The 115,343-nt window shown below is 38.3% G+C and carries 87 protein-coding genes, 1 tRNA gene and 3 pseudogenes (2 of these 91 running past the window's edge); 30 read left to right on the top strand and 61 right to left on the bottom strand.

The annotated features are described in order from the left end of the window. Positions 1 to 811, top strand: the end of a protein-coding gene (locus IPO27_10330) for a M4 family metallopeptidase (GenBank protein ID MBK8846908.1). Its footprint begins 1,421 nt before the window's first position; the window shows 811 of its 2,232 coding nt (coding positions 1,422-2,232); its start codon lies off the left edge, out of view; the stop codon is at positions 809 to 811. Between the two features lie 48 nt (positions 812 to 859). On the opposite strand, the gene IPO27_10335 is transcribed toward IPO27_10330, so the two are convergent. Continuing rightward, positions 860 to 1,621 carry a cyclase family protein gene (locus tag IPO27_10335; protein ID MBK8846909.1) on the bottom strand — a complete coding sequence of 254 codons (762 nt, stop codon included), beginning with the start codon at positions 1,619 to 1,621 and terminating at the stop codon, positions 860 to 862. Between the two features lie 106 nt (positions 1,622 to 1,727). Then, a complete protein-coding gene (locus IPO27_10340; protein ID MBK8846910.1) occupies positions 1,728 to 2,411 on the bottom strand; it encodes a zinc metallopeptidase in 684 nt (227 codons plus the stop codon). Between the two features lie 108 nt (positions 2,412 to 2,519). Here IPO27_10340 and IPO27_10345 point away from each other — a divergent pair, with 108 nt between their 5' ends. From IPO27_10345 to IPO27_10355, 3 genes are all read left to right on the top strand, one after another. Next, complete coding sequence (locus IPO27_10345) at positions 2,520 to 2,933, top strand: SufE family protein (protein ID MBK8846911.1); 414 nt, start codon at positions 2,520 to 2,522, stop codon at positions 2,931 to 2,933. Positions 2,934 to 3,004: 71 nt separating this feature from the next. Next, a complete protein-coding gene (locus IPO27_10350) occupies positions 3,005 to 3,331 on the top strand; it encodes a DUF59 domain-containing protein (GenBank protein ID MBK8846912.1) in 327 nt (108 codons plus the stop codon). A gap of 69 nt (positions 3,332 to 3,400) precedes the next feature. Further along, on the top strand, positions 3,401 to 4,636 hold the full coding sequence (locus tag IPO27_10355) for a competence/damage-inducible protein A (GenBank protein MBK8846913.1): 1,236 nt from the start codon (positions 3,401 to 3,403) through the stop codon (positions 4,634 to 4,636). Between the two features lie 171 nt (positions 4,637 to 4,807). Here the strand turns inward: IPO27_10355 and IPO27_10360 are convergent, their stop codons facing one another. From IPO27_10360 to IPO27_10420, 13 genes are all read right to left on the bottom strand, one after another. Beyond that, positions 4,808 to 6,724: a gliding motility-associated C-terminal domain-containing protein gene (locus tag IPO27_10360; protein MBK8846914.1), complete on the bottom strand. Its 1,917-nt coding sequence runs from the start codon at positions 6,722 to 6,724 to the stop codon at positions 4,808 to 4,810. 5 nt (positions 6,725 to 6,729) lie between these two features. Further along, complete coding sequence (locus IPO27_10365; GenBank protein MBK8846915.1) at positions 6,730 to 10,116, bottom strand: hypothetical protein; 3,387 nt, start codon at positions 10,114 to 10,116, stop codon at positions 6,730 to 6,732. Between the two features lie 115 nt (positions 10,117 to 10,231). Beyond that, the gene (locus tag IPO27_10370; protein ID MBK8846916.1) at positions 10,232 to 11,242 is read right to left on the bottom strand and encodes a glycosyltransferase; all 1,011 of its coding nucleotides are present in this window, start codon (positions 11,240 to 11,242) and stop codon (positions 10,232 to 10,234) included. 160 nt (positions 11,243 to 11,402) lie between these two features. After that, positions 11,403 to 12,560, bottom strand: a complete 1,158-nt coding sequence (locus IPO27_10375; protein ID MBK8846917.1) for a hypothetical protein — start codon at positions 12,558 to 12,560, stop codon at positions 11,403 to 11,405. After that, on the bottom strand, positions 12,535 to 13,773 hold the full coding sequence (locus IPO27_10380; GenBank protein ID MBK8846918.1) for a DUF2029 domain-containing protein: 1,239 nt from the start codon (positions 13,771 to 13,773) through the stop codon (positions 12,535 to 12,537). Before IPO27_10380 ends, IPO27_10375 begins: the two co-directional genes overlap by 26 nt. Continuing rightward, entirely contained in the window at positions 13,760 to 15,211 is a 1,452-nt protein-coding gene (locus tag IPO27_10385; protein ID MBK8846919.1) for an O-antigen ligase family protein, read from the bottom strand. The genes IPO27_10380 and IPO27_10385 overlap by 14 nt, the downstream gene beginning before the upstream one ends. A 4-nt stretch (positions 15,212 to 15,215) precedes the next feature. Beyond that, on the bottom strand, positions 15,216 to 15,542 hold the full coding sequence (locus IPO27_10390) for a hypothetical protein (GenBank protein ID MBK8846920.1): 327 nt from the start codon (positions 15,540 to 15,542) through the stop codon (positions 15,216 to 15,218). Beyond that, positions 15,539 to 16,159, bottom strand: coding sequence for a hypothetical protein (locus IPO27_10395; protein ID MBK8846921.1), 621 nt, complete (start codon positions 16,157 to 16,159; stop codon positions 15,539 to 15,541). The genes IPO27_10390 and IPO27_10395 overlap by 4 nt, the downstream gene beginning before the upstream one ends. Positions 16,160 to 16,205: 46 nt before the next feature. Beyond that, complete coding sequence (locus IPO27_10400; protein MBK8846922.1) at positions 16,206 to 17,702, bottom strand: B12-binding domain-containing radical SAM protein; 1,497 nt, start codon at positions 17,700 to 17,702, stop codon at positions 16,206 to 16,208. A gap of 98 nt (positions 17,703 to 17,800) precedes the next feature. Beyond that, complete coding sequence (locus IPO27_10405) at positions 17,801 to 20,371, bottom strand: T9SS type A sorting domain-containing protein (GenBank protein MBK8846923.1); 2,571 nt, start codon at positions 20,369 to 20,371, stop codon at positions 17,801 to 17,803. A gap of 631 nt (positions 20,372 to 21,002) precedes the next feature. Next, positions 21,003 to 21,914, bottom strand: a complete 912-nt coding sequence (locus IPO27_10410) for a YihY/virulence factor BrkB family protein (protein ID MBK8846924.1) — start codon at positions 21,912 to 21,914, stop codon at positions 21,003 to 21,005. Between the two features lie 9 nt (positions 21,915 to 21,923). Then, positions 21,924 to 22,763 (bottom strand): carboxylating nicotinate-nucleotide diphosphorylase, encoded by an 840-nt coding sequence (nadC, locus tag IPO27_10415; protein MBK8846925.1) that lies wholly within the window; start codon positions 22,761 to 22,763, stop codon positions 21,924 to 21,926. 92 nt (positions 22,764 to 22,855) lie between these two features. After that, the gene (locus IPO27_10420; GenBank protein ID MBK8846926.1) at positions 22,856 to 23,251 is read right to left on the bottom strand and encodes a DUF4783 domain-containing protein; all 396 of its coding nucleotides are present in this window, start codon (positions 23,249 to 23,251) and stop codon (positions 22,856 to 22,858) included. Between the two features lie 152 nt (positions 23,252 to 23,403). Here IPO27_10420 and IPO27_10425 point away from each other — a divergent pair, with 152 nt between their 5' ends. Next, positions 23,404 to 23,868, top strand: coding sequence for a 23S rRNA (pseudouridine(1915)-N(3))-methyltransferase RlmH (locus tag IPO27_10425; protein ID MBK8846927.1), 465 nt, complete (start codon positions 23,404 to 23,406; stop codon positions 23,866 to 23,868). A gap of 12 nt (positions 23,869 to 23,880) precedes the next feature. Here IPO27_10425 and dprA read toward each other — a convergent pair whose 3' ends face one another. From dprA to IPO27_10440, 3 genes are read right to left on the bottom strand one after another with little or no spacing between them, the layout of a single operon-like run. After that, positions 23,881 to 24,996, bottom strand: a complete 1,116-nt coding sequence (gene dprA / locus IPO27_10430; protein ID MBK8846928.1) for a DNA-protecting protein DprA — start codon at positions 24,994 to 24,996, stop codon at positions 23,881 to 23,883. 31 nt (positions 24,997 to 25,027) lie between these two features. Continuing rightward, the gene (locus IPO27_10435) at positions 25,028 to 25,654 is read right to left on the bottom strand and encodes a carbonic anhydrase (protein ID MBK8846929.1); all 627 of its coding nucleotides are present in this window, start codon (positions 25,652 to 25,654) and stop codon (positions 25,028 to 25,030) included. 14 nt (positions 25,655 to 25,668) lie between these two features. After that, on the bottom strand, positions 25,669 to 26,691 hold the full coding sequence (locus IPO27_10440) for a multidrug transporter (GenBank protein MBK8846930.1): 1,023 nt from the start codon (positions 26,689 to 26,691) through the stop codon (positions 25,669 to 25,671). A 191-nt stretch (positions 26,692 to 26,882) separates the two neighbouring features. Here IPO27_10440 and IPO27_10445 point away from each other — a divergent pair, with 191 nt between their 5' ends. Beyond that, positions 26,883 to 29,081, top strand: a complete 2,199-nt coding sequence (locus IPO27_10445; GenBank protein ID MBK8846931.1) for a TonB-dependent receptor — start codon at positions 26,883 to 26,885, stop codon at positions 29,079 to 29,081. Positions 29,082 to 29,109: 28 nt separating this feature from the next. Here the strand turns inward: IPO27_10445 and IPO27_10450 are convergent. Beyond that, positions 29,110 to 29,183 (bottom strand) — tRNA-Pro (locus IPO27_10450). A 205-nt stretch (positions 29,184 to 29,388) separates the two neighbouring features. Between IPO27_10450 and IPO27_10455 the strand changes: the two genes are divergently transcribed. The 8 genes from IPO27_10455 (at position 29,389) to IPO27_10490 (ending at position 41,654) form a co-directional block, all read left to right on the top strand. Beyond that, entirely contained in the window at positions 29,389 to 30,669 is a 1,281-nt protein-coding gene (locus IPO27_10455; protein ID MBK8846932.1) for a tyrosine--tRNA ligase, read from the top strand. Positions 30,670 to 30,831: 162 nt separating this feature from the next. After that, positions 30,832 to 31,287 (top strand): hypothetical protein, encoded by a 456-nt coding sequence (locus IPO27_10460; GenBank protein ID MBK8846933.1) that lies wholly within the window; start codon positions 30,832 to 30,834, stop codon positions 31,285 to 31,287. 70 nt (positions 31,288 to 31,357) lie between these two features. Then, a complete protein-coding gene (locus IPO27_10465) occupies positions 31,358 to 33,292 on the top strand; it encodes a DNA primase (GenBank protein MBK8846934.1) in 1,935 nt (644 codons plus the stop codon). A 71-nt stretch (positions 33,293 to 33,363) separates the two neighbouring features. Beyond that, the gene (gene cdd / locus IPO27_10470; GenBank protein MBK8846935.1) at positions 33,364 to 33,861 is read left to right on the top strand and encodes a cytidine deaminase; all 498 of its coding nucleotides are present in this window, start codon (positions 33,364 to 33,366) and stop codon (positions 33,859 to 33,861) included. A 31-nt stretch (positions 33,862 to 33,892) separates the two neighbouring features. Further along, a complete protein-coding gene (locus IPO27_10475) occupies positions 33,893 to 34,180 on the top strand; it encodes a hypothetical protein (GenBank protein MBK8846936.1) in 288 nt (95 codons plus the stop codon). 546 nt (positions 34,181 to 34,726) lie between these two features. After that, entirely contained in the window at positions 34,727 to 39,394 is a 4,668-nt protein-coding gene (locus IPO27_10480; protein MBK8846937.1) for a hypothetical protein, read from the top strand. 14 nt (positions 39,395 to 39,408) lie between these two features. After that, on the top strand, positions 39,409 to 40,089 hold the full coding sequence (locus IPO27_10485; GenBank protein MBK8846938.1) for a T9SS type A sorting domain-containing protein: 681 nt from the start codon (positions 39,409 to 39,411) through the stop codon (positions 40,087 to 40,089). A 164-nt stretch (positions 40,090 to 40,253) separates the two neighbouring features. Beyond that, the gene (locus tag IPO27_10490; protein MBK8846939.1) at positions 40,254 to 41,654 is read left to right on the top strand and encodes a hypothetical protein; all 1,401 of its coding nucleotides are present in this window, start codon (positions 40,254 to 40,256) and stop codon (positions 41,652 to 41,654) included. Between the two features lie 305 nt (positions 41,655 to 41,959). On the opposite strand, the gene IPO27_10495 is transcribed toward IPO27_10490, so the two are convergent. From IPO27_10495 to IPO27_10510, 4 genes are all read right to left on the bottom strand, one after another. Then, positions 41,960 to 42,466 carry an OmpH family outer membrane protein gene (locus tag IPO27_10495; protein MBK8846940.1) on the bottom strand — a complete coding sequence of 169 codons (507 nt, stop codon included), beginning with the start codon at positions 42,464 to 42,466 and terminating at the stop codon, positions 41,960 to 41,962. 58 nt (positions 42,467 to 42,524) lie between these two features. Next, the gene (locus tag IPO27_10500; protein ID MBK8846941.1) at positions 42,525 to 43,115 is read right to left on the bottom strand and encodes an OmpH family outer membrane protein; all 591 of its coding nucleotides are present in this window, start codon (positions 43,113 to 43,115) and stop codon (positions 42,525 to 42,527) included. Between the two features lie 415 nt (positions 43,116 to 43,530). Then, complete coding sequence (locus IPO27_10505) at positions 43,531 to 43,950, bottom strand: hypothetical protein (protein MBK8846942.1); 420 nt, start codon at positions 43,948 to 43,950, stop codon at positions 43,531 to 43,533. Between the two features lie 78 nt (positions 43,951 to 44,028). Continuing rightward, positions 44,029 to 45,186 (bottom strand): NAD(P)-binding domain-containing protein, encoded by a 1,158-nt coding sequence (locus tag IPO27_10510; GenBank protein ID MBK8846943.1) that lies wholly within the window; start codon positions 45,184 to 45,186, stop codon positions 44,029 to 44,031. Positions 45,187 to 45,360: 174 nt separating this feature from the next. On the opposite strand from IPO27_10510, the gene IPO27_10515 reads away from it, so the two are divergent. From IPO27_10515 to IPO27_10525, 3 genes are all read left to right on the top strand, one after another. Next, positions 45,361 to 46,266 (top strand): DUF4271 domain-containing protein, encoded by a 906-nt coding sequence (locus tag IPO27_10515; protein ID MBK8846944.1) that lies wholly within the window; start codon positions 45,361 to 45,363, stop codon positions 46,264 to 46,266. Positions 46,267 to 46,320: 54 nt separating this feature from the next. Beyond that, a complete protein-coding gene (locus tag IPO27_10520) occupies positions 46,321 to 47,079 on the top strand; it encodes a uroporphyrinogen-III synthase (protein ID MBK8846945.1) in 759 nt (252 codons plus the stop codon). Positions 47,080 to 47,279: 200 nt separating this feature from the next. Beyond that, entirely contained in the window at positions 47,280 to 47,666 is a 387-nt protein-coding gene (locus IPO27_10525) for a hypothetical protein (GenBank protein MBK8846946.1), read from the top strand. 259 nt (positions 47,667 to 47,925) lie between these two features. On the opposite strand, the pseudogene IPO27_10530 reads toward IPO27_10525, so the two are convergent. The 10 genes and pseudogenes from IPO27_10530 to IPO27_10575 form a co-directional block, all read right to left on the bottom strand. Continuing rightward, positions 47,926 to 48,975, bottom strand: a pseudogene (locus IPO27_10530) (hypothetical protein). A gap of 41 nt (positions 48,976 to 49,016) precedes the next feature. Beyond that, positions 49,017 to 49,713 (bottom strand): annotated as a pseudogene (gene radC / locus IPO27_10535) (DNA repair protein RadC). 321 nt (positions 49,714 to 50,034) lie between these two features. Then, the gene (locus tag IPO27_10540; protein MBK8846947.1) at positions 50,035 to 50,589 is read right to left on the bottom strand and encodes a GNAT family N-acetyltransferase; all 555 of its coding nucleotides are present in this window, start codon (positions 50,587 to 50,589) and stop codon (positions 50,035 to 50,037) included. Between the two features lie 68 nt (positions 50,590 to 50,657). Next, positions 50,658 to 51,830 (bottom strand): DUF1501 domain-containing protein, encoded by a 1,173-nt coding sequence (locus tag IPO27_10545; GenBank protein ID MBK8846948.1) that lies wholly within the window; start codon positions 51,828 to 51,830, stop codon positions 50,658 to 50,660. Between the two features lie 6 nt (positions 51,831 to 51,836). Then, positions 51,837 to 53,219: a DUF1800 domain-containing protein gene (locus IPO27_10550; GenBank protein MBK8846949.1), complete on the bottom strand. Its 1,383-nt coding sequence runs from the start codon at positions 53,217 to 53,219 to the stop codon at positions 51,837 to 51,839. A gap of 304 nt (positions 53,220 to 53,523) precedes the next feature. Then, entirely contained in the window at positions 53,524 to 53,736 is a 213-nt protein-coding gene (locus IPO27_10555) for a hypothetical protein (GenBank protein MBK8846950.1), read from the bottom strand. Between the two features lie 405 nt (positions 53,737 to 54,141). Beyond that, the gene (locus tag IPO27_10560) at positions 54,142 to 55,356 is read right to left on the bottom strand and encodes an intradiol ring-cleavage dioxygenase (GenBank protein MBK8846951.1); all 1,215 of its coding nucleotides are present in this window, start codon (positions 55,354 to 55,356) and stop codon (positions 54,142 to 54,144) included. Positions 55,357 to 55,598: 242 nt separating this feature from the next. Then, a pseudogene (locus IPO27_10565) lies at positions 55,599 to 56,139 on the bottom strand (hypothetical protein). Positions 56,140 to 56,417: 278 nt separating this feature from the next. Next, positions 56,418 to 56,642 carry a helix-turn-helix transcriptional regulator gene (locus IPO27_10570; GenBank protein MBK8846952.1) on the bottom strand — a complete coding sequence of 75 codons (225 nt, stop codon included), beginning with the start codon at positions 56,640 to 56,642 and terminating at the stop codon, positions 56,418 to 56,420. A 3-nt stretch (positions 56,643 to 56,645) separates the two neighbouring features. Next, the gene (locus tag IPO27_10575; GenBank protein ID MBK8846953.1) at positions 56,646 to 57,182 is read right to left on the bottom strand and encodes a DUF2975 domain-containing protein; all 537 of its coding nucleotides are present in this window, start codon (positions 57,180 to 57,182) and stop codon (positions 56,646 to 56,648) included. Positions 57,183 to 57,404: 222 nt separating this feature from the next. Between IPO27_10575 and IPO27_10580 the strand changes: the two genes are divergently transcribed. Next, complete coding sequence (locus IPO27_10580) at positions 57,405 to 58,028, top strand: energy transducer TonB (protein ID MBK8846954.1); 624 nt, start codon at positions 57,405 to 57,407, stop codon at positions 58,026 to 58,028. Positions 58,029 to 58,247: 219 nt separating this feature from the next. Here IPO27_10580 and IPO27_10585 read toward each other — a convergent pair whose 3' ends face one another. The 6 genes from IPO27_10585 to IPO27_10610 all read right to left on the bottom strand — a co-directional run bounded on the left by IPO27_10585 (position 58,248) and on the right by IPO27_10610 (position 63,133). Next, positions 58,248 to 58,946 carry a TerC family protein gene (locus IPO27_10585; protein MBK8846955.1) on the bottom strand — a complete coding sequence of 233 codons (699 nt, stop codon included), beginning with the start codon at positions 58,944 to 58,946 and terminating at the stop codon, positions 58,248 to 58,250. Between the two features lie 269 nt (positions 58,947 to 59,215). Further along, positions 59,216 to 59,878 (bottom strand): ATP-binding cassette domain-containing protein, encoded by a 663-nt coding sequence (locus IPO27_10590; GenBank protein ID MBK8846956.1) that lies wholly within the window; start codon positions 59,876 to 59,878, stop codon positions 59,216 to 59,218. A 29-nt stretch (positions 59,879 to 59,907) separates the two neighbouring features. Beyond that, the gene (locus IPO27_10595) at positions 59,908 to 60,111 is read right to left on the bottom strand and encodes a fructose-6-phosphate aldolase (protein MBK8846957.1); all 204 of its coding nucleotides are present in this window, start codon (positions 60,109 to 60,111) and stop codon (positions 59,908 to 59,910) included. Positions 60,112 to 60,212: 101 nt separating this feature from the next. Continuing rightward, positions 60,213 to 61,058 carry a pantoate--beta-alanine ligase gene (locus tag IPO27_10600; protein ID MBK8846958.1) on the bottom strand — a complete coding sequence of 282 codons (846 nt, stop codon included), beginning with the start codon at positions 61,056 to 61,058 and terminating at the stop codon, positions 60,213 to 60,215. A 12-nt stretch (positions 61,059 to 61,070) separates the two neighbouring features. Further along, a complete protein-coding gene (locus tag IPO27_10605) occupies positions 61,071 to 62,663 on the bottom strand; it encodes a S41 family peptidase (protein ID MBK8846959.1) in 1,593 nt (530 codons plus the stop codon). Between the two features lie 14 nt (positions 62,664 to 62,677). Continuing rightward, complete coding sequence (locus tag IPO27_10610) at positions 62,678 to 63,133, bottom strand: dCMP deaminase family protein (protein ID MBK8846960.1); 456 nt, start codon at positions 63,131 to 63,133, stop codon at positions 62,678 to 62,680. A gap of 189 nt (positions 63,134 to 63,322) precedes the next feature. Here IPO27_10610 and IPO27_10615 point away from each other — a divergent pair, with 189 nt between their 5' ends. The 3 genes from IPO27_10615 to IPO27_10625 all read left to right on the top strand — a co-directional run bounded on the left by IPO27_10615 (position 63,323) and on the right by IPO27_10625 (position 67,387). After that, positions 63,323 to 64,909: an O-antigen ligase family protein gene (locus tag IPO27_10615; protein MBK8846961.1), complete on the top strand. Its 1,587-nt coding sequence runs from the start codon at positions 63,323 to 63,325 to the stop codon at positions 64,907 to 64,909. Between the two features lie 97 nt (positions 64,910 to 65,006). Next, positions 65,007 to 66,494: an MMPL family transporter gene (locus IPO27_10620; GenBank protein MBK8846962.1), complete on the top strand. Its 1,488-nt coding sequence runs from the start codon at positions 65,007 to 65,009 to the stop codon at positions 66,492 to 66,494. Next, positions 66,443 to 67,387: an MMPL family transporter gene (locus tag IPO27_10625; protein MBK8846963.1), complete on the top strand. Its 945-nt coding sequence runs from the start codon at positions 66,443 to 66,445 to the stop codon at positions 67,385 to 67,387. Before IPO27_10620 ends, IPO27_10625 begins: the two co-directional genes overlap by 52 nt. Positions 67,388 to 67,408: 21 nt before the next feature. Here the strand turns inward: IPO27_10625 and IPO27_10630 are convergent, their stop codons facing one another. Further along, positions 67,409 to 67,843: a DUF1801 domain-containing protein gene (locus IPO27_10630; protein ID MBK8846964.1), complete on the bottom strand. Its 435-nt coding sequence runs from the start codon at positions 67,841 to 67,843 to the stop codon at positions 67,409 to 67,411. Positions 67,844 to 67,953: 110 nt separating this feature from the next. Here IPO27_10630 and IPO27_10635 point away from each other — a divergent pair, with 110 nt between their 5' ends. The 4 genes from IPO27_10635 to IPO27_10650 all read left to right on the top strand — a co-directional run bounded on the left by IPO27_10635 (position 67,954) and on the right by IPO27_10650 (position 72,865). Next, the gene (locus tag IPO27_10635; GenBank protein MBK8846965.1) at positions 67,954 to 69,036 is read left to right on the top strand and encodes a glycosyltransferase family 4 protein; all 1,083 of its coding nucleotides are present in this window, start codon (positions 67,954 to 67,956) and stop codon (positions 69,034 to 69,036) included. 26 nt (positions 69,037 to 69,062) lie between these two features. Then, positions 69,063 to 70,454 carry a hypothetical protein gene (locus tag IPO27_10640; GenBank protein ID MBK8846966.1) on the top strand — a complete coding sequence of 464 codons (1,392 nt, stop codon included), beginning with the start codon at positions 69,063 to 69,065 and terminating at the stop codon, positions 70,452 to 70,454. Between the two features lie 208 nt (positions 70,455 to 70,662). Continuing rightward, positions 70,663 to 71,772, top strand: coding sequence for an acyl-CoA desaturase (locus IPO27_10645; protein MBK8846967.1), 1,110 nt, complete (start codon positions 70,663 to 70,665; stop codon positions 71,770 to 71,772). A 118-nt stretch (positions 71,773 to 71,890) separates the two neighbouring features. Then, a complete protein-coding gene (locus IPO27_10650; GenBank protein ID MBK8846968.1) occupies positions 71,891 to 72,865 on the top strand; it encodes a polyprenyl synthetase family protein in 975 nt (324 codons plus the stop codon). A 606-nt stretch (positions 72,866 to 73,471) separates the two neighbouring features. On the opposite strand, the gene IPO27_10655 is transcribed toward IPO27_10650, so the two are convergent. The 6 genes from IPO27_10655 to IPO27_10680 all read right to left on the bottom strand — a co-directional run bounded on the left by IPO27_10655 (position 73,472) and on the right by IPO27_10680 (position 78,564). Next, on the bottom strand, positions 73,472 to 74,542 hold the full coding sequence (locus IPO27_10655) for an IS66 family transposase (protein ID MBK8846969.1): 1,071 nt from the start codon (positions 74,540 to 74,542) through the stop codon (positions 73,472 to 73,474). Positions 74,543 to 74,553: 11 nt separating this feature from the next. Further along, positions 74,554 to 74,976 carry a transposase gene (locus IPO27_10660; GenBank protein MBK8846970.1) on the bottom strand — a complete coding sequence of 141 codons (423 nt, stop codon included), beginning with the start codon at positions 74,974 to 74,976 and terminating at the stop codon, positions 74,554 to 74,556. Positions 74,977 to 75,021: 45 nt separating this feature from the next. After that, the gene (gene tnpB / locus IPO27_10665; protein MBK8846971.1) at positions 75,022 to 75,333 is read right to left on the bottom strand and encodes an IS66 family insertion sequence element accessory protein TnpB; all 312 of its coding nucleotides are present in this window, start codon (positions 75,331 to 75,333) and stop codon (positions 75,022 to 75,024) included. A 138-nt stretch (positions 75,334 to 75,471) separates the two neighbouring features. Continuing rightward, entirely contained in the window at positions 75,472 to 75,810 is a 339-nt protein-coding gene (locus IPO27_10670) for a hypothetical protein (GenBank protein MBK8846972.1), read from the bottom strand. Between the two features lie 23 nt (positions 75,811 to 75,833). Next, positions 75,834 to 76,781, bottom strand: coding sequence for a 1,2-phenylacetyl-CoA epoxidase subunit A (gene paaA / locus IPO27_10675; protein ID MBK8846973.1), 948 nt, complete (start codon positions 76,779 to 76,781; stop codon positions 75,834 to 75,836). A gap of 100 nt (positions 76,782 to 76,881) precedes the next feature. Then, a complete protein-coding gene (locus IPO27_10680; GenBank protein MBK8846974.1) occupies positions 76,882 to 78,564 on the bottom strand; it encodes a DNA polymerase/3'-5' exonuclease PolX in 1,683 nt (560 codons plus the stop codon). A gap of 254 nt (positions 78,565 to 78,818) precedes the next feature. Between IPO27_10680 and IPO27_10685 the strand changes: the two genes are divergently transcribed. Continuing rightward, a complete protein-coding gene (locus IPO27_10685; GenBank protein ID MBK8846975.1) occupies positions 78,819 to 80,111 on the top strand; it encodes a hypothetical protein in 1,293 nt (430 codons plus the stop codon). Positions 80,112 to 80,118: 7 nt separating this feature from the next. Here IPO27_10685 and IPO27_10690 read toward each other — a convergent pair whose 3' ends face one another. From IPO27_10690 to mutS, 5 genes are all read right to left on the bottom strand, one after another. Beyond that, positions 80,119 to 83,241, bottom strand: a complete 3,123-nt coding sequence (locus IPO27_10690) for a UvrD-helicase domain-containing protein (GenBank protein MBK8846976.1) — start codon at positions 83,239 to 83,241, stop codon at positions 80,119 to 80,121. Positions 83,242 to 83,280: 39 nt separating this feature from the next. Beyond that, complete coding sequence (gene kbl, locus IPO27_10695; protein MBK8846977.1) at positions 83,281 to 84,468, bottom strand: glycine C-acetyltransferase; 1,188 nt, start codon at positions 84,466 to 84,468, stop codon at positions 83,281 to 83,283. Between the two features lie 193 nt (positions 84,469 to 84,661). After that, entirely contained in the window at positions 84,662 to 85,015 is a 354-nt protein-coding gene (locus IPO27_10700) for a hypothetical protein (GenBank protein ID MBK8846978.1), read from the bottom strand. A gap of 311 nt (positions 85,016 to 85,326) precedes the next feature. Beyond that, on the bottom strand, positions 85,327 to 89,613 hold the full coding sequence (locus tag IPO27_10705) for a T9SS type A sorting domain-containing protein (GenBank protein MBK8846979.1): 4,287 nt from the start codon (positions 89,611 to 89,613) through the stop codon (positions 85,327 to 85,329). 529 nt (positions 89,614 to 90,142) lie between these two features. After that, positions 90,143 to 92,743, bottom strand: a complete 2,601-nt coding sequence (gene mutS / locus IPO27_10710; protein ID MBK8846980.1) for a DNA mismatch repair protein MutS — start codon at positions 92,741 to 92,743, stop codon at positions 90,143 to 90,145. Positions 92,744 to 92,806: 63 nt separating this feature from the next. Between mutS and IPO27_10715 the strand changes: the two genes are divergently transcribed. Further along, complete coding sequence (locus IPO27_10715; GenBank protein MBK8846981.1) at positions 92,807 to 93,328, top strand: RNA methyltransferase; 522 nt, start codon at positions 92,807 to 92,809, stop codon at positions 93,326 to 93,328. Between the two features lie 8 nt (positions 93,329 to 93,336). Here IPO27_10715 and IPO27_10720 read toward each other — a convergent pair whose 3' ends face one another. The 9 genes from IPO27_10720 to IPO27_10760 all read right to left on the bottom strand — a co-directional run bounded on the left by IPO27_10720 (position 93,337) and on the right by IPO27_10760 (position 110,235). Further along, entirely contained in the window at positions 93,337 to 96,066 is a 2,730-nt protein-coding gene (locus IPO27_10720) for a glycoside hydrolase family 3 C-terminal domain-containing protein (GenBank protein MBK8846982.1), read from the bottom strand. A gap of 114 nt (positions 96,067 to 96,180) precedes the next feature. Then, entirely contained in the window at positions 96,181 to 97,683 is a 1,503-nt protein-coding gene (locus IPO27_10725; protein MBK8846983.1) for an alpha-L-fucosidase, read from the bottom strand. A 268-nt stretch (positions 97,684 to 97,951) separates the two neighbouring features. Continuing rightward, a complete protein-coding gene (locus IPO27_10730) occupies positions 97,952 to 99,193 on the bottom strand; it encodes a tetratricopeptide repeat protein (protein MBK8846984.1) in 1,242 nt (413 codons plus the stop codon). Between the two features lie 3 nt (positions 99,194 to 99,196). After that, complete coding sequence (locus tag IPO27_10735; GenBank protein MBK8846985.1) at positions 99,197 to 100,510, bottom strand: AAA family ATPase; 1,314 nt, start codon at positions 100,508 to 100,510, stop codon at positions 99,197 to 99,199. A gap of 991 nt (positions 100,511 to 101,501) precedes the next feature. After that, positions 101,502 to 103,178, bottom strand: a complete 1,677-nt coding sequence (locus IPO27_10740) for a T9SS type A sorting domain-containing protein (protein MBK8846986.1) — start codon at positions 103,176 to 103,178, stop codon at positions 101,502 to 101,504. After that, positions 103,075 to 103,779: a hypothetical protein gene (locus tag IPO27_10745; protein MBK8846987.1), complete on the bottom strand. Its 705-nt coding sequence runs from the start codon at positions 103,777 to 103,779 to the stop codon at positions 103,075 to 103,077. Before IPO27_10745 ends, IPO27_10740 begins: the two co-directional genes overlap by 104 nt. A gap of 186 nt (positions 103,780 to 103,965) precedes the next feature. Continuing rightward, entirely contained in the window at positions 103,966 to 107,370 is a 3,405-nt protein-coding gene (locus tag IPO27_10750; protein MBK8846988.1) for a T9SS type A sorting domain-containing protein, read from the bottom strand. Between the two features lie 283 nt (positions 107,371 to 107,653). Beyond that, complete coding sequence (locus tag IPO27_10755; protein MBK8846989.1) at positions 107,654 to 108,400, bottom strand: response regulator transcription factor; 747 nt, start codon at positions 108,398 to 108,400, stop codon at positions 107,654 to 107,656. Next, positions 108,397 to 110,235, bottom strand: coding sequence for a tetratricopeptide repeat protein (locus tag IPO27_10760; GenBank protein MBK8846990.1), 1,839 nt, complete (start codon positions 110,233 to 110,235; stop codon positions 108,397 to 108,399). Before IPO27_10760 ends, IPO27_10755 begins: the two co-directional genes overlap by 4 nt. A gap of 288 nt (positions 110,236 to 110,523) precedes the next feature. On the opposite strand from IPO27_10760, the gene IPO27_10765 reads away from it, so the two are divergent. Genes IPO27_10765 through IPO27_10775 form a run of 3 tightly spaced genes read left to right on the top strand, consistent with a single transcriptional unit; the run spans position 110,524 to position 114,667 of the window. After that, positions 110,524 to 113,349 carry a T9SS type A sorting domain-containing protein gene (locus tag IPO27_10765; GenBank protein ID MBK8846991.1) on the top strand — a complete coding sequence of 942 codons (2,826 nt, stop codon included), beginning with the start codon at positions 110,524 to 110,526 and terminating at the stop codon, positions 113,347 to 113,349. A gap of 45 nt (positions 113,350 to 113,394) precedes the next feature. Continuing rightward, entirely contained in the window at positions 113,395 to 114,417 is a 1,023-nt protein-coding gene (locus IPO27_10770) for a hypothetical protein (protein ID MBK8846992.1), read from the top strand. Then, positions 114,407 to 114,667: a hypothetical protein gene (locus IPO27_10775; GenBank protein MBK8846993.1), complete on the top strand. Its 261-nt coding sequence runs from the start codon at positions 114,407 to 114,409 to the stop codon at positions 114,665 to 114,667. Before IPO27_10770 ends, IPO27_10775 begins: the two co-directional genes overlap by 11 nt. Before the next feature lie 301 nt (positions 114,668 to 114,968). Here the strand turns inward: IPO27_10775 and IPO27_10780 are convergent, their stop codons facing one another. Further along, positions 114,969 to 115,343, bottom strand: the end of a protein-coding gene (locus IPO27_10780; protein ID MBK8846994.1) for a tetratricopeptide repeat protein. The gene runs 459 nt beyond the window's last position; 375 of the gene's 834 nt are visible here — the last part of the coding sequence; its start codon lies beyond the right edge, outside the window — the gene reads right to left on this strand; it ends in the stop codon at positions 114,969 to 114,971.

The following is a 115,343-nucleotide window of genomic DNA, read 5'->3' on the forward strand; positions in this document are numbered from 1 at the left end:
TAACTATGCCTTTTACCTTGCAGCTGAAGGTGGAAGCGGCACTAATGACAACGGAGCTGCTTTCAATGTAGTAGCTATTTCCCGCTTTGATGCAAGAGATATATGGTATCGTGCTGCAACCTTGTACTTAGGCAGCAACGATGCGCACATTGACATGCGCGCAGCAACTTTACGTGCCGCGTTCGATTTATACGGACAATGCTCGCAGGAAATTATTTCGGTTGGTGAAGCATGGCGAGCTGTTGGCGTTGGTTCACAATCAGCACAGTATGTAAATGATGTTTGCGGTGTTTATCCTTTCAGCGGAACGTATAAGCAAGCTATCAATCACTTGCGTGTTGCTAATGGATGTGCGGTTTCGGTAACAGTCGGCAATACGGTTTACTTCTCAGCGCGCGACCGAGTAACCATCTATCCCGGTTTTAATGCGGTAAGTGGCAGCAAGTTTTATGCTTATCTTGAACCATGTGCTGTAACCATGTGGCGCAAACCTGCAACTGTTACTGATGTTCGATCAAGCGACTTGCTTGTGTTTGAATCGACTGAAACCGATGAGCCTTCTCTGCATGTTTCGCCTAATCCGTTTAGTCAATCATTTGCTGTTAATGCTCCTGTTACTACCGGTGAACTAACTATCACCATATACGATGCAGAAGGAAGGACCGTATACACCTTCAACAAAATGATTGAACAAGACGATTTAAGCTACTCCAAACAAATTGATGGTTCTGCTTTTGATAAAGGAATATACTTTGTGGAAATCAGGAATGGTGAAAACCAATTGAAGCAAAAGCTTGTAAAAACGAATTAAGAGGACCAAAATTACTAATCACCCATTGCATTTATGCAATGGGTTTTTTTATGCTTGATTTAATTTATACAACAGTATTTTACTTGGGCTGGCATCGCTTTCAAGCGAGGTGATTTGAATGTTCAATAAGTACATTCCATCTTCAATGCTATCAGGAACATAAATTAATTCGGTTATTGTTGCAGCTGCTCTTACCTTATTTGGATATTGCCAAAAGGCATGATGCCCAAGCAATTGCCCATCATCTTGTTCGCGATCGATGGATGGCAAATCAATAAGCAAATGGTTGATGCCCGCTTCAACAAGGTACGTAATAGCTTCATGATGAATATAAGGAAAATTGCTTCCGGAGTATTGTCTATTTAACTTACCTTCCTCGTTTGGCAACGTGCGAATTACCAGCGCATCTATATTATTCATAATTCTTCCATCAAAATTTTCTTTAGAAAGTATATAATCACCGTTAACAATCAATTGTGGCTCTATAGAGATTAGCTGTGCAACGAAAACAAACTTTCTAAGACACTGATTGATGGTATAGTTTTCCTTAGCAATATGTCCAACACATTCAGTGTGCGTTCCATTGCCATGCGGATTTAGTTTTATGTCTTTAAAATTTACCGCCCCTCCCTGATTGACATCTCCAATAAAATCGCCCATAACAACGGGCTCAATAGTAACAGGTTTTGCCCACCACGCATTCACATTGTTTTCTCCTGCTCTAAGTGGGATAGAAATATCAATAGGTTGGGTCATATCAGCCGCATAGTTGGCCGTATCAATAACTATAATTGCCTTTATTGAATTCATTTGACTTGAAAATAATTTTCAAGGATAAGAAAAACTTAACTATAAAAAACAAAAAGCGCCTGCGGTCAAAATTCCGCAGGCGCTTTAAAACAGTATTACTTAAATATTAGTCGCGACTTCTTCCCATATAAATCATCAGGTAATAAGCTAGCGTTGCTAAGCTTCCTAAAGCAGCAGCAACATAAGTCATAGCGGCCCAAAACAATGCGTCTTTGGCTCTGCTGTGTTCCTGCATTGTTGTGGTGCGACTACTTTCAAGCCATACTAATGCCCTGCGACTTGCATCAAACTCTACGGGTAAAGTTACAAATGCAAATACGGTAGTTGCTGCAAACATTACGATGCCAATAAGTAGCAGTTGCGGAAATTGATTAATCATTAAAATGCCTGCCAATAGTACCCATTGCATCCATGAACTTGCTACACTTACAATAGGAACCAATGAACTTCTAAGTTGTAACATCGAATATGCCTTGGCATGCTGCACTGCGTGACCACACTCATGGGCAGCTACCGCTGCTGCGGCTGCATTACGACCTTCATAAACCCCCTCGCTCAAATTAACGGTTTTGTCAGCTGGATTGTAATGATCCGTCAATTGACCTTGAACCGAAATAATTTTTACGTCACGTATGCCATTGTCGCTTAACATCTTTGCAGCTATCTCGGCACCGCTTAAACCTCCTGCTAACGTCTCGGTAGAATACTTCTTAAATTTGCTCCGTAAAACAAACTGAAGCAACATACCTACTCCCATTATCAAAAAAGACAAAATATAAATCCCACTCATTACTTAAAATTTTCTTTTGGTCATCAATTTACATGCCATTGCTATTTTGTCAGATTATGTATGATTGGTGCGCAAATTGAAATTACCTTTGCTCATAAAACATAATTGATGACAATAATCGAAGCAGAAAAAAAGGTTCTGGATGATTTTGAAATTTTTGATGGCGATTGGGAGATGATCTATCAGCAAATTATAGACGAAGGCAAAAAATTGCCTTCATTGCCCGACAGCTATAAAAACGAACTTTATAAAATTAAAGGCTGCCAAAGCAGTGTGTGGCTAAATTCGGAATGTAAAAATGGTATAATGGAGTATAATGCAGACAGCGACTCCGTTTTTGTAAAAGGGTTGATTAGCTTATTGGTAAGGATATTAAACAATCAGAAACCAGCCGATATAGTGAATGCCGATCTTGGTTTTATAGATAAAATGGGATTACGGCACCATTTGGCGCAAACACGCAGCACTGGTCTCAGTGCTATGATTGCTCGTATGAAAGCAGAAGCCTTGCAATACCGTTAATCTTTTAAAGATGTGGTACTTAGACATAGTATTTTGAAAATGGTATTGTTACCTTTGCAGCGATGAGTGAAATGGCAACTATAACTATAGGAATTCCCACCTTGCATAAACGTGTGGTAGATGTTTTAAAAACCTGCTACGACCCCGAAATTCCGGTTGATATTGTAGAACTTGGACTTATTTATGATGTTGAAGTAACCCCTGGGAATGATGTACTGGTATCAATGACATTAACCTCTCCTGCATGCCCGGTAGCAGAAACCCTGCCTCCAGAGATCGAACTAAAACTGAAAAACATTCCCGATTGTAATAAGGCAGTTGTAAGCGTGACTTTTGAACCACCATGGGATAAGGAAATGATGAGCGAAGAAGCTCGTATGGAACTTGGCATGTGGTAAAATCAATTTTGAAGAAATGTTTCAGCCAATAGAAGTGCTAATGCTTTCCGATTTCAAAAATAAAATTTTATGACCATAGAAATAATAACCATAGGTGACGAATTACTAATTGGACAAGTTATAGATACCAATTCGGCTTGGATGGCACAACTGCTTAATCAGTATGGCTTTATTATAAAATACCGCACAGCTATTGGTGATGATAGTAAACAAATTAAAGAAGCCATAAAAGTTGCGTGTAACCGTGTATCAATCGTATTAGTTACCGGAGGCCTTGGCCCTACCAAAGATGATATAACCAAAAAAACATTGTGCGAATACTTTAAAACAAAACTTGTGCTCAACAAGAAAGTATTACACGATATTGAAAAATTATTTGAGGAACGCGGGCGCATTATTAGCCCTGTAAATCGCATGCAAGCGGAGATTCCCGAAAATTGTATAGCGCTGCGAAATAGTAATGGCACTGCCCCCGGAATGTTGTTTGAGCAAAAAGGAAAGATTATTATTTCCATGCCGGGTGTTCCCTATGAGATGCGCGGAATTATGGAGGAGCATGTAATTCCATTCTTAAATAAGAATTTTAAAACCCCTAGCATTGTTCACCATACCGTACTTACCCATGGCATTGGCGAAAGTGCAATTGCCGAGCTTATCAGTGATTGGGAAGATGCTTTACCTAAATCTATGAAACTGGCTTATTTGCCTGCAAGCGGCATGGTTCGGTTAAGAATAACCGCCATAAGCAATGAAAAGAATATTAAAACACAAGTTTCTAAACAGATTAAGAATCTCAAACCATTAATAAGTAAGTACATATATGGTGAGGGTGACACTAACCTGCAAGAGCTGATTGCAAACAAACTGATTGAAAATAATGCTACCTTGGCAATTGCTGAAAGTTGCACAGGTGGCCTAATATCACACCTGATTACCTCGGTACCCGGATGTAGCAAATTTTATTGCGGCAGCATAATCAGTTATGACAATTCAGTTAAGCTAAGTACGCTTGGTGTTAAAAAAAATACACTTGAAAAACATGGTGCTGTTAGTGAGCAAACCGTATTGGAAATGGCTGCAGGGATTCAAAAAAAGTTTAAAACCAGCTATGCAATATCAACCAGTGGTGTGGCTGGCCCATCAGGGGGCACAGTTGAAAAACCGGTGGGTTTGGTTTGGATTGGCATTGCTACACCAACAAAATGTTTTGCACGCAAGGTGCAGTATGGTTCTGATAGAATGAGAAACATAACCGTATTTGCTCAATCTGCCATGAGAATGCTACTACGAGAACTTGATACATAGCTCAAGGCTTGCAATTAATTTAAAGCGATACTGAATAATAATGAAACCCTGAATTTTGAAGCCTTTAAAGCTTACCGCAGCATATGCTAAAATCTAAATAATACAAAACCTTAAAATTAATTTCACTTTCTAACGAAAGAAAAAATAATGCTAAAGGATATTTAGATACTCTTACCTGACTAAATTTATGTTGCCTCTATAGGTATGCTTCTTTCCTGTTTTTTCAAAAACTTCAATAACATAAACATACGTTCCCTGAGGAGATTCCTTCCCGTTAAAATCATTTCCATCCCAGAAGTTGGGCGCATTAGTTTCAAACACCGGTTGACCCCAGCGGTTTAATATGCGTGTGGTAAATCGCTCATAGTTAATTCCTAACACTGCAAAGTAATCATTCTTGCCATCTCCATTTGGGGTAAACGTATTAGGAATATAGAAGGTAAAGTTATCCTTAACTTCAATTATAAACTCAATAGAATCAGTACAACCATATTGATTGCTTACTAACAACGTTACCACATATTTACCTGTATCTTCGTATTGATGATTAGGGTTTTGCTCAAAGGAGAATAAACTGCTATCGCCAAATGTCCAGGTCCATTGAGTTGGATTTCCCGAACTTTGATCATAGAAATATACCATAGGATAAAAAAGTGAAGGGTCTTTTGGAGACCATTCAAACAGTGCTACTGGTCTTTCATATACTTCTATAATTTGGGGCTTCAATAAGGAAGTTTCACAACCTTGAGGTGTAGTTACCGTAAGCGATACATCATATATTCCATAATTCTTATAAACATGTACCGGATTAACAAGGGTTGATGTATTACCATCGCCAAATTTCCAAAGGTAGGTGCTGTTTGCAACTGCCTTGGTGCTATCCTTAAATATTACAGTTAATGGCTGACAGCCCGCAGATGGATCCCATGAAAAATTCACGATAGGAGCATCAATAGATATTACTTCAATCGTATCGGTAATTTGCGGTGTAGTGCAGCTATCTTTTACTACGATATAAATAATAGTATCCTGTGTAACTAGAAATGTCAAGCTATTGGCAGCACCAAATGCTCCTCCATTAAACGAATACTGATAATTTCCATCTCCTCCTTTCACAGTAGCTGTTACCGTGAGTGTCTTGCCTTTGCAAATGGTTGTATTGGGAGTAACAAAGGTAAATGATAACGGTGGCCTTACTGTTATAAGTGCCACAGCCGTTGTGGTGCAATTTTTAGTATCTGTAACCGTAACAGTATACGAAGTGGTTACAATGGGGCTTACATTAATGGTTGCGGTAGTAGCTCCATTACTCCATAGATACTGATAGCCTGGAGTGCCACCCCCATAGGTTGGCGCAATAAGGCTAGATTCTCCTATACATATAGTTGCTCCGGTTATAGGAGCTATGGTAAGCTGTGGTGGTTCTGTTATTGTTACAGTAGTAGTCCCTGTGCAGCCCTTACTATCAGTAACGGTAATTGTATATGTTCCTGCAGAGCAATTAGCATTGGTAGCTGTGGTAGCACCATTAGACCATTGGTAACTGAAAGGAGCAAAGCCTCCGGTTTGTGTTACTGTAGAACTACCATCGTTGCCACCAAAACAAGATACGTTTTGATTAACAATACTTGAAGCTTTGATTTCAGGCACTACGGTTACTTTAATAGTATCATATTGGGCAGGAGTGCCGCAATTATCAGTAAGTTCTATAGCTAATGTAGTGTCTCCAAAAAGGGTCATAGTAACCGAACTACCGGTAGCAAGGCCATTATTCCAGCTGATGGTATAATTTCCATTTCCGCCCGAGGCCGCAGCATTTAGCGTGATAGTTGGACCGAAGCAAATGGTACTGTCATTAGAAGCTATTAGGGTTAAGGCAGGATTGACAGTTACCGTAACCGATTGTGTAAGGGTACATCCTTTACTATCTGTAACCGTAACGGTATATGTAGTAGTGCTAGCGGGACCTACGGTTATGCTGCCCGCAGTAGCACCATTACTCCAGCTATAGGTATATGCAGGCGTACCTCCACCATATACCGGAGCTAACGTTGTGGTATTCGATAAACAAATAGTTACATTAGGCAAACCGGCTATTGTAAGTGCAGGTGGCTGGGTAATGATGGCAGTAGCGGTTCCTGTGCAACCTTTTGAGTCGGTAACCGTAACAGTATATGTTCCTGCTGCAAGTCCGGTGGCAGTAGTTGTTGTTTGCCCATTGCTCCATAAAAAGAAAATGGAGCAAGGCCGCCTATGTGCGACACCTGCGCTGAACCATTACTTCCATTAAAACAACTTACATTTACAATGCTGATGGTGGATGCCACTATTTCGGGGATAACGGTAATCTTCACCGTATCATACACAACAGGTGACCCGCACACGTCCGATAACATGATAACTAAAGTAGTATCCTGTGTTGGCGAAACCAATTGCGATGTTCCTCCAACATTACCATTCCATGTATAGGTATAAATATTATCTCCTCCAGAACCCTGCGCGCTGATTGTAGCCGATGCCCCAAAGCATATCGTAGTATCATTAGATGCGACTATTGACAATGCTGGCAACACCCAGATCTGCGCTGAGGCAGTAGTTGTGCAATTATTGGCATCCGTTACTGTAACTGTATAGCTTGTAGTACTACCAGGGCTAATAATTAAACTACTATTGGTGTTACCATTGCTCCACAGATAGGAGTATGCAACCGTTCCTCCGGCTACCACCGGCAGCAACGCACCATTTTTTGTTTGGCAAATCGTATCGCCCGGCAAACTGCTAATTACCAATGCTGCAGGTTGGGTTATGCTTACAGTAGCACTCATGGTACAGTTCTGATTATCTGTAACAGTAATAGTATATGTTCCAGCCGATAGCCCGGTAGCATTTATGGTGGTTTGCCCATTACTCCAAAGGTATGAATAGGGAGTTATTCCATTAAGTACACTGGCAGTAGCATCTCCGGTATTGCCACCGTTACACTTCACATTATTTACCACCGGAAAAGAAATAACCATTGGTGTACTAACATAAATATGTACGGTATCATACACCGCTGGCGAACCGCAATTGTCTGTGAGTTGAATTAATAACGTAGTATCACTAACTGGTGTTATATTAAAATTTTGCAGTGCATTCAATCCGTTATTCCAATTGTAGGTATAGGTGCCGCTGCCTCCACCCGAAGTAGCGCTTATAGAAACCTGCGACCCCGAACAAATGGTGGTATCATTATTTGTACTTACAGTAAGAGCAGGGCGTACATAAACAGTAACGCTTGCTGTTTTGGTACAAAGTTTATTATCAGTAACTGTTACGGTATACGTAGTGGTTCCACCGGGACTCACTGCTAATAGCGCATTGGTATTTCCGTTATTCCATAAGAAGGTATATGGCCCTGTGCCACCACTGCCATTGGGAGTAATGGACGAAATTTGGGTTAGGCAAACTGTATCGTTAATTGCATTAATGATAGATAATGCAGTTGGCTGTGTAATGGTAACTGCCCCTGTGCCAGTGCAGCCATTGGCATCGGTTACGGTAACGGTAAATGTTCCGGCAGCCAGTCCTATGGCAGTTTGTGTGGTTTGTCCATTCGACCATGCATATGATATAGCTCCGGTGCAATTATTGCAACCCGCTGTTCCTGTTCCATTACTTCCTCCATTGCAAGAAACGTTTACTTGTGCAGGTACCGTTCCGGTAACTGCGAGCGATGCGGCCACAGATGCAGTAACAGTAACTGTGCAATTATTAGCATCGGTTATGGTAACTGTATAAGTAGCCGCGGCTACCAGACTAATGCTATCATTGCTTACACCATTACTCCAAACATAGGTATAAGGGCCCAAACCACCTGCTGCGGTTACATAGGCTAAACCATTCGCAAGATTGCATTTGGTAGCGGCCGTTGTTGAAATTCCGGAAACTGCCGTAGCCGGTTGAGTAATAACAACGGTAGCAGTAGCAGTACATCCTCCATTAACATCAGTAATAGTTACTGTATAGGTTCCGGCCGCGAGGGTGCTGGCATTTGCCAGGGTTTGGCCATTGCTCCAAAGATAAGTGTAAGTTCCTGAGCCATTATTTGCGGCCGAATTTGCTGATCCGGTTGCAGCATTAAAGCACTTTACATTTACACTGGTTGGAATGGTTGCTGTTACCCCGGCCGTTGCATTAACGGCTACCGTAGCAGTAAAGGTGCAACCTTTAAAATCGGTAACGGTAACGGTATATGTTCCGTTTGCGACATTAGGGGCGGTGCTGGTTGTGGCTCCGGTTGACCAGTTGTATGTATAGGGGCCCGTGCCTCCTCCAGTAACATTTATAGAAGCAGTGCCATTGCTTTGGCCACAACCTGCATTGGTACTTGCAGTAGTATAAGTAAAAGCTGCTGGTGCGGTAATCGTAAATGTAATTAAATCAGGACAGCCTCCGCCTTTTGTAACGGTAACGGTATATGTACCGGGGCCAAGGCCAGTAACATTAGCTGTGGTTTGACTGCCCGACCACAAGTAACTGTAAACGCCCGGGCTCGTAACAACCACATTAATAGATCCATTTGTGCCTCCGGGGCAGGCAACATTTACAGAGGTGTTTGCATAGGTATAAGCTGAAACATTAAAATTTATAATCGTGGGTATCAGACAAGAATTTCCACATATATCGTCAATCGTATTAACGATTTGCAAATTATAGGTTCCCAAAATATTTACAGGGGGACTAAAATAAAAAATGAATGTACGTGAATAACCGCAAATTGAATTACAATTAACGGCTACAACACTGTCTATTGTCATTAAGGTAAGGCTGGGGTCGCGTAATTCGAAGTCAGAAGGTTGTACTGATGAGCATTGGATGTTTTCGGAAAATGTCACCAAGAATGAATCTTGCCCACAAACAAAGTTGGTGTTAACGCTATCAATGGTAGGAGGTGTAATATCAATAATACTAGCGGTTGAAGCACTAAAGTTAATTGAATATCCATTGGGGCTGCTGGTAAACTGGCTCACACAAATAATATAGGTTTGCCCTACCAATACTGGAATGGGTGGTTCATTCTGTGCACCTGGCAATCCATTTGGGCCTGTAACCCCCGGGGCTCCTGCATAATTACATGCTGCTTCTAAACTTGGGTTACTGAAAATATCACTGCAATTATTGTTAGTCAGGTTGTAAACAGCCCAATCATAATCATCCATCAAAACATTGGGAGTAATTGAAAAATTTAATGACCCACTAGATTGTACCGTAAACGTATACCAAACACTATTTTTTTCACCTTGCCCAAGGCATGATATTACACTATTTATTTCTTGCGGAAGGCTGCCAGTACCAACATAGGAATTTACTTCATTATAAATGTTTTGGCAGATAGGGATTGCACACGGGCAATCCTGCACAGTTGGCAATTGAGCCTGTAGTTGCATTGTCAAAAACGACATACAAAACATTGTCTTTAATAAAATTATTTTCTTCATGATGATGTGTTTTTAAGTAGCGTAAAAATGTGAATAAATATTATACTGTACAAATACTTAATTAAATTCTCCATTTATTTGTAAAAACCAATAAAATTGGGTAAAAAAGGCAAATTTAAGATCGATAAATGCGGTCAAATTCTTTTCCTATAGCTACTGGAGAGTAGATGTTATTAACACTTGCTCTTACCTCTTCTTTCGTATAATTTTTATACGAGTTTATCATTGTAATTAAGGCACTTTCCAATTGTTCAGGGTTATTTGCTTCAATTAACATTCCGTTTTTATTATTTACAAATTGCTCGGGGCCCCCGCATCGGGTAGCTATTACAGGGATCCCACTAAGAATGGCCTCTAAGGTGACCAGGCTAAACGTTTCTACCATTGAATTTACAATAAGAAAATCGCAGGAAGCAATATAATCAAGTGTTGTCTCATGTGTTTGCATCCCAACGAAACGAATAATCTCTGATTTGCTCAATTGAGTTGCCTTGTTTTCAAGCATTTCCTTGTCCTTGCCATTTCCTAATATAGTAAGGCAAAAGCCCTTATTTAGTCCTGAATTGTAAAGCTTGTTAACCACTTCTATTACACCGCTTATATTCTTTATCCTGTCATCCAAATCAGCTACAATAAGTGCATTAACCGCTTTCGAAAATAAATTATCCCTGACTAAACCGGTGTTGCATACATTGGGTACTATTCGTACTTTTTTATCATCCACAAATTTAACCAAAGCATTTTTGAGTTGTAACGAAACGGTAGTTACCATGGCTGCCTGTGCTAAAACTGCTTTTACACTTTGTCTTAACAATGCACTTTCTTTTTCGAAAGTCCCATCTAAAAACCCATGCCAGTGTTCGGTTATAACTAAAGGAGCACGATAAATAAACTTGAAAAACCATGCGATAATAACCATGCGATACATAACTTGCAGATGCACTATTTCCGGCTTGCCACTTTTGTGGCAAGCCAGTCTGGCTAATTTATAGTAGTTAAAAAAATGGAAAAACCGATTTAATAATTTAAATCTAAAGGGCTTAAAGTATAAAACAAATTCCTTCAGATTTCCACTACCCGCTTCCTCAATGGCATAACGCTTTTTAAACCTGCATTGGGTATGCAAGATATTGCCGACACTTTATGGTACATTGAAATAGCAAGTGCATAGTCCTGTATAAATGTACCCAATTGTACATTAGTAACATTGGGATACCATGGGGTAATTAATAATACATGCAGCTGTTGCATCAAACAAAAGTATGGATAAATGTTATGGGTATAAATTATTTTAGAAGGTAATTAGGCTCAAAGCCAGATTTTTCTCTTACCGATTCGGGAACACGAATATTATCTTTATGAAAACAAGAGTCAATAAAAGACCTGTAAAATAACTCGCCAAGGAACGGAAACTCTTCATAAACATGCTTGTCAGTTTTATTAAGTTTGCGCATAGCAGTGCTGCTTGTTGATTGATTGACCTCATGCGAAACGCGCATCAGCGATGGTTCCATAAAACTAATATAGAGCAATTCATGCAGAGTATGATCTTGCTTATTCTTGAATTTTATTTCGGTTTTCAGTTTGTCACGGTAACTATGTAAGTGGCTATTGGCGCTATCCATATACTGCTGAAACTGCTTTGTACTGATAAACCCGCTAACCTCCGGTGTTGGATAAAACAAATGTTGAAAATGACTTTCGTGGCACCACATACATTTTCCGGGCTTACCGGCATTGGTATATAAACTGTCCGAGGCGGTTTGCAAATCTCCATCATGGTCATAAGTCATAAATCTAAGTTGCGAGTTTGACATAATGTCTACACACTCATACTCTACCGGTTTTGAACCCGGATTATAAAAAGTATCTTCCAATTGCCATGCTGCCATGGCCATATTTAAAGGGTTGGAGTCGATGTTAAAGTTAACAATGCGAGCTCGTTTACTAACCCCTGAAGCTAATATAACAAACCGCTTAGAAGTATGTGTGGGGTGCCGCCTATTGAACTCTTCATAGGTAGCAGGCGCGCCAGTTATTTGATAGTAATGATGTGCACTATGAATGGTAAGCAATAAAAAGCGGCCTATATCAACAGCCTTTTCAATTTGATATGTATTGCTATTTTGGATGGTATCGCAAATTACCTGTAATGCCTGCAATGCTTGAGTATTAAAACCTGCCTTATGCAGGTGAAGGTCAAACTCATATGCTCCCTTTTTATGAAACACTTGTGGAATGCAGCCCTCCGGCAATTCTGCACCTAGTAAAGATAACGACCACAGCATTCCGGTTATTACTTCTTCTTCCGTTTCAGAAGCATACGCTTTATTCCATTTTATCCGAATGCTGGTTTCGTTTTCCATTGATAAAAAGGCAACAAAAATTGCAGCCATCAACATGAGCATTACAAAAAACTTAAGCCGTTTTACTTGTATACGCATTTTGACTTTTTATGGCTAAGATATAAAACATAGAACTGAACATTGCAGTAGCCATAATTAGACGACTATAATGCAGCAACAGGAAATTAAATTGCACGGCAATGTACTTATCAATAATTGCAGGTAACAAGCCCGTTAACAGTACCAAAAAAATCATGATGATTTTTTTCCGAATAACAAATTCATATTTTTTCATACATAATGCTAAAGCAGGAATACTTAGCAATAAATGATATGATGCACTGCCCGGTTCAAAGGCAATAATTACTAAAACCAATAAAGCAAGAAATGCATCCACCTGAATTTTATTTTTCTTAAAAAGCAATAATACGAAACCAATAAATCCGATGCTTAATATTTTTAATGCTGTAATAAGTAGCCAATACAATTTGGGCGATTCAAATACCGGAAAAGGATTTAGCAATGCGTCCTTTAATAAAACATTGGCAAGTAACGAATGAAACGATTGATAAGCATAATCGTAAGGAATTTCGTTAAACACCTGCCCGCCCAAATAAGGCATCAGCCGCGTATAGAAATAGTTTAAGTAACACGACACTCCTGCGTATCCTATAAGCAAACCATTGAAAATAAGTACCCCTAAGCAAAGCAATAGTGCATGCTTGCGATATTGTTTATTTAAGATAAGTGCGAGCCATGCAATTGTCACTAACTTTAATGATGCAACTGTTGCAGCTAAAGCTGCAAACATTATCTTGTTTTTCTTAACACAATAGATAGCTGTAGTTATTATCAAGGCAATGAAAAGGTATATCTGACCCAGAAATAAATCATTGGTAAGGCTAAAGCCAAAAAAGCAGATACTAATAGCAGAAGAAAGTAAGGATAAGTGAGCAACTCTAGCAAACACAATTACCAACAATAGAAAACAACCTAAGCTAAAGCATAGCCACACTCGTTTGGCTTGCATTATGGAAAAGCCAGAAAGCGGAATCGCTATGACAGCGCAAAAAGGTGGGTATAAGGAAAACTGTCCACGGGCACCAACAGCATATTCCGTAACTTTTTGCTGGAAATAGACATCGTTGTAGCAGCTATCAATTTTACCTTCCATTAATAACTGTGCCGACACATGGTAATTTGTAAAATCTGTATTTGCTTTATTCCATCCCTTGCTCATACCAAACCAAAAATGAAATGCCATGAGCACTAATAAAATCGCATAGCGTATAGCTTTGTTATTTAGTAGCATTACGTTCATGCTGTGCTAGAGGAAGGGTTAATAAAACGAGCGATGTGTAAAATAAAAATGCCACCTTATCTGTATCAAGAAAGTTATTAAAAAGCGTGTGCACCAAAAAAATAACGGCTCCAAAAAAAGCTGCCTTATAGCTAGCCGTCATGTTGGCCAGCTTAACGTTGTGAAATCTTAAAACGGTATAAATAAACAAGATCAAAATTATGAATGGCACAATTCCAGCTTCTGAAAGAATAAGTAACCATTCGTTGTGTGCTGTACCACCCCGACCTTCCACAATGTTATAAGGCGAAGTAATACTAATAGGCGTCATTTCACTTTTGAGCTGGAAAGGAATATAAGCAAACTGATAATTACCAAGTCCGTAACCATATAGCGGCCTTTGCGCTACCATGCGCAATGCACAGCTCCAGCGGTTTATGCGTTCCAGGTTGCTATTGTCATTGTTTAAATTCGCAACCGATTTTAATTGCACTTCAATATCAGCTGTACGGGCGCTTGAATCAAACCGATTGCGTATGCCGCTTACCATCAATTCATCAAACTTAAAAGCAGCATATACAGCAATGGTTAACAAAATGACAACGCCTAACTTCTTGCCTATTCTAAGATACATAGCAAGCCAAAGGGCTGCACCGGCAAGCAAGCCAAGCCATGTAGCACGGCACGAGGAAAAATAAATCCCGACTATTAAAACAATAGCAGAAAAAATAAAGAACAAGGTTGGAAGCAGACTCCTGGTCGGATTAAAAATTTTAGTCAACGTAAAAGGAACGAGAAATGCCAGAAAACAACTGTATAATGTATGGTCGTTAAAAAATGGTTTGACTACGGTGCCTGCGGCATCCTTATTGAAATCGTAAGCAGCATGCAGATAAATAAAATATGGTATGCAGATAACAGATGCAGCGAGTAAAATATACATCCAATAAGTGCAAAGGCGTGGATACTGCCGCAACAAATACTTGGATAAAAAATAAAAATTAAGAACATAGATGGCCTTTATAATATAAGCTTTAACCGATATAATAACATTAGAAGAAAATGGAATGGTGCAAGCAAGAAAAAACATAAGCAGGATAATCAACTTGTCTGCCTTATCAAGCTTTATTTTTGAAACAGGGGTTCGTACCATTCGGATTAAAAACGCCAAAGCAGAAACAATAAGGAGAGGCTCAGACGGCAGGCGTATAGAAGCTTCGGTGCCGGGAATTGGAAAGTTTATGCTGAAAAACAATGATGCAATGGTAACCATACTGACCGCTACAAAATTGCTTTGGCTTATAATAATAGCACTTAGTATAGCCACCGACATTAAAAGAAAAAAAAGGAAATATGCCGGCACAAAAAATCCAACAGCAATTGCAACTAGTGAATAAGCAACTAGCAATAATCCTGCTTTTTTATCTATTACTAATTGTCCCGAAAGCATCACTTTAGATTAAACGGAAATATTTTTCTTTAACTAAATAATAAAACCACATTAGCAAAAAGCCTAAAAAAGCACCTGCCAATGCAATCAACGTTCGAGGTGGAAATGCCTTTTTATATACCGGTTCGGCTGACGTTATTTGATAGCAGGCCGGAATATCGCTACTCATTATACTTAGCGCTTGATTATAATTTTGTTGTATTACATCTAACCGCTGCAACTTTATAAGGTAGTCTTGTAATAAGCTAGTGACAAGCATATCCGATGAATAAATACCAGAATTAAGTAAGTTGTTTATATGCATTTTTACAGCTCCCAGGTCCTCGTTCATTGGATTTGCTTCGAAAATTTTATCAATTGCACTTTTGCAAAGGCATTGATATAAACTGCATGGCTATCGAGCCTGTTTACTTGCTCGTTAAATTGTCTTTCAATCGATACATATAAATTTCGAAGGTTACTTTTAATTATCTTGTTTTTAACAATGTCTCCAATTTGTACCATGTCATTGGCAATACTTGCGGCCGTTTCCGGGTCGGTATCAAATACGGTAATTACGATGGCATTGTGTCTGTTGCGCTCGATCTTTATGTTGCTAACGTACTGCTTGAGGAGCGTGTATTTCCAAGACTTATTGGTTGTGTCAATTTCATAATGTTTAATAAGATCATATTTCAGGATGATGGTATCACGCAAAATATTTGAATTTAATATCTGTATTTGCTCTTCAATTTCTTTGTCTGAACCAAAGCGAGGATCGCGATCAATAAAATATTTAACATTATTAGTTGCCGGTGGATAGATAATTGTTTCAGATTTGTATAAAGGTTTAAGTAACCATGGCGACACTAACACAAAGGATACAACACCTCCAATAAATGTTGCAATTGCAACAACTTTCCAGTGATTTAGTAATGCATGCAGAATACTTTTGTTTTCATTTTCCATATAAAAAAATTCAATAGCTATTTATCTTACAATATTAATGAAAGAATTAAAACCCTTCAATTTCAGGTTGCCGGTATTTAAATAATTTGTTCAAGGTTTTTATTTCATAAGGAAAAGCATAACTACTCGACTTGTAACGCCACATGGCGCTTGTCTTGAGCAAATTGCGTTGCCACGATTTCAACTTGTAATCACTTACCGTGGGGAAGTAGCCATTCAAAACTGTTTCAAAATTTTTTATGTAAGCAATCATTTCAGGTGTAAGCCAGGGGGTGAGCGGGTTCTTTCGCAAGTCAAAATTTTCCCATGATGGGCTTATCCACTCTTCTAGAGTTGTTGGAAATTTAAATCCTTCGGTCTTTGCACTCTTGTATAATTCGCTTCCTTCTTGAGGCACCGGGCTATACACATATATAATTATCTCAGCATCCGGATTTGTATCCTTTATCTGTTTTATAAAATCAATGTCGCTTCTTATTTGCTCCCATACAAGTTCTTGAGTAGGTGCTGGCATGCCGAGCACAAATGAATACTCAGGAATGATATCAAACTGGTGCATACGATTGGCAAATCTTCGAATCTGTTCGGCAGTTTGTGTGCCTCCTTTATCCATCATTTTAAGCAGTTTGTCATTTCCCGTTTCGGCACCAAAAAATATCATTTTACATCCTGATTTACGTATGGTTTCGAGGCTGTGGTCACTGTATTTATCAATGGTATCTATGCGCCCTTCGCCCCACCAGGTCATATTATCATGCATTATTAGATTCGCAAATTCGGTTGTTCTTTTTTCACTCACAAAAAAATTGTTGTCGTGAAACTCAATGGCATTTCCACCAAAATGGTCTTTTAAAAATTTTATATCCTGATAAATCAGCTTTGCCGATTTCCCCTTCCATCGCGCATTATATATTGGCACAACTGCACAAAAGCTGCATGTAAACGGGCATCCAAAGCTGCTGTGATAGGCAATGGTTTTTGTACCCAGGTAGGTTTTACCCAAATACTTTTGAAACGGATACAGTTCATTTAACTTGGTATATGGTAAGGGTGACAATGTATCTAATTCATAAATGCCATCTTTAGGGTTTGTCGTAATTTCTTCATGCTCCAAATAAATAAGATTCGGAACGGTAGCTATTGAATCCCCCTTTTCGAGTGCATGGATGAGTTGTGGAAAAGCAACATCTGCCATGCCATTTACTATAAAATCAACATAACCACTTTGTAACACTACATTTGCATGGTTACTTGGAAAATATCCTCCCCATATCATTTTCAGGTTAGGAAATTTTTCTTTTAACTGCTTTGCAAAAGGTATAGCTTGCTTTAGTTGTGGGCCCGGCATAACTGTAAATCCGCAATACTTTATTCGTCTTTCAACAATAAGCTTTTCTATTTTTTCGATTGGATTTTGCTCCAGATTACCATCTACAATTACCCAATCGTATTTAGCATCAATACTTGCAGCTACCTGCAATACCGAATTAGGTATTCGTGGTTTGTAGTTATTACTTCGGGGATTGAAAAGCAAAATGCTCATTCGGCTAAGTTAACAATTGCTATGAAATTATCGTTCAAGGGAATACTATAAAAAAAGCCTCTCCCTATGGAGAGGCTCTCAATATTAAATCGAATTAATTATTGCTTAACAAATTTCAATATTTGGTTTTCGCCTTCCAACTCCGAAATTTTAACAACATAAATACCTTGTGCAAGTGATGCAATGTTGATGAAGTTGCTTGCTGTTGATACCGTTTGAGAAAGCACTACTTTACCACGAATATCAAGTATTTGAATTTGTAATGCATCATACTCTACATCACTTATAAGTTGAATGATGTCGTTGGCTGGATTAGGAACAACGCTGATTAAAGGCATATCGTTCTCTACATCTGACTCGGCAAGTAAGCGTGGTGCCGGGCTTTGCAAATCAATAATATAATCTTCAACCTCACCATAGGTAAATGTTCCGCAAGTAGGAGGTGCCGAAGAGAATTGCATGGACACACGCATGCGTGTTTGACCAAAATTAGCTAATGCAGGGGTTAGGATATTTCCGGTAAATACATTCTGTGTTCCATTGGCAGAATAAGCTAGTTCTCCCGCATCATCAAAATCGCCATCTCGGTTATAATCAATCCATGCACTTACATATTCTATATCTGTAGTAGAGGCTTTAAACAGGCCAACACTTATAGCATACGTACTATTACTATTTACAGCAGTACTAAGATTTGTATAATCACCATATCCGGCATTGTTGCCACTCGTATTATTTATGGCACCGATTGTTACATTATCAATATATTCATACGCTTGGTTACTGCCATTTGAAGCACAGTAATTGGTTGGGGGCACATTAGAAAGTGTTTTAAATGTTTTGGTCTTGGAATATTTTTTCCATGTAGGTCCGCACCTAACTCCAACCTGATACTGGTACGTAGTTAGTGGTGATAAGCCTGTAATTACATAAAAAGCATTATTAGTTAGCTTAACTGTCCAAGTAGTAGTACCTGAAGCACGATAGCGTATTCTATACTTAACTGCTGCTGAATAGGCGCTCCAATTTACTTTGGCTGATGTTGAAGTAAGATTGGTAACATACATACCTACTGCAGTATCGCAACCTGCTAATGCACTTGTGGTAAATGAAATAGGATTAGAAAAAGGTGAGCAGTCAGCATTTACACGCCAATCGTAACTGGTGTTTGCTGTTAGTCCGTTTAGTGGTGCAGTATTCGATGTATAGGTTCCTAATGGAGCAAAGAATGGAGCAGATGATGTTTTATACTCAACAGCATATTGAGTAGCGCCATTTACTGCATTCCAGTTAAGGTTTGCAGCATTTGCAGTAATGCCACTTGTATTTAATCCGGTAGGGGTGCCTGCAGTAGAACCTGTTAGGCAGGTTGCATTATTAAAGTTGTTTAATAATAATCCTCCTGGTTGAGGGCCAAAACCCAAATTAAAATTGATACCAACATTAAAATGACAATAACTCATAATGGTACCTCCACCTGATGGATTTCCGGGCAAAGGGCAACCTCCCTCAGTACTACCGCTGCAACCATCAATTGCTGTATTATTTCCATTCCACACACAAGCATGTGTATGGCGCGATCCCATTAAATGCCCCATCTCATGCGTGATAACCATTATGGTCCAGCTATAGGTAGGGAAGTTAGAATAGGTTGTATATATCATGGAAGTACAATGTGCCTGCTGCTTGTTGCAAAGGCCGCTAAAGCCTTGTGCAATGCCGCCCCCAAGGTTACGTGTGGTTAGCAAGTTAGCAATATCACCGTTAAAAGTACTGCCGGTTTGAGTTATAAATGCCTGATTAGCGGTAGAAGTACTTGTAAATGTAGCGTAAGGATCGGTTACAGTCCATACTACAATTTGCGAAATTTCGATAGGAATATTGTCATTGGCATAAAGGGTAGCTTTCTCATTAAAAATAGAAGTCACATAATTAGAAGTAGTAGTCACATTACTGCCAAAAGCATTATACATAGCAAAGTCAGCTTCGTAATAACACTTTACAGTTTTGCAATCCAACATCATGGTGTTGCCATATTTTTCGATAGGTGCAATGGGCTCGTTTTCATCAGAACGATCATCCATAAAGCACTCAAATGGATTTTTTCCATTAAATTTCATTTCATTATACACCACATAATAGCCACTTCCATCTTCTAAGCGACCAAGGTTATGATTTCCGCTTTCGTCACTAAACACAATCATCAATTCGTTAGCAAACAAAGAAGCAGTAGCAATAGAATTGGAATTACCCAAAACAATACCACGGTAATGTATTCCATGATTATATGCAGCAGCATGCTCACCTGAAGCATCTTTGGTAGTTACAATAAAATCACCCAAATCAGCTTTGTACATTAACAACGATACCTGCGTTCCATTGTAAGGAATGTTCAGTTGAATCATTTCACTTGCTGTGCTAACTGCCTTTTGTAAAGCGGTCATGTTTACCGCTAGTGCTTGTGCATCTTTGGCGCGCTCCAGTACCATAGGATGTGCAACAGGTGCAAACAGATTAACCTGCTCAACCTGAGGATTTTTAAGAAGTGCATTCTGAACTAGTGCACTAATGCGGTTACGTTTCTGATTTTGCGCAAAAACATTTAATGTAATTGCTGTCATGAGCACCAGGAATAATAGCTTCCTGCAGCTAAAAATGTGTTTCATCATAAATTTTAAAAAATTAATTAGTGGAATTAGTTGCGAATGTAAATTGATATCTATTAAAAAAAAATATTTCGTCAATAAAATTGTAAACTATGGAATGGCTGATTGTAAAAAAGCTGAAATTTGCAAAGATGATTAAACAAAATTTCAAATAGCCGGCAGAGTATATGGCATGTTATAAAAACCAGCAACTGATGTAAATTTGGAGTTGATGGCATGCGAAAAGGTATTTAGTTTGTTTGAAAAATTGAAGTTGCTTCAATTTCTACTTCTTGATTTGTTTTATGGTATATGTTGAAAACCGGTTATACAAGTAAATAAGTGGTTTTTTAATTTGGAACCCAATCTCGCGCGAGTGTTCAATTGGCAATAGGCGCTGCTCACTCGTGCGCTATGATACCCAGTTTGGCGTAGTCTCTGACTACGCCATCATGTAAATAAATCCCTTAGCAGTGGCATTTACACCTACACACTTTTTGCTGATGGTAAAGTAATCGATAGCAAAAAAATGATGAAGAAGTAATTGTTGTAATAGTAGTTTAATCTGCCAAAACCATTGTGTGAAAGCACAGTGGTTTTTTTTAGTTAATAATTTTCATGCAATTAATATAACGAATTTCCGTTTCATCAACCCCTAAACCCTCACTTTGACCATATCCGCTTTGTTGTTTTTTTCTTTGGTGATATCTGCCCGCTCTTTTGCATTGTCAATGGATGCGTTCAGTTCAAATCCTATCAACAGCTGCAGGCAATTGAACCGGATGTAAAGCATCATGATAATTAATGTACCAATAGAGCCATACACTTTATTGTAATTGGTAAAATTGCTTACTACATAATTAAACACAATGGAGGTAAGAATAATTAAGATGGTGGCCAAAGAGCTGCCTGCACTTATAAAACGAAATTTGCGTTTGCGCGATGGCCCCAGGTAATATAAACATGATATAGAAAAAAAACATAGCAGCAACATGATAATCCACTTGCCACTATCAACCAGCAGCAGGTATAATGCTTTGTTTACAAACTGTTGTTTGTAAATGTATCTTACAATAAACGAGTGACCAACCAATAAACCAATGGCCGTAATGACCATTACCGCCAAAATTATGGTGATGTAAGTTGCGCGCCATTGCATCATCCATGCCGACTGCTTTACCGATCCGTGATACGATTTATTAAATCCCATCATCATAGCTTTGGTACCGTTGGTAGCAAAGTATAATGCCATGATAAATCCGATGGAAAGCACACCACCTCGTTTTATTCCAACAATATCTTCTATGGTTTCGCGCACAGCGATGTAAGCCTGTTCAGGTATTACGGTTTTTAATAATTTCAATAATTCATTTTGAAAATTATCGATAGGTATATACGGAATAAGTGTAAACAAGAAAAGCACACTTGGAAACAGTGCAAGAAAAAAACTGAATGACAATGCCGAAGCACGCATATTGATATCGCCCTTTCGCAGTCCTTTAATGAAAAACTTAGCCACTTCTACTATCGGCATTCCATCAAACCATCGGCTAAAAATTCCGGTCATACGATTTTATTATTTTTGAATTTTAAAACTTAAATCGAGGCTGCGGTAGCTGTGTGTAAGCGCACCTGTGCTAATGTAATCAACTCCGGTTTCGGCATAACTGCGCACGGTGTCAAGTGTGATGCCTCCACTTGCTTCGGTTTCAAATTTTTTATCAATCAGCTTTACAGCCTTATGCATTGCTTCGGGAGTAAAGTTGTCAATCAAAATGCGCTGCACATTACCTATCTTACAAATCAATTCAATATCTTCTAACGTACGTGCTTCTATTTCAATTTTTAAGGATAGATTATTTTGCCTAAGGTATGCATTGGCATTATTAATAGCCGATACAATGCCACCACAGCCATCAATATGATTGTCTTTAATTAAAATCATATCAAACAAACCAAAGCGGTGATTTTGCCCGCCACCTATTAGCACTGCCCATTTTTCGAAAAAGCGGAATAAGGGAGTCGTCTTACGGGTATCCAAAATTTTGGCCTGAGTACCAGCCACCGCTTGCACAAACTGACTGGTTAGTGTTGCAATACCACTCATGCGCTGCATGCAGTTAAGCACAAGCCGCTCAGTGGTAAGTAAATCGCGTGTACTTCCTTGTACCGTAAATGCTTCCATACCTTTACTTACTGAGGTCCCATCTTTTAAACCTCTAATAAATTGCAATTCTGGATTTACGAATTTAAATATCGCTTCGGCAAGTTCAACCCCAGCAATAATGCCGTTGTCCTTTATTTTAAGCACTGCAGTATCTGCGTCCCTGGCATCTATGCATGCCAGCGATGTGTGGTCACCACTTTGCACATCTTCGTGCAAAGCGGCACTTATAAACTCGTTTAATGGAAACATTGAAAAAAAATTTTTGTAAATATCTTCTTTTTTATTGGGCACAAAAAAACCGGATGATTTTCATCCGGCTTCAATTATGCTTTGCTATGGTTTTACTCGGTTTCGATTCGTAGCTCTTGCAACACTTCTTCGCCTGCCATTTTCTTTACATGTATAGTGACACGATATTTTTTTCCATCTGATGTTACCAAATTTCCGATTACAAATTTACCAGCCGACTCGGGCCCTCCCTGATGAACCAGGGTGAAAGTGCGAGGAGTGTTTTTATTGAAGAAATTATTTAATAATTGTTCAGCCTGAGCTTTTGAATAAATATCTTCCTGACCAAGAATGGTGAGATTTACATTATTTTCAAAAAATTTTGCTATCTCTTTAGCATCCCCATTGCGTATTGCCTCTGCTATATCCGAATACACATCTGCTTTAACAGCCGATATAGAAACCGAAAATAGTAACAGACAAAGAAATATGGTTTTCAAAAATTTCATCTTCGATTTCATTCAAATATTAAGCCAAACATAAATTTGGTATAGTTAATGGCAAAAAAAGCTGATTAGATACTATCTGAGGTGGAGTTCTTGGTTAGTTTAAATTCTAAAATTATTCAAACCTTTGGCAAAAATATTAATTGTTATTGGCAATGCAAATAAAAATAATCTATGCAGCTCGAAAATCTGAAAAAACATATGCGGATTCTATCGATGATTACTTAAATAGAATCAGGCTTATGAAATATAAGATTGAAACTAAAAATATTGATATTCAGAAAGATACCCCCATTTCAGCCTTGGTAGTTAAAGAGGAGGCAGCAGCATTTGAACGTCAAATAGCAAGAGATGAATATTTAATTATTCTTGATGATAAAGGCAAATCATACACTTCTGAAAAATTTGCCCAACAAATACAATCGCTCGCCAACAGAAGTAGTAAGGTTTGTTTTCTGATTGGCGGAGCCTATGGCGTAGATCAAGAGTTGAAGCAAAAAGCCAATGAACTTTTAAGCCTTTCAACATTTACGCTTCCCCATCAACTTGCCCGCCTAGTGTTAAGCGAACAAATTTATAGGGCGCTAAGCATTATTAATAACAGTAAGTACCATCATTAGCTTTAGAAAAAATTAAAGGCATTTATACCTTTTACCGGGCAACGATTTGATGAGGCTAGCAAACTCGAGGCCGAGCAAAGCAGCGGATGTGCGACTCATGGTAAGTTCACAGCCCAGGCATAATGCATCAATGCTGCACTCGTCATTATTTATTATATAATTAAACACTGTTTTTTCATCCGGTTTCAATTCTATAAAAAGCTTGGCTTGAAAGCTTTTCTTTTCAGGGATTTTTTTGTCATTCCAACCCAATGCATTCGCAATATCTTCAGCATTCTCAATGAGCATTGCCTTGTTTGCTTTAATTAATTGATTGCAACCTTGCGAATGTTCATCTTCTACACGACCGGGGATGGCAAAAATATCGCGGTTATAGGAAATAGCTATTTCGGCAGTTATTAATGCGCCTCCGCTTTTGGCAGCTTCTACAACAATAATACAATCGGTCATGCCAGCAATAATTCGATTACGGGTAGGAAAATTTTCGCGGTCAGGATTTGTTTGACTTAAGTATTCGCTAAGTAATCCGCCATGGTGCAACATTTTTTCGGCTGTAGCATGGTGCGTGGCTGGATATATACGATCGAGGCCATGACCAAGCACCGCTATGGTGGCAACGTTAGATTTTACTGCTTGCTTGTGCGCAGCTATGTCAATACCATAAGCCATTCCGCTTGTAACGGTAACATTATATGCTGACAAATCGGCAACCAACTGTTCGGTTATGGTGCGGCCATAGGGGGTAGCTTTTCGAGTGCCTACTATGGCTATGTTTCGTGGTGTGTTTAGATCTGCTTGCCCCTTAAAATAAAGCATAACAGGAGAGTCAAGGCAATTGCGCAATCGCTCTGGGTATTCCTTATCAAGGTAACTGTATGCTGCAATTTGATACTTATCTATAAATTTTATTTCCTCTTCGGCTCGCTTAAAATCGTTGAACTTCAAAATTTTTTCGGCTGTTACACTGCCTACACCCGGAATTTTTTCGAGGCTCGATTTTTTTTCAAGAAATATTTCTTTGAATCCACCACAGTAACTTACTAGTGACTTGGCAAGCATGTTTCCAACACCCGGTATTAGCGTTGCCGAAATTTTAAAAAGTAAGTCGTCACTTGCAGGAATGCTCATGGGCTGCAGTATTTTGCAACAATAGTGTTGCCTAATCCAATTTGTAAATTTTTTTTTTGTACTGGAGTATTTCGGGGAAATGAATTTTCAGATTAATCAACTTGCCATTGCGTACATCAAATACCCTCCCATGCACTTGCAGGCCGCGCTCTTTATAGGCTTCTTGTACGACTTCGGTATTAATAAGATTAACACATTGCTCTTGCACATTCAATTCTATCAAACGGTTATATCGCAGGTCAAGGTCAGTAATTGCATCCAATTCTTCCATGTGAGTGCGATACACATCGCGAATGTTGCGCAACCATGGGTTTAATATTCCCAAATCGGCAGATTGCATTGCTGCGTTTACTCCTCCACAACCATAATGGCCGCACACAACAACATGCTTCACCTTCAAATGTCTGATGGCATAATTTATTACAGACATTGCATTAAGATCAATGCTTACAACCATGTTGGCAATGTTACGATGAGTAAATACTTCTCCCGATTTGGCACCCATCAGTTCTTCGGCAGTCACTCGGCTATCGCTACATCCTATATACAGTACTTGGGGGGTTTGCCCTTTTGATAATTTCTTAAAATAATTTTTATCAAGATCAGGTTTTTCCTTAACCCACTTTTCGTTGTTTTTGAAAACGCTTTTTATTTTCAACATTAATAATTTATTTATACGAGTATATTATTTTCAGGTTTCAGTGGTTTTGGAATATCAGGCATATGATGCATCTCTTTTAAATCAATTTCTATAGTGCGGCACATAGCTGTTAACGGCACATCATTGGCACTGCCCTCAAATGGACTTTCTGAGGCCTCGCCAATCTTTTCGAGTGTTGTAAATATCCATGCAGAAAGCGTGCTAAAAGGTATCGAAAGCCATACCATACAGTCGCCAAGTTTTTCAAACTCGTTTAGCATTCCAAAGGGTACAAGCACCACAAAAATATGAATGAAATATGCATTGATTGTTGCATACTGCCGCGGGTAAGGGAAGTTTTTAATTCGCTCGCTACCACCTTGATGATTATATAATTCTACCAACAATTTTTGCATTTCCATATGACGAAAATCGTCTATCAATCCATCTTCTTGCAATTTCTTTAAGTTGTCAGATTGCATAGCAAGCAATTGTGCTGCTATGTTGGTTTTTGTAAGTACAACATTTAAATCGTCAGCAGATAAATAAGCCGCCAGCGCATCTTCTATTTTGCTATTATGTTCTTCTACTTTAAACCACTTGTCTTTATACTCAGCATTATGTTTTTTATAAATCCCTTCCCAAACGCGTGCTTCGCGTAACTGATAGCGCAAGGCTGTAAGCCATGCCAGATGTAATCGTATCAATTTATGTTTCTCCAACTGCATAGCATCTTCTGTTAATGGCATCAGTGCATAACGATTGCTAATAAAATCCTTTACCATGATGCCCCAACTGCGACTCACATTGATAATGCTTCCCCATATTCTGCGAGCTTCCCACAACCTATCGTATGAGGCATTGTTTTTAAATCCAACAACAAAAGCTACCGCAGTGCCTAATAAAGCAATGGGCAACCAAGGTAGTGCAAGCCACTTCCATCCCATAACCTGATAAGCTATTACTGGTATGCTTGAAATCAACAAGAGCCTTAGTAGATCTCTACGTGTCCAAAAGAGTACCTCGCGAAACGAATATTTTTGACCTGCATGCATTTGAAAAACTATTATGGGCAAGTATACAGATTAAGTTGAAGATGCATAGGACGCTTTGATATTTTTTTTGTGTCTCTCGAATTAATAATTGTGTAATATTGTCCAAACAATATCCTTATCAATTTTATATGAGACAATATTGGCTTATCAAATTTAAACATGCTTTATATGTCATTCTAGCAACATTTTTATTGGCTCCGTTTACAGTGATATTTGCACAACAGGTAATTATTACTGGAAATGTTCTTGACCAAACCACCAAAGAAAAGCTTGCAGGAGTAAGCGTTGTGCTTAATGATACTTCCGGGGTAAGTACAAACGCAAGTGGAATTTTTAAATTAATAACTCCCGAAGGAAAGCAGAAGCTGGAATTCAGATTATTAGGTTATGAATCCTATACTCAAGTTGTTGATGCAAATAAAAACGCTCCGGTGTTTTTAGATATTAGGCTTAAACCCTCGGGTACAGACATTGGTACGGTGGTAGTTAGCGCCAGTAAATTTGAACAACGGCTTAGCGATGTAGTGGTTTCAATGAATGTGCTTAAGCCTCGTTTATTAGAAAACAACAATCATGTAAACATGGACAAAGCGCTTGAACAAATTCCGGGGGTAACCATGGTTGATGGACAAGCAAATATACGCGGTGGCAGCGGCTTTAGTTATGGTGCTGGCAGTCGTGTGTTATTGCTCGTTGATGACCTTCCCATGTTAACAGCTGACGCAAGCGATGTAAAATGGAGTTTTCTTCCGGTAGAAAATTTGGAACAAATAGAAGTAATTAAAGGTGCAAGTAGTGCATTGTTTGGAAGCAGTGCATTGAATGGAATTATTAATATACGCACCGCTTATCCCAAAGATGTGCCTCAAACTAAAATTAATTTCTTTTCAGGCTTGTATGATAAGCCCCAACTCATGGAGTCGCGTTGGTGGGGCAACGAAGACTTGCAGGCAACCAATGGTTTTAATTTTTTGCATAGTCAAAAATTTGGGCAATTTGATTTCGTATGGGGTGGCCTTGTTTACAATTCTGATGGATACAGAATTGGCGATAATGAACAACGGTTCAGAACAAATACCAATTTACGATATCGGTTTAAAAAAATTGCTGGTTTAAGCATCGGCATTAATGCCAATTACCAACGAGCTCAAGGAACTAACTTTTTCATTTGGGCAGACGACACCACCGGTGCATTAACACCTTACACGGGAACATCAAGCGAATATAATACGCAACGCATATTAGTCGACCCATTTGCTACTTACGTAAGCAACACGTTTGGCACACACAAATTGCGCTTTCGCAATTTTAATACACGCAACTATAACAACACCAATCAACAAGCATTTTCTAACATTAATTTTTTTGAATACCAATACCAACAGCGGTTTGCCGATATGCTTACCGTAACCGCAGGAGTAAATGCTCAAGCATCGTTTGTCAAAGGTGAATTGTATGGCGCACATACAGGCAGCAGCAATGCCTTTTACCTCCAAACCGATTTAAAATATAAAAAACTGAATGTATCGCTAGGAGGCCGCCTCGAAAATAACCGAACTGACACTATACAAATAGAATACAAGCCGGTATTGCGCACAGGCATTAATTACGCCATTGTTAACGGTACCAATGTACGTGCTTCGTTTGGCCAAGGCTATCGATTTCCTTCGGTGGCCGAAAGGTACGTAAATACTAATGTTGGTGCGCTGCAAGTGATTTCTAATGACAGCCTTACTACCGAATTCGGATATAGTTATGAAGTTGGAGTACAGCAAGGGTATAAACTGGGCAAGTTAGTGGGGTATGTAGATGTTGCTTATTTTGTAATGCGTTATCGCGATATGATGGAATTTACTTTTAAAGGATTTGCACCGGTGTTTCCTCCGAAGTTGCAATTCAGAAGCGAAAACATTGGCAATACCAAGTTGAGTGGTATTGATATAACCTGGTTTGCCGATGGCATGCTAGGCAAAATTCCACTAAGCATTCTGGCCGGTTACACCTATGTAGATCCACGTTATACAGATAAGGAAATAGACACGCTCGGTACTGCCGAAATAAATGTGCTTAAATACCGAAACCGAAATATTGCCAAGTTTGATTTAGAAACAGGATATAAACGAATTCGCATTGGAGGTACTATGAAGTATTACTCGCGAGTACAAAACATTGACATTGCTTTTGAAGCATTTATTGCCGGAGTAAAACAGTATAATGACAAACACACACAAGACGATATAATTTTTGATGCACGTATTATTTACAATGTAAATGAAAAAGTGAAAGTTGGTGGTGTTGTAAAAAATCTGACCAATGCCTTTTATGTTGACCGTCCTGCAAACCCACAAGCACCGCGAAGTTTCAACTTGCAGGCAAGTCTGAAGTTTTAATTACCGGATTATTTTTTTTATAAATAAGACGGGCAGACTGCATACGAACCAGTGAGCCCCGCGTCCCGAACGTGATACACTACCGGACTGTGCTACTGCCCCACTGAGAAAACAAGTGTACAAAAAAAATTAAAAATGCGTGCACCTTTCACTCCCAGTTACTCATTTTATGTAAAGTAACACCCGGTAGTATTTCCTTCTCCTTTAAGCCTAAACTTTATGCAGAATAGTTTGCAAAGCACTTAATGCATAAACTCCTATTCCGATATAAACCAAAAAACTACTTTTGCACTCTTATTTTTTTTGAATGAAAAATTTTGTTGAGGAATTGCGCTGGCGCAATATGTTGCATGATGTAATGCCAGGTACCGAAGATCAGTTGAATAAAGAGATGACGTGTGGTTATATTGGTTTTGACCCTACTTCTGACTCATTAGGCGTTGGCAATCTGGTACAGATAATGACCTTATTGCACTTTCAGCGTTGCGGCCATAAGCCCATTGCCTTGGTAGGTGGTGCTACCGGCATGGTTGGCGACCCAAGCGGAAAAAGTGCTGAGCGTAATTTATTAGATGAAAATACTTTGTTGCATAACCTTACGTGTCAGCAAAAACAACTCGAAAAATTTCTGGATTTTGATTGCGGCACTAATGCTGCAGAGATTGTAAATAATTATGACTGGTTTAAGAACGTTTCGTTCTTAGAATTTATACGTGATGTTGGCAAACATATTACCATCAATTATATGCTGGCCAAAGACAGCGTAAAATCGCGCCTCGACTCTGGTATGTCATTTACCGAATTCAGCTATCAATTGGTACAGGGATTTGATTTTTATCATTTATACCACCACAAAAATTGCAAACTACAAATGGGAGGCAGCGATCAATGGGGTAATATCGTTACCGGTACAGAATTACTTAGGCGCAAATCAGGTGCTGCCGCTTACGCACTAACCACACCACTAATAAAAAAAGCAGATGGTACCAAATTTGGAAAAACAGAGAGTGGTAATATTTGGCTTGACCCTGCCAAAACTTCGGCATATAAATTCTATCAGTTTTGGTTAAATGCAGCGGACGAGGATGTGAAGAATTACATACGCATATTCAGCATTCGCACACGCGAAGAGATAGAAGCTTTGGAGACTAATCACCTCGAAAACCCTGCTGCACGAATGTTGCAGCGTGAGCTAGCAAAAGAAATAACAATACGTGTACACAGCGAAAAAGAATATTTGCAGGCAGTGGAAGCAAGCGAAATATTATTTGGCAAAGCACCAACCGAATCATTAAAAGCATTGAACGAAGAAATGCTACTTGAAATAATGGACGGTGTGCCTCAATTTGAAATTGATAAAAACCTGATTTCAAACGGTTGCGGAGTTATTGAATTATTGGCAGAGCATACACAGGTATTTCCATCAAAAGGGGAAGCAAGAAAAATGTTGCAAGGTGGTGGCGTGAGCCTGAATAAAGAAAAGATAAGCGATGCTACCATGCATATTGGGCCACCGAATCTTTTGAATAACAAATATCTGCTTATTCAAAAAGGTAAAAAAAACTATTACCTGCTAATTTGTAAATAAATCATAAACACCGCCTGCATGAGTAATTGTGTTAAGGGTGATACAGGATATAAAATTATTCTTTAATTTTACACGTAATTAATAAGGTACAATTTTTGTGACATGAATGATAATTATGCTTTTAGTATAAATAAAAACTACACCTCCTAAACATTAAGACTTATGAAATCAAATCAAATTACATTCAACCTAATCAAAGCAGCAGCAGCCATGTGCGTTATCATTATTATTAGCGCTTGTGAGAATAACGCAGCACTTCTATCAGAAGATAAAATAAAAGGCTACCTCGAAAAATCGTGGCGCCCCTTGGCCGCCACCTCTAACTATGGTACGAGTGTTGCCGGGCAACCCATCTATTGGTCCTTTGCCGGTGGCAGCCTCAAGGAAGAGTATATTTCTACCGATACCTTCTATGCCCGCGATTATGCAACTTACACCATCGATGCTAAAACCGAAAATCCTACCATAAAGATTGAAGGTTTTACATCAAGTTCTTTAGACACTACTTTTGGTTTCAATATCGTATGGACCATTATCAACATAGATGATAATGTGCTTGACATAGCAGGCAATTCAACCAGTGGAGGGCTTGTGGAGCTGGAGTTTACTGCCAAATAACTTAAAGGTTTGCCCATAGGAATTATCTGATTTTTTTTCCACTTACTATTTTTAGTACTTTGCAAGGCGTATGATTACCAAAGCCTCGTTAGAAAAAATATTAGACACTGCCCGCATAGATGATGTAGTTGGCGACTTTGTGCAATTGCGAAAACGAGGAAGCAACTTGCAGGGACTTTGTCCTTTTCATAATGAAAAAACACCCAGCTTTTCGGTCAATGTTGCCAAAGGAATATACAAATGCTTTGGTTGCGGCAAAGCCGGTGACTCGGTAAATTTTGTTATGGAGCATGAGCACTACAACTTTGCCGAAGCCTTGCGATACCTTGCCGGTAAATATCATATCGAGATTGAAGAAACAGAACAAACCGATAAAGATAAATTAGCTGATAAAGAAAAGGAGTCGCTTTATACAATAAACGAATTTGCTACCCGCTATTTTCAGGACTTACTAAATTCAGAAGAAGGTCTTGCCATTGGATTGTCGTATTTTAAGGAAAGAGGATTTACAAACGATACCATAAAGAAGTTTCAATTAGGCTTTGCTACAGAGCGTTGGGATGCGTTTACATCGCATGCCCTGGAGGCCGGTTATACTCTGCCTTTGCTAGAACGCTCAGGGCTTACCATCATTAAAGATGAAAGGCAATATGATCGTTTCAGAGGTCGGGTAATTTTTCCGATACAAAATATTACAGGAAGAACGATTGCTTTTGGTGCACGTATATTAAAGAATGTACCCAATCAGCCCAAGTATGTTAACTCTCCCGAAACTGATATTTACTATAAGAGCAAGAGTTTGTATGGAATATTCCAGGCAAAAAAAATGATTACAGCAATGGATGAGTGCTTGTTGTGTGAAGGCTATACCGATGTCATATCGCTCCATCAGGCGGGTATTGAAAATGCGGTAGCAAGTAGCGGCACTTCGCTAACCGAAGATCAGATAAAACTTATAAGCCGCTATACCAAAAACATTACTGTATTGTATGATGGTGATGCAGCGGGAATAAAAGCATCGTTGCGTGGTATTGATATGATTTTGGAACAAGGATTAAATGTGCATGTGCTTTTGTTTCCCGAAGGTGACGACCCGGATAGCTACAGTAAGAAAGTTAATTCGAATGATTTGCGCACGTTTATTAAAACGGAAACGCGCGACTTCATGCTTTTTAAAACCGAGTTGTTGTTGGAAGATGCCGGTAACGATCCATTAAAAAAAGCTGCGCTTATCAAGGACATTGTTCAGAGTATTGCAAAAATACCAGATGCCATTATTCGCTCCATGTACACAAAGCAGTGCGCTACCTTAATGCAGATGGATGAGCAGGTGCTCATCATTGAATTAAATAAAATCAGACGGCAGGCTTCGTTAAAACGAAGCCGTGATGCGGAAGAGGAAGCAATGCCTGAATTATCACCTACCATGCCTGAACAACCTATGGTAGTTGATGACAGTGCCATTTTTCAGGAACAGGAATTAGTAAGGTTGATGCTAAACTTTGGCGACCATCAAATTACGCTTGAAGATGAAAATGAAAATCCGCAACCCTATAACCTGCTTGATTTTATTATAAGCGAAATTAATAATGATGAAATAGAATTTGAGGACAAGGAGCTATGGCAACTATTTCATCTGTTGGAGAAAATTGCAATAAAAGGAGAAAAATTTTCGCAGGAACATATCACTTCCTTAAATACACCTGAACCCATCAGGATCAAGGCTATTGGAATGTTAACATCACCCTATACGTTGAGCGAAGGATGGGAGCAACGTGGAATATTTACGGTAACCGAAGACCGTCAGTTACGCCATGCTGTATTAAGTGCAATATATACCTTGAAAATAAAAAAGGTAATGCAGTTGCTAGCCAAAAATGGAATCGAAATTCAGCATGCGTTTACGAATAGCGAGCCATTCGAAGACTTGCTTGTGCGACACCATCAACTTGAAGAAGTGAAAGTTTCGCTAAGCAAATACCTAAGCATGGTTATAATAAAATAACCCTGGTTATATTTGACTAACGAAATCAATACAGTACTTACTAAGTGTAATATTGTACCAAAACCAACAGGATGCAAAAACACGAAATAAAAACAGAGTGTGAAGTTTATGACCACATTGATCAACTTTTGCCTGAAGACAAAATGGTGCTGCAAAATGCGATAGCTGCAACAAAAACAGCGTATGCTCCATACTCACACTTTCATGTTGGTGCAGCTGCGCTGCTCGAAAATGGTGAAATAGTTAGAGGTAGCAATCAGGAAAACGCTGCTTATCCCAGCGGTTTGTGTGCCGAACGTGTAGCCGTTTTTTATTGCGGTGCCCACTATCCGGATTGTAAAATAAAAACGCTTGCTGTTACCGCATTTCTTGAAGGAAATACGATACCGGCACCGGTTAGTCCCTGTGGCGATTGCAGGCAGGTAATGGCAGAGTACGAACATCGTTACCATACCGATATACGTTTTATAATGATTGGCAGCAGCAATAAGATTTTTGTTTTTAATAATGTTAAAGCTTTGTTGCCCTTTATGTTTAATGCCGATAGCCTGCTTGGCGAAAAGGAATAAGTTATTATTTTTAAATCGAACACATAATAAAATGAAGAAGTATCTTTTATCAATTATCGTGATTGCAGCAGTTGGCTGCGCAAAAAAAACTTCAACTGTGTCAACTGCCATTGCCTATAAAACGGATGAAGCAAGTTTGGCTTCGGGCAAAACTAATTACGAAGCAAATTGTGGAAGCTGCCATTCGCTAAAAGCAGTAGATGCTTACACTGCGCAAGAGTGGCCAGGGCATGTAAACCGCATGGCAATTAAGGCACGTATTACCGAAGAGCAAAAGATACTCATAGCTAGCTATGTGGTTGCTAATGCGAAAAGATGATTGGGACAGTGTTGCTTAATGTAAAGCTACAAAGTGATGTCAAAAAAATTATACGCTGCATTTAGTGCATAAAATATACACGATTGTGTTTTTTATTTGGAGCGAAATAGTTGTGCCTGCTAACAACGGTGCGGTTCCGCTATCCACTAAATCTTTTTTTTTCGTGTGTTTGTATGAATAAGGTAAAAAAAGGATGCCGTTGCTACCTGCCACTACCTGGTGGCAGACAGGTGCTTGCAGGCAGGGTGGGGCTAAGAAATTAGTTTATCCTTCCAGTGCATACAGGTTTCCTGTTCATAAGTTTATTTGCCTATTAACATTTCCTTTCTATACTTTTACTTTTACAGTTTGCAAACAACAAGGTTCTTATTTTAGTTAATTTTCCTAAAACAAAACAAATGAGTTCAACATTTAAAATGAGTTGCATGGTATCGGGAGATATGAGCAACGGACAACAGCCAACAGGCAACAGGCAACAGGCAACAGGCAACAAAACGACCGCTTAAATTACTAATTATTTTTCTATTAATTTTTTCTTGTCAAAATTTGCGAGCACAAACTTGGAAGCAGCTAGGACTTGGTGGGGGCGGGCAAGTAAGGGCATTAAATTATGATGACAAAGGAGTCACTTTTGATTTATATGTAGCTTCTGATGTAGCCGGTGTATGGAAAGCAACTAATATTGATAAAAGCAAAATGGATAAAGCCTATAGTTACAATTATCAATATATAAGCAATCACAGAATAATGAATACTGTAAATAAATTATATAATAAGGCTACAACAACATTCGCTACTTCGTTATTTGTTGGATACGAAAATGGAATTGAACTTTTAAACAAAACAAATAATTCGATGAGTGAAGTATTGTTTGACAAAAATATTATGGTAAGCGATATTTACATAAGTACCAATTCGCTAACAGGACTACCCAATGAGTTTGCATTGTATTATAGCACTGGGGATACTCGTATTGATGATAAAACTGGCAATCAAAAAGACGCAGGTGCTGCAGATTTTTATCTTTCTACAATATCTAATAATAGTGTTGTGGTGCCTATAGGCTATATTAATTTCAATTCAGCTGCTCCTATCGGTACAAGAGATGTATATTGTGTTGTTGTAGATGAGGGTACTAATGGTAATACCTATACAGATGATTCATATTTGGTGGGTACAGAATGGGGGCTTCAAAAATTTAATTACGATGCCAATGAATTTACTCAGTCCCATTCATGCAGCAGCAATCCTATTGCTCCTCCTTCTGGTGTGACGGCACCTTATAAAGTTTCTGATATAGTACTTACAGATGATCCGAATTTTGCAATTGTCACAATATATGAAAGTGGCCCATTCCTTTTTAATAGGGCAACATCAGCTTGGACGAGTTTGGAAAGCAATGATTATACACTTAAGGAAATTGATAAATCTACCGTAACTACTAGTTATTCAAAGGATTTATTGTCTGATTTTGTAAAGGTTATTCCTTTAAGTAATTCCGCACAAACTATTACTACAGGATTTTTATTAGTTACGCGTATTCCAGATATAGAATTGAGTAATAAAAAATATTTTACTGGCGTTTTTTATTGTGATGCGACAACTGTTAGCCCCATTCAGCCTAATGGATATTGGGTGTCATTAGATTGTAATACAAATGAACCCAATGAAATTGGATGGGTGAATTCATTGCCATCTGCAAATAGAAATAGTGTTGTAGCCACAGAAACAAAAAATATTTTTATTGGCAAATCAGGAAGCTTGTATTGCAGTCATTTTGGAAATGGACAAAATTTACCTAATGTACTCTGGCAACAGATATATGCTAAGAATGATGTAAGTGGCAGTCAATGTTATAATTGGTTTAATACAAGTTCAAATAATGGCTTTGTTAATGTATTATCAAAAGCAGTTCATCGCGATTTATATACGCCCGGCAGAATTTGGCTTGGGGATTTTGACCGATATTTAGCAGTATCAGATGACCATGGCAATACGTTTGCAAAATTAGATATTAGTGAAAATAAAAATAAGGGAGATCATTGTATTTCGGTAGTTAGGTCAACATCAATACCCCATGTATCGTGTGATGATGATAAAGCTATATCAGACTGCACTTTTATTATTAATAATGACAAAGATGCTAATGACAGAGATTTATATTTTGGGCTAAATCAAGGTTTTGGAAATTCAAAAGGACAGGGTGGGGTTTACATATTAAATACTACATCAAATAAAATTGAAATTATGGGTCCCAATATTTGTGGTGATGTATTAAAACTATTATTTGGTACAAATAATGATAAATATATTTTAGCTAAAACTGATATTGGAAGCGGAGAAGAAACGCTATTATTTTACTTTAATGAAATAGCTGCAACTTGGGATGTTATTTCGTTTTCAAGTTTCACAGGAAATAATCGCGACATAACTGATGCAATAGTTTTGCCTAATGGGGAATTGGTTGTTATTGGCAATGGGCAAAATCAAGGTGTGCATAGGTTTACAGGAAGCATAACAAGCTGGGCACCTAATGGAAGTGCATTAATTTCAAATCAAGTTTGTATAAAACTTGCAAACTATGAACCAACAACGAGTAATTATTTTATCCTTGTTGGCACGAATACAAATAACAACAATGTTAATGATAATGTATTTGTTATTGACAACAATACTTGGTCAGAAAGCCCTGTTATACCAAACCTAACTGGAGTTTTTCAAAACCTTAACGGTGCGCAGCGCGATATTGGGGTGAGTAGTTTTGGAATAGATCCATCAGCTAATAAAATATATGTAGCAACAGTAAAGCCAAATGGAATTTATGAAAAATCACACTTATATGCTGGCACTTATGATAATACAGGTGCTATAAATACAGATTGGAAGGAGATAACAGGTAATATCCCAAATCGTAAAATCAATTATATTAATACCAATGGCAGCACTATTGATGTGCCTCAAATACTAATTTCGCTCAGGGGCATGGGCGAAATGATGTATCAAACATATAGTGCATTTATAACAACTAATGATGTGCCATGCCAAGGTACAGTTGGCAATGCAACAGCCAATGGCATAAATGGAGTATCACCCTATACATATACGTGGAATACAGTTCCTGTGCAATTAACACAAACCGCTACAGGGCTGCCACACGGCACATATACAGTAACGGTTACAGATGCAGATGGCAAAACCGTTACAGCAACTGCCGAAATATTTACCGATTGCTGTGTGGATGCTTCGGAGACGCCATTAACACAAGCTGATTTTAATACAAATGGCGGCTTTATCAGTAAGCTGTCAGTATTAAACGAAAATGTTGTTATTAATGATGGGGTAATTATTAACTTTGAGGTAAATGCAGCTGGCAATCCGTCAAGGTTAAAATTAGGAGGTGGGGTTAGCATTACCGTAAATAAAGGTGGTATTTTAAATATAGACCGTACCCTATTTACAGGATGTTCAGATATGTGGAAGGGTATAATTAACAATGGAGGCAAAGTAAATATTACAAATAAGCAAGGACCTGGAGGAGTTTCAACCTTACAAGAAGCTGAATTTGCAGTTCGTACAAAAATGCATGGAGGTACTTTAGTTGAAGGTTCTCAATTTCAAAATAATTACATCTCTCTTATTTATGAGAACGGAGATTATGAACCTAATGGGGCACAAACAAAGGGAATAATTCATTCATCTAATTTTGTAACTAACCAGGTATTAAAATATCCACACACAACTGACCGTAGTTTTGCTCATATTTACTTATCTAACTGTCAAAAATTGGAAATTGGTTCAAATCTTACAGCCGAAAACACCTTTGGAACATTAGGAAATTTTAACTGTGATTATGGAATTTATTCTGAATTTGTGGATGGCATTAAAATTAGAAAAAATATTTTCAAATCGTTTAATCGTAACCCTGTCAATGGCTCAATAGGATCGGCAATTTTCTGCAATAACCGACCAAAGTATGGATATGATTTAGTAACTTGGCCAAATCCTGTTCCTTACAACATTGAAATTGGTGATGGAAATGTGCCTTTCTCTAACCTATTTGAAAATTGCAGAAATGCTATCACATTAATTTCGCAAAGCGCTACAATAAAGAATAATTCCATTCTCAATTTTACTCAACCTATTTCAGTGATTGATATTGTTGAGGGAATAAATATTTTCGATTCCGAAGCTAACACTGTTAATATTACTGAAAACGTAATTATCAATGAAGATAAAGGAATGTGCATTTCTGCCTATAATAATTATGACGGTCAAATATCTATCAATAATAATTATATCAAATGTTATCCTTCAAATACCACAGTTGCTTCATCAGCAATTAGAATAACGTCACCTGCTGCAATAGATCATTCTTCAACATATAGAATAGCAAATAATGGTGATATACATGGCAATACCAATACAACAGGCATATTAAGCAAAGCTGATAACGCAATATATGCGTCCAATGTGCCATATTTAACCATTGCAGAAAATCGAATTAATCTTAATCATGTAAGCGCACCAACTGATGTATTTGGTGTTAAGTTAGAAAATTGCAACGGTCCAATTATTAATTGCAATCTTGTAAAAGGAACTACTACCACCGATGCAATTAATAAAAGTTCAATACAATTTGCATTTACACCCGATGGATTGTTAGAATGTAATACAACAGACTTAACGCAATGGGGATTAAAGTTTTTGGCCGATTGTAATTATGCAGATATTAGATCAAATACCTTGCGTGAACACGAAAGAGGGTTAACGTTAGGAGAGGAATTTGCACAAGGTATGGGATATGTAAGTGGAGTTATTGGAGATCAAGGATTAATTACAAATAATACCGAAACCCGTGGAAATATTTTTATCGGACCTTTTGGTCTTTCTTCCCTCCATAGCATAAATTCTTTTGCAGGCATACCTCAGGGAATTGGAGTCCCTTATAAATTTATTTATCAGTCGCCAGGTGCAAGCAATTTAGTACCACCAGCACCATATACTTTGTTTGGCACAGGTAGTCCATTTTTACCAACAGGAGATCCTGCTTCTAGTTATACCTGTCAACTAAATTGCCAAAATTTGCAACTACATGATAACGATGAAGATGAAATGGAAGATGATATTGCGGCTTTAAATGCCACCGGCAGTCAACAAAATCAACAACAACAAGCAATTACCGAAAGCCAAAAGGCAATATTTATGAACAAATAGAACAAAATCCGAACTTGAAAGATAGCAGCGTTATTATTGCCCAGTTTTATAATAGTAATAAAAATAATCCTGTAGGAATTTTTAATGAAGTAAGTGATTTGATAAATCAAATGGTAGGCTCTAATAATCCGGATGAATATTTTACTCAAGCTCAATTATTAAACGAATCAGTTGTATCAAATTTTATTTTTGAAGAAAATACCAAGCAAGTAAATTCAATATTAAATAATCATAGAGGCCGAATAAATTTTGAAAATTTAGACTTATCGGAAAAAGCAATTTTAGAAAATATTGCATGGCAATGTGCATTCAAAGGCGGAAAGGCGGTATTTCAGGCACGGGCTATTGTTTGGAGTTACAATGCAAGCACCATATTTAATGATGATGTATTATGCAATGATGGCCAGTATTTCAGGCAAATAAGTAATGAAGAATTTATTGAAGAATTAGCTTTAAGTCTGTCGCCCAATCCTTCATCCGAATCCATAACTATTTTTTATAATTCGCCCAATCTTGTTAATCCGCAATTTGAATTTTTTGATTGTTTTGGCAAGAAGGTAATGTCAGGCAGTTTGGAATTAAATACATTTAGAAAACAGGTTGATATCAGCTATTTAAATAACGGAGTTTATACAATAATAATTTATGAGGGTAATCGACATATTAAATCATTAAAATTAACCAAGATTAAATAATGACCGTAACAAAAAATTGGGGCTTGCAAATATTTGCAAGCCTCTTTAAATTATTATTTTGCTGTACGTTTTTCCTGTGCATCAATATTTCTAACACAGCTTCTGCCCAAAACAGAACAAATATATGGATGATAAGTGCTGGATATTGCAGTAATATACCAGTAATGAAAACTTATTTGGATTTTAATTCCGGGGTTGTAGATACTGCTTCATTCATGAGGGTACATGGTACATTTATTACGAGTACCAGTATTTGTGATACATTGGGAAATTTATTATTTTATACAAACGGTGTTAATATATTTAATGCAAATGACGACACATTATTAAATAGTAAGGGATTTAACCCTGGTTTTGCCAGTACTATTAATTGTGAAAAATTAGCTTATTGTCAGGGTGCACTTGTAATACCAAAACCTGGTAATGATAGCTTGTATTACCTATTTCATGAAAGCGGAGAAGAGTTTATTGTTTATGGCCAATATCATGTACAACCGCTCGAATTAAGATATTCTATTATTAATATGAATGAAGATAATGGAAGAGGTGCAATGGATTTAAATAATAAAACGAAACCATTGATTCAAGATACATTGACAAAAGGATTTTTAACAGCTGTTCGACATGGCAATGGACGTGATTGGTGGCTTATAGCTCCGAGATACTTCTCTAACCTTTACTATAAATATCTTATAACAAATGATTCAATATCTGGATCTTATTCTCAAAATATAGGTGAGCCTGCATTTTTTGATACGGGAGGTGGAGCAGTTTTTTCTCCTGATGGCAGTATTTATACACAGGTAATGAATGATAACAAACTAAATATTTTCAAATTTGACAGGTGTACAGGCATGTTTTACGATAGTACTTATATTTCTTTCCCAAATCCAAACATGGATTGGGAATTAGTAGCATCAGGTGTTGCCATTTCACCGAATAATAAATTTCTATATGTTTTGCTTATGACAAAAATATTTCAATTTGATTTACAGGCAACCAACATTGCAGCAACACAAACGTTGGTGGCCGAGTGGGATAGCAGTTATAATCCTTATCCAACTTATTTTTTTACCGCGCAATTAGCTCCAGACAATAAAATTTATATTGGCACATGGGGCGGCAATTATACGCTTCACTATATTGATCAGCCTGATGTACAAGGTATAGGATGTAATGTGGTCCAAAATAGTTTTCCTTTAGCCTGGGGCAATAGTACTGTTCCAATTTTCCCCAACTATGATTTAGGCGCATGGGTAGGTAGCCCTTGCGATACGCTGGGGTTGGCCTTCCCTTCTCCAGTTGGAGAGGGGTTAGGGGTGAGGCTCTCGCCCAATCCGGCAAGCAGCATGTTCAATATCCGTTACGATATTCCCACAAACGAGAATTTACTTTTTGTGTTGTATGATAGTTATGCTAATGAAGTACTACGCAGAAATTTATATGGCACATTTAAAAATTTGTTGGTGCATACAGAGCAATTGCCCAATGGAATTTATTTTTGGCGGGCCACTGCAAGTAAAAACTCTATACAAGCAAATGGAAAAATAATTATCTTACAGTAAGAAAACTCTCGGATAAAATATTTTAAAATTAACTAACTTAGTATATGGTTATAGTTAACAAAGTATAAACACCACAAAATTGGTACAAAATGATCGACCCGAAAACTAAATTAAAGGCACATTGTGTCAACACCAACCAAAGCAAAAAGTTATTGATTACAAGTTATGTGGTTGCCAATGCAAAGAAGACCGGCAACTAAAACTTCATTGCACATAAGTCAAAAAAAATAACTCCATTTCAATTAGCACCAAAATAAAAACGCTCGCAATACTGCGAGCGTTTTCTTGTTTATAAATGTTTAAGTTTATTTCAACTTCAACTTCTCTTTTACCATTGGTAATATATCATCGCTTTCATTAGAATAAAGCAGCACACCAACACCACTATCAAAAATATACGTGTAGCCCTTTTCTTTTGCTACCGACTTTATTGCATCTTCAGCGGCTTTAATTATCGGGGCATATATTTCTTCTTTCTTTTTGCTGGCATTGTCCTGAGCACTTTGCTGAAACTCGCGAATGCGTGTTTCCAAATCATTCAGTTCTTTGATTTTGGCATCGCGCACTGCCTCTATCATGCTTGCCTGCTTTTCATCAAGGTCTTTAGCTTTACTTTGATATTCGTTGGTCATCATTTCCAACTGCGATTGCAACGATTGTCCAAATTTGGTCAACACCGAATCTGCTTTTTTAGTTTCGGGCATGGCCGACAATAACTGGTTAGAGTTGATGTGGCCCAACTTGATAGTCTGTGCTTGCACTGTGGTTAATTGTGCCACAACCAAGGCACAGAAGAGAATTAATTTTTTCATAATTTAGGTAACTATTGTTTTGATATAAAATTTTAGAAAGACTTACACGCATTAAGTATTACTTGCGGGGGGCATCGGCACCACCGCCTGTACCAGGACTTTTTTCTCCTCCCGAGGCACTTTTTCCTCCCGACTTAAATCCTAATGCTGCGAGCACCTCATCACTTTTATCATATTTAGGATTTGAATATAATATAGTTAGGTCGCTCGACTTATCGAACATAACGGCAATACTTTGGTCGGTACTTAGTTTCTTTACTGCATTATAAATTTTATCCTGAATTGGCTTTACCAATTCTTGCTTCTTCTTAAACAGCTCGCCTTGATATCCAAATTTTTGCTTTTGTATTTCTTTTACCTCTTTATCCTTTTCAACAATTTCTGATTCGCGCTTTTTACGCATTTCATCGGTAAGCAAAATCTGCTCGGCCTGAAAGTCTTTATATAATTTATCTATAACTGCATATTTAGCCTCAATTTCCTTTTGCCAGTTGGCCGAAATTTGGTCAAGCTGCTGTTGCGCGGCCTTATACTCCGGAATGTTTTCGAGTATATACTCGGTATCGATGTAAGCAAATTTTTGTGCATTTGCAGTAAATGATAATCCCGCTGCGGCTACTATCATTAATGTGATGAACTTTTTTTTCATTTTCGTTTTGATTTATTTTTTTAGCAATACTAACTACATTTTCAAATACCGTGCTGTTCACATTAATCATGCTGAACAATGCATGAAAGGTAAGTTAAATTTTTAGTTAACCAATGGATCAAAATTTGGGATGGCGAATATACACCATTTTGTTAAAATAGAGAATTAGCCAATTTAAAATTATTCTATTACCAAGGTCAACACCCAATGTACTATGAAGGCTGTACCTATTTCAAATGATTAACGCTAAAAGCCCGATTTTGGCGATGGCTTACAACATTTAAAAACAGCCCTAAACACCCTTATAATAAAGTGGCGTAGCACTTACGCTTCATCGGAATAGTTATTGTATTTTTTTAGAAAAAATGGCAAAAAAAACCTGCCAATTGGCAGGTTTCATATATTCTCTGATTGCTTACTGTACAATCGTAAAATTGAAGATGTAGTTTTTTACACTTTCATCATCATCATGATGATGATGATGAGGCCTGGGTGTGCGGCCGGGCTTTATGCCACATCCATGTTCTTCTTTTTCTTCAGATAATGTAATAATAACCTGATCGGGCCCAACATAATCATTGGCTGGAGTGTAACTAAATACAGAAGCTGTATTTTTATCATTAGGCGTGAGCGCTGTGATGGCATCGTGCTGCGTGTCTTGGCTAATATACGGGCTACTATACTCATCATCATTATGATTGATAGTATACGTGTATTGATGGTTTTGTTTTAAGACAACATCAATCGTAATGTTTTCAATTTTAGGTTCATGTTCCTTTTGGCAAGCAGTTAGCATTACCACTGAGGCTATAAGGATAGATAAAATTTTTTTCATAACATATTTGGTTTAGGTGTGTAAAAATAAACTAAATAATCAATCCATAGCATATATAGATATTATTTAACATTACGATTATGAAATAATAAACTGTTGACCTGATGCCGCCAGGTGGCGTATAAGTGTGCAACAGCGATAACGGTCTTCGTGATAGGTGTTATATAAATTATCAAGCATCGCAACACAATAATCCAGTCCGAGGTCGTTGCCCCACTGTAAAAGCCCTTTTGGGTAGTTAACACCTTTGGTCATGGCAATTTCAATATCCCGCGAGGTAGCAAGTTGCAATTGCAACGCTTCGGTTGCCTGATTTACCAGCATCACAAGGGTGCGCATACTTATAGCATGTTGTACGTCTTTATTCTCATTGATGTTTACAGTTGGTTCGCCTTGCCGATAATCATAATATCCACGTTTTGTTTTACGGCCAAAATATCCCGCCATGCTAAGTTGTTTTTGCGTTTGCGAAGGCGTAAAACGGGTATCGAAAAATAGTTGTTGCCACACTAATTCAGTAACCGCATAATTCACGTCATTACCAATCATATCCATTAGCTCAAAAGGCCCCATCTTGAAACCCACGGATTTCATTGCTGCATCAATGGTTTCAAAATTGGCAATGCCTTCTTCATATTGCCTGATAGACTCTCCATAATACAATCGTGCAAGGCGGTTAACAATAAAGCCGGGTGTATCTTTAGCCTTTACCACTACCTTTTTCCATCGTGTTATTTCATCACACGTTTTATTAAATAAATCTAAATCTGTTTCGATAGAAGGTATGCATTCTACCAACGGCATCAGCGGGGCAGGGTTAAAAAAGTGAATTCCCATAAACCGTGAAGGATTAACTACCGAAGCCCCTAATTGGGTAATAGATAAGGAACTTGTATTGCTGGCGAGCACACAATCCTGACTTACGACATTGCCGAGGCTAATGAATAACTCCTTTTTAATATTAAGATCCTCTATAATGGCTTCTATCACAAGTTGACTATCAGCTATCGAATCTATAGATGATGACCAGGAAATTCTCTCTTGTATCAACATTTTCTCTTCAGCAGATATTTTATTTTTTTCCTGGAGCCTGGTTAATGTTGAATCCAGGTTTTGCACAGCCCTTGTTAAGGCGCTTTGGTTGCTATCCATTACGAGCACGTTACAACCTGCCTGCGCTGCTAGCTGAGCTATCCCGCTCCCCATTGTTCCGCTTCCAATTATTGCTATATTCATTTCTGATTAGTTTGCAGCAAAGAAAATGTTTTGCCATCACATATGCATACTCCATTATTTAATGATGTATTTACGTTGATACCTTTTTGAGTGATGCATAAAAATTTTTGTTAACATATTAATTACAATTACGAAATGTAATTGTAATGGAAAATTAATTTTGCATGCGTCAACATGCAGCAACAAGACACCATAAATAGCGATAGTAGCATACAGGCAGCACCTGTTGTAAAAAAATCAATATCGGTAGATAGCACCAAACCCGCACCAGCTAAGGTAATTGTGGCTGCGGTTGATACCGATACCAGCGTAACAGTAATTGCCCCCATTGCAACCACAGTAAAAGATACCCTAGTTACCACAAGTTATGAGCAGCTGATAACTTCACACCATTTACAAAGCAAATCGTTTTATACCCGAACACGCAAAGAGCCTACTCCCGATTGGTACACCATAACGTTGCTACTCATCGTATTTTTCATAACCATTGTAAAGGTGTACTATGCTAAAATATTTGATCATTTAATAAAAGCATTTTATAACACAACGGCAGCCAATCAGGTGGTACGCGAAGAAAACTTTTTGGCCCAACGTGCTGCCGTTGTTCTCAATATTATTTCCTACCTGGTATTGGCACTGTTTTTATATCGCGTGGCCGAATACTACGACTACAAGCCATCGTGGATGGGCAAGGGTTTTATCAAGTTCAGCTTTATTGCAGTAATGGTAGGTTGTGCTTATTCAGTAAAAATGTTTTTTGTAAAAACGCTGGGCATCCTATTTGGTATTGACCGCCCGGTATCGGCCTATATCTTTAATCTGTTTTTGGTTAACATTATTCTGGGGCTGTTACTGTTGCCATTGCTAATATGCATCTCATATGTCAACTATAATTATATCCACTACTTTTTGTCTGCAGCGGTAGTGGCCGCTATTGGCATGTTTATTTACCGAACCGTAAAAGCCATAATGATATGGTTGGGGCAGCCCGACTTTCGCTTGTATTATTTAATTTTATATCTTTGCGCCCTCGAAATTGCCCCTTTGCTTATTATAGCGAAATTGGCCGCCATCATTTAGCGCATGTATGCAGCCGGGTATTGAAATTAAGAACATAATATTTATTGAAGTAACATATACGTGGCCACTAATAAAGTTAAAACTATTCTTGTAACACAGCCCAAACCTGAAGGAGACAAGAGCCCTTATTTTGATCTTGCTAAAAAGTACAACCTGAAGATTGACTTTCGTCCTTTTATACATGTGGAAGGCATTGAAGCGCGTGAGTTTCGTACCCAAAAAGTGAGTATAAATGACCATACAGCTATCGTGCTTACGAGTAAGCATGCAGCCGATCATTTTTTCCGCATGTGCACTGAAATGAGAATTGATGATATTGAGAAGTTTAAATACTTCTGCATATCAGAAGCAACCGCTTATTACCTTCAAAAATTCATTCAATACCGTAAACGCAGGATATTTTTTGGAAAACAAACCATCTATGACCTGATGGATGTAATAAAGAAGCACAAAACCGAAAAGTTTCTAGTGCCCTGCAGCGATGTTCATAAGCAAGAAATAACCGAAGTGCTGGCTGATAATGATATTGCATATACCAAAGCGGTTATCTACCGCACCGTGTGCAGTGACCTGAGCGATTTGGCGAATGTGAATTATGATATGATCGTATTTTTCAGTCCATCGGGAGTTACATCCTTGTTTAAAAATTTTCCAAAATTTAAACAAAAGGATACTCGCATAGCAGCCTTTGGTACCACAACTTCGCAATCGGTTGTAGATGCTGGATTAAAATTGGATGTGAAAGCCCCAGTGCCCGAAGCACCAAGTATGACTATGGCTATTGAGCAGTATATTAAGAAAGCCAATAAGTAACGGCTCTTATTCCCTTTATTTTTACGATTACTTTTTTACGATTGCCTTACAACAATCTTCCGCTCACGTAGTTTTTGGTATTTTTTCTTGCTAGTAAAAAATTATTATCTATAATTGTTTTCAAATTAGAAAATGATGTTTTATCCTATCATCATTCATTCGGTTCCCTCAAGTCAAACTTCTTAAACAATTTAAAAACTATGAGCACACAAGACGAACTCACAGAGTTGCATGCCGAGCAAAAGGCTTGGCAAGCATCCATTAGCAAGCACATTGAAGAAATTAAAACCCTTGAAGATCAGCTTGCCTCGATCATAAAACGAAAGGCGGACACTGACACATTACGACACGTAGAGCATTTTCAAAATCAATTTATCATACAACGCGAATCCCTCGATATTCTAAGACACGATTGCAAACAATACGAAAACGAGATTGAGTATATACAAGCCAATGCAAAAGATAAAACCGGAATAGGAATAAATAGCCTGCATGATGTGGAGCAAAATAAACTTTCTGATTTTGAAAATAATTTTGCAAACCTCAAATCTGAGTTTCAAGGATTTTATTCTTCAATTGTAAATTAAGTTGCCAAATAAATACAAGAAGCCGGGCTCATATGTCCGGCTTTTTTTTGAATCAATTTATAGCTTGCTTAGATATTTAGCTAGTTGTTTTCTTATGACAAATCTTCCGAAGCTCATTTTTATCCATCCCACCCGTTGGGCTCAAATGCCAAATGGCTATTGTTTGGACCGCAGTGTGCTTATATGGGCTACAAACCATGACTTGCTAATAAAAAAAATCGCACGTAATAAAATTCAAAATATAAATCTTAATAAGACATTAAAAAATTGCCTTTTTAAAATGTGGTATGTTTTTTCGAATCATTTCTTTCAGGCTTGTCTTTACCAGATCGCCCATCGTGTGTGCTTTTAAGAATACCGGATTGGTGTAATACTCGGCAAGCTAGTTTTTAAGTTGATATACTTTTTCGGCATCCGATATTTCATCGGTACGCATGGTATCCAACAATTCTTTGGTCATGTATTTGGTTGCCTTTATTCTGCGAGACATAAGTACTTGTTCTTCCAATTGATATTGGTGCACCGTTTGACTATTGAGGTGTTTCAGGCACAACTCAACCATCGGATTATTTTCTTTAAAAAACTGTGGCAGGTACACCCTGTATTTTCCTTCATAACTTTGTTGGTCAAAATCGATGGCTCGTATACGATAATGAACATCTTCGAAATCGGGGGTTATATCCACCACATAATTGTATGCGCGCATATCTCCAAGCAGGCGCAGAAAACAACGCTCATTAAACTTTACAAATTCTTTGGCAAGGCGAATTGGGTTGGTCTCCTTGGAGTGCAAATATTTTTCAATAAACATATCACCGGGTATTCCGGCTATGTGTTCTTCTATTAATGTATCCTTATGCACCAGGTAGCTGATGCGGTTTGGCGAGAGTATATGCTCCAACTCAAGCCCATATACCCGCGAAGCATCAGCTCGCTTTATGTAATAATAATCGTGGTTGTCGTTATATCGATTTACTATCCGAATTCTGAAAGGCTTGCTATTGCCGAAGGTACAATAATCGATGCGCTCAACAGTAAGATGCTCGGTAATTTCGCCACCAGTTTTAAGCAATGCATAAATTTCGCGCAGGGCGGCATTTAATTGTTCATAATCACTTTGTGGATATAACACAGATTGCCAAAGGGTATCTTTTTGATTTCGATCGTAAATTGGGAATGCATTATCAAAACGCAGTAAATCATCATATGAAATATGCAACTGAATATCGCGGCCAAAATGTTTAAGGAACTTTCGTAGCGGTGTGTGTATAGGATAGAACGGTTTTTTCTTTGAAATTTCTATTTGCATAATTTATAGATTGTATCGGTAACTATATACGTTATTATTCTTTACAACAATCCTTCATCAGCAAAGCTATAGTAACTATTGCCTGCAATAATAAGGTGGTCCATTACCAATAAGTCCAACTCATTGCCAACATTTACCAGCTTGCGCGTAAGCCTGATGTCCGGTTCGCTGGGCTTAAGATTGCCACTGGGATGATTGTGTGCCAGCAAAATTTTGCTGGCAGATAATTCTAGCGCTCTACGAAAAACTTTTTTGGGATCGACCACCGTACCAGCTGTACCGCCAATACTTAACGATTCTTTCTGATTATATGGCTTGCCTGATTGAGGTATAAAATCCAAAACTCTTCGTGTAGGAGGTCGGCCATACTTGGATACAACTCATCAAAAGCTTCTTACTGCTGCGAATAGCTCGTACTTCATTCGATTTATCGGCTTCGCGTCTTCGCTTGCCCAACTCTAATGCGGCCGCTATGGTTATAGCTTTTACTTCGCCCAATCCCTTTACACCACTCTTACAAATTCTTTCTACTGACCATCGGCTTAGTTCAGTAATATCATTGTTGGCAGCCTTTAATAATTTGCGTGCTACTTCTACAGCACTATCGTTGCGGGTTCCTGCGCGTATCAGGATAGCAATTATTTCGCTATCGCTAAGCGCACGAGCACCCTGCTGCAGCAATTTTTCGCGAGGGCGGTCGTCCTCTGCCCAATTTTTTATACTAGTTGTCTCGCTCATCGTTTCATAATATTAAGCAAAGGAAATAAGATTGTGTATTAAAAAAAATCAAGCGTAAAATTATCAGATATAATATCCAGATTTATGAAATACCTGGATAGCCAAATTGGACTCGGAATAGGAACCTCATTTACAAAATCCGATTTCGCAGGTCGACAGCAAACCTTTTCGTTTTGGCCACATAGCTCCCCTTACGTTATTGATGTCAACGTCCTTACCTTTAATACTTCTTACTATTACTAAAACATGATATTGGATTCTTGCATTAAGCATTGCTCAAAGGTTTTGTATGGCAAGAAAAAAAGTTGGACTTACCTTGAACTATACCTTGTGTGCTCTAACATACTCTTCGCGTAATAAAGAAAACACAAATGAATCTTCGGTTGTGTCATCTCTCAAAAAGTGTTGCCGCAAATGACCCTCCTGTGTAAAGGCAAATTTTTCAATTAGCCTTAACGATGCCTTATTGTTGGGGCTAATAAATGCTTCAACACGGTTAAGATTCATTTGAGTGAAACCATAATTTAATATTGTGCTCACAGCCTCGCTCATATATCCTTGCCGCTTTGCGTCTTCAACGGTAAGTGCATATCCCAACTCAGCCCTTCGGTGTTGGCTATACCAGTTATGAAAACCTGCTCCTCCAACTACCTGCTTGTTTTTTTTAAGTGCAAGTTTAAAATGCACAATCGTTCGGTCATAGGTTTTGTATCCGCCTTCTGTTTTCTTTTGTTCCTTAATAAAATCTTCAGCAGTTGATAACCCAAGCAATGCCATAATCTCGCTTTTAGCACGATGCTCAAAAAGAAATTGCAAATCTTCAGGAGTGTATTTGTGTAAAATCATTCTTTCGGTTTCAAGATAGGTTGTCTCCATGCGTATGAAATAATTAAATCAGGAAAAAATAAATTGATTATGAGTTAATCAACCTGACAAAAGTATGTTTAAAATAAATCCTTAATAATTTGGTTGTTTATATTTATTTGCAAGGGATCGAAATTAAATTTTTCCTTGAGCAAGGTTGCGTATACGCTTCTGAAATCAATATCATAAATTAAATCACCCTTATCCAAATTGCCTAAGTCAGGATTTTTGCCAAGTACATTACCCTTATTGTTACCTCCTATGATAAACATGGGGCCTGCAGTGCCATGATCTGTACCCGTGCCATTTTCGTGCACCCTACGTCCAAACTCTGAGAAGATAACAAGTGTTACATTTTTTAAGAGCTTATTACTTTTCAAATCTTTGTAAAAAGAATAAACCGCATCGTTCAAGATAGTTAATTGTCTCTGATGCGAAGGTCCTTGATTGTTGTGCGTGTCGAAACCATTGAGTGATGTGTAATATACTTTGGAGTTCAGGTTACCCTTTACTAATCGCGCTATCCATTCAAGATTTTTTGACAACGCATTGTTTGCATAAACTTCGCTATACTTTTCACTTTGCTGCAATGCTTTGTTTATTTCTTCCATGCCTTCTAAGGATGCATATTGAAGCTTTCGCACAAAATCCAATTGAGGATTGTCAGACAGTTTCAGTTCGGCTTCTGCACCTGAATAGTTTTTAATTCTATTAAAATCCTTTATAGTGATGCCGTGTGAAAGCGAAGATTTTAAAGCAAGGTTATCTACATTATCAATGTTGAGCGAACAGAGCGATTCATCGTTGCATTGCAAATCCAAAAATCTTCCAAGCCAACCATAGTCAACATATTTATTGCTATCGGTTGCAGTTTGCCATATTTCCTGACTACGAAAATGTGAGCGATTAGGATTGGGGTAGCCAACGTTTTGAATCACTGTTAAATTGCCCTCTTGCAACATAGTAGCAAAGTCCTTAAGCGCAGGATGAAATCCCATACCGTTGCTCCTGCTTATTACCTTATCTTTTGCAATTGCAATTGATGGGCGTTTGTCATAATACAACGGATCAGTAAAAGGTATAAACGTATTAAGGCCATCGTTGCCACCATTGAGTTGAATAAAAACTAAAATGTTTTCATTGATAGTATCGCTTATACCCTCCCATAATTTGTTGGCAGTTAAAAAATGGGGAAGCAACATTATTCCTCCGGTGCCGGTGGCGGTAAGCTGAAAAAATCTTCTGCGGTTCATCGTCTTTTAAATTAGTTGAAATTCAGGACTCTTTGCTAAATACTGGTACACCTTCAAAATGCTCTTTTCTGCATTTTCTGATTGCGGATCGAAATCATATTTTAAAATCTGATCAAGTTCTGCGCGCATCTCTTCGCTTGTTTCAAAAATCATTTTTTGCGTGAGCTCCTCTAAAATTGATTTTGCATTCGTGTTATTTTTAATGGTAATAGTAGGCCTGAAACTAATCTCCCCTACATCAAATCTTTCGAGCTTTTTACTTAGTACCCTTTCATATTTTTTATTTCCCGAAATAATGAAATCAATCAATTGGTTCCGGTCAGCATACACTTGCGAGGTGAGCCAACTTTGCCCTCCCTTCCAGCCTTTTACGTTTGGTTGATCATAAATATCCATGCCCTGATTTCGGAGAAAGACAGCCATTAATTTGTAATTGGGAGTTATGTTCAAGTCCTTAAATAGCTGGATGAGATAGATTAACGGATTCTTAATCTGATTGCCTGCTTTACCTTTAGCACATTCTTCTTCCATCATTTTTTGAAAGAAAGGCTTTAATTCAAATTTATAATTTTTTAGAACTTCTGCATACCTAATGACTAATTCTCTTTCAGGGTTGTCATAAAAAAACCATTTCAATATTTTTTCAGTCAGGAAGTACGATGTGTTTTTTTGCTCAAAAATTATATCAATCACTTCATCAATCTTAAAATTGCCCGTTTGCCCCAAAACAGTTTTTACTGAATTATCTCTTAGCATAGGGCGATACTCGCCATGTTCTTTTCCAAAAGTAAGACCTGCCAAGCTGCGTGCTGTGTTCTTAATATCACTTTCGGTATAGTGTCCTTCGCCAAGTGTAAAGAGTTCAAGTAATTCGCGACCTAGGTTTTCGTTGATGTTTCCCTTCTTGTTTTGCTGATTGTCCAAATATTTTATCATAGCATTGGTATATACCATTTCTTTCACCAGCGTTTTGTAATTGCCTAGTGCGTGCGTATCTATTGTTTGGTAATGCTTGTAAATCCAATAAGGAACCTTTACCGATTGCAACGTGGAAACAAAATGATTTTGAAAAAATAAATTTATCTTTTCTCTTAACGGAAGTTTCGTTTCATAGCACCGCTGAATTGTGAAGGCCTTCCATTCAATGCCAATCTTAATAAGGTCGTTTGCAACTTTTTCAAGTTTCTTCCCTCCCTTGTCTGCCTTTTTTTTTAATGCACGTAGTTCCAATAAATTTTTCGGGCTGTCAGCAATAAAATCTGGAATCTTAAGCTCTGACTTTGCATTCAGTTGTTGTGCTATAAAAATGGAAACGCCAGACTTTCTGATTACTTCAGCTTCGTTAGTAGAAAAGCCCAAACGCAGCGAATTCAAAGCATTTATTTCCATATTGTGTATAGTTGCTTAGGGTATGACTTTAGTAACGCTGTAAAGTTTAATTTATGTGGTTGTGTTAACAATACTTTATATATGAGAATTGCTAATGCAAGGCAACTGCTGCCTTACTGAGCAAGGTTTCAAAGGCTTTACCTGTTGTACTAAAAAATCAACTGAACAATTATTTCTACCAAACCATGCTATTGGAAGGAAGAAAAAAATTCCTAATTCAGCGACAAGTATATTGAATTATTAAGACACCAAGCCTGCATGAGGTATTAATAGATTTGGGCAGTCAGCACTTTTATAAACTTGCTTATGGCAACTTTTCCAAATCCATTTTGCAAACCGGACATTGTCCTGCTGCCGTGTATGCGGTGTCGCTTTCACATTTCATAGGGCATTGGTATCTTATAGTGTCAGTGGCAGATGCTACCGTCATCACTTGACTTGCTGCTTTGTCACTAGCGATGTTGCAAGAAATAAATGCATAAGCTGCTATTAAAATTATTTTTGTACAACTTCTCATAGTTTATTTATTAAATAGGTGAATTGATTTTTGATTCTGTTTATACGAATACCATAAAACTCTTTCTCTCTAATTGAATGTCTTAACGGGTCACACCAACGACTTGCTTTTTTTGCTCTTATTATTTATTATAAATTGATATGCCAATGATAGTAAAAATATGAATGATAAATGATTTATAATTTTTTACAAGCTAAGAGCCCGTTTAAAATTTATCTAACTGTTTTCTTAAGATGCATTTTCTGATTATCATCGTTAGGCATTGCAATGGGTGGGCTCAATTGCCAAATGGCAATTGCCATGCGCCAAAGTTCGCTGCCAAGGCTTGCAAATCACGCCTTGCTATTCAAATAATTTACTTCATACAAATTCAAAATATAAAAATAAAACAAGCTCTAATACCCCTTATTTTCCTTTTGGCAACTTAAAGTATTCGTTAACCGACTGATCGAGCACCTGGCTAATTGAATGAAAATTTTCTTTACTCGGTTTTAAATTGACAAACTTTGCCATCGTTTTACAACGCTTGAAAATTATAAAGGTGTTATCTACCTCCTGGTTTATTTTAATTAAATCAATTTCAGATTCGCTGTCGGTAAACGAAGGTACATGTGTTAATGCCACTTTTTCTAACTTCAATTGCTTGCCAATTTTTTCCAACTCGCTTTGTCTGTTGTTTTTGTTATAATCATGTTCATTGCCATACACAAAATAAACCTTAAGATATTTTTCGCGCTTTCTGCTTTCGTTTTCTAAAAAAGATAACCATTGTTTTATTTCTTCCCAGTCGGGATTGTTGCCCACAAAATAGAGTATACCTTGGTACCATGCATATTTGCACACGGGACATGTTCTAGTCCCCTTGTAGGGCCCCCATGCATGATGCGGTATAAATGACATAACATCTTCTCCCACATTCACACCCGAAAGAATTGGAGATGTGTATTTCACCGGATATTGAGGAATATTCAAGCCAAGAATAATGTTGCGTTCGCCTATGGCTATGTTGTCTTTATAAACTAGACGCAACACTCCACTGCCACCCCGGTTTTCCATTTTCATGCGGTAGGCAGTGTTAAGTAACTTATCATCATCAAAAATAAAATCATCAATATAATATTCATTCATATCTCCAGGCTCCTTAATAGTAGCATGCACATGTGCCGGGGCATCAAGGGTAGGATATACTCCCGGTCGCACTGTATAAATAAAATATCGTCCAAGCGAATCTGTTTTAACCCAACCACGAATGTATCCATGTGTTTGCCCCTTCTCATTTGGTGGCATGCTGCGCATTTCTTCTGAGCGATGTATATATCTTCCTTCGGTATTGGTTTGATAATAGTATAACAAAACATTTGATGCCGGGGTAGTTCCGTTAGGTTCGTATACTGTTCCGGTTAACAAAAGTTTCTCACCTGCCAAATTCCAACCCGGGCTAGTATCAACCGCCATTATACTTTTTGGAATTCCGTAATAAGCAAAAAGGTTGTTTTCAAACGCCCCACCCACATGAGCCGGCTTGGTTATATTTTCCTTTGTTTCATTGATTTGTGCATTGCAACCAAACAATGAAATCCATAAAACAACAACTGGTATAAATTGATAATTTCTTTTCATCTTTTTTTCGTTTTTAAATTTCACACTTTTGCATAATTGCTTGTGACACGATATATCTCGCATAAGGCAAATTGTTCTTCTACAAGCACGAGCTTGAAGCTCGTGCCGGTAAATAATTTATTTTCTCTTTATCATGCCTTTGGTTGGTAAAAATACCAACCAAAAGCAAAAGTTTTATCAATAGTCTTTGGTTGGTTAAAACACCAACAAAAGGCAAAAAACACCAACCAAAGGAAAAAAAATTATTCTCTGTAAAATTTATCTCCTTTCCATTTTGCTGGATTATTTATAATGTAATTGGAAATGTTTTGATATGATTCTTCGCTGCGGATGATATGTTCGTGATAATTACGTTGCCATACCGTTTGTATTTCGGTATTCTTGCGAAACCATTTTGTTACACCAATTTTAAATCCTTTAACAATTGATCCAATTGAACGGGGAATCATTTTTTGAAATGCGTTTTGGTTTGGTTATAGGGGTTGAAAATTTTCAACCCCTACATTGGATATAACCGTTAATTCAATAATGCCATGCATGTGATTTGACATTACAATATGTTCATGCAAAACCGCATTTTGGAAAATGTTTGGGAATTTCCAACCAACATTCATCAGCAATTTTACCTGCATCATTAAAAATCATTTCTTCATTAATAATTTTACCAAACCTAGATTCTCTGTTTTCGCAACAAATGGTAATAAAATACAAACCTGCTTGCGAATAATCGTATCCTTTTAATCGGATTGACCTGCGGTGATGGATTTGCGGATTATATGCCATTTTATATAAATTGTTTTGTTATGGTTTTTTTTATTGGGGTTGAAAATTTTCAACCCAGACATTTCAACCCCGAACATTTTGACCATCTACAACTTTCCTTCTACAATTTTTACTTCCGTTTCTTTCGATCCGTAAAAGAGAATAAACGATTTCACTTATTCTGCTTTTACAATAATCAATTTTGCAAGATGCTATTAGGGTTGACGGAAGCGATAACGCTTGCCCCAACATAAGCATGCAGCACAATTACTTCAATATTGAATTTAAAATGCTGCTTGTTAGCGAGACGACTTTTTCTTTTCTGGTACGAATTCGAGAATATCGCCTGGCTGACATTCGAGTGCATTACAAATAGATTCAAGCGTTGTAAAACGTATTGCTTTAGCCTTCCCGGTTTTCAAAATCGAAAGATTTGAAAGTGTCAGATCAATTTTTTCTGATAGCTCATTTAGCGACATTTTGCGCCTTGCCATCATCACATCTATATTAACTACAATAGGCATGGCTTATACAGTTAAATCGTTTTCGTTTTGCAATTCAACTCCTTTGGCAAATATGCACGCAATTACATAGATAACTGCAGCCATTAATATAAATGCCTGACTGTCGCCCCAAAACTTTTCTAAACTATCAACATTATATCCTTTTTGCATTAAATCTTTTGCCGTTTGTCGTGCAATGTATCCAAAGAGTCCAATAGCTAAGGTGAAAAAACTCATTAAGTTAATTTGCCTGGCCACGAAACTGTTGAATGGTTTTGATAAATCAAGCTTCATTAGCATCTTGATAACCAGATAGAATAAGAAGGCCTTCATAAACGAAATGCAAAGGAGAAATGTATACATTGTAAAATAGGCCCATTTGCTTCGAAGGTACATATCACTTAAGTCCATTTTCTCATATAGGTTCTTTACAATTTCAGGCTTGAACAAGCTAAAAACAAAATTTACTAATAAAGCACCTGCTTCTATGCACAGTGCAACAAATATGATCCAGGCAACAACTTGAAGCCCGATAAATACATAGGTCTTTTCTTTTGACATTTTGTTTTGTTTTAAAATTATGGCGCAAAAATAATAAATATTTATTGATATTCAATATATATTTATCTTTATTTAGTAAATTTTTTCTGAAATCACTTTTCCTAGTCATTCCCCGGCAACCAATACTCAGGGTAACAATAATCCAGTCCCTAAATTTAGATATGTTGTATTTTTATAGTTTTACATTTTATAATCCCCCTGAATTTATTTACCAATAAAAAAATGAGAAACCAAATTACTAAGCTGACATGCAGTGTCAGTTTCCTTTTAGGCAAAGGCAAATTTTTACTAATCGTGATGCTACTATTTTTACTAGTCGGCCGTCTTGTTGCACAAGGTGAATATGAAGTATGCGAAATGGAAGCAGAATCAGCTTGGGAAGGCGATACCATTGCACTTCAAAAATTTGTAACCACCTGCGGCAAGGTTGATACACTAAATCTTGATTCTCTTAATGAGCGCACAAGTAAAAACCCAACCTATCAGCGTATTACCATGAAACTAAATAACGGTAAAGTTATACGTTCTGATAGTATATATTTTGTTGCCGAAACAATGCCCCAATTTAAGAATGGCACCATGGATATTATCAACTACATGAGTCATCAAATACAATATCCTGCTAAAGCAAAAAATGATAAAATAGCAGGCACTGTGCTTGTAAGTTTTATTGTTGGCCGAGATGGCACCGTGAGTAACGTAAAGATTGTGAAAGGGCTGCCGGGAGGTTTAAGCGAAGAAGCCATTCGAGTGGTTAGCCAAATGCCTAAATGGACCCCTGGAAAAATGCATGGCATGCCGGTACGTGTTAAATATACTATGCCTGTACGTTTCAAACTCAGTTAGTTGGTATTTATATTTAAAGTATTAGTGCCGGTAGTTTGTTTACAAAACCTGCGATGCACAACAACTCCAACCCCCGCCATTTAGGTCATTAGTTGCTATTGCTTTACTTGCATAACAAGCCAATCATCATAAATGATAATCGCTGCAATTTGAAATAATGCTTAAAAAGCATGGTGGCTGACATATTCGCTGCCTTCCATTTAGTATATCTTTTTCTTTTTACCCTTGGGGCTTTTTTATCGTTTTCATTTGAATGATATCTACCAAAAAAGCAAAAGCCATAGAGAAGTAAATGTATCCTTTTGGAATTTTAAAGTGCATTCCTTCGGCCAACAATGCTACTCCTATCATCATTAAAAAACACAATGCCAGAATTTTGAATGATGGATGCTGCCTTATAAAATTGCTGATTGGTTTGGAGGCCGCCAAAACAATGATTACGGTTACGATTACTGCCGTGTACATAATCCAAAGTTCTTGTACCATGCCTACTGCAGTAATAATAGAATCGATTGAAAATACAATGTCTAGAATGATGACTTCGGTAAGCATGCGACCAAAACTTATTTTTGCCGGAATGGCAGGTGTTTCTTCCGAGGCAATTTCGGATTTATAATAAATCTCTTTGGTGCTTTTATATAAAAGGAAAAGTCCTCCGGCTATTAAAATCAGGCCCTTACCACTAAAGTCAATTTGCCAGAGGGTGAATAAGGTTTGATCCAATTTCAATATCCACGAAATAAAAGCCAATAACCCTAAACGCAACACTACGGCCAATCCTATTCCCCAATATCGTAGTTTATTACGCTGATGCTCGGGAAGTTTATCGGCAAGTATCGATATGAAAATTATGTTGTCTATACCCAATATTACCTCTAAGGCAATTAAGGAGAATAACGGTATCAATACATCTGTCATAGTGAATTTTCTTATAAAAATACGTTAATTTAAAATCGAAATAAAATCAAAATGCTCAACCATTATAAATCAATAAAATCTGTCGAACATTATTTTATAAAATGCTTTGTGCCAGCAAATATAACGTCTTGGTCTAATATCTTTTGAGGTGTGCTTCAATAACTAAGAAAATTGAAACACTTGTTTGAGTCGCCAGCCATTAAATAGAAACGCAAGGTTTACAGCTAAACTTAACATTCCAAAAAAATCATTTTGAGAATAATTAAATCTTAAAATTCTTCAACCTTTCCGCCTTCACAACGTAATACACGCGAAGGAAATCGCTCTATAAGAAAGTAGTTATGCGTAGCCATAAGCACACTTCGGCCGGATTTTGAGATTTCGAATAGCAGGCCCATAATTTCTACCGAAGTTTCCGGATCGAGGTTACCGGTTGGTTCATCGGCAATGATCAGTTCGGGTTCATTAAGCAAAGCACGTGCAATAACCAGGCGCTGTTGCTCGCCACCCGAAAGTTCGTGTGGCTTCTTAAACCCTTTGGTGCCAAGGCCTACACGCTCAAGCATTTCGTTTACGCGCAAATCTATTTTTGCAGTATCGTCCCAACCGGTGCAGCGCAAAACAAAGGTGAGGTTTTCGCGTGCCGAGCGATCGCTAAGCAATTGAAAATCCTGAAATACGATTCCGATTTTTCTTCGCAATTTTGGAATATCGCTCTTGCGCAATTTTCGCAAATCAAAGCCAGCCACTTCGCCTTCTCCATTGGTTAATGGCAGGTCGCCATACAATATTTTTAAAAGACTGCTTTTGCCGCTACCTGTTCTTCCAATAATGTAGGTAAATTCTCCTTGTTTCATCTCGAGATTAACATCTGATAGAACAAGGTTTTTGTTTTGATAGATTTTTACCTTAGCTAATCGTATTGTGCCCATTTGAATAGTGTAGTGCTTGTAAGTATTTTTTAAAAATCTAGTTTTTCAATTTTTCCGTATGGCAAACTTTGAATAAGTTTTATCAACTCAGCTTCATGTTCGCCCAGTCCAATTTTGTGCAGTGCCTTCTCGGGGCGGTCAACACGAAAGTATGCCTGCAGCGTAAAGTTGTCGTCACGCAATTGCACATAGTCCGGTATTTTGGCTATGCCTTTTATCTTCAAAATATACATGCCTGAAAAATTATGAGTGCGAAAGTAAAAGTAAATATGGAAATACAACTTATTGCTGCTAAACAAACTAACGCTAATTCACCAAGCCGCTTTTATTCTATTTAGCAAGCGCAATTATCTATCAACCTTGTTTTGCTGGTAAACACGGCAATGCAAACCCGAAGTATGGGTGCATCGCTCCAGCGACTCACAGTTTGCAGGGTTTGTGCATCTACTACATCCAAATATTCTACCTTCAATATCTGCGTGGCATTAATCTCTGATATGGTGGCCTGAATGGATTCATTTACACTGTGCGAATTTTTATGATGCACCATGTTACTTATGCTTTGATATATAAGTGGAGCTGCTTTACGTTCTTCGGGAGTGAGGTGTATGTTGCGCGAGCTGTATGCAAGGCCATCTGTTTCGCGTATGGTAGGGCAGCCAATAATTTGAATAGGTAATTGAAAGGCCTGTGTCATAAATCGAATAATGGCGAGTTGTTGAAAATCCTTTTCGCCAAAGTATGCACGGTGCGCAGGCACGGCATCAAATAATTTTTTCACCACCGTTACAACTCCTGCAAAATGTCCCGGCCTGAATCTACCTTCCATTACCGTATCGAGGCCTTGCAAATCAAATGGTATCATCTGTCTGCCTTCGGGATACATTTCTTTTTCAGAAGGAAAAAAAATAACATCGCAGCCTGCCTCATTTAATATTGCTTTATCAGTATCAAATGTACGCGGATATTTTTCAAGGTCTGTAGGGTTATTAAATTGGGTAGGGTTTACAAATATACTGCACACGCTTACCTCATTTTCCTTCTCGGCACGCACCACCAATTGCTTGTGCCCTGCATGCAGGGCACCCATCGTAGGGACAAAACCAATCGTTTTTCCGGATGCTATTTGAGACGCCACCCATGACTGCATCTCACTAATGCTTTCAATAACTATGACCATATACGCTGTAGGTTATTTAGTTAGCTCAAGGGCTTTTTTTACAGTTTCATCCTCGCTGTTGAGTACAATAAAATATCCCTGATCGCGAAACAACTGTCGCGCAATGAGCGCTTTCATTAGGCGCATTAATTTAATATCTGCTCGTGTGGTTTCAGCAGCAGTAACCTTGCTGCGATATTTGTCGCCCTGGCTCAACAACTTTTGTTTAGTGCCTGCAGGCAATTCAAATTTTTGGCTGTACTCGTTGGCATTAGCATATTGGCTCAATGATTTGCGGTTTTCATCAACAAAATTGTATGCTGCCTGTGTAACCACACCCGAGGCTATCATGTTTTCGTAATAGCTGTTAAAGTGCATGGTATCGATGGGTACAAACTCATCGGGCATTATACCACCACCACCATATACGATACGCCCTCCCGGAGTTTTAAACTTTAACGAATCGGGAAACTTGATGCTATCGCTATTTATCAGTTCGCCATGCTTCATTCGATTTAGCAAGTCTTCCTGATAGGCTTCATTGCCATTGATATAGGGCTTTTGTATGCTTCGTCCGGTGGGCGTATAATAACGTGCAACGGTAAGCCTGATGGCTGAGCCATCTGGCAGAGAGGCTTCTTCCTGCACCAACCCTTTGCCAAACGACCTGCGCCCTACTACGGTTGCACGGTCCCAATCCTGCAAAGCACCGGCAACAATTTCAGAAGCCGAGGCGCTGCCTTCGTCTATCAAAATAATAATGGGGCCGTTTTCAAACAATCCTGTTTTTTTTGCTTTGTATTCCTGACGAGGCCTTGCACGTCCTTTGGTATATACAATCATCTTGTTTTCGCCAAGCATCTCATCTACTATTTCGGTTGCCGCATCCATATAGCCACCCGGGTTGCCACGCAAATCTAAAATCAGCGCTTTCATGCCCCCGTTTACTTGCTCTTTAAGTGCTTCATAAAATTCTTCGTAGGTGCGTGCACCAAAACGGCTAAGCTTAATATAACCAGTTGTACCGGTTATCATATATGCTGCATCGAGGCTGTTGAGTGGAATTTTTCCGCGTGTAATTTTGTAATTGGTAAGGGTGGTATTATTTCTGCGCAATACTGCTATTTCTACTGTAGTGCCTCCATTACCTCGCAGGGTATGCAATACGCTGTCATTGGTCATTTTCTCACCAAAGAAACTTTTGCCATTTACTTTTACTATGCGGTCTCCGGGAATAATGCCTGCCTCGTCTGACGGGCCACCGGGAATAACCGACACAACCATAACGCTATCTTGTTGCAAGTGAAACTCGATGCCGATACCCTCAAATGCTCCTTGAAGCGGTTCGGTGGCAGCAGCAAGATTTTCGGCTGGTATAAATGCCGAATGTGGGTCAAGGTTTTCAAGAATTTTTTCGATAGACTCATTGGCTAACAAATCCTCGTCTATTTCATCTACATATTGCTCTTTTATCAATGCCAGCACATCGCGCACTTTTTTTAACCCCGACCCTCCGCTCGAAGGCAGCAGCCCTGCAGTATGCGATGGATTGCTTAAAAACTTACCAATAAAAACACCACCTACTATTAACAGTGCATATAGCAGTGGTCGTAAAGCCTTATTCATTCTCTTTAGTTGATTTACTCTTTATCTGTACTTACTAGCGTTTCGGTATTTTCATATTTCGAAACCATGACACCAAAACGTTGTAAAAAATCGATGCCCTCTTCTACTGCTATACTTTTAAATTCGGCATACGAGTGCAGGTACACTACACGCTTAATGCCCATGGTATAGATGGTGCGAGCACAAGGCAAACAAGGCGATAGCGTAACATACAGTGTTGCTCCTTGTACATCCACTTTGTTTTTTACAGCATATAGAATTGCGTTTTCTTCGGCATGAAGCGCAAGCGAACAGCCTCCCTTAAGACTGCGAGGGCAGCCCGTTTCAGGAAATTCTTCATCGCAATTGTGAGTGCCGGCAGGTGGCCCGTTGTACCCTAGCGATACAATACGCGTATCCTTGGTAAGAACTGCTCCTACTTGTGCTTTTACACAATGCGAACGTTGCGCCAATTGCACAGCAAGGTTCATGTATATATCGTCAAAACTGGGACGCACGCTTTTCTTTGTGTCAGGCTGCGAATTAAATTAAAATTTATGGGTTAGGGTAATTAATAATTTGCAAATATTGATGCCGGGCAAACCAAGTATCAATAGGAATTGCCGCTTCCAAATAAAATACACTTTTTTGCGTTATGCATTTTACACTTTTCATAAAACATGCCCGGACAACTACTTAGTGTAACCACCAAACGGCAGCAATATGCATTTGCCATCTACCTTACAGGGTTGGTGCTATTGGCTATTTCGTTGCCGCTTAGCAAGTGGCTGATGAGCGTAAGTCAGTTTGTGATAGCCGGCAGTTGGCTTATTTATGGAACTTATTTTAGTAGATTAAAAGGATTATTCTTGAACAAACTTTTCATGGTTTTTGCCTCTGTTTATTTGCTGCACCTCCTGGGCATGTTATGGACCACAGATGTTGATTATGGCTTAAATGACCTGCGAATCAAATTACCCTTGTTGTTTTTTCCTTTCATGCTAATGAGTATGCCCTTGCCTGAAAAAAAACATTTTCGATGGGTATTACTCGCTTTTGTCGGAGCAGTATTCGCCTCAACAATGGTTTCGCTGTTTGTCTATCTGGGTTGGTGGAAAGCAGTAGTGCGCGACTCTCGCGATATTTCTATATTCATTTCCCATATACGTTTATCGCTGATGGTGGTGCTTGCCATTTTTATTCTGTTGCATTACCTCCACGATTTTTCTAAAATCATAATAGCAATAGCAGTTGCAGCGATAGCATGGTTTATTTATTTTTTGTTTTTGCTTAACTCATTTACAGGTATTGTAATCCTGATAGCTTGTGGCATTTATTTTATTTCGAAAAAAATATTTACCCGCGCCCACCTTCCTTATGCAATAGGACTTTCAGCTTGCTTTATAGCAGCTACCTGTTGGTTTTTTATTTATGTAAAAAATATAATTGCCAACGAAAATAATTGTGTAGAGCAACAATTGTTTGAAACAAAATTAACGACTGCGTCAGGAGCAAGCTATACATTTAATGACCGCCTTAATGGTTGCGAGAATGGTTTTAAGTGTGGTAATTATATTTGTGAACCCGAGCTTCAACAGGAGTGGAACAAGCGCAGCCAATACAATTATGATAGCCTTGACAATAAAAAAAATTATATCCGATTTACACTTATCCGTTACCTTACCTCCAAGGGATTGAAAAAAGATAGTGCTGCTCTTGCATCTTTAGATGTAAGTGATATTGAAGCTATTGAAAGTAGTATTACCAATTACAAACTAAAAAAGGTTTCACCCTTTGTGCTGCGCCTGCACCAAACAGCATACGAGTATAAGAATGCATTGATATCAAACAATCTGAATGGCTCGTCTGTTATGATGCGTTTTATTTATTGGAAAGCTTCTATCCAAATCTGGAAGGAAAAATTTTTAACAGGACATGGTACCGGTGACAATAAGTTGGTGTTTAATAAATGGTACACAGCTCATCCTGTATTGGAAGAGAAATGGCAACTGCGCTCACATAATCAATATTTAGCAATTGCGGTAAGCTTTGGTTTAATCGGATTAGCTATTTTCTTTTTTGGAATTCTTTACCCTGTTTATGCTGCCAGAGCATACCTCGCCTGGCTGTTCAATATTTTTCTAATTACAGCGCTCATGTCTTTTATTAACGAAGACACGCTTGAAACGCAAGCAGGGGTTACTTTTTTTGTTTTCTTCTACAGTCTGTTTATGCTGCTATTTAGAAAGAGCGAGAAAAAGGACTAAAATGAAGTAAAGAAATCGTGCAATTCAAACACGCAGCCGATTGTCCAATTCCCGTATAAAAACCAAAAAAAATATACCTTCGCCCCATTCCTCTACCATGTTTAGTCTAATTGCCAGGTTCATACTCCGTAATCGTACGTTATTACTCATCATACTGGGCAGTATAACGGCAGTTATGATATACTTTGCAAGTCAGGTGCAGCTTAGCTATGAATTTGCCAAAATCCTTCCCGACAATGACAAAACTAATATTGCTTATGAGCAGTTTAAAAGCACCTTTGGCGAAGATGGAGTAGTAATGGTAGTTGGGTTGGATGATAAAAACTTCTACACCCTTGATAAGTACAACGATTGGTATGCCCTTGGCAACGAGATAAAAAAAATTGATGGCATAGAGGCGGTAGCTTCAGTAAGCAAACTCATCAACCTGGTGCGCAACGATTCGTTGCAAGCATTTGAAATAGTTCCACTTATAAATGGTCCCTTGCAAACACAAGCTCAGGTTGACAGTATTAAAGAGTTCCTGATGGCACATCGCTTTTACGATGGCATTATTTTTAACAAAGGCGATGATGCACATTTAATGGCCATCACTTTTGACAAGAAAAAAATCAATTCGAAAAGCAGAATTGATATGGTGCATGAGATTCGTAAAAAGGCTGAAGTTTATGCAACTAAGTATAATCAAACCCTGCACTACAGTGGTATGCCTTATATACGCACCTTGCTTAGCCAAAAGATAGCCAATGAATTAGTGTTGTTTTTAACACTCGCACTAGTGGTATGTGCCATCATATTACTTTTTTTATTTCGCTCATTTAATGTAATGCTTTTTTCGCTGTTGGTTGTGTTTACAGGAGTAATTTGGTCGGTAGGTTGTATTGTAATGCTCGGTTATAAAATTACTATTTTAACCGGACTTATTCCCTCGTTAATTACGGTAATCGGTATTCCCAATTGCATCTTACTCATTAATAAATATCAGCACGAATATCAGCGGCATCAAAACAAAGCACTTGCACTTGCCCGTATGATACAACGCATAGGCTTTACCACGTTTCTTGCTAACCTTACTACAAGTATCGGTTTTGGAGTGTTTTATTTTACGCGCAGCAAATTACTGGTCGAGTTTGGGCTTATAGCAGCTATTAATGTAATGGCCACGTATGCCATATCGCTCATTTTAATTCCTATTGTATTTAGTTACCTGCCTGCTCCCAAGGTTAGGCATGTAAAGCACATACAATCACCGACTGCCACCCGTGTTGCAGCATGGATTAATCAATTAGTACACCACCATTACAAACGTGTATTTATTGCTGTTATCATTTTTACAGCAATTGGTATAGCCGGAATGTTTAAAATGAATGTGTTGGGCTATGTTGTCGATGACCTTCCTGACAACGACCCTATTTATACCGATCTTAAATTTTTTGAAAAACATTTTCATGGTGTATTGCCCTTCGAAATTTCGATTGATACACGCGAACCCAAAGGCGTATTTGATGTCATGTTTTTGCGGAAGGTAAAAAGATGGAAGACATGTTGCGCGAATACCCCGTTTTTAGCAAACCTCTGGCTGTAAGTGATGGTATACGCTTTAGTTACCAGGCTTTTAATTATGGCAATCCAAACTCATATATATTGCCGGCCAGCAGCTTGCAGCTTGCCGATATGGCCGCTTACATGAGGGGCAACCGTGGTAATACCAATTTATTTAAATCCTTTATCGACAGCAATCAACAGGTTACTCGCGTCAGTGTGCAAATGGCCGACATAGGCTCGCGCAATATGAAAACGTTGCTCGCTGAACTCAATCCGCGAATTGATTCTATTTTTCCAAAGGAAAAGTATACGGTAACCGTAACAGGCAACAGCCTCAACTTCCTCAAAGGCAACGATTACCTAATAAAAAATCTGTTAGAAAGTATTGTGCTGGCCATCGTTCTTATTTCCATTATTATGATTACCCTGTTCATGTCGGTGCGTATGATTGCCCTCTCCATTTTACCTAGTCTAATTCCCTTAGTAATTACAGCAGGCTTAATGGGTTATTTTAACATTCCGCTCAAGCCTTCTACCATTCTTATTTTTTCTATCGCCTTTGGCATAAGCAGTGATCAAACCATTTATTTCCTAACCAAATTCAGGCAGGAAATGCGTATAGGACATCGAAGCATTGGACAGGCTGTTACCCTTACTATAAACGAAACCGGGTTAAGTATGATCTATACCGCAGTTATTTTGTTTTGTGGTTTTATGATTTTTACCGCTTCGGAATTTGGTGGCACACGCTCGTTGGGAATACTCATTAGTATAACCCTATTAATGGCAGTGCTTAGTAACTTAATACTATTGCCCTCATTCCTGATAGCATTAGAAAAGAAAATGACCACACGGGCATTTCTCGAAGATCCGCTCATCGAATTATTCGATGAGGACGATGATATTGATCAGGAGGAATTGATGAATCGTTAATGGCTTTCAAACACTAAAAAATTATTTCTCCTTTTTTAGTTTAGCTTTTTCAATTGCCTGTGCAAGGTCAATAGCTGCTGCTTCGTGCAGTAATGATTTTATTATCAATACATCTTCTTCACTTAGCTGTGTAAAAGTTCGGCTTCTTAAATACTGCCTGTTGTTTTCTTCTAAATATCCATCAGTATCGCCAAGCAGATGCCCATTTATAAAGCCCAACTGCACGCCATTCCCTTTCACCTTACCCCACGGAATGCTGGCAGGCCATATAAAACATATTCTTTTGTGAAGCGAATAGAACGGCACATTGTACGATAGTTTCTCACTTATTCCGGGAATACTTTCGAATATAATATGTCGCAACGCTTTTACAAGTAACAACTCTTGTGATGTTATATACTCAAAAAAATCATCCACCGTTGTGAAACTTACAGGTTGAAATTTATTTTTTGCCATACCAATAAACGAATAAAATTAAGCGTTACATTTTCTGATAATACAAGGTTCATAAAAGCATAAGTAAAAATACGTACAAAGTAACTAATATTGCACACGCTCAAATTTAAATGCCACGTATTTTATTTATAGCAGCACATCGCCCCGACCGGTCACCAAGCCAGCGGTTTCGCTTTGAGCAATACTTTGCCTTTTTGCAAAGTCAGGGATACGATTGTAAATTAAAATATATAATCAGCAGCAACACTGACAGCATCTTTTATCACCCAACGAGTTTGTTGCGAAAGGGCCTGGTTTTTATAACGTGTGCCTTGCGCAGGTTATGGCATGTTATAATTTCCGGAGGATACGATGTGATTTTTATACAGCGCGAAGCTTTTATGACCGGCAGTATTTTTTTCGAAAAGCAGTTTAAAAAATCGGGAGCCAAACTTATATTCGATTTTGATGATGCTATCTGGAAACATGATGTAAGCGAAAGCAACCGCAAATTTGGCTGGCTCAAGCGACCAGAAAAAACGGGGGATATCATTTCGCTCAGCGAGCTGATCATAGCCGGCAACAATTACCTTGCTGACTATGCCTTGCAGCACAACAAAAATGTAATAATTATTCCTACTACGATTGATACTGAAAAGTATACACCCTCTGTTAACAAAAGTATGGATGATAGCATTTGCATAGGTTGGAGCGGCAGCGCAACCACCATCAGGCACTTTGCCAATGCCATACCGGCACTATCCATATTAAAACAAAAATACGGCAATCGAATTTTTTTCAAAGTAATAGGAGCAGCCAACTACCGACAACCGGAGCTTGAGCTGGTTGGTGAGCCGTGGAAGAGCGAGACTGAAGTAAGCGAGTTGCAAAAAATTGACATCGGAATAATGCCCTTGCCCGATGATGAATGGAGTAAAGGCAAGTGTGCATTAAAAGGCTTGCAATACATGGCGCTGTCAATACCTACGGTAATGTCGCCTGTTGGTATGAATAGTGAAATAATTACTCATGGCGAAAATGGATTTTTAGCAAACACCACTGAAGAATGGGTTCATTGCCTCTCACTGTTAATTGAAGATTATGATTTGCGTTTGCAAATCGGTGCCAGTGCGCGCGAATTGGTAGTGCAAAATTATTCGGTTACTGCCCAACAGAACAGATATCTTCAGGCCGTTCAATCTGTTATTTATTAGCATAAGGTTTAATTGCAATTCGTTAAATGAAAAATAAAATCTCAACCGATACGCTTTGCTGGATAGGGTTTTCGCTTTATCTGGTATTAGCTCTATGGTGGAGCCCCGAACGGATTTTTAATACCGATAACTCTAACTATTTTTTTCACTTAATTAACTTTAAGAAGTTTCATTTTCCCGAAAACCGATACGGTGTATGGTTAAGTCAGGTTCCGTTACTCACCGCTATTCAACTAAAGCTTAGTTTTCCGGTTTTGGTATATATTTATTCGCTTAGCTTCCCGATTCTTTACTTGCTCATAGCCATTATATGCCGGTATTATTTGCAGGTAAAAGAAGCAGGGCTCGCCATACTGCTTTCAATGGTATGCGGTGTATCGTTTAGTTTTTTTCACTGTGTTACCGAAACTCACCAATGTATAGTTTACGCTATCGGCTTTTATGCAGCAGTTGTTTCGCAACGCTCCATCAGTTGGATAATCAGAATACCGCTTAGCATCTTTTTCATTATCCAGTCATTGCTATGTCATCCCAACGCTGCATTTATTTTGTTGGGTCTGGTATTGGTAATGTTTATAAATAAACAGATAACCTGGAAATTTGTAACCGGAATAGCCATCCTTATCGCACTTTTTATTGGTTACAAATTAACTTCTGCTACCGGCTACGATCAGCAACAATATAACAATCTGTGGCAGTTCTTTGATACGATTACTATTTTGCATCGTTCCTATTATTTCTACTTTCTGTCAGTACATTCCATTGACACTTACCTGAGTTTTTTATTGATTCTAGTTTCCACAGCAATCTATTGCACACGTCAAAAAATGCTATTGCAATTTTTAGCAATAGCCTTCTTTTCTATCTGCTTTACCATAATTACCATTCTTACATTCTACCAGGGTGATGCAGATAGTATGATGGAAAAATCACTGATGCCTGCCCTTCTGCCTTTTTTTGTTTTTATAAGCCGACATGTTTTTTACAACGAAAAGGTTGTTTTTATCAGAGGTATGCTTTTGCTGGTAATCATGCTTTGTTCGTTTGTTGCCATTGGCAAGGCTAGCAAGATTCATAGTAACAGACTTGCATTACTTGAATCAATTTTGGAAAAAAATAAATACTACCCAAAACTATACATTGAACAAGACAGCGTAAAGAATACGCCATTGTTTACCTATCAGTGGGCAACCACTATTGATGCAATTTGGATAAGCAAAATGAATGGGAAGCAGGCAAGTACTTTATACCTAAAACATGCTGACGAAGGTGAACAAAAATATAGTTGCGATACGAGCATCTTGTATGTTCCCTGGTGGCCCGACTTTACCTATTTTTATATGAATCAGGATTATGTTGAGTTTCCTGAGATTGCGTATAAAAATGCCGAACTGCCCGAAAAAAAACTTGCTGACTGATACGCATCAATAACGTTGCCTTATGCTTCAAAATCAGTGTAATGCAAGGGTATACCATTTTTTTAAATAGGTGCTTTACTAAAACCTAAATAAAAATTTGCAACATGGTAATACAATTGTTTGCTCAAGCGTAGAACACCCCGATTGCAACATAGAATATATTCTACGAGGCTATTGGGAAATCGATTATTTTTCCGTTATTTGCCTAATGAATCAAAGAGTGAAATTTATAAATAAGGACAAGTCGGAGTTTTTTTCTACTTTAAAAAAACGTGTTGACGATTACTTTGCAACCAATAACATTAGCAGGAATGCCAATAAGCTAATGATTTCTAAAACCATTGTAATGCTTTTGATGTATTTTGTTCCATTGGTATTAGTATTTACAGGTGTTGCAACTGGCTTTAGTTTTTGGCTTTGCTGGATTATCAGTGGTTTAGGTATTGCCGGAATCGGCATGTCTGTAATGCACGATGCCAATCATGGCTCATACTCGTCAAATACTACTTTAAATAATCTGATGGGGCATTTGGTAGACTTAATAGGTGGTGATGCCGGCAATTGGAAAATACAACATAATGTTTTGCACCATGCTTATACTAATATACAAGGCCTTGATGAAGACATTGATAACAAATCTATCCTTCGTTTTTCGCCACATGGCAAACACAAACCAGTGCATAAATTTCAAATTTTTTACGCGCTGTTCTTTTATTCTATTATGACAATTTACTGGGCTACAGCCAAAGATTATATTCAACTTTTTAGATATAAAAAGTTGGGATTGATAAAAGAAGCAGGCACTTCATTTACAGGAAAATTGGTGAGAATTACCGTGGTTAAAATTATCTATTTTACTTCTATCCTTTGGCTTCCAATTTATGTTCTTGGCTTTTCATGGCAGGGTATTGTAGGAGGATTTATTGTCATGCACCTTGTAGCAGGCTTAGTTTTGAGTATTGTTTTTCAGGTTGCTCATGTAATAGAAGAAGCGCAATTTCCCCTACCCGATTCACTTGGAAATATAGAAAATGATTGGGCCATACATCAACTTCAAACCACTGCCGACTTTAGTGCCGGCAACAAGCTTCTTACCTTTTATGTAGGTGGGCTTAATTATCAGGTTATTCATCATTTGTTTCCTCGTATATGTCATGTACATTACCCTGCATTAGCACCCATCGTTGAAAAAACAGCACAGGAATTTGGTTTAAAATATTTGTACTTTCCAACCTTTGGCGAAGCCATCCGATCGCACCTGCGTCTGATAAATCGATTAGGCAAACGCGAAATACGCCAACTTGCAGTAGAAATGTAATTGCCTTTTTTGAGCTTTTCACCTCATTAGCTCTTGTTCTTAATTACAAGAAAAATAATACACCATTTCATAAAAAAATGCTGTATGCTTGCATAGAAAAAAATATCCAATAAAAACAATGCAAGCATTAACGCACTATGCTCAACTTGTAGAACAAGGATTGCATCAGGTAGTAGACAAAGACACTCCAGCGAATTTGTACGAACCCATGCGTTACTTGCTAAAGCTATCGGCCAAGCGCTTACGTCCTGCCCTGCTCCTTATGGCTTGCGAACAATGTGGTGGCACTGCAACCCACGCTTTGCCTGCTGCATATGCTATTGAGTTGTTTCATAATTTTACCCTCATGCACGATGACATAATGGACAATGCGCCATTGCGTAGAGGAAAAGAAACTGTACATGAAAAATGGAATAAAAACATTGCCATCTTATCGGGAGATGCTTTGTATACCCTTGCAATGGAACAACTATGTACTATACCTACTAATACTTCCAAACTGCTGAAGCTTTTTACTACTACTGCCATCGAAGTTTGCGAAGGGCAACAACTTGATATGGACTACGAACAAGCAGCCGGACTTTCTATTCCTGATTATGTAAATATGATACGCCTTAAGACTGCCGTGCTGGTAGGTGCATCACTTAAAATGGGCGCTATCGTAGCCAATGCAGAAGAAAATGTTTGCAACACCCTCTATGATTTTGGAATGCAAATTGGAATTGCGTTTCAACTACAAGATGATTTACTTGATGCCTATGGTGATGAAAATTTCGGTAAACAATTAGGTGGTGATATATTGGCAAACAAAAAAACTTTTTTGCTGCTTAAAGCTTTGGAATGCGCCAATATAGACCAATACGATCTCATAGCTGATTTGCTTGCTAATAAGAAAGAAAAATACAACACCTATGAAAAGGTTAAAAAAATGCTCGCCATTTATAACGATCTTCAGATTAAAGAGCAAACCCTGACTGAAGTAGAAAAATACAAGCAAGCTGCACTGCAGGCTTTAGAAAATGCTAACTTTTCTTTTACACAAAAACTTGCGTTTATTGATTTTGCAGAATTATTAATGAAAAGGAAAATATAATGCAGATGTACTGTTAGTTTTTAACTGTAAAGAACGCAACGCAATCACACGCAAAGAACGCAAAGTGTATTTTCCTGACTTTATCAGAATTAATTTAGTGTGTTGTATCCACACTATCCCAAACCTTATGCATCGGCAAAATAATATAGCGGTTTACCGGTTTGCTAGCTGCTAATGGCTCGAATCATTTATAAGCGCGAACGTTAGTTAGGGCTTGCTGAGTAATGTCAATGCTGAGTAAAATCAATAATTTGGCAACGGAAATAAAAAAACAAGTGCACGGTAAAATGGCTAAAGCATCAAAAACTCCTGCATCAAGACAAGCGTATGTGAGTACAAAAAAGGACACCTTAGAAAGATTTACAACACCCTATGATCATCATTTTGTATCTTATAATCGCCAAGAATTTTTGAAGCACTAAATTGCAGTTATCAAATTGATTCTTGAACAGAATGAATTTTCGTAGAAAACTGTGTCGCTCCTTCGGAGCTCAAAGATTTTTATGAAGCCAAACAATCACCAGCAGCGAGGCAGGTTAATACATGTGCAACGTAACCCATCGACCAACCCATCTTGATTATTTTTGAGCACGGTAAGAAAAAAAATTATCGTGGAAGGAGATCGCTTAGTTGTGATTGCTTGCAATCGTTAATCAATGGCAATGTTTGTTCGAGCCATTGGTAGGGGTTTATGTTGTTCATGCGGCAGGTGCCCATCAGAGCGTATATGGCTGCTGCGCGCTGAGCGGCATCATGCGAGCCTGCAAACAAATAATTTTTACGACCTATGGCTAATGGCCTTATGCTGTTTTCAACTAAGTTGTTGTCTATTTCAAGTTTGTCATCGGTGGTATATAGGCATAATTTATCCCAACGTGCCAGGTTGTAGGTTATGGCTTTGCCAATGGAACTTTGCGGAGTTACATGCATGATGTTGTCTTGCATCCATTGCTTTAGTTGCGCAAGTATGCACACACTTTTTTCTTGGCGAAGTTGCATGCGTTGGTCATGTGTATAGTCTTGTTCAAGTGCTATTTTTTCTACTGCATATAGTTGAGCAAATAAATTAAGAGCCTCGGTAGCACGTGCATTGTCGTTTTGCAGGGCTTGGTCAAAACACCTGCGTGCATGGGCCATGCAGCCCACAAGATGGATGCTTGGATTTTTTTCAAATTGTTCGTAGACTTGGTAGCCGTCTGTTTGAAGATGCCCTTTAAAATCTGATAAGATAGTGGTGGGGCCATCGCGCCCGCGCCCCTTTTGATAATCGAATTGTACCAGACTTTTTTCGGCAGAGCGATGCACCCAATAGTAACCTTGATGGGTGCCGTTGGCCTTATCGCTGTCTAATACACGTATGGGTGATTCATCTGCCATCAGGTAATTAGAAGTGATTATTTCTTTTCGCAATGTATCAGCTAAAGGCATTATGAGTTGTGCTGCTTTCCTTGTCCAGTTGGTAATGGTTGAGGGAGGTATATGCATACCGTTACGCTCGAAGCGTTGTATTTGTCGATTGAGCGGCAGGTGATCCACATGCTTATCTACAATAATAGTGGCAAGCAAACTAGCTCCGGCTATACACTTTTCTATAGGGCGTGGCGGTAGTGGTGCCGTTATTATTCCTTGCCCTTGCGGCTTGGCATACTTAGGGCAGGGCAAATGTATAGTATACATTTGAGCCAGCTTCAGGGCTGCTGTTTTACAAAAAAAATGGCGGGCTTTATATGCAACTCTTCTGTTACTTCTTCGCCAATCTTTTTGCAGCCTTCAGTGCTTTCTTGCGGTTCAAGCAAAATAATCTCACGTGGTATATGTGCCGGTATATACAACCTGCCCTGATGCGCGGTTGACTTTTTTGTATCGGTACGAGTATATGTTATCTGCTTGGTTCTTGGCTCAACTGTTGGCAATGTTTCTTGAGCCTGAATATCTAATGCCAATTGTAATTGATTTGTATCTGCCACCGGAACAAAGCGCTCACTCTTGTTGCCAAATATGAGTCGATTGAGCTGGTCAAGCTCAAAGGTGAGTTTTTCGTTTTGCAGCTGAAGGGCTTGATATTGAGTCAAAAGTTGGTCGTAAGTAAGACTTTTTTGTATCTCAATCATGGGGGCAAATGTACAACATACATTGACCTGAAAGTATTGATTTTATTAGCCTTTATAAACATTCGGATGCTCAAATCGTTTCCGTTTTCTGATGCATGAAAGAATAATTCCTTCTAAAATAAATTGCAGTTGCTGAAGTGTCAATATAATTGATTTTGCATCACCGTAGTGTTTTGGAATTTCATACGTACCGCGCTCTAACCGCTTTTGGAAAATAGCAAAAGCATCGCCTTGCCAATGTAATAATTTGATACGGTTGCGTTGTCGGCTCATGAAAATAAATACATCTCCGCTCAATACAGTTGTATTAAAATGTTGTAACACCAATCCGCACAAACTGTCGTACCCCTTGCGCATATCGGTACCCTGGGCACAGAGCTTGCAACATTGCACTTATAAAACTTCTTTGAAGCCTCAGGTTGAAATAAATGCAACAGATAAAAAAACTATAAAGCTGTTTAACCAGATTTCGAAATTGCAAAAATGCGGAAATGGCTATTTCTTACACTTTCTTGCAGGTAATATTACCAGATAATATATAGCCACCGATACAATACCTGCAATAAAAAAAATCAGAGAATATGGGCGGGTTGTATCCTGAAAGAAAAATTCTCCTGCCATCCAAATTGCATTAGCACATATCCAACAAACAACAGCCAGGTTGTGCAGCAAATCTTCTATTACACTTCTTCGCAGCCAGGTAATAACAATGGCGATTAAGATGGTAGGCACAGCCATCACCATGCCAAGTGTTTTGTAATCACTTATCCAGCAAAGGTCTTTTAATAACCACAGTACGATATGAAAATTTTCGAATTTACGAAAAGGCTCCACGCTTTATAATTTGCTTACACGCATTAATTTAAGCGATGCTTTAGTGCATATGCCTGCGCAGCTTCTCTAACCCACGCGCCATTGATGTCGGCATCTTTTCGTGCTTTCATGCGTTGCTTGTTGCATGGTCCGTTACCGCTAATTACCTGGTTAAATTCTTCCCAGTTTATCTCGCCCCAATCATAATGGCGTGTTTCGCTATTGTAATTCAATTTATCATCCGGCAAGGTAAGGCCTATAGCTTCAGCCTGCGGCACGGTGCGGTCAATAAATCGTTGACGCAAATCATCGTTGGTGTAAAGTTTCACTTTCCAACGCATAAGCTCTTCGGTGTTAGGCGAGTTTTTATCCGAAGGGCCAAACATCATTAACGATGGCCACCAAAAGCGATTGACTGCATCTTGCGCCATTTGTTGTTGTTCTGCAGTACCGCGCATCATAATGGCAAGTATCTGATATCCTTGCTTGTGATGAAAATTTTCTTCTTTACAAATTCTAAGCATGGCACGTGCATATGGCCCGTACGAACATTTTGCTAAAGCAGTTTGATTAACAATGGCCGCCCCATCAACCAACCATCCTATTGCACCTATATCTGCCCAGGTTAATGTTGGGTAATTAAAGATAGAGCTATATTTGGCTTTACCACTCAAAAATTGTTCGTTCAGTTCGCGTCTGTCAATTCCTAATGTTTCGGTAGCACTGTATATGTAGAGTCCATGACCGGCTTCGTCCTGCACCTTGGCTATTAACGATGCCTTGCGCGCCAGGCTTGGCGCTCGTGTTATCCAATTTCCTTCGGGCAACATTCCTACAATTTCCGAATGAGCATGCTGACTCATAATTCTTATAAGCTGCTTGCGATACCTTTCTGGCATCCAGTCTTTTGGCTCTATTACTTCTCCATTGTTTATGCGTGCCTGAAATTGTGCTTCTTGTTCAAGCTCGGGCATTGTTTTGATAGCCTCCATTTTGTTCTTTTTATTTTGTGCAAATTAAATCAATTTAAACTAAAAACCTGCTTAACAATTCTTGTATACAATTGCCTGAATTAATGAACAATCAAGCAGCTTACTTTGTTTTCCTTTTGGTGAAATGCGCCTCTATTTCCTCTGTTGATTTTGCATTAAAAGTAAACGTTTTTGTAAGCATGCCCTTTCGCGCTACACATACTCCAAAATACATATCATGAAATCCTTCGCGGGCATGCGCATCGGGATTAATACTAATCATAACACCTTTACCTATTGCATATTGAACCCATCGCCAATCCATATCGAGGCGATATGGATGTGCATTTAATTCGATTACTACACCATTTGCAGCACATGCATCAATTACTTTTTTATGCTTAATGGGATACCCTTCGCGAGCCAGCAACAAGCGCCCGGTTGGGTGACCAAGGATGGTAGTATATGGATTTTCGATAGCTCTTATTAAACGTGCGGTAGCCTTATCCATATCCATTTTCAGATTGGAATGTACCGATGCTACAACAAAATCAAACCGCCTGAGTATATCCTCTTCATAGTCGAGACTTCCATCTGAAAGTATATCGCTTTCAATTCCTTTAAAGATTTTAAAAGGAGCCATTTTGTTATTTAGGGCGTCTATTTCGCTTTGTTGCTGTAATACTCTTTCGGGCTGTAGACCATTAGCATAAAAGGCTGATTTGCTATGATCGCAAATGCCAAAATAAGAATAGCCTAATTCTTTGCAATACTTAGCCATTTGTTCCAGTGTGTGTATACCATCGCTCCATGTACTATGATTGTGCAGTACACCTTTCAAATCAGAAAGCTCAATTAATGTGGGTAATGCGTTCTGCCTTCCCAATTCTATTTCGCCTAACCCTTCACGCAATTCAGGTTCAATAAACGGAAGATTATACAGCGCATAAATTTGGGCTTCGCTGTTACAAGTGCTTTTTGTTATATCAATTTCCACATTGCATGCTTGCACCTGTTTAAGATGTGCTGCATTTGTAGTGGTTAAAAATAATTGCTTTGCAAAATCTGTTTCGGAACATAAAAATATAACTACAGGGATAGCTTGAAGATGGAATGTAATGGTATCTTCCTTTAAGGCAAGATCTTCTGCAAATCCCGATTGTCCGATGAAATCAAACAATAGCTGTACCCTGTTGGTGCTGCAAACCAGCTCAATAGATTCTAATATTTCGCACTTTCTGCGTATAGCTCCGGTAAGCGAAACCTCGGTACATAATTCCGAATTTTTAAGTTGCTCCATTAAAGAAAGTGCAGTTTTTTCAAGCGCAGCATAATGATACTTACCAGCACTACCTTGTATAAACTCAATTGCCTTTTTTATTTGAGCTTGTGTTTTTTCGCCAAAACCTTTCAGTTCAGTCAACCGATTTTCGTTACATGCATATAGCAATTCGCCTGTGGTTTCTATCCCTAATTCGCGCCACAAGGCTGCCACCTTTTTTGGACCAATGCCTTTAATATGCATCATCTGCACTACACCAACCGGTGTTGCTTTTAGCAGGTTATCAATCTCGGTGATTGTTCCAGTATCGCGTAACTCCGTAATTTTTGCTGCAACCGACTTTCCTATTCCGTCTAATTTTTCAAGGTCGTCAGATGGAAGTTCCCACAAAACGACTTCGCTTAAACGGTCAATCTGGAAGGCCGCATTTTGATACGAGCGAATTTTAAAAGCATTGGCATTATGCAGCTCCATAAGCTGACTAAGGAGTTTAAATTTTTCTGCAATCTCATAATTTTCCATAAAGCAAATTTAGTCATCATTCGTGCAAATGCAGGGTGCTGAGGTTTTTATTTTTACAGTTGTTAAATAAACATTTATATTTGCCATTCCTTTAAAGGTTTGCACAACCTCCTAAAACAGGAAGTGTAACTGGCGAAAGTATTTTAAACCAAAGAGGCTGTTCTTGAAACAGCCTTTTTATTTTTAGTTTTATTACAATAAAGTGACTTGAAAAATCTTAATCGTTTGTACTTTTGAATATCATTTTTTGAGAAATGCAAAAAGTATTAATCATGATAGCGCTTGTCTTGTTAGTATTGCTTGTAAAAGCACAAGATAAAATTATGAAACACGGACAAGTGACAGATGCTACTTCACAAGTTGCATTGTCCGATGTTTTAATAAAAATAAATGATCAGATTATAACCAGTGGAAAAAATGGAAAGTTTGTAGTTCCAATTCAATCATTTCCAGTAGCAATAAGTTTTGAAAAGTTAGGATACCTGCGGCAGACATTGCAGTTAACAGCCAAAACGGATACCTTTATTAGAATTGCGATGCAGCCAGACATACAACAATTAAAAACTGCGGAAGTAACTGCCAAACCAATTGCATTAACAAGCTCACATCGCGAAGGAATAATTGACTATGAATTTACAATAGAAAACATATTACTGATAACCGAAAAATTTGGATCTAAAAAACCCTTGCTGTCAATGGTATCGCCTGCAGGCGATACGTTATTTAGCGAGTTGATGCTAGAACCAATACGCTCTTTTTTCAGAAATTGCAATGAGCAATTGTATATTCTGGGCAAGGATAATGCTTATAGCTTTTCAAACACCGCTACTCGCTTTGCTTTGCAACATGCCGGAACTACACCTACAGTTACAGGCGAGTTTAACGATTGTATTGCCAGCAGCACATCACATTTATATTTCGAAAAACGAATTGGCAGTAAGAAAATAAAAGGTTTGTATTTTGATTATAACACAAATAATACAGCCGTAAACTACTACTACACCAGCCGGCAATCGGATGTACTTTATGCTTTTTGTAACAGCATGGACAAAACCAATGCACGCAAAATGGCCGAAGAAGAAAGTTACCAATACGAAAAAATGAGAAACGGAAGCTACAGCAGTTCGTTTCAAATGGAAATAGATCGCATGTTTGCTTATAAAATTTTATACAAGGAAGTGCAGGCTGATTTAATTGTGAAAAATGACACGGTGTATATGTTTAGTGTAGCAGACTCTGTTATGGAAGTATATACAAATAACGGTAACTATATACGTAGCATGCCCTTTCGACTCCCGGCAAGGGACTTTGGCCGTTACGAATTTTTACAAGACTATATAACCCGCGATATTTATGCTTGCTACACCCTCAATGGACGTATTAAAATTGCTGCTATAAATGAAATAACGGGAAGCATCAAGAAATTTTATAAGCTTGATAAATTGTTTGCACAAAATCTGAAAATAAACAACGGTGCTCTTTATTACCTACAAAAAAGTGGTGCCGATGGGGGAGTGCGTGTGCTTTATAAAGAATTTTTACACTAAAGATTTCTTATCCTATCACCTCAAAAGTATCGGTATAAAACAAAGCTGCCCGTGTGACTTCATATCCCATTTGCTTGCACGCATGGGCATATTCGTCTACCTGTTCTATGTGCTCCTCTGCCTGCACTCCGGTTTTATAATCCAGTATTTGTAATTGCTGATTATGAATAATCATTCGATCGGGGCGCAATGTTTTTCCATCGAAAATCATTTCATGCTCCGTAAGTATATCATAATCTGGATTAAAAAATTCTTTTAATGATGGCATTTCGGTTACTTGTATGGCTAGCTTTTCCAATCTATTTGCATCATCTTGTTGCAACTCGTATTTTGCTTTCATCTTGGTAACAGCCCCGGGCACTTCCCTTTTGTCTCTAACGGCTGCCAGCAATTCGTGCACTATTCTTCCAAATTGAATTCCTTCAAAGTAGGCAGATTTTTCAAGACGCAAATCACGTTCTGCCCTATCACTTATTTGTGGCAACTCGTCATTTATTTTTATAAAATTAAGAAGTTGCAACGATTCATTTTCCTTATCTCTACTTGGTCTTGGAATTACACCTGTTTCAAAGTAATCTTGAGATAGGGGTTCAGCATTATTTATAGTAGCTAAGGTGTCCAAAATTAAACCGGAGGTGCGACTTTTAGTAAAAGTTATTTTTCCATCCTTATTTTTTTTTAGACAAATGTTGATAATTAAGACCGATTCGGCTCGTGTAAACGACACATACAATTTATTCAAACTATCAATACTTGCTGCACCCTTTTCCTGCTCGTACGCATCGCTAAAAAAGGAACTCTTAAGGACGCTCGTACTATGTACAAGGAAATAATTATTGTTGTACGGAGCCTCAGTGCTACTTACCCAAAGGTTAGTGCGGTTTGATTGAATTGCCCAATCGGCCAGCGGAACAAGGACTACCGGAAATTGCAGCCCCTTACTTTTGTGAATGGTCATAATGGTAAATGCGTTATCATTTTTTGGCACCGGTACATTGCACTGTTCATTGGTTTTAAATGTTTCCCACCACTCCAAAAACTTACTAAGTGATAAAATTCGTTTTGATTTCAAATCAAAAAGCAAATCAACAAATCGGTTTATAAAAGCATCGGCTGTAGTATGATAGCCCAACCGAATAATAGCTGCCAAAGCAAAATCTACAACTGACAAGGTGCCCCATGCTGATGCATCGTTCATCAATGTTTTCAAACCATCAATTGTTATTGTATTGCTTTTTGCTGCAATATTTTTCATCAATTCTATGGCTACCACATCGGCACTATTGCATGCATATTTCATACAAGAAATAATCATTTGTACCTTATCGCTACGCTCCAGTAAATTACTGTCAGGTGTTACTACCAGGTAAAATCCGCTCTCCTTCAACTTCTCTGATATCAAATAAGCATCACTGTTGGTGTTGGCCAACATGGCAATATCTCCGGGTTTATAGCCATGACTCATGAGCAGGCTAATATCTTCAATCATTTTTTCCAGCGCCTTCTCCTTAAATTTTAAGGTCTCATTATCGTTGGTTTCATCCGCATCTGCATCAGCAGTTTTTTCATCCGGTTCGCAAAAATTTACCCTCACATATCCACCTTCTTGTTGAGGTCGTGTTGGCACCTGCTGTATAACGTTACTATCACCGTATACGTCTTCAACAAGATCCATGTGAACTTCATTCAAATCCTGACGCACTAACTCGCCCAGTCTGACAAAAAACAAATTATTAAAATCAACTACTGCCCTTCGGCTACGATAGTTGGTGCTCAATACTTTTTCGGTTATTAAGCTTTCAAACACATGCAGGTCTTCCTTTACACTGTAATGCAACAGATTCATATTTCCGCCTCGCCATCGGTAAATGCTTTGTTTAATATCTCCAACAATAAGGCATTGATGCTGCTGGCTAAGCGCATTTTCTATCAATCCCGAAAAATTAAACCATTGTACATTGCTTGTATCCTGAAACTCATCAATAAAAATATTGTGATACCGTACTCCGGTTTTTTCAAACAAGAATGCTCCAAAATCGCGACTTATAAAATTTTTGATGGTAGATAAAATATCATTCATCGTAAGCACTCCCTGCTCAGCCCGATACTTTTTTAGTGCGTTGCTCATATTACCCATTAGCCCTACTATATGAACGTACTTCAATACACTCTTTGCCGAAATATACGGTGGAATGCCGTTGCACACTAGTTGGTAAGACTCCGCTAAGAAGGGTTTAAAAAATTCCTCCACATGTTGGTTTCCAAATTTTGCTTTCCCTTGTTTATTATAAATCTTTCCGGCCATAGCATCCTGAAATCTTTTACTTTCTAAAATGCTATCAGGACTTACCATATCCATAATCTTAATAAACCAACCTGCGAAACCTTTGTACCCATGTGTCAAATCTTCAATCTCAATACCGTTTGCCTTTAAATATTCAAAAAATCTATCTGATAGTTGCCGGGTAGTTTTTTCAAAATCATTTTTAATTTTTTTCAGATCAGCAATTAATTTATAAAAATCCTGTTCTGTGTAATTTTGAAAAACAAGGTCGCCACGTTTAAAGTCTTGAAAAAGCTCACCTGCTATTTTTTCGATTTCGTTTTTATAATTCCATCCCTTACCATCATCAAGCTTATCAAGAGCAAAATCGCGCAAGAGGTTACGCACATAATCGCTATCATTAATTTCCTGCATCAACTCATTAATGATAAATGTTTTCATAACACCCTGGCTAAGCTCTATATCAAACTGAAGTGGCATCATCAGTTCCTTAGCCGAAGCTTTAACAATGCGGTTAAAAAAACTATCGATGGTTTGTACCGAAATCCACGAGTATCGATACACCAATGCCTGCAGTAGTTCCTTCGCTTTGATTTGAATGCTTTCGCTATCAATACCCAAGCGGTTGCACAATTGCTCAAGCATTGGTTGATTTTGCCCTTGTACTAACTGAAATGTAGTTTCAAGAATTCGCACCTTCATTTCTTCTGATGCCTTGTTGGTAAACGTAACTGCCAGTGTTGATTTAATGGCAGGAATATCCTGCAATACAATGCAGAGGTATTCGAAAACCAATTGAAAAGTTTTTCCTGAACCGGCCGAAGATTTATAAATGGTAAGTGGCATTACTCAGCCTAAGTTAAATTGACAAATAAAAAATCAGAACTACTTAATTACACCCAGGTGCTTACCTACCTTGGTAAAGGCTGCTACCGCCTTGTCGATATGAGTTTTTTCGTGGCCTGCCGAAACTTGCACACGTATACGTGCGTTGCCTTTGGCAACCACAGGATAGAAAAATCCGATTACGTAAATCCCTTCTTCGAGCAATAATGCTGCAAATTGTTGGGCAAGGGGAGCATCGTATAACATTACCGGTACAATAGGGTGCTCTCCGGGTTTTATATCAAAACCTGCGGCAGTAATCTGCGAACGGAAATACTTCGTATTCTCCCACAACTTATCGCGCAAGGCAGTTGATTCGCTAAGCAAATCAATTACTGCTATAGAGGCTCCTACGATAGATGGTGCCAGCGAGTTGCTGAATAAATACGGGCGCGAACGTTGTCTTAGTATTTCGACTATTTCCTTTTTGGCGGAAGTAAATCCACCCATGGCACCACCTAACGCTTTGCCTAACGTTCCGGTTATGATATCTACTCGGCTCATTACATTCCTGTATTCGTGCGTACCTCTGCCGGTGGCACCCATAAATCCCGAAGCATGGCACTCATCAATCATTACTAGCGCTTTATATTTATCGGCCAGCTCACAAATTTTATCTAACTGCGCTATAGTCCCATCCATGCTAAAAACCCCATCGGTTACAATCATGCGGTGGCGCTTATCTTGCGTTTCTTTCAGCTTTGCTTCAAGCTCATTCATATCATTATGCTTATATCGGTGTCTGTCTGCTTTGCATAAGCGGACTCCATCAATAATGGAAGCATGATTAAGTTCGTCACTGATGATGGCATCCTGTTCATTAAGTAACGGTTCAAACACTCCGCCATTGGCATCAAATGCTGCTGCATACAAAATGGTATCTTCTGTTCCCAAAAAATCAGAGATTTTTTGCTCTAGTGTCTTATGCAAATCTTGCGTACCACAAATAAAGCGCACGCTCGACATGCCATATCCATGAGAGTCGATAGTCTTATGCGCTGCGGCTATTACCGCAGGGTGCGAAGAAAGCCCCAGGTAGTTATTGGCGCAAAAATTAATTACCTCTTTGCCATTAGTTAATATATCTGCAGCCTGCGGGCTGCTGATAATTCGCTCAGTTTTATACAATCCTGCCGCTTTTATTTCCTCTAGTTCATTTGCCAGTGTAGGCTGAAGTGTTTGATACATAATTTAATTATTTGGATGGGTGGTAAATATATTAATTCATTCTGTGCACTACTTCAATTTTTTTTAAGAAAGAAGCTCAGTAAAAAACACTTACCGAAAAATAAAAAGCCCGTCTTTGCAGACGAGCTTTAATTGAACAAAAAAATTTATTCAAACCACCTTATCTTGTGTGCTCTGGGAGCCGCATCATCCTTTACTGAACAGACTCAAACCTGAATTCGTAACAGAATAACTTATCCTGCAGGTCTTCGGGGTTATACAGCTTTTCTCTTTCTAACTGTTTTTTCACATAATCAAAGAAGAACGTATCGCTACTGTTATAATCCTGTATTTTAATTTTACCTTCCTTATCTACAAAAAATGCTACGCGTACCACCGCATTCTTATGCCACTCTTTCATTTCTTGAGGGTATTGCACGTTTTTGCTTATAAGCGATTCAAGATTTTTTTGCCCTTGTGTTTTAGGCGCTCCTGCATATACAGTTACTGTTAACAATAAGGATACAGCAAGGCAAAGCGCGGCCATTGATTTACTAGTTGGTTTCATCTTAAAGAAGTTTTATTTGGTTTATTGAATGAGAAGATCGATTTTTTGAACAGGCCTCAATGAACTTATCGAATCTAGTGCAAAGCGTGCATCTTCAAAATCGAATCGTATTATTGATTGTGATTACAGAAGTAAGATGACTACATCAATCGAATTGTTACAGCTATAAAGTAATAATAATTGTTAAAGTATGTTAAGACTTATATTTACTGCAACCTTAATGACTACAAAAAAAAGGCCCCCGAAGAAAAGTCGGGGGTGCTGTCGAAAAGCTATTCTAACCTATCTAAAAAATTTACTAAACTCATACCCTAATACACATTTAACTTAGCCCTATACTCCATACCGTTGATGGTGTATGAAACAAAATACATACCGACCGACCATCCCTCAACATTTGTCGAAACGATGTTTTGACCTTGAGAACAAGCTTGCACATGGCTGTACTTTTGCTTACCCAAGGCATCCACTATGTTTATCGAAATTTTGCTTTCAGTTTCACAACTGAAAGAAATATTTAATATGCCGTGCACCGGATTTGGATATATAGTGATAGGTGAATTATGTTCAGTTTCTTCGCTTACCTGTGCAGCATATTTGCCACCTGCACTTTTTGTAGTGGCTGAAATTGCATTGCTATAATCGGAAAACTGCCCGTTACATATATAGCGAATTTCAAATGTATAGGTAGTATTCTGGGTAAGGCTATTGACTAGATTGCTACCCGGATTAGGGCTACCTTTTATTCTCTTGAATTTATAAGGAACAGTTCCCTCTTCACGATATCGAATTATTACCGAATCTACATTTATAGAATTACTCCACGTAAGACCCAGCGATGTAGTTGTTTGTGTACTATTGGCCAAATTGATTGGCGTAGCGCAATTTGCAGCATTGCTCAATGTTTTAAAATAACTTGTAAACCCGAAAGGGCTCCAATATCCATTGCAAATACTGCGCACTTCCCATTCGTAGTTCGTATTACTTATTAGCTGATTTACCTGTGCAAAATTCAAGTTGCTTCCTGGAAAAATCAACGTGTTGTAATTGGAATTACCAATTACACGATAGCGAACAACAAAAAAATCAGCAACTGTGTTAAACCAATTCAGTCTTGCTGAATTGATGGTTATCTGACTTTCACTTAAAGAGACAGGTGTTGCACGACATGTATGATTGCCGGGCAGTGTAGTAAAGAATCCTTTGCTACTATAATATTGCTTCGCACCACAACGTGAGATTACACTATAACGATATAGGGTATTGGGACTTAATCCCGTTAGCTTGATATCGTGATCGTTGCCCGATGCCCATTTGTATAGCAAGCTGCTTGTTTTGTCGGCATAATATAATACAACAAACGTATCCGCATTTATACAAGCATTGAAATTAATTACTGCACTGGCATTAGTTATATCGTAAGCATTTATGAGATCAACGGCAACGCATGAACACGGTAACAAGGATGTTATGTTTATAGAGCCGGGCAACGAAGTACAACCGGGTCCGGTTGCAGAAACCGTGTAAATACCGGTAGCATTAACGGTAACCCTATTAGTAGTGTTACCATTATTCCATAAAAATCCGGAGGCAAGGGGTTGCTGTGCTTTCAGCACTATTTGTCCATTCTCGACTGCGGTGGTAATTACCGGAGTAGCAGGAGGTGTGGTTGATGCAATGGTTATAGTTGCCGTACCTATGCTACCGTTTTGAGTAACTGTTACTATATAAGTTCCCGGAGTAGATACATTAATAGAAGAGGTAGTAGCACCATTAGACCAGATAAACGACTGCCCTGCACTTGCGGTTAAGGTTGTGTTTGTGCCTGGACATAATGCAGTTCCTAATGAAGAAGCGATAGTTACATTAACTTGCGCTCCACAACTTGTAATGATGTTATCAAGCCCAAGATTGCTATTGGTAGTCAAAACAAACTTATCTATTTCGAAGGCGTTGCTGTATGGAGAAATCTTAAAAGTGTGGCTACCAACTGCAAGGTTGCTGTACTGTATTGCAGCCAACGAAGCCGAGTCTATGCGATACCAGCGAAAATCGGTAGAAGTAATACAGGCAATGTTTCGCGACTGCCCATTATCTATCTTAAATGATGCACCAGCGGGTAGTCCATTTTTGCTGCGAGCACGTACCCATAGGTAATAGGTCTTTGCAGTACTACGTACTGCAAAATCATACTCCAGTGCAGATGGCACCGTTACCGAATTGCTGTAAGTGATGGTAGTATATGTATTGCGGAAATCTCCGGCTTGCATGTTTGATACGAATGTGGTTTTTAAATTGGCATTAGCCGGTGCGTTGTCAAATAATTCGGCCTCGATATTAAAATCGGTTGTCCAACGTGACGGATGTTTATACTCATGCCATCCATCTATTTGATAGAAGATAGGCGCACTGGTATTGGTGTTATCGTAAAAATAGGTGCTGCCTTGCCTGCGAATGGTTAATGTAATTTGTTGGCCATCTAAATTAATTGTTACAGGGCCTTCAGGCTCAACGCTGCCCATCATGTTACTATTGTTTTCAATAGCTCCCGAAATAAGATATTGATTTTGTGAATTGTGCTTGCGCGCAACAATAACCTTACGTGCATCGCCTGTTTTAAATCGGTAGCCGGGCAATGTGTTTGTAATTTTGTTGGTTTCATCGCCAGGCATTAAATAACTGTTTTTGAAAAGGCTTTCGAAACGGCTTGTTACCGCTTGCGCGTAAGGAGGTATTACTTCCTGCCATATATAGTTATTAGGATGTGCCGGAACTACTGAGGGTGGGTTGTACGAAGTTTGCAGATTAAAGAAAGCGGTATAAAAATATTCTGCACCCGTTACCGAAAGTATTTTCATTAAACCTAACCATTGCCCGGGACGAATATTTTGTGTTTCATCTTCTTCCCATCCTGCTGCAACAAATGGAGAATATAAATTATCGCCTTCGGCTAATTCGTTTATGCGACAATCAAATATCCATTGCAAGCCATGCCATGCACCGGGAACATCCCAGTAGTAACTTGGAAAGCGCGGATAAAAATCAGGAGTTGGAAATTTTTGCCCATTGCGTGTACTCTGAATATTACGCATTTCAGAATATTTAGCACGATAGTTATTATACCCATCAACTGCATAGTGGCTAAAGAAGATGTTATTCTGCGTAAGCAAATTGTTGAACTGCGACTTATAAATATTGGTAATTCGATAAGCACGATCACCATAATACTCAAACCAATCAATAATACCCGAACTGTTTTTATCGGCAACCACAGCAGGATCTTGTTGCATAAGGCCAGCAGTATAGTAAGGTAATATCTCACCATTCTCGTTTAAATAATTTAATGGGCGTGTCAGTTTATTAAGTAGTTGCTCGATATAAAATTTTTGTGATAATCCGTCATACGCAACACTGTCTAATGGCGAAGCTGGGCTCCAATATTTGAATGTACCTACACCACCATTTGGGTTTAGGTATTGGCCATTGCTGTTACGCAAATAGTGTGTGTTTGGTTTGTTCTGACTATTGCCATAAGGCCCTCCCGATGTAAAGCCGGCAAGATCGGGACGCAACTGTGGCCAAAATGATATAGCGGCTGCCTTTAGTTGTGGATTCTGATTAGCAAGGTTTACCCATGCTCCGGGAAAAGAATTTAAGTTGTTATAATCACCATAGTACCCGGTATTTTCAGACACGATCAATGCATAGTTAAATACTTCGGCTAATTCTTTTTGAATAACCAAGCTATTAGCAACAGCATCAGCATAAGTGATATTTGTTTGCCAGCGCCCCGAAACAAATTCAGGATTCATCCATTGAAAATTTTCGCGCATGGTATGACCACGCTTAAAACGTGGTGTTGGAAATCCTTTTAGTTGATCAATAAAATTTACATTAACATTAGGATGTCCAGGAGCAAATTCTTGAACATCAATTCCGGCAGACACAGCGGGTGCTGTTGGTATGCCTTGTGTATAGTTATTATTAAAACTGTACGGAAGACCCTGTTGCCCTTCCAGATAGTGTTTGTAAATGAATGCAGGAGTGATGTTCTTGTTGTAAAAAGCAATCTCATCAAAAAAGCCATAGAAGCGATATATGCCAGATGGAACGAGATTTAATGACATTGCCGCATTGGTATTAGCTATGGTTCCGCCCGAAATAGTTTTTGAAAATCCATTCGCTAATAATCCATCAACAAATAATTCTTTAGTACCTGCCGCAGCATTAAATTTAAAAACCAGGTGATGCCAGTTACCATCTGCATAATATCCAAATGATTTGCGACTAACACCATTTAAAAGTATATCGAAATTATCGCTTACAACACCGCCACCAAACTTGGTGTGCTTGGTACGGAAATTAATCATCTGACTGCTAAACCCTATGGATATAGCATTATCATTGCGGGTAAACAATTGTGCATCGCTGAACTTGCTACCGGGTTTAAAATAAAACTCAATAGCAATTACACTATCTGCCACCAGGTTGGCAGCCTGTATGAGCGTGCTGCTGGTGGTAAGTTCTATAGCGCCTCCTACCTTTCCCAAAGCCACACTATACTGGCCGGCCTGTAAATTCAAGTTACCAGTGCCCATCGAATCTAAATTCGCATTAGACTGATTAAATGCATAATACGATGAAGGAATGAAAACGCTTTGAGATTTTAAGCGACTTTGACTTGCTAGAAAGCACACCATAAAAACGTATAAAAAAATAACACGCTTCGAAAAGTTACATAAATACATCATTAAGTTAAAAAGTTTTAAGTTCCTTATAAAAAGTAACCCAGTTAATTCAAAAGTTTTATGACAAAAACACAGTGCTAAATCAAAAATTGCAAAGTGTCAAATAATTCCTTTTAAAAGTGAAAGCGAACAGATGGTCATCTTTCAACGGTTGCAAATCTGCTGATAAAAAAAGTACGCATTGTTCCATTCGCCAAATTTATTTAGAAAAACGTCAGAAAAGTTTGGTCACCTCTTGGCAAACTGCACGGTGCAGCGGCATCATAACCGCTTTATAGCTATTTGTAAAATGAAAACAATACCTTAACTATTTCTACTTAAACAAAAAAAAATGCACTAGAAGCAACCAATGCATACTTATTAAAAACACGAAAGGCTGTTACCTACCCAACAATTTCTTTATCTCGTTTAATTTTAAAAGTGCTTCAACAGGAGTAAGAGTATTGATATCGGTTTTTATTATCTCCTCTCTTATTTGCTCAAGCACCGGATCGTCTAATTGAAAAAAGCTTAGCTGAAGTGCTTCTTGCTTTTCTTTGGTAGTAATTTGTTTTACCAGATGATTTCCGCTGTGCGCTTTTTCCAATTGCTTCAGCAATTGGTCGGCACGCTGTAATACTTTCACCGGCATGCCTGCAAGCTTTGCAACATGTATTCCAAAGCTATGTTCAATCCCCCCCGGTATCAGTTTTCTTAAAAACAAAATTTTATTGCCTGACTCTTTTATACTTACATTAAAATTTTTGATTCGAGCAAAGGTATTGGTCATTTCATTTAGTTCGTGATAGTGGGTTGCAAAAAGTGTTTTAGCTTTTGCTGTAGGATGATCATGAATAAACTCGGCAATAGCCCAAGCAATACTGATGCCATCGTATGTAGCCGTACCACGTCCAATTTCATCAAGTAGTACCAGGCTGCGGTTGCTCAGGTTATTGAGGATACTTGCCGTTTCGTTCATCTCTACCATAAAGGTGCTTTCGCCTGCCGAAATATTATCACTGGCACCTACGCGTGTAAAAATTTTATCAATCACACCAATGCTTGCACTACGTGCAGGCACAAAACTGCCCGTTTGCGCCATCAGCACGATTAATGCGGTTTGCCTTAGCAAGGCACTCTTACCGGCCATGTTCGGGCCGGTTATCATGATTAGTTGCTGTTGTGTATTATCCAGGTAGATATCATTTGATACATATGGTTCGCCCAGCGGCATCTGTTGTTCGAGTACCGGGTGGCGCCCATCGCGTATATCGAGCGTATGCGAATCGTCAACCACCGGGCGTATATAGTGATGGTTAACAGCAGCGGTAGCAAAACCATATAAGCAATCGATACGCGCAACTTGCGCTGCTGCGGTCTGAATGCTTTGCACATACACAATTACCTGATCAACCAGCAGACTAAATATTTTTTCTTCCAGCGCTAGAATTTTTTCTTCCGCGCCCAAAATTTTTTCTTCGTATTCCTTTAGCTCCGGAGTTATGTAACGTTCGGCATTAGTAAGCGTTTGCTTGCGTAACCATGAGTCCGGTACTTTATCCTTGTGCACATTAGTTACTTCTATATAATACCCAAACACATTATTAAAAGCCACTTTGAGCGAAGTAATGCCGGTTGCAGCACTTTCACGTTTTTGTATTTCGAGCAAGTACTCCTTCCCTGTTGTGCTTATGTGGCGCAGGTCATCAAGTTCAGTATTGACACTTGCACGGATAGCACCGCCCTTTGTTATAAGTGCAGGGGGATCATCGTTTATAGTAGCCGCTATTGATTTTATAACCTCATCGCAAGCAGGCATATTTTGAGCCAGTTGTTGCAACGCTTCATTATCTGCTTGCAGGCAAAAGTGTTTCAATGGCAGTGTAGCTTCCAGGGAGCGTTTTAATTGCATCATTTCGCGAGGCGAAATTTTTCGCAATGCCGCTTTCGATATCAACCGCTCAAGGTCGCCCACCTGCTTAAGTTGCGTGGCTATCACATTTGACTCTTCAAACCGGTTTACAAAATAGCTAACCGCATCCTGACGTTGCTGTATAGACTGTATATCTTTTAATGGGAGGAGCAACCATCTGCGCAATAAACGCGCACCCATTGGGGTGAGCGTCTTATCAATCACATCTATCAAACTCCTTCCACGTTCGAAGGGAGTGCTTACCAATTCCAAATTTCGTATGCTGAATTTATCGAGCCATACAAATTGCGACTCTTCGATTCGCGATATAGAGGTAATGTGGCCAAGGGTACGCTGTTGGGTTTCGTTTAAATAATAGAGTGCGGCACCTGCAGCAATAATAGCAAGCGGCATATCATCTATACCAAAGCCTTTGAGTGAGGCACTTTGAAATTGTTTAGTTAATAGCTCATGGCAATAGGTTGATTGAAAAACCCACTCATCTACCTGATAGGTAAAATATTTTTTCCCAAACTGATCGAGCAATTCTTTTTGTGTACGCTTTTGGAAAATAATTTCTCCCGGACTAAAGTTCTGAATTAGCTTATCAACGGTTTCCCAGGTGCCTTCACCTGCCAGAAACTCACCTGTACTTGCATCTACAAATGCGATTCCGAAACGGCCGTTATCATGATGTATGGCACATAAGAAATTATTACTGCGGTGATCCAATATCTTATCGTTAATAGCAACCCCCGGTGTTACCAATTCGGTAACGCCACGTTTCACAATGGTCTTTGTTAATTTGGGATCTTCGAGTTGGTCGCAGATAGCTACACGCATGCCTGCACGCACCAGCTTTGGCAAATAGGTATCTAGTGCATGATATGGGAAACCGGCAAGTTCCATTTCGCTGGCAGCACCATTGCTTCGTTTGGTTAGTACAATGCCAAGCACTTTGCTACAGCGCACGGCATCATCATTAAATGTTTCGTAAAAATCGCCTACACGAAATAGCAACAACGCATCCGGGTATTTCGCCTTAATGCTGTTGTATTGTTTCATTAATGGAGTTTCCTTCGTTGACATTTAATTGAATATGGTGCTAAGTTTTCTAAAGTTTATCTTCGCGCAAATGTAATTTTTTGCTTGGTGGAAAAAATAAAAAACGAAGATTTAGGAAGGCTATCAGTAGCAGCATTTAAACAGGCTGCAAAATTGCCAATTATTATCGTACTTGATAATGTGCGCAGTGCCCTCAATGTGGGCAACATCTTTCGCACTTGCGATGCCTTTCGTGTTGAAAAAATATTGCTTTGTGGAATAACGGCTGTTCCTCCCAATAAGGACATTTACAAATCGGCACTTGGGGCCACCGAAACGGTTGCCTGGGAATATTTTGAAAACACAATGGATGCTATTGAACATCTTAAAGAAAACAACTATGTATGTGTTGCTGTAGAGCAGGTGCAAAACAGCATACGGTTAAATAAGCTTAACTGGAATGGTGAAAAAACCGCCTTAATATTTGGACATGAGGTTGATGGTGTTTCACAAGCGGTGGTAGATCAGAGTGATTATAGCCTGGAAATTCCCCAAGTTGGCACCAAACATTCATTGAATATTTCTGTTTGTCATGGCGTAGTGATGTGGAAGTTTTTTGAATCGATATGATTTAAAAATTATCGCACCATCAAATTCCCTTTCAATTTTAAGTCCCTGCTAGATGCCCCAATCATTATCCTAAATTCTCCCGGTTCAATTACGCGTTGTATTTTATCATCAATCATGCTTAACATTTCTGGCGTGATGTTAAATGATAGTTTCTTTGATTCGCCAGCTTTTAAGGGAACGCGCATAAATCCTTTTAATGCAATTACCGGTTGCGAAATAGATGACAGCATATCGCGTATGTATAGTTGCACCACTTCTTCCCCATCTTTGGTGCCTGTATTTTTTACAGTGAAAAATACTTGTGTGGTATCAACCGTAGTAGTTTCATTTTTGGAAAAATTTAAATCGCTGTATTCAAAACTTGTATAGCTCAATCCAAATCCAAAAGGAAATAAAGGCAATCCGCTCAGGTTATAGTAGTCATCGCCACGGCCGGTGGGCTTGTGAAAATAAGATAGCGGCAATTGCCCCTCATGTTGCGGAAATGTAATGGGCAAGCGCCCTGCCGGATTGTAATCGCCAAATAAGACATCGGCCAGTGCGTTTCCTGTTTGTTCACCATTGTACCAGTTCATCACAACTGCATCTACCTTATCAATCCAGCTGCTCATGGTGATAGCGCTACCACCACTTAGCACAACAACGATGGGCTTGCCATTGGCAGCAAGTTTAATAATCATCTCCTCCTGATTGCCTGGAAGTGATAACAAGGCTCTATCACGAAACTCGCCTTCTTCAATTCCTGCAACAACAATTACTGCATCGGCTTGCATGGCTGCCTGTATTGCAGCGTTTATTTTTTCATCTTCATTCTCAGCAACACCATAATTCCAGATTAATTTAATATGGGCATTACCCACTGTTTCCTTAAATTCAATTTTTATTTCATAAATTTTATCTTTGATAAATTCGTAATCTTCAAGCACTACACTATAAGACTGTTTTAACCATTTATCAATTACTAATTTCTTATTGATATATAATTTAAAGCCATCATTCCCTTCTAATCCAATTTTTAGCTTAGCCGAAACGGGAACTTTTAAGTTGCCTGTCCATCGCACACTATAAAAATCTAAAGGCAATATAGGATCGGGAGGATAGAGGGTCCAATGAAAATTTATTTGCCCATCCATTCTTTCAAACGCAGGTTTGCCTGCCAAATCAGGATTTGCAAAATACATTCCCCGCAAGCCGTTAGCTTTTCCTTCTGCTGTTAACCCTGAAAAATATTTAGTATCTATTACCGTATATGTTTCATAAATACGATTAACTCCTTTCGAATACATAATCTTTGTATTGGCTCCAACCTTATTGCTAATTCCATCCAATGCAGAAACACCATGCATGCTCACAGCACTATATCCTCCCATTCTTAACTCTGCTGCATCACTGCCAATCACTGCAATAGTCCCAAGATTTTTTCTTAGTGGAAGGGCTTTATTTTCATTTTTAAGCAACACCATCGACTTAAGCGCTGCTGCTTTAGCAGCAGCAATATGCCTGGCATTGTGATAATACTTTATTACTTCGCTGGTGTCAATATAAGGTTGTTCAAACAACCCTAACTCAAACTTAGCGCGCAACACTCTTCGCACTGCATTATCAATTATGTCCTGTTTGATGCTCCCATCCAAAAAAGGCGGACTAAACAGTTTGTAATGATCGAAGTGCGTTTGTAAAATAACATCCAACCCATTGGTAATGGCTTTTGCCGTGGCATCGGAATAATCACGTGCTGTATAATGCAATACATTGGCACCACCTGTAGCACCGGCATCGCTAATCACAAAACCGGTAAAATTCCAATCGCCCTTGAGTTTTTTATTTAGCAACCAATTGTTGGCAGTGCATGGAGCACCATCAAGCGAATTGTAGGAGGTCATGACCGACCGTGCTTTTGCCTTTTCGAATGCAGATTGAAAAGGAACAAAATCAGTTTGCATTAAATACAATTCACTAAAGTGAATTGGATAACTATCGCGGCCACCCTCGCCAACATTCGCAACAAAATGTTTTGGAGTAGTAATTATATTTTTTGTTTCAAATGCCTGAATAAAAGCATTGCCCATAACGGCACTTAAAAATGGGTCTTCGCCATAGGTTTCTTCAACACGTCCCCAGCGAACATCGCTTGCTAAATTTATTACCGGACTTAGCACCTGTCTTATTCCATACACTTTAGTCTCGGTTGAAATAGCATCAAATACTTGCCGTGCAACTGTTGTATCGAAGGTGCTTGCTATGGCTATGGATTGCGGAAAAACCGTTGCATTATATTGTAATAGTCCATGTAATGCTTCCTCAAAAAAAATTGCCGGAATACCCAACCTTGATCGCTCTATCAAATAGCGCTGTATGGCATTACACTTTCTTGCGTAGGCCAATGGACTGCCAAGTGTATCGTGCGCCATCATTTGTTGTGTTGCCTCCCTATTGCCTAGATCTTCTCTAAACTGCAAACCGAAAATTCCGCTTTTATATTTTTCCTCCTCGCCTGATTTTATTTCATCATGAATCATAAAAAGTTGCCAGAACTTTTCTTCGGGTGTCATGCGTTGTAATAAATCTTCTATCCGTAGCGCAGCGGGTTGATTTGGGTTCTTGTAAAGAGGAATACTTTGTGCGTTGCAAATTTTGACACCTCCAAGAGCTACCAAAAAAGTGAAAAATAGTGGGAGCGCAAGTATGGCGGGCGCGCTACGCGCGCCCGCACTATGTTTTATTTTATTTCTATTCATATGCCCGCATTCCATTTTTTAATCTAAAATAGAAATAACATTTTTTCTAACCTTTTTTTGTACCATCTGTACAATTTATTTTAATGTGACACGATGTTTTTACTGCACATGCGTTTACTTAACAACTAATTTAAAAACCAGTGCATCGCTAGGGTCAGTTGTTTTGGTATTGTCAATTTTTATTTTTCCATTAGAATTGGTCCACTTAACAGAACCGCTTTTCATGGCAGAAATATTTTTTACCTGCCAACCATTATTACTAAACTCTATTGTGGGTGGCACTTTTTCATTTTCTTCTGCTAGGTAAATCGCATAGATGGTATTTCCCTTTCGCGTAAACACAAATTTTCCTTCCTGATATGGAAGTACCGGTTTTGTTCCATAAATACAATCCTGATTCACACGCATCCAATTACCTATTTGCTGCAAACGTATATAGGCATCGTTATCCCAATCTCCTTGTGCCGAAGGCGCAATGTTGAGTAAGAGATTTCCTCCACGCGACACAATCTTACATAACAAATGAATAAGCTGATTGGTTGATTTGAATTTATCGCCAGGCACGTAACTCCACGAAGTGGCCATGGTCATGCAGGTCTCCCAGGGATACGACAAAACGGTATCAGGAACCTGTTGCTCTGGAGTAAGATAGTTTTGATAATATCCATACACTGAACGATCTACAATTAATATTCCCGGTTGTTGCTTGCGTGCCATAGCAGCCAACCGATGCATGTCTATCTCATTGCGCCATGGTGTTTTTATCCACGATTCTTCTTCCTTGGTAATGGTACTGTCAGGGCGCACCCAGCCTCCATCAAGCCAAAGTAAATCTACCTTACCGTAATTAGTGCACAATTCCTGCAACTGATTAAACGTATAATCATCAAAGTTTTTCCATCGGTCAGGATATTTGGCAGGATCGTAATTGCTCATGCGATTAGGGGTTGCAAAATAACTCCACCAGTAGTATTCACTATGCCAATCGGGCTTACTGAAATATGCACCTGTCATAAAATTATATTTTCTAAATGCATTAAATATTTCAGCGGTCACATCTGCTTTGGGATTATTATGAAAAGGCGTTTTTTGAGAAGTAATTTTGTAATCGGTTTGTTTGGTATCGAACATACAAAACCCATCGTGGTGCTTTGTGGTAAACACAACATACTTCATGCCTGCTTCAGAGGCAGCTTTAGCCCATTTATCGGGATTGAAATTAACAGGGTTAAAGGTGGTTTGCAATTTTTCGTATTCCTTTTTATAGGTGTTGTAATCATGTGCATAAGGCCCTCTGCGTTGACACCAGCCCTCGTCCTCGTTGCACAAACTCCAACTTTCAACAATACCCCACTGCGAATACGTCCCCCAGTGCATTAGCAAACCGAACTTACAGTCTTGCCAATAGGCAAGTTTCATTGCAACGAGCGAATCTTGTGGGGGATAATATTTATGAATAGTATGCTGTGCATTTACTGTTTTAATAATTACACCGGATAACAGTGCAATAAACAGCACACACGTGATGACCCTTTTGCAGGAAATAAATAATTCTACCCGGCTTGCACTATTTCTAATTTTAACCACCTCAAACCGGGATAAACTTCTTCTTTGCATCTTTATTACTTTTACTATTCAGATTTTTTTTGGAATCCGTTATCCTAACATCCATCCCAATTTCTATTGAAAATAAAAATTGCAAATTGCAACTATAACTATATATGTTGACCAATGCTATTCCTAACTCCGAAAGACTTTTATTTGGAACGAAAGTAAATTAATTTTCTAATAGCAATAATCCTTTTTTGTAGAATTTGAAAAACCACCATTCACACTAAATTGCCATATACCCTGACTTTGCCCGATGGCCCCAGCCAAAATTTTCTCAGTTCCTAATGACAATAAAATTAAACACCCATTGATAAATAAATAAAAGGGCAAGGTAAATTGTTCCAAGGGTTTCATAGGCTAATCCTGCTGCACAGGCAACTATGGTAAGCACTCCCATTAGCGCCATAATTCCAGCGTATATGGTAAGCGTTATTTTACCTTTTCGTATGGCCTTATTAAAAATAGAAGCGCATGGCAACATCATTGTAACAAAAAATATTCCGGCAATCAAAAACGTTTCTATCTGCGAGGGAATATAAATGAGTAATGAAATTACTCCGGCAGCAAACAGAAGTGAAGTAAGCAATGCCCCTTTGCGTTCTTGATCACTTAAAATAAACTTACCTTGAGGATGCCAGAATAGCAGCATGTTAAACAATGGTTGTATAATCCATGTGCTGAAAGCAAAGAGCGAGTACAAAATCAACAACGGATAAATAAAAATAGCCATGGATGGATTTTTATCAGCCAAATTATTTAAATACCTCATCCCAAACCATAATCCAAAAATAAGGGCCGCTTGCATCCCCGGTTTCATATTACCAATCCAAAACATGTACTTTAAAAAAACACGATACAGCCAATAGCGTGCTTTGAGAGCTTCTATCATGCCATGTTTGGCCCATTCATTGTTTGGATTAAAACGCAGTGCTTCACTAAAGTGATGTATGGCCTTACGATGGTCTCCTCGCTCCAGAATACTCCAGGCTGTATTGGCATGGGTGTTACTGTTTTCGGGATCCTCATACAGGGCTTCGTTAATAGTGGCAAACGCTTCTTCCTTTTTATTTAACTTTATTAACGCAGTAGCACGGTGATTAAGCGCATCCACATTACCCGGGTCAATTGCCAGTGCCTCATCAGCGCTTTGCAATGCGAGTTCATAATCCTTTTGCAATAAAAATAATTGTGCACGCCAGGCAAAATATTCATCTCGATATGGTTCCATAGCGATGGCCTCATTTATTTTGACCATAGCATCTTTTGATTTTTCTTTAGCAAGAAAAATTCGCGAGTACATATAGAAAGTAAACGAATCAGAAGGGTCGAGCCTGATAGCCTCGTTAATAGACGCTTCGGCCTCAGTAATTTGATCAGCATTGAGGTGGCAAATAGCTAAGTACACATGTGCCTGCGCATCATCAGGAAACGAACTTAGGTGTTGCCTAAATTCGGCAACAGCCTCCTTAAAACGATGTTGTTGTAGTAATAGTTTCCCGCGTTCCAAATGATACATACCTTACTTTTTTATGCCGAGGTAAGTGAGTATATCGTTGTACAAACCGCTTTCATTAGCATATAATGCGTAGTTGCGCGCACTAACAAACCATTCTTTAGTGCTTGGCAATACTTGCTTCATTGCCTGCAATAGCGATGCAGTATTTAATGGCGAAGGCATTCCCTTCAACATAGACTCGCGCAGTTTCTCTTCGATGGCAATATCGATAATTGCTTTAAGGTCGGCACCTGAATAGTCTTTAGTTTTTTTAGCCAATGCTTGATAGTCAATTTCAGAAACGGGTTTCCCTTTCAGCAACACTTTAAATATTTCTTCACGAGCTGTATCATCAGGAGGTGGAACAAATATGATGCGATCAAATCTGCCAGGCCTGCGAAAAGCGGCATCTAAATGCCAGGGCGCATTGGTTGCCCCAAGTATTAAAATTCCATCGTTGCCATTTTGTGCCCCATCCAGCTCATTTAAAAACTGGTTTATCAAATGCCTTCCTGCCGAATGGCGCATATCTGAGCGGCTGGCACCAAGGGCATCTACCTCGTCAAAAAAAAGTACACAGGGTTTTTGCTGACGAGCCATTTCAAATATAGCATGCAATCGTTGCTCACTGGCACCTATGTACATATCCAACACATCGTTTATACCTACCGTTACAAAGTTGGCCTTCACCTGCCCCGCTGTAGCGCGGGCAAGCATGGTTTTGCCACAACCCGGAGGTCCATATAACAATATACCTCCGCCTATGGCTTTGCCATAGGCCGCATACAACTCAGGGTGTTGCATGGGAAGTATGATTTTCATTTTGATCTCCTCTTTCACTACATTCATTCCTCCTACATCATCAAAATTTATTTTGGGGCGCTCCATATTTGCAGGCAGTGCTTCAAATTCATCATCCATTACGCTCTCTCCGGATGTATTTTTTACTTTAAGCGCATCTTCCATCTCATCATCCTTAAGCGATGCATCAAGCATAAGTGCCTTTTTATACTCTTCGCTTGCCTTAAATAGTTGATTGTCTTTTAATAAAAGTTTTGCATGCAGCAGAAAGGTAGCAGGTGGTGGTGTGCCTCTTGCTATTAACTCATCCACTATTACATTCGCTATCGAATATTTTTGCTGCATGTAACATGACTTTGCCAGCCCCAGCTTAATCTTATCATCGCTTTGTATTTCAAGGGCGCTTTTATAAATAGTTTCGGCCTCATCGTACCGGGCGGTGTTCATCAATGCCTCGGCCAGCATCATGTGTAAGGGGATATTATCGGGCGAAACTTGTAGCGCTAGTTTCAAATTCTCAATAGCTTCGTTGTTCATTGCGTATTATTTGATGGTGCAAGTTTAGGGAAAATATTCTTGATTTTAGTTACATAGTTCTTCCTTGTTTGAATTGGTTCGCAATTGGGAGGCGGAGCGTTCTCTGTAGCAATGTTCAATCCTGAACTTAAAACTTTTATGCAACTAAGGTAATAACGGTGATAATATATGTTCTGCCTTGTTCAGGCTTATGAACGAAACGTGTCAGTGACACGTTGTTCTCGCTACGGTTGGTTAGAATTTCCATTATTGAAACTCGGCTTTTTATTTGGGATTAATTCTTATGGAATAATAATGAGTAGCTGAAGCTACGTTAAGTGGGGGGCAGATATACGTTAACAACTTTATATTGCTCCATTTACAAATTGTAAAAAAACTTTTCTATATCTTTACAATTACAAATTTTAAAATCAAATAGCAATGGAAAATTTAAGTAACTTAGTAGTTGCTCCAATTGAGCAACAAGCAACAAGCAACAAGCAACAAGCAAAAGGCATTTAGCACATTTAATTTTACTCCTATTAATAATGTTAATGCATAATCAAATGAGAGCACAGGCATGGACACAGTTGGGGCCGGGTGCCGGAGGGCAGGAAAGAGCAGTATATTTACATCAAAATTCAAAATAATATTCAAACCCGTTTTTTTAAATAATAAAGTAGTTGTCCAAAAATACAATCTCAAATCTATTTTCAGAATAGGGTTGTTAATCTATTGAAACAAAAGATACAGATTCGGAAATCACTCTGTACTGGCCTTGTAATCCAATAATATAAGCAAGTTTGGCTTTTTGTCCAGTTCATTTGTGCCTCCAAAAAGAATGAATTTAAATTCCACAGAACGTCACCTATGCAATTGTTAGCAATGTGCAATAGATATATTTACACGGAACCAATTGTCAAAAAGCCAATAATTTTTTATTTCTAAAAAGTTGAATCGCCAATGAATTCCCGTACAAAAAAACCGGAGCAAAAATCTAACCCTACTTTTCTCATTCAACAATTACTTTTTTGGAAATAAGCTGAACGCCATTATAAATGACAATAAAATACATTCCTTTTGCAAGATTATCAAAATGAAGTTCGTTGCTATTTTTTAAATTTGAATTTTGCGTAGAAAAAATTAATACTCCCATCTCATTATATATGCTTATGTCCGCATTGAATTCGCTATCAAAATTGAATACAACTTCAAAGTCGCCATCATTGGGATTGGGAATTATTTCTACTTGTTCATCAATATTATTTAATCCTATTCTTGCAGGAGGCATGGTTATAAATTTGCTTTTGCTACATCCCACCGAGTCAGTAACTATAACCTTATACGTTTTGCCGGGTAAAAGTCCGGTAGCCGTGGCAGTGGTTTGTGGCGGAATGGTATTCCATAAAAAAGTGTGAGGCAACACACCACCAGTAACTGTAGCTGAAGCTTCTGAGCTGTTAATAGCTGTTACTGTAACAACCATCAATGGGTTTTCGATTACCGTTGAAGTATTTACTTTAATACAACCAACTGCATCTGTAATAGTGCAAGTGTAAATGCCGGCACATAATCCCGATAAAGTTGAAGTCGTGGCTCCGGTATTCCAAAGTAATGTGTATGGTGGCACCCCACCACTTACGGTGAGTTTTATATTTGCATTGCATTTACCACCACAATTTATTTTAGATACTGTTTTTGCAATTGTTACACTTGTTGCCGGTTGTGTTATCGTGTAGGTTGCAGCAGTAATGCATCCTTTACTGTCGGTAACGGTAACTAAAAAAGTGCCCGGGTATAGCCCTGTAATAGTTGAAGTTTTTTTTCCGTTACTCCACAAATAAGTATAAGGAGGAGAGCCGCCTGAAACGTTTAGCATAATAGAACCATCGTGTGCCGAACGGCATTTTATATTTTGTACTGTACCACTGATTGTAATTGGTACTGGAGGAGGCAAAAATATCGTCCTCATTTTCATTACTCCGAGAATATCTGTAACTATAACCGTATACGCACCAGCCGGCAACCCGGCAATCGTTTGTGTAGTGGCACCATTGCTCCATACAAAAGCATAGGGTGGTGTGCCGAAATTGGGCAATGCATTTATACTACCATCAGGTGTGCCGGGACATGAAGGCTGATTGTATCCATACAAAACCGTTCCCGTATCAGTCAATTCTGTGTAACAATTTTCGTTGTGACCATACATAAGCAAATCAACATCGCAAGAGTCGTTGCCAAATAATCCTGTGGTGTCGAGGTTATAATGAAATGTGATATTGCTTTTCATATAAAACTGAAATGGAACCAAGGTGCCGGGAAAAGGCAAAGGAACAGTATTGAATACCCCCGTCTTTAGGGATTGAATAACCACACCATTTTTTACCAGTAAAAAAATATTTCCTTGTTTAGAAGTAAAGGGCGAAGGAAAATACACTTCGAATGATGCAGAGTCCGATTCGATTCGCACAGTGTCATTTCGCCAATAATTGTTGTATGTGATTGTATCATCTTCTGTTTCGAAACGCATGAGAATTTTTAACAATACACCCATAGTATCCATGCCTGTATTGTAATCATGAACCTTAAATACAACGGGATCGCTTGTTCCTGCTTTTTGCCGAATGCTTTTTGCTTTGCCCTTCGATGTAGAACCAAAATCGGGAACCCATTCCAATGTTCCATTCATTAAGCTTACGATAATCACGCACATCTACCCCACTCCAACTAAATGCTGATGTGGCAGTATTTAAATCGTTATTAATAGACTGAGTTAATCCAAAAGATTGTATCGTTCCTTTCACCGAAGGCTTTCCTAAAGAATCGACCTTGATACATGTGTAAGATTTTGCCGGAGAATTGCATGCCAGTGCGCATGCCGAATCGAGATACAAAGCGCCAATCAAAGGTACTGTTCTTACCAAAGTATCCACTTTAGTTTTATTTCCATAAAAACAATTTAGTGGCAAATCTTTATCAATAGTATCGGTACAAAATGCTTCGAAAGTAGAGGGCTGCCCGGTTGGTTTTACTTTAAAGTTTTCGCATGCAATTATTGGCTCACGAACAAATGCATGATTATAACTTATAGCGAAAGTTTTGGCAGTGATTGGCGAATCGGGCCAAAGAGTAAAACTGTGTTTTATTTGGTAAGTGAGGACCTTGTCACTTTGAGCAGGAGTGATTGTTTTTAAAAGTGTGAGCGGATTTATGGCGCATTGGCTTTTTAACAACAATGGCATCAAAACAAAAAACAAACTTACATAGCTAAATATTTTTGAAGGTTTCATTTTGTTATTTTTTATGGAGATTAATAATTCAAATGGCATCTCAAATATAAAAATTTTTTTGATTGTGGTGATGAATTTTAAAAATAAATCAAATATTATTTCGAAGTAAAAAACAATCCCGCGAGATTAAATTCCCGCGGGATGTTCCGGCATCATCGATTCCGTATTTAGTGTGACACAATCCCCTTAATTATGTACACTTAATTTCATTCTGTGTGTTTGCCCTTGCAACTGTAATTCTAATGTATAAATACCGTTTGAAAGGTGCATTACATTTAGTACAATATCAGTGCCATTATTAAGTAAATTTTTCTGACTAAGCACTTTATTGCCCAATGCATCAAACAAATTAATATGAACACTTTCATTTGCAAAACCATCGATATGTAGTATAACAAAATTCTTGGCCGGATTTGGATATAAGGTCAAACCTATTTCGGTTGATGAAAAGTCTGTATTACCCAACTTCATCTGCGGCATTATGAATGTCTGCATTTGCATGCAACCTGAATTATCCATTACCTGTAACTGTAAAATTTGCCCGGGGAACAAACCTGTAGCCAAAGGTCCGGTTTGTGGTGGCATTGTATTCCAGAATATTTGATAAGGAGGCAAACCACCAAGCACATTTGCAAATGCCTGACTTGGAGGCATTGGCTGCACATTAATCTGCATTGGTGGCGGACTGCTAATGTTGATTGTACTATTGGCCAAACATCCCTTAGCATCTGTTACAACTACATTATAAGTTCCTGCTGTGAGGTTTGTTACTGCTGCCGTTGTCATGCCATTGGTCCATAAAAATGTATATGGTTTTGTTCCTCCTGTTCCAACTATTGATGCACTACCGTTACTACCTCCAAAGCAAGTTACACTTGTCAATGTTGGAACTATTTGCAGTGGAAGAGGTTGTTTTACCTGATAACTGCTAACTACGCTGCATCCATTAGCATCGCTAACTGTAGCAGTATACGTACCAGCTTTTAGACCAGTTCTTGCTTGATTAGTATTGCCATTATTCCATTTGTAGAGGTAAGGAAATGTTCCACCCGATGGAATAAGCGTAATGCTGCCGCTAAAATCATTATTGCAATTTAATTTTTTAACATTGGCTGTTACTGATAACAGAGAAGGCTCAGTTAAATTGACAGTTCCAGTCCATGAAAAACCACTTGCATTGGTTACATTTACCGTAAGGTTGCCGGCAGAAAGATTATTGATAATAGCAGTAGTAGCACCGTTGCTCCATATGTAATTTAATGGTAGCATATTGTCTTTTACATTGTCCATTACCATAGCGAACCCATTGAGACTTCCACTGCACCAAGGTCCGGCCGATACTAATGTCAGTTCGGGATTTGGAATTGCAACCGATGGGCTCACAGGCACTTCAAATACTTTCGTCATGCATCCAGGTGAATCCGATACTATAACTGTATACGTTCCGGAAGAAAGATTAGATATATCTTCGGTAGTACTTCCATTCGACCATAAGAACGATGGAAGAAGCATGTCGCCTGTTAAAGTAAAATCTATACTACCATTGAATTCAGTAAGCGAACTTGCGGGAGTAATGGTTGCAGTACCATCGTAAGAAATAGTAGTGCCGGGTACAGAAACATTCACTGTAGTATAAGGAAATGTATCGGTAGAATTGTATGGCAATAATGCATTGATATGAAAACTAAACTGTACAGGTGCTCCCGGTAAAATTGGAGAATAGAAATTTAACGTGCCCGTTGGGAAATCAAAATAGGATGGCAATTTGCTCGATGCCGCATCTACAATAATTCCAGGGTGGGGCGAATTAAATACTAACTGAGAAATAGGTGAGCACGACTCGTTAATGGCAACCAAACTTCCACTACGGCTGGTCAAACCAAAAGCACTGTTATCATTATTTAAATAAAATTTCATAGTACCACCTGTGCATGCCAACTGATAAATAGTATCATCTGAATCGTCAGTAATTTCTATAGTATAACCATCTATCTTTTTACTGCAATAAACTGTAACCACCATTTTATTGCCGGGTAAAATACCTCCACCATTGGGTGCGTATACATGTACAGTATCGTTCTTTTTGCCGGGAGGTTTTGTATCCCATTTTACACCGTTCACTAAAACCGAATCAATACTTTCTTTCGCAATGATTTCCAAATCACAAATAGTATCTCTTGTGTCATTTTTTAAAACAGTTGACGATTTGCTGCTGCTGAATGTACTGCCCGGAGTAGAACCGCTAAACTTTATCTGACGGGTTGCTTTATTTCCCGGATTAATATTTTGTATGCCACAACTAATGTCGGCATTCAGGCTATCGGTAGGAGTGTATACATACGTAGTACAAGCTTTATTAAATTTTACAGAAATGGAATAGGGTGCTCCATCGGCAATACACGGAAAAAATACATGCACCTCATTTTTTTGAGTTGGGCGTGCTGTAATTTTTTTGCCATCGGTTCCATATATGCTGTCCACTTTCTTATCATTTACCCAAACTTCATCTATTGTTACTCCTGTTGGCGCTTTAATGCGCATATCGCATACATCTGTGCCTGTTGCATTACTATTGGACAAACGTGGAAAACTACTTGGTTCAAAAGTAGGCGATTGTTGCCCTCCGGTAGTATTTGTTTTGCGAGCCCGCTTTCCCTGTTCTACTGCACCGTTATTCGGCAGACTCCTGTTTGCCATAACATCTGCGTTAAGGCTATCTGTAGGTGTTATTTTGTAGGTTGTTATTTCGCTTTGTGCTGCTACTGAAACTTTGAAACTATCACCGTCCTTTATGCACTTGAAATATACATGCACTACCTTTGAATTTGCCGAAGTACCGTTGGGAACTTTAGTGCTACCAACTTTTATACTATCTACTTTTTTATTATTTACAAACACAGAGTCGATTTTTTGAGGACTCTCTATTCGCAAATCGCAAATGTCGGTGCCTGTAAGATTGGTATAGCCGAGTGAAGGGAATTTACTGGAAGCAAAAGTTGGTGACTGTGAGCCACCAGGCACTGTGGTTTTTTCTATTTTTTTATTTACTGTTGTTGCATTGGGATTTACTGCATCATTCACCACCAAATCGGAATGCATGCTATCCGTAGGAATTAAATAAAGCAATGATATATTTCCTTCAAACTCTGCTTGAATGGTAATTTGTTTTGTATTGTTTACGCAAGGGTTAAATACTACATGTTGTTTGCCATTTGCTTTTGCTGTCAAAGCAACAGCTACGCCATTTACTGTTACCGATTTTGCCTTCACAGCACCGGTCCACAATAACCAAAAATCGCAAAGGTCTTCACCTACCATATTTACGGTTTGCAGTTTTACTTTTGCCAAAGGACCCGAATCAACGAGCAACTTCCCTCCTTTGATAATTTTGTCGTCATCGGCTTTTGCGCAATGTAGTGTGGTAAAAAACAAAACAAATACAATTGCGATTTTTTTGAAAACGTGAACTAAATGTTGTTTACGTAAATGGCTTAAAAAATGAAATAAATTGTAGAAGCCTTGTTCGGTAACACTGGTGATGCTTGCTTTAACCAGCGATTGTTGTGAAACAATGTGTGTAGAATTTTTCATCTTTTGTTTGATTTTAAAATTTACGTTTAGTACTTTTTATTGATATTTGAATCAAACATACAGTGTGATATAACCCTTGGAAAGGGGTTTTTTGAATTTGACGGTTCTAAGTTTGAATTTGAAGGGTTTGAGGTTGATGATAAAAACCAAAGGCAAAGTAATACTGGCTTCGCAGCATTTATATGCTAATAAAAAATAAAATATGCATGTACTAAATTCAAAGGGAAAGCTTTGGATTATGCAGAATAAAATGTAATACTATTATTAAGGCAAGCTAATAAAATCAGACCTCACCAAGCTTTTGTAAAAATAAATCCTTACGTGTTCGCGATACATCAAGTGTGGCACCATTCGACATTATCACTTGCCCGCCTTCGCCACGAATATATTTTTTTACTTTGTGTAAGTTTATCAGGTAACTATTGTGAATACGAAAAAATGCATAATTGCTTAACTCCTTTTCATAATCCTTTATGGACTTTGATGTAACAATTTCAGTTTTATTATCGAAGTAAAAAGTAGTGTAAACGTTTTCCGATTTACAGTAAACTATTGCATCAATTTCAAAAAATTCTATTCCACTTTTATCACTAAGGCCAATTTTTTTTTTCGTTGTGCCCTCATTTATATTGTGCAATAAATTTTCGATTTGCTTTGTGGATTGGTTTTGTAAATTTTTTTGCCGATACCGTTCTATCACATCGCATAAGTCATCATGGCCATAAGGTTTCAATAAAAAATCGAAAGCCGAAAAACGTATAGCATCTATGGCATAAGAATCGAAAGAGGTTGTAAACACTACTTCGTAATTTCTGTTTACTACAGCTTTCAACAAATCGAAGCCTGTGTGTGGTGGCATTTGTACATCTAAAAACAATATATCAAAATCCGAACTATCCACCAGTTTAATACCTTCAACTACGGATGCTGATTCGCCAATAATTTCTACACCTGGCAAATTTACTGCAATGGCATCTCGCAAGAAATCGCGGTGTTGTTTTTCGTCATCTATCACAATACATTTTATCATGCAGCTAAATTAGTAAAAGGAAGCAACAATGTAACTTTGGTGCCTGTCACATTTCCATTAACATCAACAATATTTTCGGCTGTATAATCCGATTTCGAATTACTTAGTGCCTGCATACAATCAAGCCGTTCTTTCGTGAGGGCTATACCATAGGACTTTCGTGCCGATATATTTTCCTGAGTTTTGCGACCACCACCATCATCAGTTATTTCGATACGTATTTTATTCAACATGCGCGAAATATGTATTGCAATTGTTCCCGAACCACCTTGCGATTTTATGCCATGAACAATTGCATTCTCGACTATGGGCTGCAACAATAAAGGTGGAAGAAATGTTTCTGTTGTATCAATTTCATGGTCGACCGTTACATTAAAAATCAAGGTGCCTTGGAGCCTGTTTTTTTCCAGTGCAACATAATCATTTAAGGTTTCCAGTTCATCTTCGAGTGTTACTTGCTTACTCATGCTGTGGTCAAGTACCTTTCGTATTAGTTTGGCAAAGCGCAATAAGGTTACACTGGCATTTTGCAAATCCTTTTTTGCAATTAACGTTTGTATCGATTGCATGCAGTTGAAAATAAAATGTGGATTCATCTGCGCATTGATAGCACGCATATTCAGGTCAGCCAATTGATGTTTCATTTGTGCTTCGCGTTTGCGCCTGTAAAAAATAAATGCAAATACTGCAAACGAGAAAATAAGGATGGCCGAATATATAATTGTATTGCGCAATGTTTTTTGCTTTTGCAATTCCTTGTTTGCAAGTTCATTCTTTTGTTGTTGTTGTAACTTTAAAATGGCTTCGCGCTTTTCGAAATCATATTGCAGTTGCTTCTTCATCAATTGATTGCGGGTGTCATCGTTGCGAATGCTATCGGTAAGATTTTTAAACAATACCTGCATATGAAAAGCTTTTTCGAAACGTCCTGTTGCCGAGTATAATCTGCTTAGCCAATCGGTGGCACCCAACATGCCCGAAGTATATTTCAAAGCAACCGATTGCTGCCATGCATCGGTAAAATTTTTTTCCGCCTCGCTCCACTTTTTCTGCTTCATCTGTATGTTACCAAAATTTATTTTCGATAAACATAAACCTATATCATCTCCAATACTTTTTTGTATATCGTAACTGGCTCTATAATATTCAATGGCTTTTTCATTATCATTCAACTTATCGTACACACCACCAATGTTGCTTAGCACAAGGCCCTGATTTTCGATGTCTTCGGTTTGCTTGTGCAATGCTAAACTTTGTTCCAAATAATTTAATGCTTCCTTATGAAGGCCATGATTGTTGTAAATAGTACCAAGGTTATTCAATGCAACCGCCATTCCTGTTTTGTCTTTTAATTCTGTCATTATCGAAAGACATTGTTTAATATTTACAAGAGCCTGTTGCCAATCTCCCTGTTCGTCATATACTGTTCCTATATTTCCGAGTGTATTTGCAATGCCATATTTATCGTTGCTCGCCTCGTAATATTTCAATCCTTCGAGGTAGAAATTTAATGCCTGTGGCATGTCGCCATTTTGCTGGTGCACAAAACCTATATTGTTACAATATGCTGCATAATGAATGGTGCCAATGCGATTTATCGCGCCATTGTTTTGTTTCATCATCCGTTGTGCTATCATTCCCATTTCATCGTTAAGCGGTTGCCATATAGTATCCTCTTCAATTAAATCAATCAAAGTATTAATCAACACAACCCGCTGCGAATCAATGTTTGTAGATGGCAGCAATGCAAGCAATGAATCTTTATTTGTTTGTGAAAAAGATATGGAACTAAAAAAGAATAAAATCAAAAAGCACAGTAAATATTTATTTTTCATTTTTAGCATTTTCACAATATCATTTAAAAAAGATAGATGGTTATTCTATTGTCAAAGATTAATTTGGCTATACAAATTTAATAAAAAAGGTTAATCGCCACCATGCTTTATAAGGAAGCTTTCAACAATTTCCTTTGCCAATCTTTTCGCATTGGCGTTTACAAATACTCAGAACCTATAAATTGAAACCAGCATTGAAAAAGTCAAACAGGAAAGAAGCAAAGAAATATTTCAACAAATATTTTAATTTCGCGCTATAAATAATTCTAAAATTTATTTTAATCAAACATGAAAAAACTAATCATCGCATCAATCTTATTCTTAAACATTTGTAATGCCGTTACACAAACAGGAACATGCTCTGCAACAAGCACGGCATCGGTTACACTTGTAAGCCATACAGGCCCCAGCAATTTAGCTTTAGGATTTAAAAAAGCTACATGCAGTGGCACCGCCAATGGCGAAATATCATGTACCGTAACAGGAGGAACACCCACCTACCAATACCGATGGAGCAACTCCAATGCTGCTTCGGCACCTAACCAAACATCGCCCATATTAAGCAACTTGCCGGTAGCAACATATACCGTTACCGTTACAGATGTAAATGGCTGCACCAAAACCAACACACTTACTATGCAACAATGCGCATTACTTACCACTACCTCAGGTATAGTAAGTACTCCAAAAAGATGGGATGTAGATAATATTACCGTTATGGCCAGTAGTACCTTAACGCTAAATAACCTTGACCTATATTTCCTAAATCCTACATCCAATATAACTGTGCCACCCTTATGTACACTGCTTTTAAATAATTGTACACTACATGGGTGCGAAGAAATGTATCAAGGCATTATTAATACCGGAGGTATGGTTACCATAATTGATTGTGCTATAGAAGGTGCTACAGCAGCCATAAGTGTAACCAATAATGGTAAATTTACTATTACAGGAACTATTTTTAATAACAATGCATTAAGCCTTTCTGCGAGTAACACCGACTTATCAACCTGCACATTAAGCAATTGTACCTTCGATTATGATAATGCTCCCTCCTTTAGCGAGCAATTGCCTTTTTATCATATTTATCTTGACAATGTGACTAATGCAAACATAGGCTCATGGGTACCCAACAAAAAAAATATCTATAAACATGCTTGGATGGGAATTTATTCTAAAAATAGTGATTTAACAGTATTTAATTCTGAGTTCAGAGATATTGGTTACTACAATTTTGAACAACCTAATTTGATAATTAAATATGGCGATGGTATTTATGCATATAATACTTCCGCTGCACAAAAGTCCATCACTGTTGACCAAAATGGCACTCCGGATGCTTGCTCTTTTATTAATATTACCAATGGCGTAACCGTAAAAGGATTCCATGAAACAACCATTGAAAATAATCATTTTGATTTATGTAAAAGCGGGGTATTTATGTATAACCACCAGATTGCCAATGTAAACATTAATGCAAATAGATTTGATAATTGCTACGATGGAATTTTTATTAGCCGTATTAATGATGCTATTTATCAAATAAATGATAATTTGTTTAACATGACAAATACTACTACTCCAAAAGCTTACAATGCTATTAATTTTGGTAATAGAGCCATATCGCTATTGCAAGTGAAAGGCAATGCTAAAGCAACTATAAGAGGTAATAAAATGAACAATACGCGCGAAGGGATTTATTGTATTAATATAAAGGGTGCCACATTGGGGGAAGTGAATATAGGCGAGCTAAATGCTGACCCCAATATTTTTAGTAACGAATATTACAATAGCATACCCCAAGCCGACTTGCATACTATTGGTGTGTGTTATGGATACAATTTTTTAAATTGTGATAATGTAAACCTATTTGGCAATCGTGCTATATGGATGGATAATAAACCGACCGTAGCCGAACAAGACCTACTGCGTGGCATATCTCTTATGGATAGCAAACAAATGATTTTAATACAAAACAAAACCGAAAAATTAGGCACCGGTATTAGATATTGGGGCGATTGTACAATGGGGCAATTGAAATGCAATACCATGACAAGTTGCTACCAAAGTGTGTACCTTGACCCAGTGGGAGGAAACACAAAAATTTCGGACCAAGGTGATTTAACAGGTACAATAAAAAGCTGGGGCAATAAGTGGGTAAATGTACAACATACGAGTGGGTTTAGGGTAGATGGTGACAAAGCACCTTTCACACCAATTGTTTGGACATACAATACCAATGACCCGCCAGAACAATGGTTGCTTAGTAGTCAGGTAAAACCATTTTTAATTTCAACACAATCTTGCACCGCAACCATTACAGATTGTGTACCGCCAAACATTGCCCCCGATGACGATGCCTTGCGTGCACAATTGTATGGTGCTGCAGTTGGCGATTCAAGTATATATAACAACATAGATGCTGAATTTTTATATCAAGATAAAACCGCATATTTTGTATCGGCATTAAATGATAGCGGAATATTATATCAAGGAAATAACAACGATGCCATGTTTATTGCGGAATTTGATTCATTGAAAAACGAAAATATTGGTAAGGTACAAATAGCAAAAAAAGCATTAGCAAATAATGATTACACATTAATGCAAACAAAATTAGCTGCCTTAGTAAATCCGAATGCAATTGATTTCAATTTAAAATCGACAATAAATTACTACGCAAATTATGTTGCCAAAGATAGTATTGCCGATAGTACCACAATAGAAAATAATAGGAGCATAGCATACTTGCATCCATTTTTGGGTGGCGAAGGAGTATATTATTCGCGAGCAATTTTTGATATAGAACACGAAGACCAAATGCCGCAATTGAGGAAATGGAAACCTAATAATAACACAGCAATTGTTAAACACAACATTGAAATATATCCTAATCCATCTGATGGAAACTTTACAATTGTTTTGAAAGGATATAATAATCCTCAGATTAATATTTTTGATTGTTATGGTAAACTCACAATTAAACAAACATTAAAAGAAAACGAAAGCATGGTGGAGCTAAATGATTATAGTAGTGGATTATATTATGTGCAAGTTATGGAAAATGGAGTTCAAGTATATTCAAGTAAATTAATAATCACCAAAAAATAAAGCACTTGGGGAGTAATATAAAAGTTACTCCCCATTTTATTTACTATGAAAACAATTTATTTAATAATAGCTCTTTTTGTTTGCAATAAAGTTGTTGCCCAAAATAAAAATAGCGTGTGGGTGTTTGGCGATAGTGCTGGTATAGATTTTAGTAATGTAAATGTACCAATGCCTATTGGGACTTCAATAGATGGCAGAGGTAGTTGTGTTTCAATTTCAGATAGCATTGGCAATTTAGCTTTGTATGCAGCAACTTTTTCAAATGGTGGCTATAGCACTAAAATTTTTAATGGAAATCACCAACAAATACAAGGTGGTGATTCTATTGCAGGTTCTGCTTGGTATAACGAATTAGTATTAATACCAAACCCTAATAACTACAGTCAATATTATATTTTCAGTGTTGGGGTGGATGGTTTTATAAATGGCTTATATTATACCCTTATAGATATTTCTTTGAATAATGGTATTGGTGGTGTATTAAGTAGAAATGTACAATTGGATACCGTAAATAATGGCGATCGTATTAGCGCAGTAAAACATGGCAATGGCCGCGATTGGTGGATAATAAGTAAATATGCCGATGTTAGCTTAACTAAACATAACCGCTTTTACATTCATAAAGTTGATACAGGTGGTATTACATACATAGCTACCCAAGATTTTTATAACGCAACAGATGCTGGTTTTCAAAAAATTATTTGGCATCCGAGCGGTAGTAAATTTATGAATTTAAATATTGCTGGTTATTTGGAGGAACTTAACTTTGATAGATGTAGTGGCTTTATTGCAGTATACAGAACTATGTATACTGAAATACCTGCACCTTATTGTTGCCGCTATTTTTGGGAAGGAGCATATTCAAAAAGTGGTAATGTTTTTTATGCAAGCACTACTGGTATTAATAGCCAATTTTCGCAAGGGTATTTGTTGCAATATAATTTATTGGATAGCAACCCAACCTTAACAGTAGATACATTGGATACGTTTGATACACCCATAGGTACTGGAGTGCTGCGCCTTGCACCGGATAATAAAATTTATTTTTCGCGTGCTTATGAGTCCTAATACTTGGAGTTACCCTTATCAAGATAGTATGCGCAACTACATAAACGAAAACCTAAGTGTAATAAATGAGCCTGATAGCCTTGGTGCAAAATGCGATTATCAACCTTTTAGTTTTTACCTCGGTGGCAAGCGTACATATTATGGTTTGCCTAATAATCCAAATTATGAGTTGGGGCCGTTGTTGGGGAGTGCTTGTGATACGCTTTCGGCCTCAATGCAATACACCCCTAAATCCGCCATCTCCGCGTAGCTTTAGCTACGCGTTATATCCTTTTAGATTTTATCTAATATTATCTAATTGTGCATTTTAATTGAGATTAATATTCAACCGAAGGAATGACTATTTATCACTAACCCTGATTGGAGCGGAAATCCTTTTTTTCAATTATCGAATACCTTAAAAAAGATTGCAGTGCAAAGCAGGACTAAACGTATATTAGCACCGTTACGTTCGCTGTTTCAAATGCATTTGAAACCTGTGCCTGGGCTTGTGGTGTAACTGAGTATTATGTTATGCAGCTAATTATTATATAAACATCCAATTGGTTACGTTACTCCAACTCCTTCAACCATCCTTCTACCTGTTGTTGAAGTTCCTTGTTCCTATTATTGGCTAAGAATAATTTGAAACTCTCCTTTGCCTGCATGGTATCATTTAATGCTAAATAGGCCTGAGCATTGTAAATATATGTTTCTATACGGCCGGGGTTTATAGTTAATACGGTTTTAAAGCGATCGATGGCCTTTACAAACTGATTTGATTTCATGCTTAGCAAACCGAGATTCATTTGTGCATTCTCATGTAAGGAATCTTTTTTTACCACTTCACGCAGCATCATGATACCTTTCATAGGGTCGTTGGTACCTTCGGCATATAATATGCCAAGGTCGCACTGCGCATTTAAATTAGCCGGATTTAGTTTTAG

Source organism: Bacteroidota bacterium (genome assembly GCA_016714535.1).
Classification (GTDB): domain Bacteria; phylum Bacteroidota; class Bacteroidia; order AKYH767-A; family OLB10; genus JADKFV01.

Excerpts from the sequence above, each read along its gene's own strand:
- IPO27_10335 (MBK8846909.1), bottom strand. The coding sequence starts at position 1,621 with ATGAATTCAATAAAGGCAATTATAGTTATTGATACGGCCAACTATGCG.
- IPO27_10340 (MBK8846910.1), bottom strand. The coding sequence starts at position 2,411 with ATGAGTGGGATTTATATTTTGTCTTTTTTGATAATGGGAGTAGGTATG.
- IPO27_10345 (MBK8846911.1), top strand. The coding sequence starts at position 2,520 with ATGACAATAATCGAAGCAGAAAAAAAGGTTCTGGATGATTTTGAAATT.
- IPO27_10350 (MBK8846912.1), top strand. The coding sequence starts at position 3,005 with ATGGCAACTATAACTATAGGAATTCCCACCTTGCATAAACGTGTGGTA.
- IPO27_10355 (MBK8846913.1), top strand. The coding sequence starts at position 3,401 with ATGACCATAGAAATAATAACCATAGGTGACGAATTACTAATTGGACAA.
- IPO27_10365 (MBK8846915.1), bottom strand. The coding sequence starts at position 10,116 with ATGAAGAAAATAATTTTATTAAAGACAATGTTTTGTATGTCGTTTTTG.
- IPO27_10375 (MBK8846917.1), bottom strand. The coding sequence starts at position 12,560 with ATGCGTATACAAGTAAAACGGCTTAAGTTTTTTGTAATGCTCATGTTG.
- IPO27_10380 (MBK8846918.1), bottom strand. The coding sequence starts at position 13,773 with ATGCTACTAAATAACAAAGCTATACGCTATGCGATTTTATTAGTGCTC.
- IPO27_10385 (MBK8846919.1), bottom strand. The coding sequence starts at position 15,211 with ATGCTTTCGGGACAATTAGTAATAGATAAAAAAGCAGGATTATTGCTA.
- IPO27_10390 (MBK8846920.1), bottom strand. The coding sequence starts at position 15,542 with ATGAACGAGGACCTGGGAGCTGTAAAAATGCATATAAACAACTTACTT.
- IPO27_10395 (MBK8846921.1), bottom strand. The coding sequence starts at position 16,159 with ATGGAAAATGAAAACAAAAGTATTCTGCATGCATTACTAAATCACTGG.
- IPO27_10400 (MBK8846922.1), bottom strand. The coding sequence starts at position 17,702 with ATGAGCATTTTGCTTTTCAATCCCCGAAGTAATAACTACAAACCACGA.
- IPO27_10405 (MBK8846923.1), bottom strand. The coding sequence starts at position 20,371 with ATGATGAAACACATTTTTAGCTGCAGGAAGCTATTATTCCTGGTGCTC.
- IPO27_10410 (MBK8846924.1), bottom strand. The coding sequence starts at position 21,914 with ATGACCGGAATTTTTAGCCGATGGTTTGATGGAATGCCGATAGTAGAA.
- nadC (MBK8846925.1), bottom strand. The coding sequence starts at position 22,763 with ATGTTTCCATTAAACGAGTTTATAAGTGCCGCTTTGCACGAAGATGTG.
- IPO27_10420 (MBK8846926.1), bottom strand. The coding sequence starts at position 23,251 with ATGAAATTTTTGAAAACCATATTTCTTTGTCTGTTACTATTTTCGGTT.
- IPO27_10425 (MBK8846927.1), top strand. The coding sequence starts at position 23,404 with ATGCAAATAAAAATAATCTATGCAGCTCGAAAATCTGAAAAAACATAT.
- dprA (MBK8846928.1), bottom strand. The coding sequence starts at position 24,996 with ATGAGCATTCCTGCAAGTGACGACTTACTTTTTAAAATTTCGGCAACG.
- IPO27_10440 (MBK8846930.1), bottom strand. The coding sequence starts at position 26,691 with ATGCATGCAGGTCAAAAATATTCGTTTCGCGAGGTACTCTTTTGGACA.
- IPO27_10455 (MBK8846932.1), top strand. The coding sequence starts at position 29,389 with ATGAAAAATTTTGTTGAGGAATTGCGCTGGCGCAATATGTTGCATGAT.
- IPO27_10460 (MBK8846933.1), top strand. The coding sequence starts at position 30,832 with ATGAAATCAAATCAAATTACATTCAACCTAATCAAAGCAGCAGCAGCC.
- IPO27_10465 (MBK8846934.1), top strand. The coding sequence starts at position 31,358 with ATGATTACCAAAGCCTCGTTAGAAAAAATATTAGACACTGCCCGCATA.
- cdd (MBK8846935.1), top strand. The coding sequence starts at position 33,364 with ATGCAAAAACACGAAATAAAAACAGAGTGTGAAGTTTATGACCACATT.
- IPO27_10475 (MBK8846936.1), top strand. The coding sequence starts at position 33,893 with ATGAAGAAGTATCTTTTATCAATTATCGTGATTGCAGCAGTTGGCTGC.
- IPO27_10490 (MBK8846939.1), top strand. The coding sequence starts at position 40,254 with ATGAAAACTTATTTGGATTTTAATTCCGGGGTTGTAGATACTGCTTCA.
- IPO27_10495 (MBK8846940.1), bottom strand. The coding sequence starts at position 42,466 with ATGAAAAAATTAATTCTCTTCTGTGCCTTGGTTGTGGCACAATTAACC.
- IPO27_10500 (MBK8846941.1), bottom strand. The coding sequence starts at position 43,115 with ATGAAAAAAAAGTTCATCACATTAATGATAGTAGCCGCAGCGGGATTA.
- IPO27_10505 (MBK8846942.1), bottom strand. The coding sequence starts at position 43,950 with ATGAAAAAAATTTTATCTATCCTTATAGCCTCAGTGGTAATGCTAACT.
- IPO27_10510 (MBK8846943.1), bottom strand. The coding sequence starts at position 45,186 with ATGAATATAGCAATAATTGGAAGCGGAACAATGGGGAGCGGGATAGCT.
- IPO27_10515 (MBK8846944.1), top strand. The coding sequence starts at position 45,361 with ATGCAGCAACAAGACACCATAAATAGCGATAGTAGCATACAGGCAGCA.
- IPO27_10525 (MBK8846946.1), top strand. The coding sequence starts at position 47,280 with ATGAGCACACAAGACGAACTCACAGAGTTGCATGCCGAGCAAAAGGCT.
- IPO27_10540 (MBK8846947.1), bottom strand. The coding sequence starts at position 50,589 with ATGGAGACAACCTATCTTGAAACCGAAAGAATGATTTTACACAAATAC.
- IPO27_10545 (MBK8846948.1), bottom strand. The coding sequence starts at position 51,830 with ATGAACCGCAGAAGATTTTTTCAGCTTACCGCCACCGGCACCGGAGGA.
- IPO27_10550 (MBK8846949.1), bottom strand. The coding sequence starts at position 53,219 with ATGGAAATAAATGCTTTGAATTCGCTGCGTTTGGGCTTTTCTACTAAC.
- IPO27_10555 (MBK8846950.1), bottom strand. The coding sequence starts at position 53,736 with ATGAGAAGTTGTACAAAAATAATTTTAATAGCAGCTTATGCATTTATT.
- IPO27_10560 (MBK8846951.1), bottom strand. The coding sequence starts at position 55,356 with ATGAAAAGAAATTATCAATTTATACCAGTTGTTGTTTTATGGATTTCA.
- IPO27_10570 (MBK8846952.1), bottom strand. The coding sequence starts at position 56,642 with ATGCCTATTGTAGTTAATATAGATGTGATGATGGCAAGGCGCAAAATG.
- IPO27_10575 (MBK8846953.1), bottom strand. The coding sequence starts at position 57,182 with ATGTCAAAAGAAAAGACCTATGTATTTATCGGGCTTCAAGTTGTTGCC.
- IPO27_10580 (MBK8846954.1), top strand. The coding sequence starts at position 57,405 with ATGAGAAACCAAATTACTAAGCTGACATGCAGTGTCAGTTTCCTTTTA.
- IPO27_10585 (MBK8846955.1), bottom strand. The coding sequence starts at position 58,946 with ATGACAGATGTATTGATACCGTTATTCTCCTTAATTGCCTTAGAGGTA.
- IPO27_10590 (MBK8846956.1), bottom strand. The coding sequence starts at position 59,878 with ATGGGCACAATACGATTAGCTAAGGTAAAAATCTATCAAAACAAAAAC.
- IPO27_10595 (MBK8846957.1), bottom strand. The coding sequence starts at position 60,111 with ATGTATATTTTGAAGATAAAAGGCATAGCCAAAATACCGGACTATGTG.
- IPO27_10600 (MBK8846958.1), bottom strand. The coding sequence starts at position 61,058 with ATGGTCATAGTTATTGAAAGCATTAGTGAGATGCAGTCATGGGTGGCG.
- IPO27_10605 (MBK8846959.1), bottom strand. The coding sequence starts at position 62,663 with ATGAATAAGGCTTTACGACCACTGCTATATGCACTGTTAATAGTAGGT.
- IPO27_10610 (MBK8846960.1), bottom strand. The coding sequence starts at position 63,133 with ATGAACCTTGCTGTGCAATTGGCGCAACGTTCGCATTGTGTAAAAGCA.
- IPO27_10615 (MBK8846961.1), top strand. The coding sequence starts at position 63,323 with ATGCCCGGACAACTACTTAGTGTAACCACCAAACGGCAGCAATATGCA.
- IPO27_10620 (MBK8846962.1), top strand. The coding sequence starts at position 65,007 with ATGTTTAGTCTAATTGCCAGGTTCATACTCCGTAATCGTACGTTATTA.
- IPO27_10625 (MBK8846963.1), top strand. The coding sequence starts at position 66,443 with ATGGAAGACATGTTGCGCGAATACCCCGTTTTTAGCAAACCTCTGGCT.
- IPO27_10630 (MBK8846964.1), bottom strand. The coding sequence starts at position 67,843 with ATGGCAAAAAATAAATTTCAACCTGTAAGTTTCACAACGGTGGATGAT.
- IPO27_10635 (MBK8846965.1), top strand. The coding sequence starts at position 67,954 with ATGCCACGTATTTTATTTATAGCAGCACATCGCCCCGACCGGTCACCA.
- IPO27_10640 (MBK8846966.1), top strand. The coding sequence starts at position 69,063 with ATGAAAAATAAAATCTCAACCGATACGCTTTGCTGGATAGGGTTTTCG.
- IPO27_10645 (MBK8846967.1), top strand. The coding sequence starts at position 70,663 with ATGAATCAAAGAGTGAAATTTATAAATAAGGACAAGTCGGAGTTTTTT.
- IPO27_10650 (MBK8846968.1), top strand. The coding sequence starts at position 71,891 with ATGCAAGCATTAACGCACTATGCTCAACTTGTAGAACAAGGATTGCAT.
- IPO27_10655 (MBK8846969.1), bottom strand. The coding sequence starts at position 74,542 with ATGTATACTATACATTTGCCCTGCCCTAAGTATGCCAAGCCGCAAGGG.
- IPO27_10660 (MBK8846970.1), bottom strand. The coding sequence starts at position 74,976 with ATGATTGAGATACAAAAAAGTCTTACTTACGACCAACTTTTGACTCAA.
- tnpB (MBK8846971.1), bottom strand. The coding sequence starts at position 75,333 with ATGCGCAAGGGGTACGACAGTTTGTGCGGATTGGTGTTACAACATTTT.
- paaA (MBK8846973.1), bottom strand. The coding sequence starts at position 76,781 with ATGGAGGCTATCAAAACAATGCCCGAGCTTGAACAAGAAGCACAATTT.
- IPO27_10680 (MBK8846974.1), bottom strand. The coding sequence starts at position 78,564 with ATGGAAAATTATGAGATTGCAGAAAAATTTAAACTCCTTAGTCAGCTT.
- IPO27_10685 (MBK8846975.1), top strand. The coding sequence starts at position 78,819 with ATGCAAAAAGTATTAATCATGATAGCGCTTGTCTTGTTAGTATTGCTT.
- IPO27_10690 (MBK8846976.1), bottom strand. The coding sequence starts at position 83,241 with ATGCCACTTACCATTTATAAATCTTCGGCCGGTTCAGGAAAAACTTTT.
- kbl (MBK8846977.1), bottom strand. The coding sequence starts at position 84,468 with ATGTATCAAACACTTCAGCCTACACTGGCAAATGAACTAGAGGAAATA.
- IPO27_10700 (MBK8846978.1), bottom strand. The coding sequence starts at position 85,015 with ATGAAACCAACTAGTAAATCAATGGCCGCGCTTTGCCTTGCTGTATCC.
- IPO27_10705 (MBK8846979.1), bottom strand. The coding sequence starts at position 89,613 with ATGGGCACTGGTAACTTGAATTTACAGGCCGGCCAGTATAGTGTGGCT.
- mutS (MBK8846980.1), bottom strand. The coding sequence starts at position 92,743 with ATGTCAACGAAGGAAACTCCATTAATGAAACAATACAACAGCATTAAG.
- IPO27_10720 (MBK8846982.1), bottom strand. The coding sequence starts at position 96,066 with ATGAATAGAAATAAAATAAAACATAGTGCGGGCGCGCGTAGCGCGCCC.
- IPO27_10725 (MBK8846983.1), bottom strand. The coding sequence starts at position 97,683 with ATGCAAAGAAGAAGTTTATCCCGGTTTGAGGTGGTTAAAATTAGAAAT.
- IPO27_10730 (MBK8846984.1), bottom strand. The coding sequence starts at position 99,193 with ATGTATCATTTGGAACGCGGGAAACTATTACTACAACAACATCGTTTT.
- IPO27_10735 (MBK8846985.1), bottom strand. The coding sequence starts at position 100,510 with ATGAACAACGAAGCTATTGAGAATTTGAAACTAGCGCTACAAGTTTCG.
- IPO27_10740 (MBK8846986.1), bottom strand. The coding sequence starts at position 103,178 with ATGAATGGAACATTGGAATGGGTTCCCGATTTTGGTTCTACATCGAAG.
- IPO27_10745 (MBK8846987.1), bottom strand. The coding sequence starts at position 103,779 with ATGAAACCTTCAAAAATATTTAGCTATGTAAGTTTGTTTTTTGTTTTG.
- IPO27_10750 (MBK8846988.1), bottom strand. The coding sequence starts at position 107,370 with ATGAAAAATTCTACACACATTGTTTCACAACAATCGCTGGTTAAAGCA.
- IPO27_10755 (MBK8846989.1), bottom strand. The coding sequence starts at position 108,400 with ATGATAAAATGTATTGTGATAGATGACGAAAAACAACACCGCGATTTC.
- IPO27_10760 (MBK8846990.1), bottom strand. The coding sequence starts at position 110,235 with ATGAAAAATAAATATTTACTGTGCTTTTTGATTTTATTCTTTTTTAGT.
- IPO27_10765 (MBK8846991.1), top strand. The coding sequence starts at position 110,524 with ATGAAAAAACTAATCATCGCATCAATCTTATTCTTAAACATTTGTAAT.
- IPO27_10770 (MBK8846992.1), top strand. The coding sequence starts at position 113,395 with ATGAAAACAATTTATTTAATAATAGCTCTTTTTGTTTGCAATAAAGTT.
- IPO27_10775 (MBK8846993.1), top strand. The coding sequence starts at position 114,407 with ATGAGTCCTAATACTTGGAGTTACCCTTATCAAGATAGTATGCGCAAC.